The following is a 115343-nucleotide window of genomic DNA, read 5'->3' as shown; positions in this document are numbered from 1 at the left end:
GTGTTACACCGAACTATCTGAATAAGCTGTGTAAACAAGAAAGAGGATTAACAGCGGGGCAGATTGTTCGTCAACGTATCATAGTGGAAGCAAAGCGACTTTTGCGCTTTACGTCTTTTACAATAAAGGAGATTGGCAATGAATTACAGTTCAATAGTACTTCTTACTTTGTGACATTTTTTAAGAAGCAGGAAGGTAAGACTCCTGAAGAATACCGTCGACTTGTTGTTTAGTTTTTCGGTTGTTCTATTTTGTAAATAGTGAAAAGTAGATAAAACTCAATCTATGTTCTTGTTTAGCCTTTAATCATTGTTTTAAATTTGTCTTGTGAAAAAGATATATATCATAATAGTATTTATTGTTTTATTTCGCCCTGTTGCACCGTTGGTGGAATATTGGGTTAATTACGAGTATGTATCTAAAGTTCTATGTGAGAATGTATCTAAACCAGAATTAGAGTGTAATGGTAAATGTCACTTGTCAAATGAATTATCAAAGTCTTTTGACAAATCAGGCAAGTTGGTATTTGATAAATACAATACCTTATATGATTACTTGGTTAGTGGCACTTTCAGGTATTTGTCATTCGAATTAGCCTTAGTATGGAGGAGTGAGGCTTTGGATAGTTATGTCAATAATTACAACTATTTACAAGTATCCTCTCTTTTAGATCCACCCATTTTCTAATCTTTTATAATCGTGTGTTTTGGTTGTCCGATTTAATCGGAAGGCCCTTGTATTGCCCATAATTAATTAATATAAAATTAGAAATGAAAAAAGTATATATATTATTATTTGCTGTTATAGCTTTTGTTTTCACGTCATGTTCGAGTGATGACAACGCAGTTGTTGAAGTTCCTGAAGAAGTGCTTGAAGGAACAAATTCAGTTTCCTTTGTGTTTAATCATCAGATGTTTGGTGAGGATATAGTTTATGATCAGTATTACAAAGAGAACTCTATTGGAGAGTCATTGAATATCACTTTCCTGAAGTATATAGTTAGCAACTTTGTTTTAATAGATGAAAAAGGAGCAGAGTTCACTTACAAGAAGGATGACAGTTATTTCTTTGTAGATTCGAAAACGAAGGATTTCAAAATTACGCTTAACAATGTACCAGCGGGAAGGTATAGTAAAGTTAAGTTTGGTGTAGGTGTGGATCAAGAGAAGTACTTGAGAGGAATGGAAGACCAACAAGAGTTTTGGGATTTGTGTAAAGAACATGATTTAATCTGGGGATGGATTACAGGATATAAATTTATCAATTGCCAAGGTTTATTTAAAACTGGAGGTCAAGACGAGGAAGGATTTCAATTACACATTGGTAGCCATGGTTCCAAGTTAGATAATTATAAAGAAGTTCTATTAAAAAGTCCTCAACATTTTGTTGTAAGTGCAAAGCATAAATCCACTGTTCATGTAGATCTTGAAGTATCTAAGTTATTAGACAGTACACACAAAATCGCGTTGAAGGAATCGCCATATATTATGATTGATGCTGTACGTGCGCCAAAGATTATGCAGAATGCTCAGACGATGTTTAACATACGAAGTATTGTGATTGATAAAGAATAGAATTATAGTTTCAAAAAGGAAAGGCAGCACCTTTCCTTTTTGTCTAAACATTGTTTGTACCATGTTTAAAGAGTGTGTATTTATCAGTTTATGTTTATTGCTATTAAGTTGTTCTAAAGATCAATCTGAGCGTTATTCTGATGATATTGACGATGCCTATGAACTCATTATTCCCAGTAACTTTCCTTCTCTTAGTTACCAGTATGTCAATAACGGGTTAAAGAAATCTCGAATAGAACTGGGTAAAGTCTTGTTTCACGATGTGAGGTTATCAGCAGATAATACTATTTCATGTGCCAGTTGTCATATAAAAGAGTTTGCTTTCTCTGATTATGGAAAAGCCTTTAGTATTGGTATAGATAGTCTGGTAGGCAAGCGCAATGCTCCAGCTATTCAGAATATGGCTTTTATGACAGAGTATTTCTATGATGGGGCGTCAAATAACTTGGAAATGGTGCCTATTGTTCCTATTCACAATGAAGTTGAAATGCGTGAGAATCTTCCTTCAATTGTGGAGAAATTGAGAAGTGAGCCGATGTATAGGAGTTTGTTTGAAAAAGCTTTTAATGATAGAGAAATCACTTCTACCAGTATGTTGAAAGCATTGGCACAATATATGGCAGTGATGATTTCAAGTAATTCGAGATATGACCGATATGTTCGAGGAGAAAAGGGAGGTACATTGAGTCAGATTGAGAAAACAGGACTGCAGTTGTTTCAGCAGAAGTGTGCAGCTTGTCACAGTACAGATTTGTTTACTGATCAAAGTTTTAGAAACAACGGTTTACAGGTTAATGAGAAATTAAATGATTTGGGAAGATATGAGGTTACTGGTTTTGATGAAGACAAATTTGCCTTTAAGGTAAGTAGTTTGCGAAATGTTGAGTTGACAGCGCCATATATGCACGATGGGCGTTTTAATACATTAGAGGAGGTTTTAGCGTTTTATACTAATGGAATAGTGGATAGCGAAACTTTGGATCCTCTTTTAAAGAGAAAAGATGGTCGTATAGGTATTGAATTATCCAGTGATGAACAGCATGCCATTATTCGATTTTTAAAGACTTTGACAGATCATCAGTTTATCGCTAATCCTCAATTGTAAATAATAAAAAAAAGGAACTCATTGAGTTCCTTTTTCTATTTATATTAATTTGTATAAACAACGTATTTAATGTCGTTTTCTGTTTCTACTTTTGTCAAGGCATGTGAAGAAAGACTTTTCATTGCTTTATCCCATTTCTTTCCACTTAGTGCAGCTTGCTCTTTTAAAGCACCCAACTCCACTTTATTATCGTTATTCTCTAAAATTTGAATAATGATTTTTTCTTCATCAGTTAGCTCTACTGCAGGAGCTGTTTTTTCTGGTCTCATTTGTGGGAAGAATAATACCTCTTGAATAGAAGGATTATTGGTTAAGAACATAATTAAACGGTCCATACCAATTCCCATTCCAGAAGTTGGAGGCATACCAAATTCAAGAGCACGTAAGAAGTCCTGATCAATGAACATAGCCTCGTCATCTCCGCGATCAGCTAAAGCCATTTGTGCTTCAAAACGCTCTCTTTGATCGATTGGGTCATTTAACTCTGAATAAGCATTTGCAATTTCTTTACCACAAACCATTAATTCAAAGCGCTCTGTAAGTTCTGGATTATCTCTATGTGCTTTTGTCAATGGAGACATTTCTTTTGGATAGTCTGTAATGAATGTCGGTTGAATATAATTACCTTCACATTTCTCACCGAAAATCTCATCGATAAGTTTTCCTTTACCCATTGTTTCATCTACAGGGATTCCCATGCCTAAAGCAGCTTGGCGAATTTCATCCTCTGTCTTTCCTGTGATGTCAAAACCTGTAAATTCTTTAATAGAATCTGCCATAGTGATGCGTTTGTAAGGAGCTTTGAAGTTAATTTCGTGTTCTCCAAACTTAGCTACTGGTGTCCCATTAACTGCTGTTGCACAATGTTCTAATAAACGCTCTGTAAAGTCCATCATCCAATTGTAGTCTTTGTAAGCTACATAGATTTCCATAACTGTAAATTCAGGGTTATGTGTTCTATCCATTCCTTCATTACGGAAGTTTTTAGCGAACTCATATACCCCGTCAAATCCACCAACGATTAATCGCTTTAAGTATAGTTCATTGGCAATTCTCAAGTATAGTGGAATGTCTAAAGCATTGTGATGAGTCATAAATGGACGAGCAGCCGCACCTCCAGGGATAGACTGAAGAACAGGAGTTTCAACTTCCATATAACCAGCTTCATTAAAGAAATTACGCATCGCGTTAAACAGTTTTGTACGCTTGATGAACGTCTCTTTAATTTGAGGGTTTACTACTAAATCTACATAACGCATTCTATAGCGCAACTCAGGATCTGTAAAGGCATCAAATGTGTGGCCTTCTGCATCGGTTTTTGGTAGAGGTAATGGTCGTAGTGATTTGCTTAGTAAATGCAAACCTTTTACGCGTACTGTTTTTTCGCCTACTTGCGTAGTGAATAACTCTCCTTCTATACCAACGATATCACCTAAATCAATTAATTTTTTATAGATTTCGTTATATAGTGTTTTATCTTCTCCAGGACATAATTCGTCTCTGTTGATGTATAACTGTATTTTACCTTCGCTATCTTGTATAGTAGCGAATGAAGCTTTTCCTTGAATTCTTGAAGACATTAATCTTCCTGCCACAATTACCTTCTTACCTTCTTGAAAATCGTTCTTCACCTGTTTCGATGTATGATCAACAGGGAATAGGTTTGCAGGATAAGGATTCACGCCAAGCTCATGTAGTTTGCTCAGCTTTTCTCTTCTGATGATTTCTTGTTCTGAAAGTTGCATAATAATTGTGAATTAATTTAAAAGGCAAATATAGCTATTCTTTGAAAATGCGGCAATTACTATTCTCTCAAATGAAGCAATATTGTCATTATTGTTTGGTATTTTTCGAATTCATATCTTAGTAAGAGATAAAAGATTATTTTCTTTGTTTAAAAATGACGAAATTTGTAAGATAAAAATATTGAGTATGAGTATTTGGAGAGTTATTTTAGCTATTATATTCCCACCTTTAGCAGTTTTAGATAAAGGTTGTGGGTCTATTGTAATTGTTTTTTTATTGACTTTAGCAGCTTGGATTCCCGGAATTATTGGTGCTCTTGTAATATTGAATAACCCAAAATATAATCGATAATTAGAACGTAATGAATAAACAAATAAAATTAATTGATCTTGGAGAAAAAGATTATAAAGAAACATGGGATTATCAAGAACAATTATTTCAGTCTATTTTAGATGTAAAAGTTGCGAATAGACGTGAGAACAAAAATGATGCAACAGAGAATTATTTTGTTTTCGTAGAGCATCCCCACGTTTATACACTTGGTAAAAGTGGAGATGTGCACAATATGCTTTTGAACGATCAACAGTTGAAAGAAAAAGGTGCGACTTTTTATAAAATCAATAGAGGTGGTGATATTACTTACCATGGACCTGGACAGATTGTAGGATATCCAATATTAGACTTAGAGAATTTTTTTACAGACATACATAAATATTTGCGTTTACTGGAAGAAACAATGATATTAGTCTTGAAAGATTACGGTATTGAATCAGGTAGAAGTGAAGGTGAAACAGGAGTATGGTTAGATGCAGGTACGCCATTTGCCCGCAAGATTTGCGCAATGGGAGTAAGAGCTTCTAGATGGGTAACTATGCACGGTTTTGCACTGAATGTCAATTCGGATTTGGGTTATTTTGACAATATTATCCCATGTGGAATACGCGGAAAAGGTGTAACATCACTCAATGTAGAGTTGGGGGTAGAGCGTGTCGATGAGGATGAGGTTCGCAGTAAGATTCTCAAGTATTTCACAGAATTATTTGAAGTTCAATTTATAAAATAATCGACAATAATAGAAGTCTTTTTGCAGTATGCACTAAGGCTTTTTTTGTTTAGAGTTAATAGTTTTATCTTTGTTGAAACAACACAAGAATATGAAAAATACAGTTATTGCTCCATCTGTACTTGCTGCAGACTTTGGAAATTTACAACGCGATGTTGAAATGATTAATGAAAGCCAAGCAGATTGGTTTCACATCGATATTATGGACGGAGTTTTTGTTCCTAATATTTCTTTTGGTATGCCTGTCTTAGAGGCTATTGGTAAACATGCCAAGAAGGTATTAGATGTTCACTTAATGATTGTCGATCCTGATCGATATATCAAGACATTTAAAGACTTAGGAGCTGATATTTTGACAGTGCACTACGAGGCATGTACACATCTTCACCGTACAGTTCAAGCAATCAAAGCGGAGGGAATGAAAGCGGGTGTAGCACTTAATCCACATACTCCTGTAAGTGTGTTAGAGGATATTATTCAAGATTTGGACTTGGTATTAATCATGAGTGTTAATCCTGGATTTGGAGGTCAGAGCTTTATAGAGAATACCTATGCTAAAGTGCGTAAATTACAAGCGTTGATTCAGGATAAAGGGGCTAATACTATTATTGAAATTGACGGAGGAGTTACGAGTAAGAATGCTAAAGCCTTAGTAGAGGCTGGAGCAGCTGCGTTAGTAGCAGGTAGTTTTGTTTTTAAATCACAAGATCCGAAATCAACTATCGCTGAATTGAAAGAAATAACAACCTTCTAAAGGTATTGAAGAATAGTCGCATGTTGACTGCTCAATGGCGACTGTTAATGATAAAAAAAGCGGTTTAGAATTAATTCTAAACCGCTTTTTAGTTTTATATACAATGAATGTATTACATCATACCTGGCATTCCGCCTCCCATAGGCATTCCTGCACCGCTCTCGTCTTTTATATCAACTAAAGCACACTCAGTGATTAAGATCATTCCTGAAACAGAAGCAGCATTTTCCAATGCAACTCTTGTTACTTTTTTAGGATCGATTACACCAGCTTGTAACATATCTACATATTCATTTGTCTTAGCGTTGTATCCGAAGTTTTCTTTAGCCTCTAATACTTTAGCAACAACAACAGAACCTTCTAATCCAGCATTTTCAACAATTGTTCTCAATGGAGACTCGATTGCTTTAGCTACGATAGCGATTCCAGTTTCTTCATCAGCATTTTCTACTTTAATGTTTGCTAATGCATCTTTCGCTCTTAATAAAGCAACACCTCCACCAGCAACGATTCCTTCTTCCACTGCAGCTCTTGTTGCGTGTAAAGCATCATCTACGCGATCTTTCTTCTCTTTCATTTCAACTTCAGAAGCAGCTCCAACAAAAAGAACAGCAACACCACCAGCTAACTTAGCTAAGCGCTCTTGTAATTTTTCTTTGTCATAATCAGAAGTAGTAACTTCCATTTGAGCTTTTATCTGGTTTACTCTGTTTTTAATCATTTCAGTATCACCACTTCCACTAACAATAGTAGTGTTATCTTTATCAATGCTTACGCGTTTACAAGTACCAAGCATTTCTAAAGTAGTATTCTCTAATGTGTATCCTTGCTCTTCTGAAATTACAACACCACCTGTTAAGATTGCAATATCTTCTAACATTGCTTTTCTTCTATCTCCAAACCCTGGAGCTTTTACAGCTGCAATTTTCAAGGCACCTCTTAATTTGTTCACTACTAATGTTGATAGAGCTTCTCCGTCAACGTCTTCAGCAATGATTAAAAGTGGTTTTCCTGATTGAGCTATTGGTTCTAATATTGGTAAAAGCTCTTTTAAAGAAGAAACTTTTTTGTCGTATAATAGAATGTAAGGAGAGTCAAGCTCTACTTCCATTTTTTCTGAATTAGTTACAAAGTATGGAGAAAGATAACCTCTGTCAAATTGCATTCCTTCCACTACATCTACATAAGTCTCAGTACCTTTTGCTTCTTCAACTGTGATAACACCTTCTTTTCCAACTTTTTCAAAAGCTTGAGCTATTAATTCACCAATGAAATCGTCGTTATTTGCTGAGATAGAAGCTACTTGTTTGATTTTGTCCATTGACCCACCAACTTCTTGTGCTTGTTTTCTTAGCTCTTCTACGATAATTTCAACCGCTTTGTCAATACCGCGTTTCAAGTCCATTGGATTTGCACCAGCTGCAACGTTTTTAAGTCCTTCTTTAACGATTGCTTGTGCTAATACTGTTGCAGTAGTAGTTCCGTCACCAGCTAAATCATTCGTTTTAGAAGCAACTTCTTTTACCATTTGCGCTCCCATATTTTCAAGTGTGTTCTCAAGCTCTACTTCTTTAGCTACAGAAACACCATCTTTAGTTACTACTGGAGCTCCAAATGATTTACCGATAATTACGTTTCTACCTTTTGGACCTAATGTTACTTTTACAGCATTTGCTAATGCATCCACTCCACGTTTTAAACCTTCGCGCGCTTCGATGTCGAATTTAATATCTTTTGCCATTTTTGATCTGATTTAGTTGTTAATGATTCAATTTGTTTTAAACAATTGCAAGTATGTCGTCTTCACGCATAATTAGGTAATCTTTACCTTCAAATTTTAGCTCTGTTCCAGCATATTTACCATACAGTACAATGTCACCTACTTTTACAGTCATTTCGTGATCTTTAGTGCCGTTTCCTGCCGCTACTACTGTACCTCTTTGTGGTTTTTCTTTTGCATTGTCTGGAATGAAAATACCTGAAGCAGTTTTAGTTTCTGCTGGTAGTGGTTCAATAAGAACTCTGTCTGCAAGTGGTTTAATATTTAATGCCATAATTTAATATAGTTTATGAAATTGAATTTTATTTATAATGCTTATAGATTAGACATAAAGTGTGCCAAATCATATTTTGTCAGTAAAGGACAAAAAAAAATGCCAGCTTGACAGCCGGCATTTGAATTATAATGAGGTAATACTAATTATTCTTGTGTATTGTCACTTGCAGGAGCTTGTTCTGCAGGTGTATTGTTTTCCGTAGGAATAGTAACATTTGTACTTGTTGGAATAGTAGCGTTTTGATCTAATAATTTAGAATCTCCAGAAACTCCTCCTCCTGTACTTAAACTTGACATTAAAATTAAAACAATTAATGTAGCTCCTAAGAACCATGTACTTCTATCAAGGAAATCGTTTGTATTTTTTACACCTCCTGCCACAGTCGAACCTCCAAATGATGAGTCTAATCCTCCTCCTTTTGGATTTTGTACCATAATTACTACAATAAGTAGGAAACATACGATTGCTATCAGTACTAGGAATATTGTAAATGATGTGTTCATGTTATAAACTATTATGTTGTTGTAACGCTTTTATATCTAATATTTGGTCTGCAAAGAAACTACTTTTTTCTGGATATTTCAAAATTAAAATCTCATAAGCTTGTATTGCTTTTTGATATTTTTTTTGTTCAAGATAAATTTTTGCTAAAGTTTCTGTCATTAAACTCGTGTTCTCTTGTACGCTGGTCTCAATGTTTGCGGGGCTTATCGTCGCTTTTTTGGTTGGAACAATTTTAGGATTTGTTTCAATAAATCGATCTATAAGCGTTAATTTTTTTCTTCGTTCTTCTTCTAATTTTTTTTCATTTTCCGTTAAAATAGATTCTTTTTCTCTGTCAATAGGAGGAAATGAAGATATTTTTAACCACTCTTCGTACGAATATTTTTCGTTTTCGGTAATTGTTAAAGGTTTCCCTATTTCTAATTTATCCTCGAGTTGTTCTACTTTGGTTTGTCCTGCTTTCTCTACTTCTATTGGAAGATCCGTAGTCTGCGTTTCAGAAGGTGAAAGATCTTCGTTATCATCACCTGTTTTTTGTTCGGTTTCTGTAGATAAAATAGCGTCTTTTTCTACAGCAACTGAAGTGTTCTGTGACTCTATATTCTCTTCTTCTGGTATAGGTAGAGTGATGTCACTTTCTTTTTCAATCGCATCATTCTCAATTGAGATGGGATAATTAATGAAACTATCGGAAGTTATGAATTCAAATAAGATATCTCGATCAAGCGTATGAGCAGCCGTCTTTTTCAGATTTGTATTATATCTTTCACTTTTGTTTTGGTATAAACACTTTAGGTGCAAAGTTCGAATAGATTGAAAATAGGGATATTCCTCTAATACTTCTTCAAATGATTGTAAATCATCTGCTTCAATAAGAGTTGAATTTATTAAGGCAATATTTATTTTTTCTTTATTCAAATTCCTTGTGTTTACCATTTAGCTAAAGACTCATTGAATACATCTTGTGTGATTCTCTCGTATATTACGTCTAATGCTTCTGTCAAACTTGCACCAGCCAGTTGCACATTAGCATCATAGTCGTAGTAGAAAGAAAATCTCTTTTCAAAATCATCTTCAGGTGTGTTTTTATTGATAAATCGAACATTTATAGCAATGTACAATCTGTTTTGTGCTGCGCGTTGGTCAGCAGTAGCCGTTGTCGGACTAATGCGGTAATCAACGATCTCTCCTTCGTAGATTAAATCTCCTCCTTCATTGGTAAGGCTTAAACTCGTTTGATTTTGTATTAAATCTTGCAAAGCCATAGTAAATGTACGTTCAATACCAGGCTCTACTAAGTCTGCATTGTTTTGAAAGAAATTTACTTGAAAGGAGTCAGCATCTATCTTACCTGTTCCTGTAAAGTTATAATATTTACAACTACTAAAAAATAGTACTGGAAGTAAAATAAGGATTAAATTCTTTATTTTCATAGATTATAGATTGTATTGTTTAATTTTTCTGTAGAGTGTTCTTTCTGAAATACCAAGTTCATCAGCGGCAGCTTTACGTTTACCTTTGTTCTTTTCCAAGGCTTTTCGAATTAGTTCAACTTCTTGTTCCTCTAAGTTTAGCGGTTCCTCTTCGATTGTTTCTGCGAGTAAATAATCATTGTCGTCATCTTCGTCATCTGCTATTGTAGCATGGTGAAAATTAGGTGTGTGATTACTGTGATCGCTTGCAGGAAGAAGACTAAGTTCTGTAATGTTTTTCTGGAACGATGCTTCTGCGGGTTCACTTGGTTTACTGCCATAGATGCGTTGAATTAACCCCTGATTTGTTTCTTGCACTTGACTGCTGTCGTGCTTCAACAATTCTAAGGTAAGCTTTTTAAGGTCAGTCAAATCGCTTTTCATGTCAAATAATACTTTGTACAGAATCTCTCTTTCATTGCTGAAATCTGATTCTGCCTTTTTGCCATTAACAATTGAAGGGACTTGTCTATCGTGATTAGGCAAATAAGATTGCAGTACAGCTAATGATATATTTCTATTTGTCTCTAACACGGAAATCTGCTCTGCTACGTTGCGCAGCTGTCGGATGTTACCATCCCAGCGGTAACGTACTAAATAATTTGCTGCATCCGCTTCTAATTTGATAGGCGGCATTTTGTACTTGTGAGCAAAATCTGAAGCAAATTTTCTAAAAAGCAAATGAATATCCTCTCCTCTTTCGCGAAGGGGAGGTAAAGTTATTTCAACGGTACTTAGACGATAATATAAGTCTTCTCTAAATTTTCCTTTTTCAATCGCTTCGATCATATTCACGTTTGTAGCAGCAATGATTCGAATATCTGTTTTTTGTACTTTAGATGAACCTACCTTAATGAATTCTCCGTTTTCTAAAACACGTAATAGACGTACTTGTGTAGTCAAGGGAAGTTCTCCAACCTCGTCTAAGAAAATAGTACCTCCATCAGCTTCTTCAAAGTATCCTTCACGGGTACCTACTGCACCCGTAAAAGCCCCTTTTTCGTGTCCAAATAGTTCACTGTCTATTGTTCCTTCTGGAATAGCTCCGCAGTTGACTGCAATGTATTTTCCGTGTTTTCGGTGAGATAGCGAGTGTATGATTTTAGGCATACTCTCTTTACCTACACCACTTTCTCCTGTAATAAGTACGGAAATATCAGTAGGAGCCACCTGAATTGCTTTTTGAATTGCTCTATTCAGTTTAGGATCATTACCAATAATCTCAAAGCGTTGTTTAATTGCTTGAACATTTTCCATAGGTTTTTTACTTCTTTATCTTTTTGTTGATATAACTATGCTTGCATTGGAGAGTACCCTACAGCTTTTCCAATTAAAGTTGCAGAAGTACAATCTGTAATCTCTACTAATACGAAGTCTCCCACTTTGTAATTCTCTTTAGGGAATACAGTTGTTGTATTTTGTGAATTACGCCCAGACCATTCATCTTCTGAACGCTTAGATGTTTTCTCAATTAATACTTCTACTGTAGTTCCAACAAAGCGCTGAGTGCGTTCTAAGCTGATTTTGTTTTGTAGCGTAATTATATCTGTCAATCGTTGTTTTTTAACTTCTTCTGGTACATCATCTTCTAATTTTCGAGCAGCTAATGTTCCAGGTCTTTCAGAATAGGCAAACATAAATCCAAAGTCATATCGTACATATTCCATAAGTGATAAAGTGTCCTTGTGGTCTTCATCTGTTTCTGTAGGGAAACCTGTAATCATATCTTGAGAAAGTGAAATGTCGGGAATTAACTCATAGATTTTATCTACAAGTGCCATGTATTCCTCTCTTGTATGTTGACGGTTCATCGCTTCTAAAATACGCGTACTTCCCGATTGAACAGGTAAGTGTATGTATTTACAAATATTTTCGTGCTTAGCGATAGTCTCTATCACTTCAATGTGCATGTCCTGTGGGTTTGAAGTAGAAAAACGGAAGCGCATTTTTGGAAATGTGGTAGCACATGTGTCTAAAAGTTGTGCAAAGTCTACTGCTGTTGCTTTTTGCATTTCAGTAGCTTTTTCATAGTCTTTCTTAAGTCCTCCTCCATACCAAAGGTAACTGTCTACGTTTTGTCCTAATAGGGTTACCTCTTTAAAACCTCTTTCGTATAAGTCTTGTATTTCTTCTATAATACTTTGTGGGTCACGGCTTCGCTCTCTTCCTCTTGTAAATGGTACTACACAGAAAGTACACATATTGTCGCATCCTCTTGTGATTGAAACAAAAGCAGTTACTCCATTACTTTGTAAACGTACAGGTGCAATATCTCCGTAAGTTTCATCTTTCGATAAAATCACATTAATAGCATCTCTACCTTCGTCTACGTCTTTTAATAAATTAGGTAAATCTTTGTAAGCATCTGGTCCTACAACCATGTCTACAATTTTCTCTTCTTCTAAGAATTTACTTTTTAAACGCTCCGCCATACATCCTAATACTCCTACTTTCATACCAGGATTCTTTCTTTTGATTTGATTGTATTGGTCTAAGCGCTTGCGTACTGTTTGTTCTGCTTTATCGCGGATAGAGCAGGTGTTTACTAATACTAAGTCAGCTTCTTCTAAATTGTTTGTGGTGTTATATCCTTCATTTGATAGGATCGAAGCAACAATTTCACTGTCAGAGAAGTTCATTTGACAACCGTAACTTTCAATAAAAAGTTTTTTACTGTTGTCTTGTTTTTGCTCTAATTGTAAGCTTGTTCCTTGTTTATTTTCGTCAATTACCTTTTCCATAAGATTGTTCAAAGGGTGTTCTACATTTTGGGCAAAGATACTTTTTTTTGTGCAACTGACAAGTTGACAGCAGTAGTTTGTTTCTGTCTTTTTTAGGATGCCTTTAGATGCGGAGGGTTAGTAGTAATTGAGAAAGTGATACTGCAATGCTTGATTGGAGAGATGACCATAAAGCGTTTTAGGCTGTTTTGGTAAAGTGGTCGTTCCGGTGATTATATATTCAAGGTGTCTTCAATACCGATTCAATATTTATTCAAGAAACAGCTACTTAGGTTGAGTAATCTTGGAAGATAGTTGAAGAAGTGTTGAGTGAATTTGCGTGAGTATGTATTAACGGTAGTTTTAGAAGGTAATTGGCGAAATTTCTATCTACCTTTTGGTTGAGTGTAGTTTGTTGTTTTTGGTAAGTTGGGCAGCGATCTTTTCTTGTTTTTATTTTCAAATATGAAACAAGCGATGTACTTATAAACGAGTGTCAATTGTATAAGATAACTTGAATTTGATCTAAACTATCTGTTTGTTACTTCCTTTTATCTGTTGATAATCTACCTATGGTTTTGTACGGAGATGAGAGGGCATTGCTTGAGGGTTTCTTACACCTTTCTTCGAGAAAACCCCTCTCTGGGCTAGAAAACCCCAAGAAAAGTGCAAGGATTCCCCAAGAAAGTGCAAGAAAACCCCTCTATTAAATCAAGCGAATCTGTTTTTTAAGGTTCGTAAACGTGCTCGTCAATTTTGGTGATTTCGTCATTAGATTGGATAGAGTAACTCTTTTAGAGTAAATAGATACCCGTAAATAAATAGCTTAAAAGTTATACTGTTTTTCTTTTATTAAATCAAATTCACATTAGTATAGGGGTGTTGTAGTTATCTAAATGTTTGGTAAGAAAGTTTTGGAGCATATTGACCAGTTGACGAAATGAGTTTGTTTGCTGTATTTGATTTAGATAGGTTTGGGATTCTTCTCTGACTATTGTTATACCTTATCTCTTATTAAGTATTTTTAGAGTATCGTATATATACTATTGACCATTTTTCATGGTACGTCAAGTTTTAAGAATGTTTTGAGATATCAGGAGATTTAAAAGTATAGATAGAGGTGAGAATTGAAAAAGGTAGAGAATTGTTATTAAATTGTGTAATTTTCTGATTTTGTTTGTAAAAAAAATCAATATATCGGTTTATTGCTGTAATGTTGGTTTATTTTACGAATAATTTGATGATTAATGCAATTATTGTATGCTGGCATATTAGTTAAAAGATGCATTAATAAGTAGTGGCACGGATATATTCAAAAAAATCATATATTTTTGCTTCACAAAATAATGAAGTATGGCAAAAAATTTAGTGATTGTTGAGTCACCAGCTAAGGCAAAAACTATAGAAAAATTTTTAGGGAAAGATTATCAAGTAGAATCTAGTTATGGACATATTGCGGATTTACCTTCTAAGGAAATTGGCGTAGATGTCAATAATGGGTTTAAACCTTCATATGAAGTATCGAGTGATAAAAAAGCAGTTGTTAAGAAGTTAAAAGATTTGTCAAAGAAAGCTGAGACAGTTTGGTTAGCTTCCGATGAGGACCGTGAGGGAGAAGCTATAGCATGGCATTTAGCTGAAGAATTAAAATTGGATGCTGATAAAACAAAGCGAATTGTTTTTCACGAGATTACTAAATCTGCCATTGTAAAAGCGATTGAGAACCCTAGACAAATTGACTATAACCTTGTAAATGCTCAACAAGCTCGCCGTATTTTAGACCGTTTGGTAGGATATGAACTTTCTCCTGTACTATGGAAAAAAGTAAAAGGAGGGTTATCTGCTGGACGTGTTCAATCTGTAGCTGTTCGACTAATTGTGGAACGCGAAAAAGAAATCAACGAGTTTAATATTGCATCGTCTTATCATGTAGTAGCTGAATTTGCTACCGCTGAAGGTAAGACTGTAAAAGCGAAGTTGGCAAAGAACTTTGCTACAGAACAAGAAGCTAAACAGTTTTTAGAACTAAATATTGGCAGTAGATATCAAATTAGCGACTTAGAAACTAAGCCAGCTAAGAAGTCTCCTGCTGCACCATTTACTACCTCTACCTTACAGCAAGAGGCAGCGCGTAAGCTGTATTTTTCGGTAAGTCAAACGATGACTTTAGCTCAGCGATTATACGAAAGTGGATTGATTACTTATATGAGAACGGATAGTGTGAATCTTTCGCAAGAAGCTATGAAAGCTGCGGCAGATGAAATTTCTAAATCGTATGGTGCTCAGTATTCTAAACCGCGAACATATACAACAAAGAGTAAAGGAGCACAAGAAGCTCACGAAGCTATTCGCCCTACAAATATGGCCTTGCACAATGCACCTGTAGATAGAGATCAAGCTCGTTTATATGATTTGATATGGAAGCGTACGCTTGCTTCTCAAATGAGTGATGCTAAACTTGAAAGAACAAATGTTCGCATAGCTTCGAATAAATTTCAAGATCAATTTGCAGCTACTGGTGAGGTTTTACTTTTTGACGGTTTCTTAAAGGTATATTTGGAAGGACACGATGACGAAGATGAAGAAGTAGAAGGAATTTTGCCAGCGTTGAAAGTAGGAGAGGAGTTGATGAGAAAGACTTTAGTGGCAACTCAGCGATTCAGTAAACCTGCAGCAAGATATACAGAAGCTTCATTAGTAAAGAAATTAGAGGAGTTAGGGATTGGTAGACCGTCAACTTATGCACCAACGATATCAACTATTATAGCTCGTAATTATGTTGAGAAAGGAAGTGCTGAAGGAAAAGAACGCGAGTATAAATTGTTGGAATTGGGGAATGATGGCGTTCGCACAAAGAATTTAGTTGAGAAAACAGGATCGGATAAAGGTAAGTTAGTACCTACAGATATTGGAATTATTGTAAATGATTTCTTAGTTAAGAATTTTCAAACAATCTTAGACTATAACTTCACAGCGAGAGTTGAGGAGAATTTCGATGAGATTGCTGCTGGAAATGCAGATTGGGCTAAAATGATGAAGGAGTTTTACGATCATTTTCACCCTACAGTTAAGAATGTTGAAGAAAACGCTGAAAGAGAATCTGGAGAGCGTATTTTAGGAGAGGATCCTAAAACAGGTAAGCCTGTATTGGTTCGTCTGGGTAAATTTGGACCGATGGCTCAAATTGGTGATGCTGAAGACGAGAATAAACAATTTGCAAGTTTAGGACCTGACCAGAATATTGGTACTATTAGCTTGGAAGAAGCATTGACATTGTTTTTATTACCTAAACAGTTAGGAGAATATAAAGGAGAAGAAGTAGAGGTAAATAACGGCCGCTTTGGACCTTATGTTCGCGTAGGTAAAGTTTTTATCTCTTTGCCAAAAGGAGAAGAACCATTAGATGTGTCGTTTGAAAGAGCGGTTGAGCTAATAAAAGAGAAAGAGGAAGCAGATGCACCTATTGCTACTTTTCAAGGAATGGATGTTCAAAAAGGCGTTGGTAGATTTGGCCCATACTTAAAGTGGAATGGCATTTTTATCAATGTGAATAAAAAATATAATTTTGACAATTTATCTCAAGCTGATATTATTGAATTAATTGAAGATAAAATTCAAAAAGAGAAGGATAAAGTTATTCACGATTGGTCTGCTGAAGGGATTCGCGTTGAAAAAGCAAGATGGGGGAGATCTGTTATCTTGCAAGGGAAAACGAAAATAGAATTGTCGAAGGATGTTGATGCAGCTGCTTTAACTTTGGATCAAGTGAAAGCTATGATTGAGGCAAAAGCTCCAGCAAAGAAAACAGCAGCTAAGAAAGCGACAACAAAAAAGACAGCAACTAAGAAAACTACGACTACAAAGAAAACAAAAAAGTAATTTATGATGTACGAGTTGTTAGTGCCTTTAAGTGATGATGTGGTTGATTACATCGATGGATTGCCTAGTCAGACATTAGGTAAGAAAGTCACATACTATCGCGAAAAAGAGTTTTTTGATTATGACAAGTATCAAATTGCTATAATTGGTATTGGCGATAATAGAGGAGCTGGTCAAGAAGATTTAACTGTTGTTGATGTTTCTAAAATTAGAAAAGCACTCTATGCATTATATCCTGGTAACTGGGGTCTTCGAATTATTGATTTTGGAGATATATTACCTGGTGATACAATAGAAGATACTCATTTCGTTGTCAAATCTATCGTAAGTGATTTGATTAAGAATAATGTATTGCCAATTGTTATAGGTGGGTCTCAAGACTTGACTTACGGAATGTATCGCGCATACGATGATTTGAATAAGTTGGTAAATATCGTGACAATCGACTCTAAGTTAGATGTAGCAAAAGGAGCTAATTTATCAGTTGAAAGTTTTCTTTCTCGTATTATTTTAGAGGAACCTGTGAATTTGTTTAACTATGCAAACTTAGGTTATCAAACGTTTTATAATTCACAAGAAGAAATAGATTTAATAGATAGCTTATATTTTGAAGCTTATCGCGTAGGTGAGGTTTCTGCAAATTTAAAAATAGCAGAGCCAGTGCTGAGAGATGCCGATATAGTAAGCATTGATATGGGGGTTGTCAAATCGGGTGATTCGGGTAATCACATCACTTTTAACCCAAATGGCTTTGATGGTAAAGAGATATGTGCATTAGGTCGATACGCAGGGTTGAGTGATAGAGTTTCAACTTTTGGAATATTCAATTATAATAATACAAAGAATGAAGCGTTATTAATAGCACAAATCATTTGGTATTTTATAGAGGGATATAATTATCGCACAGGAGAGTATCCTTTTGAAAGACGCGCAAATTATTTGAAATTTATAGTTCCTATTGAAGGCTACGAGGATTTGATTTTCTATAAAAGTGACATTTCTGGTCGCTGGTGGGTAGAAAATGGCATTGTAGAATTTGAGAATAGCAAAGGAATTTCTTTAATGCCGTGTAACGAAGAAGAATATTTGATGGCAACTAAGCAAGAAATACCAGAAAGATGGTGGAAAGCTCTAAAAAGGAGTATGTTGTAAAAAAAAAGTTTTTTTTGAGAAGAATTAATGTAAATTAATCTTTAGCTTTGTTTATTGAAAGAAATAAGAAAAAATTAACTTTAAATAGTAGTAAAGAAAAATTGTATATATAAACCTAAAATTATATGAAGAAGATAATTACGTTAGGAGTTTTGGCGGCTTTGATGTTCAGTTGTGGAGCAGGTGGAGATCGAGGTGAGTTAATGGGAGGTGTAGAAGGTAAAAGATGGCGTAACACAAAACCGCATGGCATGTCATTAGTTCCAGGAGGAACTTTTACAATGGGACAGGCTAATGAAGACTTCTTAGGTGCACAAGATGCTCCTACAAAAACTGTTACGATTGGATCGTTTTATATGGACGAGACAGAGGTAAGTAATAACCAGTACCGAAAATTCGTTGAATGGGTAAAAGATTCAATTACTCGTACTAAATTAGCTATCATGGCTGATGATATGGGGATGAATAAAGATGCTGGTGGAATAGGGGCTTATGCTTTTTTAGATTCAGAAGAAAATTTAGATAAAATGACACCATACCAACGCTATATGTATGATAATTACTATAGTATGGAAATGAGTGATGATATTTACTCTGGTCGTCGTTTGAATAAAAAAGTGCCAGTGGTTACGAATAATAGTAAATTTCCAGATGAGTATTATGTAGAGGTAATGGATTCTCTTTATATCCCTGCTTCTGAAACATATAATGGAATGACTACATTCGATGTGTCTAAGTTGAAATTTAAGTATACTTACGTTGACGTGGAAGGTGCAACAAGAGATCAAGGTACAGATCCACGTAGTAAACGCAAAAGACACTTGAAAACGGAGACACTTTTAATCTATCCTGATACTACACGTTGGATTAAAGAATTCCAGTATTCTTATAATGAGCCAATGCACAACGATTACTTTTGGCATGAGGCTTTTGGAGAGTATCCTGTAGTTGGTGTAAGCTGGTATCAAGCAAAAGCTTTTGCTGCTTGGAGAACAATGTATAAGAATACTTTTTTACGTACAAATAATCAAACACAAGAAGTTCACGAGTTCCGTTTACCAATGGAAAGTGAATGGGAATATGCTGCTCGTGGTGGTCTTGAAGGAGCTATGTATCCTTGGGGAGGACCTTATGCAACAGATGAAAGAGGTTGCTTTATGGCAAACTTTAAACCAACTCGTTTTGACTATGCGGCTGATGGCGCTTTATATACAGCAGATGTAAGATCATATCCTCCAAATGGATATAACTTATACAATATGGCTGGTAACGTTGCCGAATGGACTAGTTCACCTTATGAGGTTTCTGCTTATGATTTTATGTCTTCTATGAAACCGAGAAATAGACAAACTGATAATCCTTTAAAAGTTGTAAGAGGTGGTTCATGGAGAGATCCTGCTTATTTCTTACAAGTAGCAACTCGTGATTCAGAGTATGCAGATTCATCAAGAAGCTACATTGGGTTTAGAACTGTGCAGTCAGTTTCAGGTTCTATGTCAAGAACTAATGCTGCAAAAATGGCTCGTTAAAAAATTGGAAAGAAAATTTATAAAGAATTATTAGGCTATGGCAATGTCAAAAAAAGTAATGAACTTCTGTTATGGAATGGGAGCTTCAATCGTTATCTTAGGAGCTTTATTTAAGATCACTCACATGGAGGTAGGTCCTCTTAATGGTAATAACATGTTGATTTTCGGTATGGTTGTAGAAGCAATTATTTTTGCTATTTCTGCATTCGAACCTGTTGATGAGGAATTAGATTGGAGTAAAGTTTATCCAGAGTTAAAAGACGGGGAAGCTCGTCAACTGAAAAAAGGTAAGGAGACTCCTGTAGTGGAGAATGTTGAGGTATCGCTTTCAAAGAAATTGGATGAAATGCTAAAAGATGCTAAGATTGACGGTGAGTTAATGAATAGCTTAGGAAATAGTATTCGCAACTTTGAAGCTGCATCTAAAAATATTGCTCCAGCTGTTGATACTGTTGCTTCTTCGCAAAAATACGCTCAAGAAATGACGATCGCTGCTGCTCAATTGGAGTCGTTGAATCAAATGTATAAAGTACAATTAGAAAGTGCAACTTCTAATGCTGAAATTAATAAATCTGTAGCTGAGAATAATGTAAGATTACAAGAACAGATGCAGGCTTTAACGCAGAATTTAGCTTCTTTAAACAATGTTTATGGTGGAATGCTTTCAGCTATGGGAGCAGGAAGAAATGCTAATTAATTTATAATTAAAAAATATTATAGATAATGGCAAAACAGAAATTGACACCGAGACAAAAGATGATTAACCTGATGTATTTAGTGTTCATCGCTATGATGGCACTTCAAATGTCACGTGAGGTTTTGTCAGCTTTTGGTATGGTGAACGAGAAGTTTGAGGAGACAACTACTGCTTTGGCAACAAATAATGAGCTTGTATCTCTTAAACAATTGGAACAAAAAGCAGAGGATGATGCTGCAAAGTTCCGAGAGCCTTATAATAAGGCAAAACAAATTAAAGACATTACTGATGCTTTTGTTGTAAAAATTGGCGCGACAAAAGAGCTTATCGTTGAGAAATATAGAGAGGCTGATGGAAGTCTTCCTTTTGAAATGATGGATAAGAGTGATGTTATTGATAATCTTTGGTTTAAAGGAGATAAATTGTCTGATGAAGGAAAGGCATTTATTGCAGATATTGAAGATTATAAGAATAAGATTAATACACTTTTAGGTGAAGATGTAGCATACAAAAATGTAAAGGAAAAGTTTAACAAGAACTTTGACTTGAACGATGTGAAGGATCGTAGTGGTGTGAAAAAACCATACTTAAACTACAACTTCCTTGGGTTTCCTGCTGTGGCATCTTTGACTAAATTATCCGCTATGCAAAATGACGCCCGCGTTATGGAGCAGGATATGTATAATTTGTTGTTAGGAAATAAATTGATCGAAGCTGCTTCTATGAAGAATTATTCAGCATTGATTATTCCTGATAAATCTGTTTATTACGTAGGTGATAACTATTCAAGTACTGTTGCCTTAGGGCGCTATGACAATACAATCCCAAAGAAAGTATTTGTCAATGGCAAAGAAATAGACTTGAATAAATCGCTTCAAAATGGTCAGGTTAAATTGAACTTACCTGCTAATAGCGTAGGAGAACACAATTTCTCTGGTAAATTTGTATTCATTGAAGAAGGAGAAGAAGTACCAGTTGATTTTAAAGGATCATACGTAGTAGTTAGTAGACCAAATAGTGCAACGATATCAGCTGATAAGATGAACGTTGTTTATAGAGGAGTTGATAACCCGATTTCTATTTCATTTGCAGGTATTCCTGATAGTAAGGTAAATGCAAGTGCTCCTGGTTTAAGTAAGGTTGGAAATGGTAAATACGTTTTAAGACCTCAAGGAGGTAGAGAGGTTACTATTAGTGTAACGGGTACATTTGACGACGGAAAAGGAGCTAAAGATTCTAAGGTATTTAGAATTAAAGATATTCCTTCTCCTCGTGGTACTGTTCGTGGTGAGTTTGCTGCTATTGGATCAAAAGAAAACCTGGAAAGGGTGAGTATCGGTGCGAAATTAGAAGATTTTGATTTCGACGTGAATCTAACAGTTAGTAGCTTTGTGGTTCAAATTCCTGGACAACCAAGTATTGTTGTACCTGGAAACAAGATGAACGATAGAGCTAAAGCAGCTATACGCAGAGCTCGTATAGGAGATGTTGTAGTTATCTCTGATATTAAAGCAAAATTACAAGGTGGTGGTGACTATCAGTTGAAAAAAACGGCACCGTGTACTTTTGAAATTAAATAATTACTTCTTAATTTTAAAGAAAGAAAATTTAGAAAAATATGAATTGGAAAAATTTATCACTATTTGTAGTGTTTTCTCTGTTTTCAATAGGATCTTTTGCGCAATCGAACTTATTGAATGCTAAATCTGCTAGTGAAATCGGGCAAAAGTCTTTGTTAGATATTTTAGTTAAATCAGATGGGCCTATTCCTTATGGACAGGTTAATGATAAAGATGTATTATTTGGTATTAAGGTATGGGAGAAAATCTCCTTGTCTGAAAAAGCAAATGAGTCATATTATTTCCCTATTGATGATACAGAAGATAGTGAGCATAAGTCATTATTCCAAGTGTTGTTAGATGGTGTTAAGTCTGGTGCTATTACTGAAGTATATGATAGTAGTGATTTTAAAGTACAACGTACTTTAAAAGATATCGAAGCTTCATTTGTTAAGGTTGATACAACTGACGTAGGTATTGAGTACCTTAATGCTGGAGAAGCTGTGCCAGATGAGTATATTGATCGTACAGAATTGAGATCTTCTGACGTGAGTGCTTATCATATCTTAGGTATGTGGTATTTTGATCGCAATGAAGGACAATTGAGATATCGTTTATTGGGAATCGCTCCTGTTGTTGTAGATATTTATACAAAAGGTAGCGAAAATGAGAACTTCGTAGAGTTGTTTTGGATTTTCTTTGCAGATGCAAGAGATGTCTTATACCAAAGCTATGCGTTCAATCCTAAGAATCCAATGAATCCGATTAACTTTGATCACTTATTGAATTCAAGAAGATTTAGTGCTACTATTTATAAAGCAGATAACCAATATGGTGGTCGTCGTATAGATGAGTACATACAAGGTAATGATTTACAAAAATTGTTTGAAGGTGAAAGAATTAAAGAGTTAATTCGCAACCTGGAAGACGATATGTGGAAATATTAAACTAGGAATTACTAAATTTGTAGTAACTAATTTACTAAGCTCTTATCTAATTAAATTAGATAAGAGCTTTTGTTTTAATAGTATGCGTGTATTATGGTTGATTATATTGTTGTAGGTACAGGGTTGGCCGGTATCTGTTTCACTGAGAAATTAATTAGTGAAGGAAAAAGCTTTAAAGTGATTGATAACGAAGGGCGTTCCTCATCATGGATTGCTGGAGGAATGTATAATCCTGTTGTACTCAAACGCTTTACGGAAGTGTGGAAGATAGATGAACAATTGGATATAGCTTTGCCCTTTTATCAGGGGTTAGAGAAGAAATTAGGAATTCAGTTTTTGTATCCTATGCCTTTGTTTAGACGTCTGTTATCTGTTGAAGAACAAAATAATTGGTTTCACGCTGCGGACAAGCCTAATCTTGAAAGGTATTTGGCTCCTAAGTTGTCAAGGATGGATATCAATGGGGTGGAAGCTCCCTTTGGTTATGGAGAAGTGAAATATACGGGGTACTTGGAAACACACGATTTGATTACAAATTATCGCAACTATCTACATGAAAAGGATTGTTACCTCAAGGAGAGTTTTGACTTTGATCAGCTAACTTATTCAAGTGAATGCGTGACTTATAAAGGTATTCAAGCACGTCATATTGTTTTTGCTGAAGGTTATGGATTGTTGAATAATCCCTTCTTTAAAGAGTTACCTTTGGATGGTACAAAAGGAGAATTAATGTTGGTGAAGATTCCTGACCTCAAGATTGACTTTATGTTGAAGGCTAATGTATTTATCATTCCAATTGGTAATGATATTTATAAAGTAGGAGCAACTTATAATTGGGAGGATAAGTCGGATGATCCCACACAGGAGGCTAAAGAAGAACTTATACAAGGCTTGAAGGATATTATCGATCTTGATTTTGAGATTGTTCTTCACACGGCTGGTGTTCGTCCTACAGTGAAAGACAGAAGACCTTTGTTGGGGAGAAGTTTGGAGTCAGATAGAATACATGTCTTAAACGGATTGGGTACTCGTGGAGTATTGTTAGGCCCTTTTGTAGCTAGTAAATTGTTTAATAATATAGAGAATGGTGAACCTTTAGATGAGCATTTATCCATTCATAGGTATAAAAAATTTAAAATAAAGAATTAATTATATATGTTGAATATTCATAATCTTTCTGTTTCTTTTTCAGGAGAGTATTTATTTGAAAGCGTTACATTTAAGATTGGCGCAGGTGATAGGGTTGGTTTAGTTGGAAAAAATGGAGCTGGTAAATCAACAATGTTGAAGCTCCTGTCAGGAGATATTGAACCGGATACGGGTAGTATTGCAACTGATAAAGATTTAAAGATTGGGTTTCTTAGACAAGATATTGACTTTATTCCAGGTCGCACAGTTTTGGAGGAGGCTTATCAAGCATTCGAGGAAATTAAGTTTGTCGAAAGTGAATTAGAGAAAGTTAATACAGCATTAACAGAACGCACAGATTATGAATCTGAGAGTTATGGTGAGTTAATTGAGAAATTGAGTGATTTAACTCATCGATTTGAAATAATCGGGGGGTATAATTATGTAGGAAACACTGAACGTGTATTACAAGGTTTAGGTTTTAAACGTGAGGAATTTAACAATCTGACTGATACCTTTTCAGGAGGATGGCGCATGCGAATTGAGTTAGCAAAGTTATTGCTTCAGAATAACGACGTCTTGCTACTGGATGAGCCTACTAACCACTTAGATATTGAAAGTATCATCTGGTTAGAGCAATTTTTGAGAACTTATCCGGGAGCTGTTGTTATCATTTCCCACGATAAAATGTTTTTAGATAATGTGACTAATCGCACAATAGAGATTTCGTTAGGGAAGATTTACGATTTTAATAAGCCTTATTCAGAGTACCTTGTATTGCGTGAAGAGCTACGTGAAATACAATTAGCTGCGCAAAAGAACCAAGCTAAAAAAATTGAAGAGACGGAAAAATTGATAGAGAAATTTCGCTACAAGGCTACCAAGGCTTCGATGGCACAATCTCTAATTAAGCGATTGGATAAAGTAGAGCGTATCGAAGTAGATGAAGATGACAACGCGGTGATGAATATTTCTTTCCCTGTGAGTATAGATCCTGGTAAAGTTGTTTTAGAGATTGACGGTGTAACTAAGCGCTTTGGCGATAAAGTTATTTTTAAAGATATTAATCTCTTAGTTGAAAGAGGAACTAAGATTGCATTTGTCGGACAGAACGGTCAAGGTAAATCGACTTTAATTAAGGCTGTTTTAAAGGAGTTTGAGTATGAAGGTACGATTAAGTTAGGTCACAATGTACAGATTGGTTATTTCGCTCAGAATCAAGCCGATTATTTGGATGGTGAAAAAACGATACTCGATACGATGTTAGATGCTGCAAGTGATGGTAATCGTGTGAAAGTGCGCGATATGCTTGGGGCATTCTTGTTTAGAGGAGATGATGTGGAGAAGAAAGTAAAAGTGCTTTCTGGAGGTGAGCGAAATAGATTGGCCTTGTGTAAAATGTTGTTATCTCCAATCAATGTATTGCTTATGGATGAGCCTACCAATCACTTAGATATTAAATCTAAAAATGTATTGAAAGAGGCTTTGAGAAACTTTAAAGGAACTTTAGTATTGGTTTCCCACGATCGTGATTTCTTACAAGGTCTTACAGAGCTTGTTTATGAGTTTAAAGACCAAAAGATTAAAGAGTACTTAGGAGATATTAATTATTTCTTAGAAGAACGCAATGCTCAGAGTATGCGTGAAATTGAAAAGAAGACAGAGGTTGCAAATGTTGTAGATAAGACAGTAAAGAAAGAGGAGCAAAAGAGTCAATCTTTATCTTACGAAGATCAAAAGAAACAGAAGAGCCTTCAGAATAGGCTGAGTAAAATAGAAAGTGAAATAAGTGATCTTGAAAAGAGAATAGCTAAAGACGATGAGCGTTTAGCAGTTGATTACGAAAAGATGATGAATGATGCTACATTCTTTAAGGATTATGAAGCTAAAAAGAAGAAAATAGATGACTTAATGGAAGAATGGGAAAGCATTCAAGAAGAATTATTGTTATAAAGCTAAAAAAGGGTTTACTTTTTAAAGTAAACCCTTTTTTAATTAAGTAGGCGTAATAAAGTTATATGGTTATAAACAAAAAACCACTTGATGTAATAAGTGGTTTAAAAGCTTAGTAGCGGGAACAGGACTCGAACCTGTGACCTTCGGGTTATGAGCCCGACGAGCTGCCTACTGCTCTATCCCGCGATATTGTGGTGCAAATGTAATGCGTTTTTTATCAATTGACAAATAAAGTCAATCTTAATGTAGTTTATAATTTGTAATCCTTTGAACAGCTGCTATAAAGGAGAGTAGGTAAGTTGCTAATTTGGATAAAATAAGAAAAGCCACTTCATTTGAAGTGGCTTTTTATTAGTAGCGGGAACAGGACTCGAACCTGTGACCTTCGGGTTATGAGCCCGACGAGCTGCCTACTGCTCTATCCCGCGATATTGTGGTGCAAATGTAATACGATTATTTGGACTTTACAAATCTTTTTTATTAAAAAGCTTAATTAGTGTGAAAAGGGGGAGGGGGATTTTACTGTTATTCTACTAAAATAGGCGACTGTTGTAAATGTGATCGCTATAGGATTATTAACTGGAAAAATGAGTGTAGGCTAACTTTGCCAAATAACTTTCCCTGCTTAAGTAATAAGCTTAATATTATTTGTAAGATAAGGGAAATGAACTGTTAAGTTTTTAATCCAGTAAAATGGAAAAGTGAAAGTTTATAAAAAAGAAAAACCCCTAAAACCAAATGGAAGCGGTAATAAGGGCCTTAGTAGCGGGAACAGGACTCGAACCTGTGACCTTCGGGTTATGAGCCCGACGAGCTGCCTACTGCTCTATCCCGCGATATTGTGGTGCAAATGTAATGCGTTTATTTGGGGTACACAATATTATTCTGCTAGACATTCTATTTTTTATTTTAGTTTAACAGTTTTATTGTGTTTAAATATCTGACATTTAAATTGTTGTTTGTTATTTTTGGGAAGGTGTTAAAGTTTGTTTAATGCCTTTTTTTACTGTATAGATAGAGAGGGATGCATTCTTTTGCTCAGAATGGCGTGGCTTGTTTGTTTTTGATATCAGTGTGTTTCCTCTTTGGAGTAAATTAAGCTTAGAAATAGTCGAGAAGTTATAAAAGAGAAAAGCCACTTCATTTGAAGTGGCTTTTTATTAGTAGCGGGAACAGGACTCGAACCTGTGACCTTCGGGTTATGAGCCCGACGAGCTGCCTACTGCTCTATCCCGCGATATTGTGGTGCAAATATAGTAGGAATATTTGGAACCCACAAATCAGCTATGAGAATAATCGCCTATTTTCATAGGTATTCACTGTCTTTCCCTTTTGTATATTCGCTGTTTTGAGCAATAAGTTCATCAATGTTGTTGTTACAGAGTAACTTAATAAAGGAGTGGAATTTTTCTTCAGGCCAATCGTAAATTTTCAAATCCATTAATTTTTTTATTGTTTCTTCAGAAAAGCGCTTTTTAATAGGTTTAGCTGGGTTACCTGCAACGATGGTATAAGGTTCTACATCTTTTATCACAACTGCTCCCGAAGCTACGATTGCCCCTTCTCCAATTGTTATACCTGGCATGATCATCGAGCGCATCCCTAACCAAGCTCCGTCTTCTATTATTGTATCTCCCTTGGCTTGATAAGCTTCTTCTATTATTTCTGTAAAGGGATACAGGCTAAACCAATCTGTGCGATGTGTATTGTTGCCTCCCATAAGTATTACCACTTCGGCGGCAATGCACACATACGCCCCAATGTATAGTTGATCAATATGCCAGATGGGATCCCATGTATTAAGACTGTATTCATCACCATAGAGATAGCGCACCACACTTTCTTCAAAGTTCCCTGTCCATGCATTGCTGTAATAAGATGTCGTTCCTTTAATGTGAATGTTTGGGTTTTTTACTGTTTCGTGTAAATATTCTACTTTAGACCAATGTCTTTTGTCTTCTTTTTTCATTTGTAATTATGTTATTTTATCAAGTACCCTAAATAGGTGATTAATTATTAGATAAGTTAGATGCTAAATATATATAAAGTGTTGTTATAAATTTTATTTAATTTTTCCTATGTCATTGATATAAACTACCTTTGCTCTCGAAAAAATAGAATAATATGACGCATAAAGCTGGTTACGTTAACATTATTGGTAATCCAAATGTAGGTAAATCAACATTAATGAATGCTTTAGTAGGAGAGAGATTGTCAATCATCACCTCTAAGGCACAGACTACTAGACATCGAATATTGGGTATTGTAAATGGAGATGACTATCAAATTGTATTCTCCGATACACCTGGTATTATTAAACCTGCCTATGAATTGCAAGAATCAATGATGGACTTCGTAAAATCCGCTTTTGAGGATGCTGACGTGTTGATTTATATGGTAGAGATAGGAGAGAGAGAATTAAAAGATGAGGATTTCTTTGCTCGAATCAATAAGTCAAAGGTACCTGTAATGCTTTTATTGAATAAGATTGACAAATCTAATCAAACTCAATTAGAAGAGCAAGTGGCATTGTGGAGTGAGAAAGTTCCAAATGCTGAGATATTCCCAATTTCTGCTTTAGAGAAGTTTAATACACAGGCTGTTTATGATCGCATCATTGAGTTACTACCAGATAGCCCTCCATATTTCCCTAAAGATGCTTTAACTGATAAGTCTGAGCGTTTCTTTGTGAATGAGATTATTAGAGAGAAGATCTTGTTGAATTACGAAAAGGAAGTGCCTTATGCAGTGGAAGTAGAAACAGAGGAGTTTAAAGAGGAGGATAACATTATTCGAATCAAATCTGTTATCATGGTTGAAAGAGATACCCAAAAAGGGATAATCATTGGACATAAAGGTGCAGCATTAAAGAAAGTGGGAATAGCAGCAAGAGAAGAAATGGAGAAGTTTTTTATGAAAAAGGTCCATTTAGAATTGTTTGTCAAGGTAAATAAAGATTGGAGAAGTAGCGATTATCAGTTACGTCGCTTCGGATATAATCAAAAGAAGTAATAATAAAAATAAAAATGTCGTAATAAACATTAAATTTGCGACCTATTTTGAAATAATATGAGTAGTATAGTAGCCATAGTTGGGAGACCAAACGTAGGAAAATCGACTTTTTTTAATCGTTTGATTCAAAGGAGAGATGCCATCGTAGATTCAGTAAGTGGAGTAACACGTGATAGAAACTACGGCAAATCAGAATGGAATGGGAGAGAGTTCTCTGTCATTGACACAGGAGGATATGTGAAAGGTTCTGATGATGTATTTGAAGGGGAAATTAGACGTCAAGTTAGTTTAGCAATAGACGAAGCAGACGCTATTATATTTGTTGTTGATGTTGAGGAGGGAATAACTCCAATGGATGCAGAGGTTGCTCGCCTGTTGCGTAAAGAAACGAAACCTATTTTTGTAGCAGTTAATAAGGTGGACAGTTCAAAGCGTATGGATGATACTTTTGAATTCTACAACCTTGGATTAGGAGAAATTTTTCCAATTGCTGGAATGAGTGGTAGTGGTACAGGAGATTTATTAGATGCTGTAGTAGCTGCATTACCAGTGGAGGAAGAATTAACGACAGAGGAAGATGAGTTGCCAAGGTTTGCAGTAGTGGGTCGTCCAAATGCTGGTAAATCTAGTTTTATCAACGCTTTGATTGGTGAGGATCGTTATATTGTTACTGATATCGCTGGAACAACAAGGGATGCTATTGATACGAGATTTAATCAGTTTGGTTTTGATTTTAATTTAGTTGATACAGCGGGTATTCGCCGTAAATCTAAAGTAAAAGAAGATTTAGAGTTTTACTCTGTAATGCGTTCTATTCGCGCAATTGAGCATAGTGATGTTTGTATCTTAATGGTTGATGCAACAAGAGGCTTCGAAGGGCAAGATCAAAATATTTTCTGGTTAGCTGAAAAGAACAGAAAGGGAGTTGTTATTCTTGTTAATAAATGGGATTTAGTAGAAAAAGATACGATGACAACTAAACAGTTCGAAGATAAAATTCGTGAAGAGATTGCTCCTTTTACGGATGTGCCGATCGTATTTACTTCGACAGTCACTAAACAGCGTTTATTAAAAGCTTTGGAGACAGCTGTAGCAGTATATGAAAATAGAAAACAACGTATTTCTACATCTAAGTTCAATGAGGCTATGCTACCTGTAGTAGAGCATACTCCACCACCGGCAATTAAAGGAAAATACATTAAGATTAAATACTGTATGCAGTTGCCTACGCCTACACCTCAGTTTGTATTCTTTGCAAACTTGCCACAGTATATAAAGGATCCTTATAAGAGATATATTGAGAATAAACTTCGTGAGATATATAACTTTGAAGGTGTTCCAATTGATATCTTTTTCCGTCAGAAATAGATTTTTGAATAAATGATAATAACTTAAAGCGGTCTTTGTACATTTGTATAGACCGCTTTTTTTATGGCTATGAAATCGATATATACTTTTTTGACTGTTTTACTCTGTATTAGTTCATTTGGACAGAACGCTATTTCTATAAAGGGAAGAATAGTCGACTCCTTGAATTTGCCTTTAGAGTATGTAACTGTTTATTTGAATAGAGATAAAGATTCTACAATGGTAGGTTATACCGTTACGGATAAAACAGGAAATTTTGATCTGAAGATTCGATCGCTACAAGAGGGAACTTTCCTTAAAGCTTCTATGATGAGTTATCAAGACTTTGTCAAGGAATACCCGAAGGGGATTACAGAGAATGATGATCTTGGTAAAATAGTGCTTAAGGATTTGCCTACTAATTTAGACGAGTTGCTTATTGTTGCTGAGACCCCACCTTTGAGGGTTAGAAATGATACTATAGAGTATAATGCTGGGTCATTTAAGGTTAGGCCTGACGCCAAACTTTTAGATTTGTTAAAGCAACTTCCTGGTTTACAGATAGACGAGAATAAAAAGATAACTGTGAATGGGAAAGAGGTTAATGAGATCTTAGTGAATGGCAAGCCTTTCTTTAGTGAGGATGGTAAAGTAGCTTTGGAAAACTTACCAAGTGAAATCATTAACAAAATCCAAGTTACGGATAAAAAGACTAAAAGGGAAAAATTTACAGGTGAGCGTGCAAAGTCTGATGATGCAAGTATCAACGTGACAATTGATGAGGAAAATAACAAAGGGTACTTCGGACAAGTTAATGCGGGATATGGAACAGATGATCGCTATGAAGCGGGTCTGTTTTTGAATAGTTTTAACAAGAGGAGAAAGATATCAGTCATTGGTTCTGCCAATAATATTAATGCAGTAGGCTTTTCAATGGACGATGTCTTTGATAATATGCGCAGTGGACGTAGTAGAGGAGGCGTTACTGAGTCGAGGATGATAGGGCTAAATTACCTGGAGGATTTTACTGAATTATTGTCGGGAAATGGAAGTTATGATTACAATTTTTCTGAAACTGAGAATAGGAATAAAACGACGTCAACTCGTTTTTTACCAAGTGGTCAGTTTTATAATACGTCTTCTTCTTCATCAAAAAGTGGAGATGAAGGGAATAAAGCCAATTTTTCAATTGATTATCGAGGAGAGAAAGACTTTTTGTCAATTATGCCTAACTTCAGCAAAGGGCATACCTATTCTAATAGTCAGTCAGAAGAAGCATCTTTTGATGAAAATATGAATCCCTTGAACGAGAGCCGTAGTCAGTCATATAGTAGGGGAGATAGTAATAATTTTGCAAACAATATTTCGTATGTGCGCAATTTTAAAAAACCGGGACAGTTCTTATCAGTAAATTTTTCTAATTCAAATTCTAAGGGAAATAATGAAATTCTATTTGAATCTGATACCAAATTCTTTCAATCTGAAAAGGCTGATGATATGCGTAGACAGTTTAAAAATAGTGAAGATGTATCTGATACCTATAGCTTGGATGTGTCATTCAGACAACCGATTACGGACTCATTGTCTTTTGAAGTCGGAACTGAGTGGAACTACAGACAAAGCATCAACAGTATGTACGTTTATGATTATGATGAGGCTACAGGCGAGTATTCCTCTATTAATAAGTTAGAAACGAATCGATATAAAAGTGTTGTAAAGGAAACTAGTCCGTTTGTCAGATTTGCAATTAATAAGAATAAGTTTTCGCTGTATTTTACTTCTTATACTGATATTGTCAAGAACTCAGCAGATGCATTGTACAATGAAAAGGATTACAGTTTAGATAAGTATTACATTAGTCCGCGTTTAAATATGAATACGTTCTTTAACGTGAGTAAAAATGATAATATTTATTTCAGTTATGGATACAATCAGACTTATCAAAGTGCAACAGAGTTATTGGAAATTACGGATATCTCCAATCCACTACACACTAAAGTAGGAAATCCAAACTTGAAACCGACGGATCAACATAATTTTAGTTTTAATTATCGCTCTTATGATTTCCAGACGAGATCTGGGTATTCTATTGGAGGAAATCTCTCCCTACAAGATAATACGATTGTAAATGCAATTGAGTATGACGAGGATATGAAAAGTATCTCAACTTATAAAAACATATCAGGTAATTATCAGTGGTCAGCAAGAGTAAATTTGTTTCAGAACAAGAAGGTAGGTGAGCATAACTTCCGATATGGTATAGGAGTTAGATTTTCTAATCATTTTTCGAAAGGGTATATTGACAATGTTATGTACGAATCTCGAGCAAATACTATTGTGCCGAATGCGTACTTTAGTTATGACTATGGAGAGTTTTTGACTCTACATCCTTCATATACGTATAACTATAATAGAACGAGTTACAATAACTTTACTGTTGATAAAGCTTCAAATTTCACACATAGATTTAATTTAGAGGCTACAACCTATTGGCCTAAGAACTTCATCTTTGGCAATGATTTTAATTACACTTACAACTCTCAAATTGCACAAGGCTATAAAAAAGACTTTTATATGTGGAATATAAGTTTAGCTTATGAGTTTTTTGATAGTAAGTTTAGAGCAAAAGTAAAGGTGTATGATGTGCTCAATCAGAATACCAGTAGTCGACGTACTATCGATCCTACAGAGATTGTGGATTCTGAAAGTTTGGTATTGAAACAATATGTCATGTTTTCTTTAGTGTATAAATTGAATGAGTTTGGAGGTCCAAAGAAGGGAAAAGGTACAAAAGGAGGTCGTGGTAAGCGTGGACAAAGTATGCGTGCATTCCGTATGTAATATTTAAAAAGAGATGATTGTAGTGCTTATGTAATATAAAAGTTCTCATTGAGCATGGGACTTGTATTAGTGTGCAAAAGTACTTTAGAATACGAAAATAGAGATAGTATAAAACAATAAGAGGATATCTGTTTCAGATATCCTCTAATTTGTTTTATATAGTTGAAAAGTTTTACCAGCTTCCACTTGAGCCTCCTCCAGAGAAACCTCCTCCTCCGAAGCCTCCGAAACCTCCTCCAGAAGAACTGCCTCCTCCAGATGACCAGCCACCTCCACCAGATGACCAACCGCCTCTACTACTTGAAGAGCTACTTGATCCACTATTTGAAAGAATAATTACAGTTGCAAGATCTTCTAAGAAGCTGCGATTGCGTTTGTTTCCTCCACCTTTTCCTCCATTGTTTTTGTCTCCTTTATTGAATATAATAGTTCCAACGATGACAAATATGATAGCAAATAGACAGAATAGACCTCCAGTTTCATTGTCTCCTTCTGCGCGAACAGTATTTTTTTTGTCTGACTTGTATACTCCTTTGAGCATTTCAGTCACTCCGTCGACTGCGGTGTGAATCCCTCCATAATAGTCCCCATTTTTGAAATGTGGAATAATTCTATTTCGGATAAGTTCTCCTCCTTGTCCAGCGGTTATATACTGCTCTGCTCCATAACCTGGGTAAATACCAATTTGACGATCTTGTACAGACATCAAAATAACTACCCCATTATCTTTTCCTTTTTCTCCAACTCCCCATTCATGTCCCCATTTTGGTCCTAATAATGAAATATTTTCTCCATTGAGACTTTTTATTATAATGACTAATATCTGAGTAGATGTTTCATTACTGTAATGCGTTAATTTATCAGTCAGCTCTCTTTGTTGTTGAGATGAAAATAAATCAGCATAGTCATAAAGTAATTTTTGATCTTTTAATGCTGGTTTTTTGGGAATATCAAATTGCGCATAATTAACCTGACAAAGCAATATGATTATTGCAAAGGTTAAACTATGGAATACTTTTTTAAACAAATTTTTCATTTGCTATGCTTTTGAAATTTCATTAGGAAGCTCATTCTTGTTGATCTCCTTAGCTGGGAAATAAGCTTTTAGCTTTATTCCTGCCTTGAGGATTCCCTGAATAAGTCCCTGTTTGTATAATCCTTGTTTAAAGTGGTTTATAACCAATTCTTTAGTCCCTTCCCAAAAGTTTTCAGTTTGAACTTTTTGATTAATTCCCTCATCCCCAAGAATGACAAAAGATTTTGAATTAATGCATAGATAGAATAGAACCCCGTTGCGCTCTTTCGTATTCTGCATTCCAAGCTCGAAGAATACCTTTTGCGCTCTTGCCATAGGTTCTTCGTTGCTGTTTGTCTCAATGTGAATGCGTATTTCACCAGAAGTGTTTGCTTCTGCCTGTGTTATTGCTTGTACAATTTCCTTTTCATCTTGTGTAGATAAATAGTCTCTGATAGTAGGCATAATTAAAAATTAAATTCCACTTCTACAGGTTTATCAGCACCTTGTACTGCATTGAAATACGGTTTTTCTTTGTAACCATACATTCCCGCAAAAACAGAGTTAGGAAATTTCAAAATATAACCGTTATAATCCATGATAGCACTATTGAAACGCACACGTTGTGTTTGTATCGTGTTTTCAGTACTTGCTAATTCATCCTGCAGTTTTAAAAAGTTAGTATTAGTTTTTAGTTCAGGGTAATTTTCTGAAACCACTAATAGTTTACTTAAACTTGACGCCACGTTGCTTTGTACTTGATTGAAGTTTTCTAACTGTTCAGGAGTCATATTGCTTGGGTCAATAGTTACTTTTGTCGCTTCAGCACGTGCTTTAACTACCGCTTCTAAAGTACCCTTTTCGAAATCTGCCGCACCTTGTACAGTTTTAACTAAGTTTCCGATTAAATCATTTCTTCTTTGGTATGCTGCCTGCACATCTGCCCATTGTTTTTGTTCCGTCTGACTTAATGCTACGATATCATTTTTGATACCAACAGAGTACATAAATATTCCTGCAATTACAACCACAAGAACGATGATAGGAACTAATGCTTTTTTCATAGTAATTTTTCTTTTAAAGTTCGTTTTTAATATTTATTAAGGTGTTTTTAATATTCTCTAATTTTTTTATCAGCTCAAAGTTGTTCATTTCTGACTTAGGTTGCTTCTTTAAGTATTCTTTGGCTCCTTCAATTGTGAAGCCCCTTTCTTTTAGCAAGTGATAAATCAATTCAAGGTTTTCGATGTCCTTATGTGTGAACATGCGATTTCCTTTTGCATTTTTTTTAGGATTAATGATGTCAAATTCTTTTTCCCAGAAGCGCAATGTCGAAGCATTTAGGTCAAAAGCATTCGCTAATTCTCCTATACTGTAATAACGTTTGTCAGGTAAATTTAGTTTCATTAGTCAAGTGATTGATTTTCTTGATTAGCCTCTTGTGAAAGTAATTCAAACTCTTTAGCAGAAATATCGCCATAATAGTAGTTTAAAGGGTTTACTACATTACCTAAGTAGTGCACTTCATAGTGTAAGTGTGGTCCCGAACTACGTCCAGTACTACCGACATACCCTATGATATCACCGCGTTTAACTGCTTGTCCTTGTCGAGCATTATATCGACTTAAGTGAGCGTATCTCGTCAAGTAACCATGTCCATGATCTACTTCTATTAGATTTCCATATCCTGATAATTCATTATTAGCACGGATTATTTTACCATCACCAGTAGCGTAGACAGGAGTTCCAGTTTCTGCAGAGAAGTCCATTCCAGCGTGGAACTTTTTAATTTTTGTAAAGGGATCACTACGATATCCATAACCAGAGGCCATGCGTTTTAGATCTTCATTTTTTACTGGTTGAATCGCGGGAATTGATGCGAGGAATGCCTCTTTACCCTTAGCTAACTCAATGATGTCATCTAAAGATTGTGACTGTATGGCTATTTGCTTTGATAGCATATCCATTTTCTCGTTCGTCGTTGTTAGGATTTTTTCATTTGTTAACCCTATAAACGAGCGATATCTGTTTATTCCTCCTAATCCTGACCTCCTTTGTTCATCGGGAATAGGTGCTGTATTAAAGTATGCGCGGTAAATGTCATTATCTCTTACTTCAAGTTCATCTAATACTTCTGCAACTAAGTCCAGTTTCTTGTTCAAAAGTAGATAGTTTGTTTTGAACTCTGCTATTTCTCTTTCTTGTACTTTTTCTTTAGGTGTTTGCAGGATATTAGTGTTAATGAGTACGAATAATCCAAGTACACCAAAGATGGCAGAAGAAAGTATGAATAAGAAGACATTACCTAAGTATCTAAACTTTTTAGGTCTAATTTTTAGGAACGCTAATTTTTCAGGGTCGTAATAATATTTTACCTTAGCCATATTTTAAAAAAACACTATTTTTGCACTAAAATTTTAATCTTCATTAAAGTGGAAAAAGATTGATAGCTAACAAATTTAAAAAATGTTTTCATTACAGCTATTGTTTTCTTTAGTAGAAGAATAAAAAAAAGTAATAAAATAGAATATTTAGCTGTTTTTTAACAATGTTGAGGTAAAAAACAGTAATTGAGAATTTGAATTAAAATTTATAGTTTCCAAAGGATATGAAATCACAAGAAATTCGTCAGAAGTTTTTAAACTTTTTTGAAGAAAGAGGTCACATGGTTGTACCTTCTGCGCCGATCGTTCTGAAAGACGATCCAACTTTAATGTTTAATAACTCTGGGATGGCCCAGTTTAAAGAGTATTTCTTAGGAAACGCCAAGCCTAAAAGTAACCGTATCACTGATACACAGAAGTGTCTTCGCGTGTCTGGTAAGCACAATGACTTAGAAGAGGTAGGTATCGATACATACCACCACACAATGTTCGAGATGCTAGGGAACTGGAGTTTCGGAGATTACTTTAAGAAAGAAGCTATCAATTGGGCTTGGGAATTATTGACTGAAGTTTATAACATCCCTAAAGATATTTTATACGTTACTGTATTTGAAGGTAGCGAAGAGGAGAACGTTCCTTTTGACCAAGAAGCTTATGATATCTGGAGTACCCTAATCGGCAAGGATCGTATCCTGATGGGGAATAAGAAAGATAACTTCTGGGAAATGGGAGATCAAGGACCGTGTGGACCATGTACTGAGATACACGTAGATATCCGTAGTGCTGAGGAGAAGGCAAAGATAGCGGGTAGAGAATTAGTGAATGGAGATCATCCACAGGTAGTAGAGATCTGGAATAACGTATTTATGGAGTTTAACCGTAAAGCGGATGGTTCTCTAGAGAAGTTACCTGCTCAGCACGTAGATACAGGTATGGGGTTTGAGCGTCTATGTATGGTGCTTCAAGGAGTACAGTCTAACTATGACACAGATGTATTCTCTCCACTTATCGCTAAAGTATCTGAGTTAACAGGTGGTAAATACACAATGAAAGCAAAAGATGATGAGGAAGAGAAGATTAATATCGCTATCCGCGTTATCGTTGACCACGTGAGAGCAGTTGCCTTTGCTATTGCAGATGGGCAGTTGCCTTCTAACAATGGAGCAGGGTATGTGATCCGTCGTATCTTACGTCGTGCTATTCGCTATGCATTTACGTTCTTAGATAAGAAAGAACCATTCATCTATGAGTTAGTAGAGGTGTTAAGTACACAGATGGGAGCATTCTTCCCAGAAATCACTAGTCAAAAAGAATTAGTGAAAAACGTGATTAAAGAAGAAGAAACTTCTTTCTTAAGAACGTTAGAGCAAGGGTTACATTTATTAGACAATGTAATCAAACAAACAGAAGGTAAAGTAGTATCAGGAGTGAAGGCTTTTGAACTATACGATACTTTTGGTTTCCCTATTGACTTGACAGCGCTTATCCTTAGAGAGAAAGGGTATGAACTAGACGAAGCTGGTTTTGACGCAGCAATGTTAGAACAAAAAACACGTTCTCGTGCGGCATCAGAAGTATCTACTGATGACTGGACTGTATTAGTGTCAGGAAATGTAGAGCAGTTCGTAGGATATGATCAGTTAGAGAATGAAGTGAAGATCACTCGTTATAGAAAGATTGATAGTAAAAAAGATGGTAAGTTATTCCAAATCGTGTTAGATTCTACTCCATTCTATCCAGAAGGGGGAGGACAGGTGGGAGATACTGGAGTATTAGTATCTGCTAATGACACTATCCAAGTAATCGACACGAAAAAAGAGAATAACTTAATATTACATATCGTAAGAGAGCTTCCTGCTAATGTAGAAGGAACTTTAGTAGCGAAGGTAGATGTAGATGCTCGTAAGCAATCTATGGCTAACCACTCTGCTACTCACTTACTACACCAAGCATTGCGTACTATCTTAGGTACTCACGTAGAACAAAAAGGTTCGTTAGTGGCTCCTACGCACTTGCGCTTTGACTTCTCTCACTTCTCTAAAGTGACAGAAGAAGAGTTAGCACAAGTAGAGGCATTTGTGAATGATAGAATTCACGATCACTTGCCATTAGTAGAGCGCAGAAGTATACCGATGGCTCAGGCTATTGCTGAAGGTGCTATGGCATTATTCGGTGAAAAATACGGTGATGAGGTACGTGCTATTAAGTTTGGAGAGAGTATGGAGCTATGTGGAGGTACTCACGTAGGGAATACTAGTGATATTTGGCAGTTCAAGATCGTAAGTGAAGGAGCTGTAGCTGCTGGTATTCGTCGTATTGAGGCCATTACGAATAAAGCTGCTCGTCAGTTCTACGCAGAACAAGAAGATACATTAAAAGAGCTTAAAGCAGTATTAAAGAATCCACAAGATACCTTAAAAGCGGTAGTATCTCTTCAAGATGAGAATGCTAAACTTAAGAAACAAGTAGAGCAATTATTAAAAGAGAAAGCAAAGAACCTAAAAGGAGACTTAAAAGGTCAAATCCAAGAGGTAAACGGTATCTCTTTCTTAGCTGTAGAAGTGGACTTAGATGCTGCTGGAGCAAAGGACCTTGCGTATGAGTTAGGTAATGAGTTCTCTAATCTATATGTACTGCTTGGTAGTGTAGCGAATGATAAGCCTATGCTGACTTGTTATGTATCTAAAGATATAGTAGAGAGCAAAGGCCTTAATGCAGGTACTATCGTACGTGAGTTAGGTAAACACATCCAAGGTGGTGGTGGTGGACAAGCGTTCTTCGCTACAGCAGGAGGTAAGAACCCAGCAGGTATGGCAGACGCTATAGCTCACGCAAAAGATTATTTGAAATAGTATTATATTTGTAATTATAATAGATAAAAAAAGATTCTCATATGAGAATCTTTTTTTTGTTCAAGAGTTCATCAGATTATGAAGTTTAGTACAGTAGTGCCTACTAAGGTAGCAAAGGATAGAATTAAATACGAGCATAAGATCTTATCTATGGGATCTTGTTTTGCTGTGAATATAAGTGATAAGCTAAAAGAGTATCAGTTCCAAAGTGTGGTGAATCCATTCGGTATTCTGTTTCACCCTATCGCGATAGAGCGCATATTAGAGTATGCGGTGAAAGGTCATGAATTTACAAGTGCAGATGTGTTTTGTCATAATGAGGTGTGGAGTAGCTTTATCGCACATTCTGATTTGAATGAGTTAGAAGAAGAAGATATCGTGACGAAGCTGAATGTAAAGCTGTTTGACTTACAGGTAGCTTTAAAAGAGAGCTCGTTTATGTATATCACTTTAGGAACAGTTTGGGTATATGAGTATATCGAGAGTGGAATGGTTGTTGCCAATTGTCATAAGGTAGCGCAGAGTAATTTCAAAAAGAGATTATTAAGTATTGAAGAAGTGAAGGTTAGCTTGTCTAAAATTATTACATTAGTACAAGCTATTAATCCAGATATACAGATTGTGTTTACAGTGTCTCCAGTGAGACATTTTAAAGATGGTATCGTAGAGAATCAGAGAAGTAAGTCAGTATTATTTACTGCCTTACACGATGTGTTAGATCAGCAAAGTGGAGATAAAATTAGTTACTTCCCTTCTTATGAGATTGTAATGGATGAGCTAAGAGATTATCGCTTTTATAAAGCTGATATGTTACATCCAAATGAGTTGGCGATAGATTATATCTGGGAGCGCTTTGTGACGACTTGGGTTCATCCTGATATGTATCCGATTATGCATAAAGTAGATGAGGTGCAAAAAGGACTGAACCATAGACCTTTTAACCCTACTGCAGAACAGCACTTAGCTTTCTTAGATACATTGGTAGCCAAGATAGATTACTTATTAGAGAAATATCCATTTATGAACTTTAGATAGTTATGAGAAAGTTATTGCGCGTACTCTTCGGTATATTTATAGTGCTCTTCTTTATGTTTGCAGGAGTTGTTTTGTATAACAGCTTTGTGAAGGGGGATAAAGATGATATGCAATACAATACAGCTCTAATCCAAGAGCAGTTAAAAAATGTGAGTAAATTAGTGGTGACAGAAGCTACTTTCTCACAAGTAATGACGTATAAGGATCAGCAGAAGTACTTTTTAAATATGCTTTCTTTTGATAAAAAGGCTGTGGTTATTATTAATGCAAAGGCTACAGTGTCTTATGATTTGAGTCAACTGCAATATCAGATCGATGAGAAGAATAAGGTAGTGCAATTAATATATATACCAGAAGCAGAAGTTAATATATATCCTGACTATAAAATACTAGATGTAGAACAGAGTACTTTCAACCCTTTTAAAGGTGATGACTACAATAAGATTAATGCGAAAGTGAAGAAAGACTTAGAAGATAAAATAGAAAAGTCCACTTTAAAATCGAATGCGGAGAATCGACTTATAAGTGAACTTTCTAAAATATTAATAGTTACCAATACTCTAGGTTGGAAACTAGAGTATCAGGGTAACGTTATTCAAAGTGATAAAGACTTGGTATTAGATATAGCTTTATAAGCTTTTTAGAATAATATCTATACCGTCTTTGATTAAATGAGCTACTTCAGGTCTGTTTGTTTGAACAGATTTAAGGTGGCTCATTGCTTTTTCAGCTAATACTGTATTTGAAGCTTTTTTAGCTAATTCCAGTATTTCTACTGTAAGTAACCAATCAGAAGGGTATTCATTGATTATAACATCTAGTACGTTGTTTAAAACAGTTGATTTATTCTCTTCTCTCATGGCTCTAACTTCTTGGTAGAAGTTTTCAAGCTTTATTTTACTCTCGTCTCTTTTTGCTTTTATTGTTTGGCTAGAAGGAACGTGATTGATTAAATCAAAACTGTGGTAGTCAGCAGGTCCTGAGAAAGCAGAAATCACATGAGCACCAACAGCCATATCATAAGTCCCCCATTCTGGTTGGAATAGTACTTCATCATTGTGCTTCACTGTACAGTCACTGAAACTAATCAGAATAATCTTACCATGTATATTGCGAATACCCGTGATATTAGTTCCAGATACAGTGATACCTCCTTCGAACTCTAGAGTTACTGGCTTGCCTTCATATAAGTTATAAGCTTTTAGATCTCTAGGGCTCATATCTTCTATGGCAAGGTTGATTCCCTTTAAACGACCTAATGCAGTACCAAAACCATGTGGATGAGTCTCCGTGCCGTGTCCTACTAATTCTTTCTCTCTATAGGCTAAAGCTGTTTTGCCTGTTGTCTGCACATAAGCAGGTTTGCCTTCGTGTTCGATTACACGTGTAAATACACCTGATATCTGTAGACCTGTATTCAGTTCTATTGTACCTAAGGCTTTAGAGTCTATTAGTTTGTTTATTCCCATTAAGCCTCCTTTTCTTAAAGCCATCTTATTTGCAAACTCTTCTAATACTTCACTTAGATAAGCAAAGTCAGGAGTTACATATAACTGAGGTTGAGGCTTAGTGATATCAAAGCCTTGGTATGCAGCTTCTATGCTATAAGGAAGTTTTTTTACATTATCAGTCATACACCATGCACTCTCTCCGATAGAAGATAGTAAACCTGCTCCGTATATCTTAGGGTTATCCGTAGTTCCGATTAATCCATACTCTACTGTCCACCAGTGAAGATTACGGATAAGTGCCATCTCAGAAGGTTCTTCTGTTATACCTTGTAAATAATCTACCTGCTCTTCTGCCTTTTTGATTTCTTCAGGGTCTACGCCCTCAGCCTCTTTTAAGATAGACAGTAAGCGGATAGCTTCATATATCTCATAGTCTCTGCCAGAAGAAATAGCCTTACAGCCTATCTCTCCGAAGCGTCTCAGATACTCAGCATACTCAGGGTTAGCGATAATAGGAGCATGTCCTGCCCCTTCGTGTATAATGTCTGGTGCAGGTGTGTATTCTATATTCTCTAATTGTCTAATATCTGATGCAATAACAAGTACTTTATACGCCTGAAACTCCATAAAGGCATTCGGTGGTATAAAGCCATCTACTGCTACAGCAGCCCAACCTATTTCTTTTAATATTCTATTCATCCCATACATACTAGGGATGCTTTCTATAGAAATACCTGTTTTAGCTAGACCGTCAAGATATGATTCGTGAGCAACTTTAGATAGATAATCAACATTTTTACGCATAACGTATCGCCACACAGCTTGATTAATAGGTGTATAATCCTGATAACTCTGTGGTTTGATAAATTGTTTTAAATGCTGTGGTAATCTTTCGATCAAGTCGTTACTTTCATATTCTTGTGTTTTCATAAATGAAATTTGTTATTGTTTGTCGTAAATATAATAAAAATCCTTTTGGAAGGTATGTTAACAGTTGATATCTGTTGTATATGATGCGATTGTTGTTTTATTAATTTTAAGTTTTTATGTGTTTTAAAAGCTTATGTATGCTGTGTTATTTATGTGATATATGTAATAATGATTATTTGATTTAAGTTTTTTTTAAGTAAAAATATTGAAAAAATTAACGAAATAGTTTTTTTGATTCAAAATAGTTTTTATCTTGCTACCAAATTTAATAACCCAAAATAACTAACTTATATGAAAAAACTATTTATGTTTTTGGCTGTAGCAGGTCTAGCTACATTCGGAGTGTCATGTAGCAGTGATGACAACTCATCAGATTCAGGTAAAGAGAGCAAACAATTGGTTCTTAGTGCTGATCGTGTTGATGTAAAAGAAGGTGATCTTGTAAAGTTTACAGTACAAGCTGACAAGAAAAATGTCGACGGTGCAAAGATTTACGTTGATGGTGTAGAGGCTGGTATTGAGCACGTTTTTGAGAAAGAAGGTACTTTTAATGTAGTAGCTAAAAAGGCAAATTTTGAAGATAGTGCTGCTTTAAAAATAACTGTAACTAAGAAAGATGGTACAGATCCAGACACAGAGAAGAAAACATTCACTTTAGTAGCTGATAAAGCTGATGTTAAAGTGGGAGAAACAGTAACATTTTCTGCAAAAGAAAATAATGTAGCAATCTCTGGATTTAAAGTTAAGGTTGTAGGTGGTGCTGAGTTACCAGGTTTAACATGGAAAGCTGAAAAAGAAGGTGTTGTGAAATTCATCGCTACTAAGGATGGATATAACGATACAGCTGAAATTACAGTAAATGTTACGAAAGATAATAAACCAAACCCAACGAGTAATTTTATCCAAGTAGGTGATAAAAGTATTGATTTAAAAGGAAGTGCATTTTTCTATTTTGTTGATGGACAATATGTATACTCAGAAGAAATTAATGGTAAATGGTATGTACCATTTAGAGTTAATACTTTTACAATTGATATTACAGAAACTGTAACAGCTACGGATTATGACAATTCTGGTGCTATTTTGTTCTATGTAGAGCAAAAAGAGGGTGAAACTACTGTAGTTTTCCCTTGGGATGTAACTAATCCAGAGCAAATATTAATTGCAAGTTATAATGGAAAAATTAATGGTGTTGATTTTAAAGCAGATAAAGATACAAAATTCTCAATACCTGCATTAACAACTCCAGGAGAAAAAGACGCGCGAGGAACTGCTAAATTTATAGTTGAAGGAAATGATGAAGTTAGTGGAGGAGTTCTAAACAGTGATTATGACGGTCCTTATCAAGCATACTTTAAAATTGATTTAACTGGTAATGGAGCTAATTCAATAAAATCGCTAAGATCTGGTATCAAAGTAGATAATGTTGATTTCTCTTCAATGAGAAGAAAATAATTTACATTTTATATCAAACAAAAAAGCAGTTGCCATGGCAACTGCTTTTTTGTTTGATATAAGCGATCTGTTATAAGAGGTTTCTTTGTAAAGTTATAATAATAGTTTTTTTGTCTTTGAATAGCTTGCTTTTTTTGAAGAGTGCTTCAATAATTTGGTCTTTTAATCAATAACCAAATAAATTATAATTATGAAGAAGCTATTTATGTTTTTAGCTGTTGCTGGTTTAGCGACATTTGGAGTGTCGTGTAGCAGTGATGATAATTCGTCCAATGAAGATAAAATGACCCATCAATTGATACTCAACGCAGATCGTGTTGACATAAAGGTAGGTGATAAGGTAAATTTTTATGTACAAGCAGATAGAAAGAATGTTGATGGAGCGAAGATTTTTATCAATGGAGAAGAGGCATCAAACGAATATGTATTTAATGAAAGTGGAACTTTTGAAGTTTATGCAAGTAAAGTAAATTTTAAAGATAGTTCTATTCTTAAGATAAATGTGGTAGCTGATGATGAAGAACCTAAACCAAGTAAGAGTTTCACTTTATCTGTTGATAAATCTGAAGTGAAATTGGGGGATGTTGTAACTTTTACAGCCAAAGATAATAAGGAAGATATTTTTGGGTTTACAGTTCAAATGGTAGGAGGAACAAAAATAAATGGAACGACTTGGACAGCAAATAAAGATGGAGTTGTTAAATTTGTAGCTACCAAAGAAGGATATAAAACTTCGAATGAAGTTTCTGTTAATGTATTGAAACAAGATACACCTATGCCAACTGAGAATTTTATTTCTTTGGGAAATAAAAGCATTGATTTAAAAGGAAGTGCTTTCTTTTATTTTAGTAAAGGTGGATCGGTTTATTCTGAAGTAATTGACGGTAAAACTTTTGTGCCTTTCATCATTAGAACATTTACTGTTAAGATTGATGACTCGATATCAGGAACAGAATATGAGAATTCTGGATCTTTATTGTTTTATGTAGAACAAGAAGAGAACTCAAAAGCCCTACGTTTACCATGGCAGGTTACGACTAATGAACAGATTGTTATCGTAGATTTTAGAGGGAAAGTTTCTGGTGTTGAATTTCAGGCTGATGAAAAAACTATGTATAGTATTCCTGTTTTTACTACTCCAAATAAAGATAACGGTAAAGGAAATGTAAAACTTGCTGTTAAGGGGACGGATAAAGTATCAGGAAATTCATTAGCATCTGATTTTGATGGTGAGTACCAAGCATATTATAAAATTGATTTGGATAATAGTAATGCGAAATCTATTAAAAACGAATTTAAAATAAGTAAAGAAGCATTATTTTCTTTAAACTTAAAATAGAAAAAAGAGCAGTTTTTTAACTGCTCTTTTTTTTGTTTATTGGTTTTATTTCTTATGTATTGTTAAGGATAATGATATTTGTTTGGTAATATTTAGAAATAACTTAATTATAATTGAATAGTTTATTTATTTGGAGTGCAGCTTTTATAATTTGGTCATTCAATCAATAACCAAATTAGAATCAATTATGAAGAAAATTTTTATGTTCATTTTCGTAGCGACTCTTGCTACGTTTGGAATATCATGTAGTAGTGATGATAACTCTACTGATGATAAGAAAGAGGAAAAACAATTAGTACTAAAAGCAGACAAGCTTGAAGTAAAAGTAGGTGAAGCAGTTAATTTTTCTGCAGAGTTAGACAATAAAAAGATTGATGGAGTGAAGATCCTTATCAATGACCAACCTGGTAGTCTAAAACACGTGTTTAAAGAAGCAGGTACTTTTAAAGTTGTAGCAACAAAAGCAGGTTATCGCAATAGTAATCCAATTAATGTAGTGGTAACTGAAAATGCAAACAAGATTATTTTGAAAGCAGATAAATCTAAGGTTGAAGTTGGAGAAAAAGTTACTTTCACTGCACAAGCAGGAGGAGCTGACTTAAAGGATTTCAAGGTTAGTTTTGCTGATGGAACAGAGATAAACGGAACAAGCTGGATAGCTGATAAAGCAGGAAGCTTTAAGTTCTTTGCATTCAAAGAAGGCTTAGAAAATTCTGATAATGTTGAAATTACTGTAACAGCGAAACCGATTGACTTGAAGTTAACTTTAGTTACTAATCCAAATGAGGTGTTTGCTGGTAAACCTTTTACTTTATCTATCGTTACGGGTAATACACCTGTTAAAGATGCGGTGTTACACGTGGATGGTGAGGCTCTTAATATTTTGTCTGATGATAATGGAGAGTTCAACCTTTATGGGCCTGCAGGAACAGTTACTTTTAGTGCAGAGTTTGAAGGAAGTTTTAGCAACGGTGTTGAGGTGACTATTAAGGAGGCTGAAAAAGTAGAAGCTAAAGGAAAAGGATCTTTTGAATTTAATGGTGCTACTCATCAAATTGAAGATAGCTATTTAGTGTTTTTTGGATTAGAGTATGCTGATGAGTCAAAAACAGAAGTAGTTGCTAGATGGCAAGTAGAAGTTGGATCTGGGGATTTGGCTGCAGTTTGTGTATTCAAAACGCCAGCTAAAAAAGTATCTGAAGGTTCATACTCACCAGACTTACCAAATGCTACAAATACAACTCCTCTTATTGCTGGAGTAATTAGAAATGGTAGTACTATTGGAGTTAGTAATTTGGATATGAAGTTTAAATTTGATGCTCAAGTAAATGCTAAGAACCTTTTTGAAGGTCATTACAAAGGAACTACAGCTCCAATGAATGATAAGCCATTCAGCATTGAATATGAAGGAGAGAGTTACTTTTTTGATGCTTCTGAAAATAGTGCTAACAAAACAAGGTCTACAAGTCGATTTGTTGAGGCAAATCAGAAAGTTAAGTCAAATATGATCTCAAAATTTGATAGAACAATTAGAACTTTTGTGAAGTAATAGTACATATTTTAATTATGCTGCCTCCACTCTTTTGAGTGGAGGTTTTTTTGTTTTGAATTTACTCTTAAAATGTTTGAAATCTTCTTGAAATTGTTCTTTCGCAATTGAATTGTTTTAGTTGTTTCAGTTCTCCTTTTATAATTTGCTTATTCAACCAAAAGTCAAATTAATAGATTATGAAGAAAATTTTTATGTTTATTGCTGTAGCAACTTTGGCTACATTCGGGTTATCGTGCAGTAGTGATGATAACTCCAAAGAGGTATCCACCCGACCAAGCCCATATTTCATAAGCTAACGTAAGGTAGTAAGTTTGCTTGAAATAATAAAGAGATGAGCAAACAAGAAATAATGTACTCTCATGTAGAGGATTGGAAAACAAGTGGATTAACGCAATCAAGATACTGTGAAAGTGTCGGAATTAAATTAGCAACCTTTAGTTATTGGGTGGTTAAGTATAAGGCAAAGTCAGAGTCAACGCAATTAGACAATAATTTTATAACTGTAACAAAAGGTCAAGTCATCAATACTCAGGAATATGAGATAGTATATCCCAATGGTGTAAAGTTACGTCTACAAACGGATAATCTTAGTGAACTATATTCATTAGTAAACTTAGTGTAATGTTTAGTTTGAGTAGTTCTAATCAATTTCATTTGTATAGACAAGCTTGTGATATGCGCAAGAGTTTTGATAGCCTTTGTGGACTTGTCCAGAATGAACTTAATCAAGTAGCTCATAGTGGAAGTGTCTATATATTTATCAATAGACGCTGTAATCAAATGAAGCTCTTGCATTGGGAAGCAGGAGGCTTTGTACTATACCACAAGCGCTTAGAACAAGGAACTTTTGCTTTTCCCACGCATAGTAAAGCTCAAATAAGTTGGACTGATTTAGTACTGATGATAGAGGGAATCCAGGTTATCAAAAGTAACCAAAAAAGGCGTTTTTTATTGAAGTAAAACAGGTTAAAACCTTGTATATTCTGGGCTTTTGACGTATTTTTACTTCATGGAAATAGACTTAGAAAACTTATCGAAAGAACAACTTTTGGCGCTTATAAAAAAGCAGTCTAAGACTATTTCCAAACAAGACAAAATAAATACTAAGTTAGAGCAAAAGACATCTAAGTTAGAGCAAAAGACATCTCAGCTAGAACAAGAAAAGCAAGAACTCCAACGCTTAGTAGATCTTTTACGACGCATGCAATTTGGACAAAAACGCGAGCGTTTCGAAGACCCTAATCAAACACAGTTACCTTTAGAGGTTCAGCAAGCAGTCCTGGAAGAACAAGAAGAAGTAATCAAACAAGAGATCACTTATTCTCGTCAGAAGAAAAAACATCCAGGAAGAGCTAAACTACCCGATCATTTACCTGTAGAAGAAATAGAAATCTACCCAGAGGGAGATTTATCTGATAAGATTTGCATTGGTAAAGAAACTACAGATGTCTTAGATTATGTTCCAGGTTACTTTAAAATAAAACGTTACATCCGATATAAATACGCCACGAAAGACAAAGACAATACGCAAATCAGTATTGCACTGCTTCCAGAGCGAATTATAGATAAAGGAATACCTTCTGAAGGATTATTATCTACAATACTTGTTGACAAATACGTAGATCACCTTCCGCTATATAGACAGAAGCAACGCTTTTCAAGAGAAAATATCGATATAGCTTCTTCTACTATAGATGGCTGGGCAGCTCAATGTATGGATGCTTTAAAACCACTATATGAAAAGCTTCTGCTGGACATCAAAAATGAAGGATATCTTCAAGTTGATGAAACCACCATCAAAGTCTTAGATGAGAAAAAGAAAGATAAATCTCATCTTGGGTATTATTGGGTGTATCACGCACCTATATCCAAACTCGTAATGTTCAATTACAGTCCCACACGTAGTGGTAGCGCTGCACTACCTGTATTAGAAAACTTCAAAGGATATCTGCAAACCGATGGTTATAGCGGATACAAAGCCTATGGAGCTAAGTCTGGTGTAGTTCATCTGGGCTGTTGGGCACACGCTCGTCGTGAGTTTGAAAGAGCTCTTGACAATGATAAGACAAAAGCACAGCATGTACTTGTAGAAATACAAAAACTATATGCTGTAGAAAGAAAAGCAAAAGAACAAAACTTAACCCCAGAGCAAATTAAAGAACTTCGATTAGAACAAAGCTTACCAATCATCAATGAACTGGGTAAATATATGTTTGTTCAAATGAAACTCGTACTTCCTAAAAGTCAAATAGGTAAAGCTTTTGCTTACTCACAAACTAGATGGGATAATCTTAGTGCGTACTTATATGATGGAAACTTACAGATAGACAATAATCTCATTGAAAATGTAATTAGACCAGTAGCTATTGGACGTAAAAACTATCTCTTTGCAGGATCACACGATGCAGCTCAAAGGGCGGCTATGGCGTATACGTTTTTTGCTAACTGCAAAAAGCACGATATTAATCCATACCAATGGCTTAAATATGTTCTAGAAAATATTCAATCTATCAACCACAAGAACATTACAGATTTATATCCTCATAACTATAAAACATTAAACTCAAACGTTGTAGAAGAATAATTATATCTCACAAGATGTACTTGCTCGGGTGCATACCCAAAGAGGAGAAAAAGGATGAAAAACAACTGGTATTAAAAGCTGATAAAACGGCTGTTACAGTCGGAGAAACCGTAAAGTTTTCGGTGCTTATTGACAATAAGGCTGTTGATGGTGCTAAGATTACCATAAATGGTGAAACAATTGGGGAAGAGCATGTTTTTAAAAAAGCGGGAACTTTTGTTGTAGTTGCTAAGAAAAAAGGCTTCTTGGATAGTGCCTCGGTTACAATCAACGTAACAGACTCAAATGGCAAGAAACAACTTGAGCTATCAACTGATGCTTCTGAGATTAAGATAGGGGAAGAAGTGTTGTTCTTTGTGAGAGAAAACGGTGTTCAAGTAAAGGATTTTAAAATTAAATCACTGCAAGGTAAAACTGTTGATAACAATAAATGGATCGCAGATGAAGCTGGTGAGTTTAAGTTTATAGCAACGAAGGAAGGTTATATAGATTCAAAGGAAGTAGTTGTTAGAGTTACGGAGAATGAGCAACCAGAGTTTGAAAGTTTTGTTACTTTAGGTAGTAAGACATATGAGTTGAGTTACGGACTATATGGTGTCGCTTGTTATGAAGATGGAAAGACGGCAGAAGGAAAACCTAATTATGTAAAAGCTATTTACACGTTGAAAGATGGTCGAAAAGTTTTTAGATATGTTTACCAAATGTACAAAGGTCAGAATACTGATGAAGATTATGATAACGCTTGGGAAGAAGGTGGTGTGATTCAAGGAATGGTTTTTTATATAGAGGCTAAGAACCAAGAATCTTCCCCTTTGAATACTCTTGCGTCTGAATGGTTATGGGGAGATATGTACACTATAATAGATGGAGATATAGATTATACAGATCCAGATGATAGTTCTGATTTATATGTAGGATATGATGTGAGTGAAGACGGTGTGTTTTCTGTAGGAATTGGTTCAACAGGTACTTACACTTCACCAAGTATGACTAAATTTAATGTGAACTATTCTGGTGTATTAGAGGGAGCTTATGTGTTTATTGTATCAAAACCAAGCACAAATAGTATAACAAATATTAAAGCTAAAGGACCTAAAGGAAAGCTTAAAGCAATTAAATAATCAGTTTATTAATTGAATTAGAAAGAGATAACCTCCATAGAGGTTATCTCTTTTTTTAGTTGATTATTGTAATTAATTAGCAATATATAATTGATTTGATGTAGGTTTGGATATAATAAGTATTGTTATTTTGTAAACAACCATTCATTGAATAAAAAGATTTGATTATGAAAAAAATACTCTCATTGATACTAATTGCTTTAGTGTGTTTTATGTCTGTATCGTGTAGTAGCGATGATAGTAATAATGATAATACTACTAATGAAATTCAGTTGATTATACAAGCAAGTAATTACAATGTTAAAGTTGGAGAATCCGTTGTTTTTACAGTAAAAGCAAATGATAAGAAAGTTAATGATGCAAAGATTTATATGGATCATCAGGAGATTGGTTATACAAAGATATTTGATAAACCTGGTCGGTATAATGTCATAGCAAAAAGAGAAGGAATGATTGATTCTGAGTTGATTACAGTTGTTGTTTTAGATGTTGATACTCCAGCAGTTAATTTCATCTCAGTAGGCAGTAAGACTTATAATATAGCGTCATCATTCACAAGACTTTATGCAGAGACTGTACAATACGAAGGAGAGAATTTAGTTCGAGTATACGAACTTGAAACGAGTACTGGTCTTGTAAAGTTCTGTAGGTATGTTGTTGAAGTTCGAACGTCTGATTTTGAGGTAAATAGTGATAAATCTATTAAAGGGGCTTTATCTCGTATATATAAAATTGTACTTCAAAACGAAGATAGCAATGAGTTAATTTACCCTGGTGTCCCTGGTGCAGAGGAAATCGATATCAATGGGTTCATTGTGTCTGAATCAGGAAATGTTGAGTTTAAGGACGATGCAATTGAATTGTTAGATATTAAATTAAAAGCATTTAGAGATGAGTCAGGCAAAGTCAGTATTGATATTAAAGCAGCGGACAATAGTGTGAACTACGCAGGTAGTATTTCTTCTATGTATGCTATTGATACTTCTAAGGATGATCGCTCAAAGCATTTGAAAGGCAATACTTCACTCACTGAATTTAGTTTCGACGAGCAGTTATCCTGTATCCCTGTTTTAAGCAAGGGAAAATAGATTTTAAGAGATATTGTTAGTAGTAATAAGGTGTTATCTAAAGAGTCTTTTCAGGCTCTTTTTTTAGTACCGTTATTTAAAATATTTAGCGATTTATTTACTTAATATTAGAGTGTTTTTGAGAATATAATAATGTAAGTAGCTGATTTTATTATTAGTTGTGTAAGATTTTAAATGGAGGAGTTATTGCCTTTTTTTGGAAGAAGTAAGTGTTTGTTATGAGGTATAAAACAAGCAATAATAAAGAGTAAATACAAATGAATTATTTTACATTTTCTTTTATCAATGTTTGATTAATTTAAAAATTCAAAGAAAGCAGTACGAGTAAGCATTTCTATTGGGTTTAGAATTTAGATAATGATACAATATGTCACATATGCTTTGAAAAGTAAAATTATAATAGTTTGAAAATGTTTAAATTTATATAGAGAGAAGAACCAAATTATATATAAAGATGAAAAAAATTTTAATGTTATTCCTACTTGGTATTAGTAGCTTTTTTCTATGGACCTGTTCTAAAGATAGTGACTCAGATGAACGTGAAAATGCGAAGTTATTTGTTGAAGTAAACGCTTATGACGTAAAGGTAGGAGAAAAGGTTTACTTTACAGTTACTGCTAATAACATAGCAATTAAAGATGCTAAGTTATATATGAGAGAGCAACAGATATCTAATCCATATCAGTTTAAAGAAGAAGGAGTGTATAATGTATTTGCAAGAAAAAGCGGTTATGATCAGAGTGACAATGTGACAATTAGAGTGGTAAGTGACAATATTCAAGCTATTGATTTGACAGTGGACAAAAGTAGTATTTACGTTGGAGAAACGGTGACTTTCAGTGCCAAGACAGGAAACGATATATTGAGTAATGTAACTATTAAAGATCAAAATGGCTCACAAGTCGAAGGTGTTAAATGGACTGCTAATCAATCTGGTAAGTTTAAGTTTGTAGCAACCAAAGATGGTTATAAGATGTCCAGAACTGTTGAAGTAGAAGTCAAAGAACGACCTAAAGGGGAGCCGAATACTATTTACATTAACAATAAGGTTTATACGATTGATACCAACCGTACACTCTTGTATGCCGAAACGATAAAAGGTGCTGATGATGTAGATCTTGTAAAATTGAATAAGACTACGACATCTGAAGGTGAAGTAATTACTTTTGCAACTTATTTCATTGATGTAGTAAGTGAAGATTTTGCCGTTGAAGGTAATACTGTTGTATCAGGTGCCATAGCGAGAATTTGGAAAGTAATCATTCAAGAAGAGAATCCTGAGGTAGCAATTTATCCTGGTGAGAATGAAATGTTGGAAATTGACTTACAGGGACTTATCGTTTCTTCAGATCACCAAGAGACAATGAATACAAATGATATTAAGAAGTTTAGTGTTCTCCTTCGTGATTTTATTGATCATAATGGTTTTGTATCACTTAATGTCATTAATACTTTTGCAGGGGTGATTTACGATGGTAGAGTACAATCTATGATGTCTTATGATGTGACAGAGTCAAGAGCTAATCTATCCCTTGAATTTAAAGATAACCGCAAGACAGTGCAATTTTCTAAGGACTATTTCAAAACTTTGACATTCCCAAAAGAGTATAAGAAATTAGAAAGTCGTAAACTTTTGAGTAAATAAGTAAACTAATAAAAAAAGCACGTTGTGAATTTACAACGTGCTTTTTAATACCTTCTTATTTTGTAGGAGGAAAAGTAGATAAGACTTTTTGAGCAAACTCTTTAATTCTCTCCTCTTTTTTTTCTGATTTTTGATTTGGCGTAATCAATCCCATTCCGGTTCCTTGCCAAACTAAGCTCTTGCTTTTAGTATCAAATATATCGATGTATAAAGTACCTTCTATATGAGTAGAAATATTTGTGTTTTGCGGTCCCCAATAAGGTCCATATCCATAATAACCCCATGGGCTATAGTAATTACTGTGAGTGACATTTACGTTTTTAGTTGCTAAAGTGAAAATACTGATTACAAAATCAGGATTGTCATTCGACTTAACAAAACCTTTTGCAGTTAATTCAGCATCAATTGAATTTAGGATACGCTTTTTGTCTATGTCATTAATTTGTGCAGCATCGACACCTTCTTTTAAGAAAGCATAAGTTTTGTAAGCTGTAAAGTTAGCTGACTTATCGTAATCTGTGTTTACTCTGACACTGCTACAGGCAGCAGTCAAAAGCAAAGCAAATGCAATGGGAATAAACTTAATCAATTTCATATCTAACGTTTTTTTAGTTGTTTACTTTAATAAACTTTCGTCAACAAGATTTGGAATAGTCACTTTTAATAAAGGTTCAACTTCCATCGCACGTTTAATTGCAAATATAGCCTCGTCATTGCGAGCCCAACTTCTACGAGCGATTCCATTATTTACATCCCAAAACAACATTGACTCTAATCTTTTTTGCGCTTCAACTGTACCATCAAGTAACATGCCAAATCCACCATTAATCACTTCTCCCCAGCCTACACCGCCACCATTGTGAATAGATACCCATGTAGCACCTCTAAAGCTATCGCCAATCACATTGTGTATCGCCATATCAGCTGTAAACTTTGATCCATCATAGATATTTGAGGTTTCTCTATATGGGGAATCTGTACCTGATACATCGTGATGGTCTCTACCGAGAACAACAGGTCCTATTTTGCCCGCTTTGATAGCGTCATTAAACGCTTTAGCAATGTTAATTCGCCCTTCTGCGTCTGCATATAAGATACGTGCTTGCGAACCGACAACTAATTTATTCTCTTGAGCTCCTTTTATCCAACGGATATTATCCGCCATTTGTTGTTGTATTTCTTTTGGAGAGTTTTTTATCATCTCCTCTAATACCTCACAAGCAATCTCATCTGTCTTGGCTAAGTCCTCTGGTTTACCAGAAGTACAAACCCATCTAAATGGACCAAACCCGTAATCAAAACACATTGGACCCATAATATCTTGTACATAACTTGGGTATTTAAAATCAATATTATTGGGTGCCATCACATCAGCCCCTGCTCTTGATGCCTCGAGTAAGAATGCATTTCCATAGTCAAAAAAGTAGGTGCCTTTTGCCGTGTGTTTATTGATAGCAGTAGCTTGTCGTCTCAGTGATTCTTGTACTAATTCTTTAAATCGAGAAGGATTATTAGCCATAAGGTCATTAGCATCTTCAAATGACACTCCTACAGGGTAGTATCCTCCAGCCCAAGGGTTGTGTAATGATGTTTGATCTGATCCTAAGTCAATGTATAAATCTTGTTTATCAAATTCTTCCCATATATCCACGACATTTCCTTGATAGGCAATAGAAACAACTTCTTTGTTCTGTTGTGCTTTTTTAACGCGTACAACCAATTCGTTTATATCAGTAATCACTTCGTCTACCCATCCTTGAGAATGTCTTGTATGTACAGCTTTTGGGTTAACTTCAGCACAAACTGTAATGCACCCCGCAATATTTCCAGCTTTTGGTTGCGCCCCACTCATACCTCCTAATCCTGAAGTAACAAATAGTTTTCCCGCTAATCCCTCTCCATTCTTAGAGATTTTTCTACCGCCATTCAACACAGTAATCGTCGTTCCGTGTACAATACCCTGTGGACCTATGTACATATAACTTCCTGCAGTCATTTGTCCGTATTGTGTTACACCTAAGGCATTAAACTTTTCCCAATCATCTGGTTTAGAATAATTAGGGATCATCATACCGTTTGTAACGACTACTCTCGGAGCGTTTTTATGAGAAGGGAATAGTCCCATAGGGTGACCTGAGTACATAACTAAGGTTTGTTCATCTGTCATTTCTGACAAGTATTTCATCGTCAGAAGATACTGTGCCCAGTTTGAAAATACAGCTCCATTACCACCATAGGTAATTAACTCATGTGGATGTTGGGCTACTGCATAGTCAAGGTTGTTCTGTATCATTAACATGATAGCTCTTGCCTGTAGGGAGTTACCTGGGTATTCCTCAATAGGACGAGCATACATCTTATAGTCAGGTCGAAATCGATACATGTAAATTCGACCATATTTTTCAAGTTCTTCTTTAAACTCTGGAATTAGTGTAGCGTGGTGCTTGCTATCAAAGTATCTCAAAGCATTTTTCAGCGCTAATATTCTCTCTTCATTGCTTAAGATTTCCTTTCTCTTTGGTGCGTGATTTACACTAATGTCATAAGTTTTTGGTTGAGGTAATTCACTTGGAATACCTTGTTTTATAAGTTCTTGAAATGTCATTACAATAGTTTTGTTTAGTTTTGATAATTATATGGACTAAGACATCACATAATGCAGAGTATTTTTTACTTTTGCCGTAGTTGTGACATTTAATCGCAATGTTTAATTTCTTGGCTGTAAGATAATAATAATTTGTTTTATTTCTATTCTTATATCGGATTGATACCCTTGAAATTAATAATAAAACACCTTTAATATTTCGTATTTAACATTACTTTAGATTTAAAGTTTGGGTAATGGCAATTTTAAAGCGTGTGTAAGCGTTAAATTTCTATATATTGTATATTTAGTTTGGGTTTTATTTTCTGAAATATGTTTGAGAAAGAAAAGGTGTATAATGAAGAATTGCTGTTAAATCTCCCCAAGGGGATTCAACTAATTGTTAAGCGGGAAGACTTATTGCACCCAGAAGTATCGGGTAATAAATTTCGCAAATTAAAATACAATATAGCTGAAGCTAAGCGGTTAGGATATAGCAAACTTTTAACTTTTGGAGGAGCCTATTCTAATCATATTGCTGCAACAGCCGCTGCTGGACGTATTTTAGGATTACAGACAATAGGAGTGATAAGAGGAGAGGAGCTCAAGACTAAGTACAAGGATAACCCTACGCTATTTAAAGCGGAGCAAGATGGAATGTTGTTTGAGTTTGTAACGCGAACGCAGTATAGAGAGAAGAGTGACCGGTCCTTTGTCAATTACCTTGAACAAGTGTATGGCGACTTTTATTTGGTACCCGAAGGAGGGACAAATGAGTTGGCTATTAGAGGTACAGAGGAAATATTAAAAGAGGAAGACAAAGTCTTTGATTATATTTGTTGTGCGGCAGGTACTGGAGGTACAGTAGCGGGAATTATCAATGCCTCTACTGAACGACAACAAGTTTTGGGTTTTCCTGCTCTAAAGGGTGATTTTCTGTTTGATGAAATTAGAAAGTATACAAATAGGACAAATTGGGATCTCATTTTAGATTATCACTTTGGAGGCTATGGCAAAGTGACTCAGGAGTTGATTGATTTCTTGTTGAATATAGAGAAAAAGACAGGAGTATTGTTTGATCCGATCTATAATGGGAAAATGCTATTTGGTGTACTCAAAATGATTGAGCAAGACAAATTTCCCGAAAATAGCAAAATACTGCTCATCCATTCTGGTGGGTTGCAAGGTTGGAATGATATTATAAAAGGTGAATAAGTAATATATGTTGAAAAAGGTTTTATTGTTAACAAGCATTCTTTTGCTTGTAAGTTGTGGTTCAAAGAGGAGTACTCTATCTGGGAAGAAAGTACGCACAAAGGAGCTTGTTTCTAAGGAACAATACAGAGCTGATTTGCGCAAAAAAGAGGAACATAAACAGGCGAAAACAACGGAGTACAAACGCGTAACAAGTAATAGCGATCAATCGCAAGTGTTAGACGCGACGTCTTCTGTCGTTGTCACTACTGATCTAATTCAAAATTATATTCTGACTTACAAAGGTATTGCACAAGACAATATGGTGAATCATGGTATCCCGGCGAGTATTACTTTAGCTCAAGGCGTTTTAGAGTCTGGTTCAGGACAGGGAACACTTAGCCGCAATGCCAATAATCACTTTGGTATTAAGTGTCATAAAGGATGGGAAGGACCTTCTGTACGACATACAGATGATGCACCTGATGAATGTTTTAGAAAGTACGACTCACCAGCCGAATCATATCGAGATCACTCTATGTTTTTGGTAGGGAGAAGTCGATACAGCGATTTGTTTACACTGCCTAAAGACGACTATAAGGGATGGGCAAGAGGATTAAAGAAAGCAGGATATGCTACAGATCCAAAGTATGCAGATAAATTAATTAGCCTTATAGAGCGTTATTCACTGAGTGATTACGATAAGGAAATGATGGATATTATGGGATTGCAAAGTGGCGTTTACGAAGATACTTATGTAGAAACGCAGCCTGTTATCCCTCAAACAAAAGTAACTACAAGTAGCAAAAAAAGTCATGTAGTTAAGAAAGGAGATACATTGTATTCTATCTCCAAAAAATATAATATGACTGTTTCTGAACTTCAAAAAATGAATAAGATGTCGGGAACAGCTTTGTCAATTGGTCAAATCTTAAAAATAAAATAATTATGTTGTATCAAAGAAGTAGTCAGTTATTTGCTGAAGCTGAGAAAGTAATTCCCGGTGGTGTTAATTCGCCTGTAAGAGCTTTTAAATCTGTTGGAGGTACACCGATTTTTGTAAAGAAAGCGAAAGGGGCTTACTTGTATGATGAAGATGGGAATCGCTTGATTGATTATATCAACTCATGGGGGCCTATGATTTTGGGACATGCTTATGAGCCAGTAGTTAATGCTGTGATTGAAAAAGCAAAATTAGGGACTTCATTTGGTATGCCTACTGAGATTGAAACGAAAATAGCTGAATTAGCTGTGTCAATGGTACCTAATATCGACAAGATACGATTTGTAAATTCTGGTACAGAAGCTTGTATGAGTGCGATTCGCTTAGCTCGTGGTTTTACGAGTAGAGAGAAGATAATCAAATTTAAGGGATGTTATCACGGGCATTCAGATTCATTCTTGATTTCGGCAGGAAGTGGAGCAGTGACTTTTGGATCGCCTAATAGTCCTGGTGTTACGCAGGGAACAGCCAAAGACACTTTACTTGCTATTTACAATGATTTAGCAAACGTACGTGCTATTTTGGAAGCAAACAAAGAGGAAGTAGCTGCGATTATCGTAGAACCTGTAGCGGGGAATATGGGGTGTGTGCCTCCGAAAAAGGGCTTTTTAGAAGGTTTAAGAGCACTGTGTGATGAGTTTGGAGCATTGCTTATCTTTGATGAGGTTATGACTGGATTTAGGCTTGCAAGAGGTGGAGCTCAAGAATTGTTTAAGGTAAATGCTGATTTAGTTACTTTTGGAAAAGTGATTGGAGGAGGATTGCCTGTAGGAGCTTTTGCAGGTCGTGCTGAAATCATGAATTACTTAGCTCCAGTTGGCCCTGTTTATCAAGCTGGTACGCTATCTGGTAATCCATTAGCAATGGCTGCTGGTTTAACTATGTTGCAGGAAATCGAGAAAGATTTAGAATTGTTCTCTCGCTTAGAGGAGAAAACTGCTTATTTAGAGAAAGGTCTTCGTCGTGTGTTAGAAGCTAATCACGTAGATCATACAATTAATCGCGTAGGGTCAATGATATCAGTGTTTTTCGACAAAAGAGAAGTCGTTGATTTTGATACCGCAGGGTATGGTCACAATGATACTTTTAACAAGTTTTTCCACGGCTTACTTGCAGAAGGTGTCTATATTGCTCCATCTTCTTATGAAACGTGGTTTATTACTGATGCGCTGACTTATGAAGATTTAGATTATACAATTAACGCGGTAAATAAGATTTTTGCTTAAGTTCTACTGAAGCGATTTAAAATACAAACTGAGAGGTAATCACTGTGTAGTGGTTACCTCTTTTTTGTTGTGATAAGAAAGGCTGAACCATTGTGAAAAACTTTACTGTTTTAAATAGCTAAAAGAGAAAGAAAAAGCAATAGAAGAAAAAAACAAGCGACACGAACTTGTATCGTTGCAATTGGAGTATAAAAACAAGTACATAGTTATAAGTGGGATTGTATATAATATCTGTACAACTATATTAGGACGAGACAGGGATTTTAGGGGGTGGTCGGCTTGTGGTCGGCATATGATCGCATAGTGGTCGCATAGTGGTCGCATACTTTATGCGCAAAAGTATGCGACCACTATGCGATCACCCTGTGACTGCTATGCTATCAATTCCTCCGAAATAGCCAATGTGAGAGGATTGTTTCAAAGTGGATTTAAGAAATAAGTTGTCTTGATAAGCACTAAATTTTATATAAAAAAGATGCTCGTGGAGCATCTGTATTGGGATTGTTCGTTAAAAATCAAGTTTTAATTGATCGGGAAGCAGTTTGAATGACTTTCTGTGATACTTACAAGGTCCAAATTTTGCTATGGCTTCTCTGTGTTCTTTTGTAGGGTATCCTTTGTTTTTCTTCCAATTGTACATGGGAAATTCCTCGTGAATTTGATCCATATAGTCATCTCTATATGTTTTAGCTAAGATAGAGGCAGCTGCGAGGCTAAGGTATTTCATATCGCCTTTGACAATGCACTCATAGGGCAATTCGGGAATGGGTGTAAATTTATTTCCGTCAATAATGAGAAATTCAGGTTTGGGTGTCAGAGCTAAGACAGATTGCTGCATAGCTAAGATAGAAGCATGCAGGATGTTGATTTCTTCAATTGTATCCTCATATATGTGAGTAACCTTATACGTCAATGCCTTTTCTTCAATCACTTGTCTTAGTGAATACCTGAGTTTCGCTGTAATTTTCTTTGAGTCATTAACAAATTCGTTTTCAAAATCTTCTGGTAGGATTACTGCAGCAGCCGTTACAGGACCAGCAATACATCCTCTACCTGCTTCATCAGTACCCGCTTCTAAGATTAATCCTGAATAATTTTTTAGTAACATTTTATAAAAGGTTTGTGAAACAAAGATAGAAAGAGATTGAGGCATATGAAGATTTTATTAGGTTAGTGTAATGTTAAAATTAAGTTTTGTTTAAGGTAAATCGGGTCTATGGAAAGTTTTTTTAGTTAAAAGTATTCTCGTTTTTTTATTTTGTTTGTGATAATATCACTTTTTGCGAATTACATATGTTTATTTATTCTTGTGTAGAGATGTTTTTTATATAATAATTTAGAAGTTTTAAGTATTTTATATTAATAGTTTGATAATTGAAAACGGCCTTGATGTTAATAACTATGAGGGTTTGTTAGTTTTTAGATTACTTTTTTAAGTTTGTGAACTAACTAATTCAATTTAATAATGATATCAAAGTTTAAATGGACTTTAGCGCTATTTATGGTGCTATTTGTGCAAATTTCTTTTGCTCAAGTAAAGACATTGACAGGAGTTGTCTCTGAGGGGGGTATGACTCTACCAGGAGTGTCTGTTATTATTAAAGGGACTCAAGAAGGAACACAAACGGATTTGGACGGAAAATATTCTATCCAAGTAAAGCCTGGAGATGTTCTTGAGTTTTCTTTTATCGGTATGAATAACAAATCATACACAGTAGGAAATGCTACAACTTATAATGTAGAAATGACTTATGACGACGGAATGTTAGAGGAAGTAGTTGTTGTTGCCTATGGTACTGCAACTAAAGAATCTGTAACAGGGGCTATTTCGGTTGTAAAGTCAGATGATATTACTAAGCGATCTTCTTCAAATGCTGTTTCAGCTTTAGAAGGTGCATCTGCTGGTATTCAAGTGAATAATACTTCAGGTCAGCCTGGTTCTGAGCCAGAGGTTCGTATTCGTGGTTTTACATCTTTGAAAGGAGAAGTAAAAGGAGTTGATGCTAACGCACCTTTATACGTAGTAGATGGTGTTCCTTATGGTGGTAATATTTCTGATATTAATCCTGCGGATATTGAAAGTATGTCTGTTTTGAAAGATGCATCTTCTACAACGTTATATGGTAATAGAGCATCTAATGGGGTAATTATGATTACTACTAAGAAAGGTTCTAAAGCTGGTGTATCTTTTAACGTGGATATGAAACAAGGTGTTTATACACGTGGTATTAAAGATTACGATCGCATCGGACCAGATGACTTCATGAATGTAATGTATGAAGGTTATAGAAACAGTCTTTTAACAGGAGGAAAATCTTTTGATGAAGCTACAGCTTTAGCAAATAGTGGATTGATTAAAGACTTCTTAGGTTTGAATATTTACGACAAGCCTGCAGATCAATTGTTTGAAAATGGTCAATTAAGATCAGATGCTCAAATATTAGAAGGATACAAAAGTGATTTAGATTGGTACAAACCAATTGAAAGAACGGGGTATTTCCAAGATATTAATATGAATGGTAGAATTGCTAACGAAAAAGGAGGAGCATACTTTTCTACAGGATTCTTAAACAACGAAGGATACTTTAAAAAATCTGATTTCAAACGTTTTACTGGAAGGTTAAATGCAGATTATAACGTAAACGATTGGTTAAAAGTTGGAGCAAATATCTCTGGATCTCATCAAGTATCGAATGGTGTTCCAGCGGATAGAGACAATACTAACAACTTTACAAACCCATTTATGTTCGCTCGTAACATTGCGCCTATTTACCCTGTTCACTTGCATAATGCAGATGGTTCATTTGTAAGAGATGAAAGTGGAAACAGAGTTTATGACGATGGTACTAAAACAAGAAATCAGTTTAAAGGTAGACACAATATTTGGGAGAACGAATTGAATTCAATGGAAACAATTCGAAATACCATGAATGCTCAAGTATTTGCAGATATTAAGTTTTTAGAAGATTTTACTTTCTCTATTAGAGGGGATTTAAATACAAGTAACGCTGAAGATCGCAAATATGAGAATGCTATTATCGGTGATGGTTCAGGAACAATTGGACGTGGACGTCGTGATATTAGAAGATATAAAACGTATACAGCGCAACAATTGTTGAACTGGAACAAAGATTTAGGAAATCACAATCTTCAAGTTTTATTAGGACACGAAAATTACAGTACGGAAAGAAGTACATTATACGCTATCAAATCAGGAGAGACTTTCGCAGGATTACCTGATTTCGTAAACTTTAGTGAAACAACTAACTTATTAGATTATACAGATGTTTACCGTACAGAAGGTTACTTCTCTCGTGTGAAGTATAACTATGATAATAAGTATTTCGTAGAAGGATCTTTCCGTCGCGATGGGTCTTCTAAATTCCACAAAGATAACAGATGGGGTAACTTCTGGTCTGTTGGAGGTAGCTATATCATCTCTAACGAAAATTGGTTCCAATCAAGCGTAATTGACAATCTTAAAGTTCGTGCTTCGTATGGTGAAGTAGGTAACGATCAAGGTGTTGATTGGTATGCATACCAAGATTTGTATGCGATTGTTAAGAATGGTGGTAAACCAGGTGCTTATAGATCGCAAAATGGAAATAAAGATCTTAAGTGGGAAACTTCTTCTTCATTTGGAGCAGCTGTAGAAACAAGATTGTTTAACCGCATGAATTTAAGTGTGGAGTATTTTGACAAGCGTTCACAAAACTTATTGATCGACTTTAACTTGCCACTTTCTACTGGAAGTACATCTACTGGAAGTGCTGAGGCATTAATCACAAGAAACGTTGGTGTTATTACTAATAAAGGTATTGAGGTTGCTTTTGATATCGATATCATCAACAATCACGATTTAAGATGGAACTTTGGTGCTAACGCAACTTGGTTAAAGAATAAAGTTGCTTCTTTACCAGCAGAAAATAGAGAGGCTGGAATTGTTAGAAATGACTACCAAAAAATTGCAGAAGGTAAGAGTGTATTTGAATTTTACTTATATCAGTATGCTGGTGTAGATCAAATGACAGGAAATGCTTTGTATGAATTAGATACAGATGTGTACACTGCAACAGGAGAAGCTGGTAAAAAACAAGTTGAAGATCAATATTTAGCTCAAATTGGAGACAAATATTACACTACTTATACAACTTATGCGCGTAGAGATTGGTCTGGTAGTGCATTGCCTAAAGTAAATGGTAGTTTTAATACTTCATTAAGCTATAAAAACTTCTCTTTATCTGCTTTGTTTACGTATAGTATTGGTGGGAAAGTTTACGATACTTCATATTCAGGTTTAATGAATGTTACATCAAATCCATCAGCTTTACACAAAGATATCTTAGGATCTTGGACTGGTGCTCCTGAAGGAATGACAGAAACATCTCCTAACAGAATTGATCCTAATGGAACTCCAGTAATGGATTTTGATAGATCAAGCTATACAAGTGGAACTTATTCTGATAGATGGTTGAAAGACGCTTCTTATTTAGTGTTCAAGAATATTTCATTGAGCTATGAGATGCCGAAAGAAACTATGGAGAAGATGGGGATTAACGGATTGCGTTTTACTGCAGGAGTTGAAAACGTTTTAACTTTTACAAAACGCAAAGGAATGAATCCACAACAAACTTACAATGGTATTCTGTATGATGCTTATGTTACTCCTCGTACATATACATTTGGTATTAATGTTGCATTCTAAAATTAACGAAAATGAAATTTAAAAATATAAAATACTTTGTACTTGTTGCTGCTATTGCTTTAAGTGGTGCTTGTAGTTCAGACTATTTGGATACTTATCCTACAGATGAAGTTTCTCCAGAAACTTTACTTAAGGACACAAAAGGTATTAAAATAGCTGTTAATGGTTTAGCAAAATTGATGGTTACTCAGCATGTGGGTAGTCAAGGATTTAATGGTGAAGGAACGATTAAGATGTATTATGGGGAATACATGGGACAGAATTTCCGTGTAAACTTACCTGGTTGGAAAAATCTAATCGTTGGAAACTTTTACGATAATGTTTCTTCGGTTTACGATTATTATCCATGGCATTATTATTATAAAATAATTGCAGATGCAAATACTATTATTGAGCATGTAGATAGTGCTGAAGGAACTAAAGATGAAAGACAATACTTAAAAGCTCAAGCTTTGGCATATAGAGCTTATAGTTATACGATGTTATCTCAAATCTATGGTTATAGATGGGATGATTCGAATAATGGAAGTCAAGCGTGTTTAGTACTTCGTACATCGGAGAATCAACCTGCAGAATTACCTTTATCTCCTTTAGCTGATATTTACACGCAGATTTATGCTGACTTAGAAAGCGCGATTAGCTTATTCGATGAGAGTAATTACGATCGTCGTGGTGAGAATCACTTGATTGATGGTACTGTTGCGAAAGCTATTTTCGCAAGAGCTGCTTTAGCTAAGAAGGATTACGACACAGCTAAGAAGTACGCTTCTTTAGTGAAAGAGGAGTATCCATTGATGACTGTAAAGCAATACCAAGAAGGTTTTGCAAATCCTAATCAAGAGTGGATTTGGAGTAGTCATGGTGCTTCTGATGAGCAATTATTCTATTTCTCATACCAAGCGTATATGGCGTATAACTCATCAGCTACTGCTGTTCGTAGTTATCCAAAACGAATGGCTAAAGAGCTTTATGAAACTATTCCAGAAACAGATATTCGCAGAGAGTTATTCTTAGATCCAACTCCATTTAACACATATAATGATAAAGGTGTACTTGTAGATGGAGTGTACGCTCTTGATTCAGGTGTGACTGAAAACGGTTCAGAGATGGATAAGTTAGCAAGAGATAAATTCCGCGATCTTAACCCTGCTGCGACGGTAGCTGCTTATATGCAGTTTAAGATCAAAGCTAATGATATGCCAGGTGTAGGACATTTGAATCATTTTAGAGTTTCTGAAATGTATTTAATTGAGGCTGAAGCTGAACATTTCTTAGGTAATGATAGTGAAGCTGCAAAGATATTAGTTGAATTGACTAAAAATTCAGGTAGAGATGAAGCTTACACTTGTGATAAATCAGGTGATGAGATGTTTAAAGAAATCGTGAAATACAGAGGAATCGAACTATGGGGTGAAGGTTTTGACTGGTTTGATATGAAGCGATGGAATTTAGATATCAATCGACTTGAAGGTAAAGAAGGTGGAAACTATCCAGCTTCATTAGCAGGTAAGATTGACGCTCAAAGTTCACATAAATGGACTTGGAGAACACCAAATAAAGAAGTTGACTTTAGTTCAGAATTGAAATAAGACAATTGATATTATTAGATAGAGAAGAGTCACAACATTTGTTGTGACTCTTTTTTTGTTTCAACCAAGTTGGTTTGGGTTTAGCAGGTTTTTCTTGTGATTTCCCACTGTGTCTATTCTTTTTTTAGGCATTTTTCCAGAGAACATTCACTGGAGTTAGTGTAGATATTAAAATTTAACAGTGTTTTGAATATTTACATTTATTGTGATTTACAGATGGTATTTTAAGGATTATAAGTATTGCTTTTTGCCTGTGTTTTTGTGTTTTTAATAAAATATGTTTGATATGTGTAATTGTATATATGTCTTTCTGTGTTAAAGTTTCAGTTTTGTTGAATTTTTAGCACGATTTTTTCTTGTACTCTTCCTCAAAAACTAATTCAATTTAAATATGAGATCAAAGTACAAATGGATTTTGAGTATACTCTGCTTGTTTTTCTTTCAAGTGGGTTTTGCTCAACAAAAAACTTTGACAGGAACCGTAGTAGAGGATGGCCTTTCTCTACCGGGAGTTACTGTTATTATTGAAGGGACCCAAGAGGGTACTCAAACTGATTTGAATGGTAAATATTCTATCAGTGTAAAACCAGGCCAGACGTTAATCTTTTCTTTTATCGGCATGAAAGATGTTAAGTATAAAGTGGGGGCAGCTTCATTTTATAATGTACATATGGTCGCTGCAGGAGAAGAATTAGAGGAAGTCGTTGTTATGGCGTATGGACAAACTAAAGCTAAAAACGAAATCACAGGTAATGTGGTAGCAGTGAAGGGGGAAGTTATAAGTCAAACACCTGTAGCATCAGTCGATCAAGCGCTTCAAGGACGTGTAGCTGGTTTGCAAATTGCTTCTACATCTGGGTCACCTGGAGCAGTACAAAATATCCGTATTCGCGGGCGTAACTCTATGTCGGCTAATAATGAGCCTTTGTACGTTGTTGATGGAATGCCTATTATTACTGATAACTTATCTGGGGCAGTTGATAGCGATGGAGTTGCAACGGGAACTTCTTTGTCAGCTTTATCTGGTATTAACAGTGACGACATCGAATCGATGACTGTGTTAAAAGATGCTGCCGCAACTGCTGCTTATGGTGCACGTGGTGGTAATGGAGTAATTTTGATTACTACTAAAAAGGGTAAAAGAGGAGAGCCTTCTTATAGTTTGAAAACAAGTGTTGGTTTTCAAAACTTTGCACGTAAAGGACCAAAATTCTTATCAGGAGAACAAAAGAAAGAATTGTGGTTAGAGGCAAATATTAATTCATTTGGTAAAGAAGAGGGTTTCAATAAAGACAATGTTTGGGATTGGTATGTAGGAGATTATGGTAATGATGGATTAGTGCAATGGGTAAACAATGGTTCAGTGAACAACGATTGGCGTAAAGCTGTTAAGAATCAAGATGCTTTAGTAACTTCTGTTAGCTTAGGTGTAAATGGAGGTGATGAAAAGGGTACTTATTATGCGAGTTTAGGGCATGATAAATATGAAGGAGCAGTTATTGGTTCTGACTTTAGAAAGGTAACAGGGTCATTTAATATGACGCGTAATCTGAATGAAAAGTTGGATATTACCATTGGGGCTAATGTTTCGAACATTAAGCAAAATGGTATTATGGAAGGGGGAGCGTATTTTTCTAACCCTAACTTGACAGGGATGTTTATGAGTCCATGGGCACCGATTTATGCGGAAGATGGTTCGTACAACTTGGACACGCCTGCAGGGTTACACAACTCTCTATATACGAGTAAACACAACTCAATAGTGAACGATATTACAAGAGTAATATCAAATAATGCTATTGGTTATAAAATATTAGATGATTTAAAATTTGAGTCAAGTATTGGTTTGGACTATACCTTGTCAAACTATTCTCAATATTATAATCCTATACACGGGGATGGTAAAGCTTATAAGGGGTCAGCTTCTCAAGATGAAAAGCGAATCTTTAACTACGTTTGGCAAAACTCGTTGAACTACCGTTTTTATTTAGGGGATTCACATCGCTTCAATGTAAAAGGAGTTATGGAGTACCAAAAGAATAAATTCAATAGATTACAAGGTAGAGGAGAGGTATTACCTCCAGGAATGGAAGGTCTTGGAACAGCAGCGGCTAACTTTACGACATTTGCTGATTACTACGATTGGTCACAGTTGAGCTATTTGGGAATGTTAAACTACGACTACCAAAATCGCTATTTATTGGATGTAACTTTCCGTAGAGAAGGTTCTTCAAGATTTTCAAAAGACGAGCGTTGGGGGAATTTCTTTGCTGTAGGTGGTGCATGGAATATTAGTTCAGAGGCTTTCATGGATAGTGCACATGCAATTAGCCTATTGCGTTTGAGAGGGTCTTATGGTACGACAGGTAACTCAACTATCAATCCGAATATGTATATGCAGTTGTTAGAGCCTGGTACATATAACAATGAATCGGCTATTATTGCTTATCAATATGGTGGACCTTTGGGATGGGAAAAACAAGAGAAATTCGATACAGGAGTTGAGTTTGGATTCTTTAATAATCGCTTAACGGGAAGCTTTACTTATTTTCAAAGTAAGAGTAAAGACCTATTGTATCAACGTCCATTGTCTATGACTTCTGGGTATGAAGCACAATGGATGAATATTGGAGATATGACTAATAGAGGTATCGAGGTAGAACTGAATTATGATCTATTTAGAGGAGATGACTTTAACTGGTCTATTGGTGGAAACGTTGGAACAGTAAAGAATAAGGTAACTAATATGCCTGTGATTAACGGTGAAACGGTTAAAGTTTTGGGAAGCTATAATGCGATTGAAGAAGGAAAAGCATATGGTACTTGGTATTTAAGAGAATATGCGGGTGTAGATGCTCAAACGGGTAATGCACAATGGTATAAGGCAGATGGTACTAAGACGACAAATTACAACGAAGCAGAGGTGCGATACCAAAATACAAGTGCTCTTCCTAAAGTAACAGGTGGTGTTAATACGCACGTTGATTATAAAGGGTTTTATATGGATGCTTTATTTTCTTTTGCAGCAGGTTATTCTGTGTACGATGGATGGGCTTCCTATACAAATACAGTTAATTCACGTTCACTATATACCTATAATGGTACTACTGAGTTGATGGATAGATGGCAGCACCCTGGTGATATTACAGATGTTCCTCGTGTATCTACAGGAGGTAATGCTAATTATACTTCACCAAGTACGAGATGGCTGTACGATGGAGATCATATTCGCCTTAGACAATTGACATTTGGTTATAACTTGAAGAAAGAAGCTGTTAAATTCATTGGTGTAGATGGAGTGAACTTAGCTGTATCTGCTATGAACCCTTTCACTTGGGTGAAAGATAAAAGATTGAAATGGGATCCAGAGGTAGATGCTACAGGATTTGTAGAAATGGCTACCCCACCTTTGAAGTCTGTGATTTTTACGTTAAATGTTAAATTTTAAAAGCAATGAAAAAGATATTTAGAATATTGACGGTTGTTGGTTTTCTCGGAATAGGTGCGATGACATTTACGGCTTGTTCATTAGATTCAGAACAATCAAATTACAAAGATGGTTCAGAGCCAATTAAAACAACAGAAGAGTTAAAAGCGACTGTGAATGGTGCATATGCAAGGATGACAGCTGAATTCTATTATGGTAGAGATGTCATCGTATTTTCAGAAGCAAGAGCTCCTTATATGTATTCGTCTGACCGTACAGGGCGCTTTGGAAATGTTTCGGGTTTTGCTTTGTTGCCAACTCATAAATATGCCGTGGATACATGGTTGCAAATTTACCGTGTAATTACGAATGCAAATAAAGTTATTGGAGCAGATGTAGAGAGTAGTGCTGTTAATAATTATTACAAAGGGCAAGGTTATGTAATTCGCGCGTTGGCACATTACGACTTGGTTCGTTTGTATGGTGAGCAGTATGTAAATGGTGCAGGGGTATCTGCTTTAGGAGTACCTTATAAAACAGATCCTTCTAATGCTGATGAAAAAATAGCTCGTGCTACTGTAAAGGAGAATATGGAGCGAATTTTTGAAGATTTAGATCAAGGTATAGTTTATTTGAAAGAAGGTAGAGATAATGGAGCTGAAGGGAATAGTCTTGTGAAAGAGCGCATTAACTATGCTGCAGCGTTAGGTTTGAAATCTCGTATCGCTTTGTTCTTTTCTCAATTTGACAAGAGTAAATTGGATGTGGTAATTGAGTCAGCAGCAGAGGCGATTAATAACAAAGGAAATGTTGACGTATTGCCAAGATCAGGTTATTTGGATGGTTATAAATCGGAAGGTGTTATGACAAATTCTCTTTTTGAATTAGCTCAATCAGGAACAGATAATCAGTTTACTGCAAGTTTGCAATATATTTATAGTATTGGTACTTCAGGTGGGTATGGTGATCTTCAATGGAATTATGCTACTGTAGATACAGTATTTAATCCAAAGGATGGAGAGGATATTCGCGCAGAAGTAATCAAATTAGATGGTGCGAAAGATACGGAAGCACTTAGAAATACAGGTAAGTATGTAAGTAGATCGTCTAATATTCGCATGTTGAGAGTAGAAGAGGTGATGTTGAATTACGTTGAGGCTCAGTTACAAGGAGCGTCAAATGGAGATGCAGCTGTTGCTTTAGATTATATGAACCAGATTGAAGGTAAGCGCGTAGTGTTTAAAGAGAACGGTACTGAGAAGCCAAAAAGCTTTAGCACTATAACGATGGACGATTTGAAAGATGTCCGTCAGAAAGAGTTGATGTTTGAAGGTTTTGGATTTGAAGATGCAATGCGTTGGAAACTACCGATAACAAATCCTAAAATCATCGCTAATGAAGATATTGGAGATTCTATTGAGTTTGGCAATCCTTTCTTGGCGTTTCCAATTCCTCAAAAGGAGATTAATGTTTCAAAACTTGAGCAGAATCAGGCTTATAAATAAGAAACTTTCTTTTTAAGATATTCGTATAAAAAGCAGTGGTAATTCCACTGCTTTTTTTGTTTTAAGGAAGTTTGTTGATTTTTTATGTGGTGTGAAGTTACTTTATGTCAATAATATAGGGTGATTTTTCATTTGCTTTGACAAAAAAAGGCGTTTTTTTAAAAAAATAACCTTTAACGTATTGTTAGTAAGATGTATTAAAAACGGGTAGTATTGATTTTATTTTCATCAAATATGTTAAATAGTTGTTGTGTTTTTATTTTTGCGCGTTTAGGCTTAGTTATGTATTGTTGTTGTATTTGATTTATGTAAATTTTTTGTGAATTAAACTTAATTATTATATAAATATTTTGTTAGTTTTGTTGAACTAACTAATCAATATTTTAAGATGAAATCAAAGTACAATTGGTTTTTGAGCATCTTGCTTGTGTTATTGGTGCAAGTGGGATTTGCTCAAGAGAAAACTCTTACGGGAGTGGTACAGGAAGATGGACTTACTCTTCCTGGGGTATCCGTTGTGATTGAGGGAACTCAGTTTGGAACACAAACGGATTTAGACGGTAAGTACTCGATAAAAGTAAAACAAGGACAAACACTTGTCTTTTCTTTTATTGGTATGAAAGACGTTAAGTATAAAGTGGGGGCAGCCTCAGTTCATAACGTAACGATGGGAGCTGATGATAGCCAACAATTAGAAGAGGTTGTTGTTACTGCCATGGGAATTAAGCGTAGTGCTAAAGCTTTAGGATACGCGACACAAGAAATTAAAGCAGAACAGATTAATCAAACTGATAATAGTAGTTTGGCTGGAGCGCTTCAAGGTAAGGTTGCGGGTGTTCAAATTACACCTTCAAGTGGTGCGCCTGGTGCTTCGTCACAAATTGTTATTCGTGGAGCAAGATCTTTTACAGGGAATAATACACCTTTATATGTAATTGATGGAATGCCTGTGGAATCAACTGCGGATTTTTCTACTGGAAATAGTACAAGTGGTGCAGACGTTGCAAACCGTGCAGTTGATATTGATCCAAATGATATTGAGTCGATTAATATTTTGAAAGGACAAGCTGCATCTGCATTATATGGTATTCGTGCATCAAATGGTGTTGTGGTAATTACTACTAAAAGCGGTAAAGGTTTGACAGAAGGAAAACCTGTAATTAGTTTTAATTCAACAGTTAGTTTTGAAACATTGTCAAAAAAGCCTAATCTGCAAAAAACTTACGCACAAGGTTATTATGATTCTAAATTAGGGCAATATGTTTATGATCCTAATTCATCGTTATCATGGGGACCAAAGATTTCTGATCTACCAAATGATCCGAAATATGGTGGAAACGTAGCGAATGATTATAACGGTGGAGTGTTGAGACCTGGGAAATACTATGTTCCTCAGTTGGCAGCTGCAGATATGGATCCTTGGGTTACACCACGTTCGTATGATAATATAGATGATTACTTTGGTACAGGTCATACTTTGACTAATTCATTTAATATTAGTCAAAATGTGGGTAAAACAAATTACTCTTTTGGTTTTGGTAATACTACTCAAGAAGGGATGATGCCAGGTACAGATATGAAACGTACAAATATCAAACTTGCAGCTGATACTCAGTTAAGTAAAGAATGGAAAACTGGTTTTTCGGGTAATTATGTTCAAAGTGACATAAATAAGGCTTCTTCTGCAAATGATTCTCCTTTACCAGGAGTATTTGGTGGGCCTACAAGTTATAACTTGAAAGGTATTCCTTCTGCTAGCCCAAGAGACCCATATCAACAAATCTTTTTTAGAAATACAGTATTTAATAATCCTTATTGGGCGGCTAATAATAACGAATTTAGTGAGAAGACAAGTCGCTTTTATGGGAATGCATATTTAGCATACTCTCCTGAGATTAGTGCAGATGGATCAAAGAATTTAACAATTAAATATCAGGGAGGTTTAGACTCATATACTACTCATCTGCGTGATGTTTTTGAGTTTGGTCATGCTCATAATATGTCTGGAGGAAGTAGTAGTGTAAGCTTAAATGGAATTACAAAAAATGTTTGGAATTCTTTATTTACAATTAACTATGACATGTTTTTAGGTGACAATTGGAAGTTAGATGTAATGGTTGGGAACGAGTTCAACGAAGAAACGACAAAAGGTTATGAGGATTATGGTTCTCAGTTAAACTTTGGAGGTTGGGCAACAATTGCTAATGCTGTATCTACTACTTCAAGAGAGACTAGAAGACAAAAACGTACAGTTGGTATATTTGGAAATATGGGTATTTCTTATGCTGATATGATCTTTTTAAGTGGTTCTATTCGTAAAGATGTTGTATCATATATGCCAAGAGATAATAGATCATTTGTTTATCCTTCAGTTTCATTAGGTTTTGTTCTTACTGAGTTAGAAGGTTTGAGAGATAACTCAATCTTAAGTTTTGCTAAGTTAAGAGCATCTTACGCTGAAGTAGGACAAGCTGGAGATTATTATAATGATTTCTATTACAAACCTTCATATGGTGGAGGATTTTGGCTTGGAGAACCAATTTTGTATCCAATAGAAGGAGCAGTTGGATTTGCTCCTTATCCAGTAAAATATGATCCACAATTGAAACCTCAGAATACCAAGTCATGGGAGTTTGGAGCTGATTTGAAATTTTTTGATCATAGAGTAGGAATAGATTATACTTTCTCTCGTCAAGATGTGAAGGATCAGATTTTTGCTGTCCCATTAGCAGGATCTTCTGGAGCTCAGTCTTTCTTGACAAATGGTGGGAAAATACATACTATAGCTCATGAGATTGCGGCATACTTTACTCCTGTTAGAACAACAGATTGGGAATGGACAGTTAATGTGAATTTCTCTAAAGTTGATTCTTACGTTGATGAGTTAAAAGATGGAGTATCAAATATTTCTTTAGGAGGATTTGTAACTCCTCAAATTCGTGCACAAGCTGGAGATCGTTTCCCTGTAATTTATGGTGAAAGTTTCCTTAGAGATCCGAATGGTAATATTGTTGTTGATGAAGATGGTATACCTATGTTAGGTGAAACTAAAGCATTAGGTGAGGTTGCTCCAAAATTTATCTTAGGTGGATCTACTTTCTTAAAATGGAAAAAATGGAGCTTAAATGCAACAGTTGAATGGAAAAATGGAGGTAATATTTACAGTGGATCAAATTCATTGATGGAGTATTATGGTACTGCTGGGAATACTGGAGATCGTGAGAAATCTTTTGTTTTTGATGGAGTAAAACAATTAGCTGATGGAACTTATGTTAAAAATGATATTGTTATTGGTGCAGATCCTGCTACAGCAGCTGTAGAAAGACAGATTTTTAATAGCGCAATGAATGATATTACGGAAGCTAATGTATATGATGCAAGTTTTGTGAAGTTAAGAGAGGTGAGTTTAGGGTATACTTTTGATAAGATATGGGAAAATAAAGTAGATTTAAGAGTTTCTGCATTTGCAAGAAATATTTTATTATGGTCTAAAATGCCTAATCTTGACCCAGAGGCTTCTCAGGGAAACACAAATATGAGTGGAGGTTTTGAACAATGGTCAGTTCCTCAAGCTAAGAGTATTGGTTTTTCATTAAATGTTACTTTTTAATTTAGAAAGATTATGAAAAAAATAAAATATATAGTACTAGTTTTATTATCTTCAACTATGCTTCTACAATCATGTTCTGAAGATAAAATGGATGATATTAATGGTAATAAGAATGATCCAGAATATGTTACTTCTAAGTATTTACTTACCGATATAATGACTGCTACATCTTTCTCGATTACAGGTTCTGATCTAGCATTCTATTCTTCAATTTATACAGAATTATTAGCAGGAGTTGATAATCAAACATATCGAGCTCAAATGCGTTCTGCAGAGCCACAATTGGCATCTACCTATAATAATAAGTGGAACGATTTGTATAGACAGTTGTTAAGTTTGAAAGATGTTATTGAAAAGTGTTCTACTGGAGGTGATGAAGAAGGAAACCATCATACTTTAGGTATTGCTCAGGTTTTAACAGCATATAATCTTGGAGTTTTAACAGATTTATGGGGTGATGTTCCTTATAGTGAAGGTCTTCAGCCAGGTAAGTTGTTTCAACCAAAACTTGATAAACAAGAAGATTTATACAAAGAGATTTTTGCATTATTGGATAATGCCGTAGAGAATTTATCTAAAGACACACAGTATAAAAGCATTGGAAGCGGTGATTTAATTTATGAGGGTGATCCTAATTCTTGGATTAATGCTGCATATGCTTTAAAAGCAAGATATGAACTTCATTATGCTACTCGTACTAAGGATTTTACTAAAGTTTTAGCTGCTGCAGATGAAGCTATCAAAGGAGGATTTAAAAGTTTAGCTGTAAGTAGAAAAGGTATTCCTTATCCTTTTTGGTTATTTTTGCAGGATAGAGGTGGTTTAGCTTCGTCAAAAAGTTTTTACGATCTTTTAAAAGCAAATAATGCTAATGATCCTCGTATCGAGGCTTATTTTACTAAAGTAAATACAGGGACTCCTAAAGAGCCTAAATGGGAACTTGTTTTATTTGATAGTACAATAGATAAACCTCGTGAAGGTAAAGGTATTTATTCACCTTCAGGATTGTCTGCTGTAGCTGATTTAAATGGTAAAGTAACAGGTAATGATAACAACGCTATTTATTTGATGGGTGAGCATGAATTGTATTTTATTAAAGCTGAAGCGGAATATAGATTAGGTAACGAAGCAGAAGCATTACAATCACTTCAAACAGCTATTAATTTAGCAATGAATAAAATGCAAACTATTACTTTTGCCCCAAACAGTGTTGTTGTTGATAATAGTTTGTCAGGTACTGAATTATTGAAACGTATTGCTGTCGAAAAGTATATTTCTCAATTTGAAGCAGAGTCAATTGAAGCTTATAATGATATTCGTAGATGGGATGCTTTAGGTGAAGAACATATTAAGCTTGTAACTCCTGGTAAGTTTCCACAACGTTTTGGTTATGGAACAAGTGATGTGACGAGTAATACTAATGTGAAAGTAGCTTTTGGTGATGGATCTTATGTTTACACTGAAAAAATTTGGTGGGCAGGAGGAACTCGTTAATAGTTAATTCTGATTTATTATACAAAAGAGGTATCTGTTTAGATACCTCTTTTTTTATTTTATTATACCTTTTTCTCTGTTTTATTGTAATGGTATTAACTTTATCTTTTTTTCATTTGTATAAATTTTGTACTATATATTTATATTTTATATAGTTTTTGGTTTGTTTTTATATATAGTATATATATTTAGAATATTTAGATTCTTAATTAAAACTTAAAATATTTGATTTTTTTTTATTAGGTTTGTTAGACTAACTAATCAATAATTATATAATGAAATCAAAGTTAAATTGGATTTTTATGTGTTTCCTTGCTTTGTGTACTTCAATTGGTTTTGCCCAAAACAAAACATTGAGTGGAGTAGTATCAGAGTCTGGATTACCACTGCCTGGGGTTTCTGTTATTCTACAAGGTACAACTGAGGGTACTCAGACTGACCTTGACGGAAACTATTCGATTAAGGTGAAAACAGGAGATAAAGTTGTTTTCTCTTTTATCGGGATGAAAGATGTTGTGTATACAGTAGGTAATGCCTCAATACACAATGTGTCGATGAGTGGTGACGATGAAATGCTTGAAGAAGTAGTTGTTACTGCTTTAGGTATTAAACGTGACAAAAAGAAATTAGGTTATTCTTCTCAAGAAGTGAAAGGAGATAATCTATCTGGATCAGGTCAGACAAATGCTGTAAATGCCTTGTCTGGAAACGTTGCTGGATTACAAGTAACAGCACCTTCTTCAATGGGTGGATCAAACCGTATTGTTTTGCGTGGTGTTAAGTCTGTTACTGGTAATAATCAACCTTTAATTGTGATTGATGGAGTTCCTTTGGACAACAGTAACTTTGCTGATACTAATATGCAAAGAGGTGCTGGAGGACGTGATTACGGTGATACTTCTGCGGATATTAATCCGGATGATATCGAATCTGTAACTGTTCTAAAAGGTGGTCCCGCTTCTGCTCTTTATGGAAATAGAGGAGGTAATGGAGTTATTCTTTATACAACAAAATCTGCTAAGAATGGTAGAACTGATGTTGAAGTTAATACTGGAGTTACTTTCGAGAGCATTAATACAATGCCTAAGTTGCAAACACTTTATGGAGGTGGTTCTTCTACTTCTTTACCAACAGCTATGATTGGTGGAAAACAGTACAATATTGCTGAGTATGATGTAGATGAAAGCTGGGGACCTAAGTTTGATGGTACGCCATATTTACCATGGTATGCGTTTGATCCTGAATTTGCTGACGATTATATGAAAGAGGTTCCTTGGCAAAAGTCAAAGAACGACGTAAAATCGTTTTTTAATACAGGTGTGACTCACAATCAGTCTGTTTCTGTTGCTAAGTCTTATAAAGAAAGTAATGTGAGAATGTCTTTTAGTAACAACGTTACTGAGGGAGTTGTTCCTAACTCTAAATTGCAACGCAATAACTTCTCTGTGAGTGCTGCAACACAGTTGAATGACAAAGTTAAAGTTGAAAGTAATTTTAACTACGTTTATACAAAAGGATTTAACCGTCCTGAAGTAGGATATGGTGATAATTCAATTTCTCAAAAGTTCTTCCAATGGGGACAAAGACAGTTAGATTATAAAAAATTAAAAGATTATAAGAGAGCTGACGGTAGTCAAAGATCATGGAATAGAAAAGGATGGGATGACCCAACACCAGCTTATTCTGATAACACGTATTGGACAATTCACGAGAATACTTCTACAGATGTTAGAAATAGAACGTTTGGTAACGTGAAGTTGACTTATAATATCAATGATAACTTATATGCTGTAGGTACAGTTTATGGTGACCGTTATAGCTTTAACGTTGAAGAGCGTGTGGCTGTAGGTTCTCAAAAAAGTTCTAAGTACAGTATCATGAAACGCAATGTTTCAGAGTACAACTATGAAGGTCGTATTCACTATGATCAACACTTTGGTGATTTTGGAGTGAATGCTTTTGTGGGAATAAATAGAAGTGAAAAACGCAGAGACTATTTATATGGTGAATCTGTAGGAGGATTAGTATTGCCAAACTTATACAACTTAAGTAATAGTGTGAGTGATGCAAAAGCTTCAAATTCTCAGACACATTCAAGAACAAATAGTGTATTTGGATCGGCATCTGTTAATTACCGTGAATTTTTATTCTTAGAAGGAACTGTTCGTACAGATTGGTTTTCAACAGTTAGAAAATCAGTTACTTATCCGTCTGTAACAGGGTCGTTTATTTTTTCTCAGTTAACTCCTGAATTAGATTGGTTGACTTTTGGTAAGGTAAGGTTAGGATGGGCTCAAGTTGGAAACGACACTGATGCTTATAGAACAGAAGACTATTATAATATCGAGAGTCCTTTCTTAGGAGATCCAGCTTACTCATTGAGTAGAACAGCTAACAATCCTGATTTAAAACCTGAGATGATGACAACCAAAGAAATTGGTTTAGAAGCTGCTTTCTTGAATAATAGAATCGGATTTGAGGTATCATACTATGAAATCAAAACAAAAGACTTAATTACGAGAGTACAATATGATGCAGCAGCAGGTTATTCATACCGTTGGATGAATGCTGGAGATATGAAGAATAGAGGTATTGAAGCTACTGTAAATTTCGCGCCAGTACGCACAGAGGATTTCTCATGGGATATTACTTGGAACTTTTCAAAGAATAAGAATGAGTTGACAAGATTAGCTGATGGGGTAGAGTCTGTTGAAATTACAAGAGCACCTTTCCAAGTATCATTACAAGGGAAAATAGGTGAAACTTATGGACAGATTTATGGAACTGACTATGTATATGATAATAATGGCAACAAGGTTGTAGATGCTAATGGATTGTATGCAGCAAGTGAAATTAAAGCATTAGGTTCGTATTTACCTGACTACAACATGGGTATCCGCAATACGTTCCAGTACAAAAGTTTCCGTTTAGGTGTTTTGATTGATATGCAAAAAGGTGGTAAATACTTCTCTACATCGCATATGTTTGGAATGTACTCAGGTATGTTAGACAAATCTGCAGCGAACGATATTCGTGAAAACGGTTTAGTGTTAGATGGAGTGAAAGAAGATGGCTCTAAAAATGATATTGTTGTTGATGGTCAAACATGGGCACAATCTCACTACGGTGGAGTAGATGCACAAAACTTATTTGATGCTGATTATATCAAACTTAGAGAGGTTTCTTTAGGGTATGATTTACCTAAAAAATGGATTGGACCATTTAAGGGAATTACACTTTCAGTTTACGGACGTAACCTATTAACTTGGGGATTAGACTGGAAGGGAATGGATCCTGAAATGGCATCGTATGGTAGTGGAAATATCCAAGCTATTGAAGGTGCTTCTTTACCTTCAACGCGAACTTATGGTATGAATGTTAAATTCAAATTTTAAAGCATCTTATGAAAAAGTATATTTATAAAATGTCATTTATTGCATGTTTACTTGTATTTGTAAGTTGTGATAAAGACTTGGAGAGCATTAATGAAGATCCTAATAAGCCTAAGGAAGTTATTACAGGTGGAATTTTTAACAATGCGAATAAAGAGTTAATGACCAATACAAGAGGTGGATTCCCATCAGGACGTATGGCATTACCTTGGGTGCAGTATTCTGCACAGAGGAATTATACAGAAGAAGATAGATACCAATTCAGAACTGGTGTTAATAATAGCTTGTATGCAGATATCTATTTTTCTGCTAAAGCATATAAAGATATTGCTGATTTTGTAAGTAATCCAGAGAATGCAGGGAAAGTGAAGAATTATGGAAATCCTGCTAATCAGCTTGCAGCAGCTCGCGTAATGTTGGTTTACTCTCAATTACAAGCTTTGGAAATCTACGGAGACGTACCTTACTACTCTTATGGAAGTGATGATCCAGATTTTCAAGGAATGACTTTAGGGGAAAAAGGAGAGATCTCGACTCCAAAATTTGCTCCACAAGAGAAAATTTACAAAGACATGCTAAAGGAGTTGAAAGAAGCTTCTGAATCTATTGAGGTTGGTAATATTTTATTTAATTCAGGAGATCATTTATTCAAGTCAGGATTGAAGCTAAAAAAGTTTGCTAATTCACTTATGTTGAAGATAGGGAATAGAGTAAAGGCTGTTATACCAGAAGCGAAAGAATATATTGATTTTGCTATTGCTGATGGTGTAATGGAGTCAAACGACGATACTGTAGGGCAAATATTCCAAAATGATAAGGTGAATCCTGCTCCTTTCTACTTTGCAGCTTTTGTTGATAATAGAAATGACTTCCAACCTGCTATCACTTTTGTTGAATTGTTGAAAGGTGAAAAAACTAAGGCGACTGCTGATAATCCTTTTGCAAATACTGTTGACCCTCGTTTGTTTAGAATGGTAGCACCTAAAACACAGTTACTAACAGTAATGGAAGATGGTAAAGAAGTAGAAAAAGAAGTAGGAGTGCGTTTTTCATACATGGCTGAGCAATCACATGTGCCAAGTATTGAAATGAACAACTATGTTGATAGAGATCCTTCTTTCTATATTGGGATGCCAATTGGTATACCTGGAAAATTTACAGGTTCACAAGCAAAACATTCTTCGCATTTTAGTGGAACAATTTACAGAGCTGATTATATAGAAATTTTAATGGAGTATTCTGAAGTTGAGTTTATATTATCAGAAGTGAAAGGATGGGATCAAGCTCATTACGTGAATGGAGTTAAAGCTTCTATGGAAAAATGGAAAGTTGATCCAGCTTTAGCTGATGAATATATCAGTAAGTTACCTGCAGCTACTGAAGAGTCTGTAATTACACAAAAGTATATTGCTTTATATATGCAACCTTACGAGGCTTGGGCGGAGTACAGAAGAACGAAGTTTCCACGTACACTATTATTGCCAGGAGAATCTCATAAGTTGATTGCAGATGGTCCAGATGGTGAGAAAGAGTATGTTTTTAAACCAATGGAGTCTGTTGATTATTTGACAGATGTACCTGAGCGCATTACATACCCAGGAGATATGGAGTTAATTAATAAGGCGAATAAAGATGCAGCAGCTGCTCGTATGGGTGGTGATCGCATGGATACAAAGCTTATTTGGGCTAAAAAATAGATTAGCTGTTTTAATTATATATTTAACAAAAGAGGGTGTCTTTTACAGATGCCCTCTTTTTTTGTCTTAAAATTTAAAGTTGAAAGAAAGGAAGTAGTTTAGTCTTTGAAAGTTTAGATTACTATAGGAATACACCCTATGTCGTATTTTTTTGGAATAACTTTTTTAATTCTTTGTAGCTTAGTGTATTCTTACACTTATTTAATTGAAAAATAAATTTACCTTTGTTCAAATTTACTTTAGTATGCGCAGAATACTTGCTATAATTACTTTTTTTCTTTGCTTTAGTGCTCAGGCTCAATTTTTAACGGCAGAAGGGGCAAATGGAGCAGCAGAACAATCGCAAAATAAAGAGAGAAAAAGTTTAAGAGGGGGAGTTAAAAAAGACTCATTGGCACCTATTATAGATTATAAAATCATTACAATTATGAAAGACACCATTGCAGTAGATACGGCATTGAGTGTTAAAAAATATTATACGTTAAATTATTTGCGTAAAGATGACTTTGGGTTACTGGCATTTAACAATGAAGGACAAGTGTATAATAACCTAAAGTTTAATACTAAAATTAATACGTTGTTACCTGACTTTGGTTTCCAAGCAAGGCAAACTGCTTATATGGGAGTAAATGATATTAACTATTATCACACGCCTACACCTTACACAGATTTGTACTATAAGTCTGTCATGAAACAAGGGCAGAACTTAGATGCGTTTATCACTATGAATACAAGTGAGAATTTAAATTTTTCATTGGGATACAAAGGTTTGCGCTCTATTGGTAAGTATATTAATCAATTGACTTCAAGTGGTAATTTTAGATTAGGTGTGAGCTATCAATCACCTAATAAAAGATACTTGCTTCGTACGCACTTTACTTTTCAAGATATAATGAATGAGGAAAATGGCGGGATTCGCGATTTGGATTTGTTTGAGTCAAGTGAAAAACCATATAATAAGCGTGAACGTTTAAATGTGTACTTCAGGGATGCTTCTACTATGTTAAAGGGAAAGCGTCTCTATGTAAACCACGAGTATCAATTAAATAGCTCATTTAAGAATGGATTATTATTAACTCATGAGTTCTTGTATGAAGATAAGTTTTATGAGTTTAAACAAGACAATATTATGAGTTTGGAGTACGATGACTTTCCGCGTTTTGGAAATTCATTTCAAAGTGTCTTGAGAAATAAAACGAGATATGATAATATTTACAACAAGGTAGGAGCGGCATATCAATCTGATTTAGTTGGTAGATTTGAGTTTTTTACTGAGTTTAATAATTACAATTATTATTACAACAGTATAGCCCACATTAACGACAAGGTCGTACCAGACGAGATTAGCAAGAATATTACTATGATAGGAGGAAAATACTCTTATCGAAAGAATAACTGGAGAGGTACTTTACTATTAAGTCGTTCTTTAGGGAATGATGATACAAGTAATATAGAGGCAAATGTTCGCTATAAATTTACAGAAGACTTAAATGTTGATTTTTCGTATAAAAAGATTAGTCGTTTAGGGAATTTGAGTTATTATTTATTTCAAAGTGATTATGTGCATTACAACTGGAGTAATGATTTTAAGAATGAAAAAGTTAATCAGTTTGATGCTACAATTACCACACCGTGGATTACATTGTCGGGAAGTTATGCCGTTTTAGATGATAAATTGTATTTTTCGAATGACAGTGAAGTCTTTAATGCATTTGGTCTTCCAGAACAAGTATTAGTAACGCCAAAGCAATATGATAAAACAATTAATTATTTGTCATTACAAGCTTCTAAGGATTTTAAATTAGGTAGGTTTGGTTTAGACAATACTGTTTTGTATCAGAATGTAGATCAAAGTAATCATATCGTAAATGTGCCTAAATTTGTTACAAGGAACACCTTATATTATACGGATGCATTTTTTGATAAGGCGTTGAAGTTTCAAACGGGAATTACTTTCAAGTATTTTAGCAAATATTATGGAGATGACTACAATCCGTTGTTAGGAGATTTTTTTGTTCAAGATAAAGTAAAGATTGGCGATTATCCTGTTTTTGATTTCTTTATTAATATGAAAGTTAGAACGGCACGTATCTATTTGATTTTAGAGCACTTTAATAGTAGTATGAGTGGATATAAGTATTATACAGCGCCAAATTATCCTTATAGAGATATGACTTTTAGGTTTGGTGTAGTATGGAATTTCTTTAGTTAAATAAAGCATATACAATATATAATTTAACGCCCTTGCAATATTGCAAGGGCGTTTTACATTTATTAAAAGATTAGATGAATTAATTAAAGTGTATTGGTTTGTTTTTTATTTATAATGTGTTGGTAATTAACTGATAGTGTTTGAATTTTATAAGGTGATTGGTTTGGTTTTTGCTTTTTAAGAGTTGGTTTTAATGTAGGAGGTATTTGGGATAATATTAGCATAAGTGAAGAAATAGGTAATAGAAATCAGTATGAAGGAGTCCTTTTTACACTATTTATGGGCAAATCAATTATTTAATCAAGATACACTGTTAACCGATTCTAATGAATTATTGAGTATAATTAGTCCAGGTGATTGTACGGGACTTGATGGGCCTGATTTTTTTAATGCCAGGATTTGTATTGGTAACCAAGAATGGGCAGGCAATGTTGAAATACACCTAAAAGCGTCGGATTGGTTTTGCCATAATCACGAAAAGGATGTACGGTATGACAGCATTATTCTCCATGTAGTGTGGGAAAATGATATGCCTATTTACAGAGTAAATGGTTCACTAATACCTACTTTGGAGTTAAAGGGCAAAGTTTCGGGTGAATTGCTCTTGAGATATGAAGAACTCATGTTGCCTAAACAGTATTTATATTGTGAAGATAAGTTACCCAATCTTGATTCTCTATTTTTACTTCAGTGGAAAGAAAGACTTTTCTTTGAGAGGCTAAGTGCCAAAGTTAAACCTATAGAGGAGTTTGTTAAGGACAAACAGGGACATTGGTCACAAGCTTTCTTTTGTTTTCTCGCCAAGAGTTTTGGATTGAATGCAAATGGAGAGGCTTTTTTCTCGGCTTTTCGTTACTTTCCTATTTCGATAGTCCATAAGCAAGCATATTCTTTGCTTCAGTTAGAATCCATGTTCCTCGGTGTGGTTGGTTTATTAGATGTTGATTTTGACTTAAGAGATGAGTATTGCAAATCGCTTGTTAGAGAATGGGATTTTTTAAAACACAAGTATACTTTGCAATCGCTAAATGCTGCAAGTTTGCGTTTTTTTCAGCTTCGACCTCCTAACTTTCCAAGTATTCGTTTAGTTCAATTAGCTGCTTTTTACTTTCACAATGGCGTTTCTGTTAACTCCCTTTTTCAGGAACAACTGACTTTGCAAGAGATTTATTTGATGTTTGATGTAAAGGTTAGCGATTATTGGAAAACTCACTATGTGGTCAATAAAGAAAGTAAATCCAGTACAAAGAAGCTAAGTAAAGAATTTGTTGATTTACTGATTGTAAATGTAATAGTCCCTTTTCAGTTTGCTTATCAATTCGAGAACAATGTACAGGGAGACATCTCGGAATACTTGTTAGATCTCTTGTCGCAGATTAAACCAGAGAGAAATAGTGTTGTCAAAATGTTCGAAAGCTATAATATACCAGTAGATCATGCGATGGATAGTCAAGCGCTGTTGCAATTAAAAAAGCAATATTGTGATCGAAAAAGGTGTTTAGAATGTGCGATAGGTAAGAGAATGATGAAATGATTTTGTATTTTTGTACTTATTAAAGTGCAAAAAAGGTATGATAAATAATATTAGGTATTTTTTTGAAAAACACGGGTTTAAGGTGTCTTCTCGTATTGGGGATAGATTGGGAATTAAAGCAACGCGTATTAGGTTGTTTTTTATCTATTTGTCCTTTTTTACATTGGGGTTAGCCTTTCCTCTATACTTGACAATAGCTTTTTTTGCGAGAATTAAAGATTTGATTTATACAAAGCGATCTTCTGTCTTTGATTTATAATTAGAGAGGTTAATAAAGCTTGTGTTGAGGTAAATAGTTTCAGTTTATATGTTTAAATCTCATCGTAACAAGTGGTATTATTACACTAAATCTCAACGTAGAGGAGTAGTCGTCTTCGTTATTCTTATTATTATAATTCAATTGTGTTTTATTGTTCTTTTCAAAACATCTTCCCCTGTCTTCGTAAATGATCGCGTTGTAAACATGGAAAAAATTACTCATCTAAATCAGCGAATAGATAATATTGCTACAATCTACACTAAGAAAAGAGATACTATTTATCCATTTAATCCCAATTTTATTTCTGACTTTAAAGGCTATTCACTTGGCATGTCTATAGAGGAAATAGATCGTTTATTGTCATTTAGAGCAGAGAACAAATACGTAAATTCCGCACAAGAGTTTCAATCGGTTACAAGAGTTTCGGACGAATGGTTGAAAAAATATAGTGTTTATTTCAAGTTCCCTGATTGGGTGTCTAATCCGAAGCCAAAAGTGAACTATGCAAAGTACAAGGAGGAAAAAGAGAAGGAAATCACACCTACTTGTATCAATGAAGCAACAGAGGAACTTCTGCAAAAAGTAAGAGGAATAGGACCCTATTATGCAAGTAAAATTGTAAAGGATAGGGAAAAGTACGGAGGATATGTTCATATGGATCAGTTGAGATTTGTGTATGGTCTGAATGATGAAACGATTAGTGAATTATTTAAATATTTTAAGGTTTTTACTGCTCCAAATGTCGAAAAGATTAATGTAAACGAAGCATCTATTAATGAATTGAAAAAATTACCCTATTTAAATTATTATATCGCAAGAGAGATCGTTAAATATAGAAGTATGCAAGAGGATTTTGTTAATAAGGAACAATTAAGGCAAATCGAAAACTTCCCCCTTGACAAAATTGACATAATTAGTTTATATTTGAAATTCACGAATTAAAACTATCAACCATGAATTTTGAATACAATGAAACGCAAGCGATGATTGCTCAATCAATAAGAGACTTTGCTGAGCAACATATTCGCCCATATATAATGGAGTGGGATGAAGCGCAAATATTTCCTGTCGACTTATTTAAAAAGTTAGGAGAAATGGGATATATGGGTGTTTTAGTTCCAGAGGAGTACGGTGGATCTGGGTTAAATTATCATGAATATATCACTATTGTAGAGGAGATTTCTAAAGTAGACTCGTCTATTGGTTTATCAGTAGCAGCACATAATTCACTGTGTACAAATCACATTCTTTCTTTTGCCAATGAAGAACAAAAGAAAAGATGGTTACCTAAATTAGCGACAGCGGAGTGGATCGGTGCATGGGGATTGACAGAGCATAATACTGGATCTGATGCAGGAGGGATGAGTACTACAGCTGTAAAAGATGGTGATCACTGGATTTTAAATGGAGCAAAGAACTTTATCACTCACGCGATCTCTGGTAACGTTGCAGTAGTTATCGTTCGTACAGGAGAGAAAGGTGATTCTCACGGGATGACAGCTTTCGTAGTAGAGAAAGGTACACCAGGATTCTCTAGTGGTAAGAAAGAAAATAAATTAGGAATGCGTGCATCTGAGACTGCAGAACTTATCTTTGATAACTGTCGCGTACCTGATGCTAACCGTTTAGGAGAAGTAGGAGAAGGGTTTATTCAAGCGATGAAAGTATTAGATGGAGGGCGTATCTCTATTGGTGCATTATCATTAGGTATTGCTAAAGGAGCTTATGAAGCAGCATTAAAATACTCAAAAGAGAGAGTTCAATTCGGAAAACCAATTAGCCAATTCCAAGCTATCGGTTTTAAATTAGCGGATATGGCTACAGAGATTGAGTGTTCTGAGCTATTATTACACAAAGCAGCTTTTTTAAAGAACAACAACAAACCGATGACTAAGATTGGAGCTATGGCGAAGATGTATGCGTCTGAAGTATGTGTGAAAGTATCTACAGAAGCGATCCAGATCCACGGTGGATATGGATATACTAAGGACTTCCCAGTAGAGAAGTTCTTCCGTGATTCGAAGTTGTGTACGATCGGAGAAGGAACTACAGAGATTCAAAAATTAGTTATCTCTCGTAATATTTTAAAAGACTAATCAGATTAGATGATATAGAAGAAAGGGAAGCTACTGAGCTTCCCTTTTTTGTTGTCGTTCGTGAAAGGCTGTTGCCATAAGGCTTAAAGCGCCATCCCCCACTATATTACACGCAGTGCCAAAACTGTCTTGTAGTGCGAATATGGTTAATACTAATGCTATCCCAGTATCATCGAAGCCTAGCATAGAGGTTATTAATCCTAAAGATGCCATTAGCGCTCCGCCAGGTACACCAGGTGCTCCTAAGGCAAATATACCTAGTAAAAGCACAAAGAGAATCAATGTACTAATATCAGGTAAATGCCCATAAAGGACTAAGGATACGGTCATCACAAAGAAGGTCTCTGTAACCATAGCACCACATAAATGTACATTCGAGAAGAACGGAATAGTGAAGTTCGTAATCTCTGGCTTTAATACCTTGCTCTTATGTGCTGATTGCAGTGCTACACCTAAGCTAGCCGCTGAAGACATCGTCCCTAATGCTGTTAGATAGGTCGGTCCATAATGTCTGAGTACTTCCCATGGGTTCTTTTTAGCGTACAGACCTGCGATCGTGTATAAGATGGTGATCCATACGATATGAGCTAAAATCACGATGATAATCACGATTAAGAAGATAGGTAATTGGGACTGTATGCTGCCTACATAACTAAGCAAAGCAAAATTACAGGCAATGTATAAGGGTAATAGGGGAACTAGTACTCTATTGACTAAGAGTAACACGATCTCTCTAAAGTGATCGAAGGCTACTTCTAATGGTTTAGACTGTGTCCATAGAATACCTAAACCTATCATGAGTGCAAGTACTAAGGAAGTCATCACATCGAATATAGGTGGAATGTCTAGTTTAAAGAGCATCTCTGGTAATGTTCTTCCCGTAGTAGCAGTAGAGGGTATGTCTAGCCAAGGTAATATAGTGTATCCTAATGAACCACTGAATAACCCTGCTCCGACACTCGATATATAAGCTATAGCTAAGGAAAACCCTATAATAACAGAGGACTTCTGATCTAGCTTAGCAATAGACGATACGATAAATCCTAAGATAATTAAGGGGACTAAAAATAAGATGAGTTGCCCTAAAATATGTTTTGTAGATAAGATGACTTGAAGTAGAATATCATTTAGATAAGGCCCTACTAATAGACCGATGATTACTCCTGATAGTAGTCTAACGATAGTATTGTTTACTAATTTCTTTAGCATAATATAGAGGTATAAAAAAGGGAAAGCACAGGCCTTCCCTCATTATCTTTATTTATCACTGTATTTTGTTACCATAAGGCTAAGTGCTCCATCTCCTGTAATATTACACGCGGTACCGAAGCTATCTTGTAATGCAAATATCGTTAAGGTCAGTGCGATACCAGCATCGTCAAAACCTAGTACTGAAGCAATGATACCTAATGAGGCCATTACAGTACCTCCTGGTACACCAGGTGCTCCGATAGCGAAGATACCTAATAGTAGTACGAATAAGATCATTGTCCCCATAGTTGGCAATCCGCCATATAATACTTGAGATACGGTCATCACAAAGAATACTTCTGTCAATACTGATCCACATAAATGTATATTAGAGAAGAACGGTATAGTGAAGTTCGTGATCTCAGGCTTCAGTACTTTACTCTTGTGTGCAGACTGTAGTGCTACACCAAGAGAAGCCGCTGAAGACATCGTACCTACTGCTGTTAGATAAGCAGGAGGATAATGTTTAATTACTTCCCATGGATTCTTCCCAGAGTATATTCCCGCTATCGTATACAACACACCTAACCAAATGAAGTGTGCTACTATCACGATAAGTATCACAGTTAAGAACACAGGTAGCTGTGACTGTATAGACCCTTCATAGCTAAGTAATGCAAAGTTCGCCATGATATAGAATGGCAATAGTGGGACTAATACTCTATTCACTAATAACAATACGATATCTTTAAACGAATCGAAGGCACGCTCTAATGGTTTAGATTCTGTCCATAGAATACCGATACCGATCATTAAGGCAAGTGTCAGAGAAGTCATCACTCCGAATACAGGTGGAATGTCTAACTTAAAGAGCATTTCAGGTAATTCTTTCAGTGTCTCTACATTTTTCTCTATCTGTAAGTGAGGGATAATATTAAAACCTAATGTACTACTAAAGAATCCTGCTCCGATACTAGATAAGTAAGCAATAACAATAGAGAAACCGATTATGCTAGTCTTTCCCTTATCCAGTTTAGCGATAGAGGATACAACAAATCCCAAGATGATAAGAGGAACTAAGAATAAGATTATCTGCCCCAAGATATGTCTTGTAGATAGTGTTATCTGTAAAAGACTATCTGTAAGGTATGGACCAATTAATAACCCTGCTATTACGCCTAAAAGAAGTTTTACTATTGTATTACTAAAGAATTTCTTCATGTTCTGACACCTATATTTTTGATTAAAGTACTAAATTATTCAAAGCAAAGATATTTATAAACCTTGTTTTTTATTAGTCATTTTCAGAATATACCATATACCCGTTGTGCATTATGATTAAGTAATAAAAAAAGTTGTCCATGCTTACAATAAGCAGTAAATTTAAGATCCTACCCAAAAATTCACCTATGGACAACTTGCTTGCAAATTACAAAAGAATCTTAGAAGTTTTACAGTCAATTAGTGAAAACACTTTACTTTCTTATCAAAGACGTAAACCTAAGCTAAGTGATATTGAACTAATAAGTATTTGTTTAACAGCCGAATATCTCGGTATAGATAGTGAGAATTATTTGTTTAGACTCTTACCTAAAGAATTAAAACAAAAAATAGAACGCAGTGTTTATAATAGAAGAAAACGTCGTTTGTTTTTTCATATTGAAGCTTTAAGAGTCAAAATCTCAAAATTGATTAATAATAATCAAACTCATTTTATTATTGATAGTATGCCATTAGAGGTTTGTAAACTATCAAGAAGTAATAGAGCTAAAATTTGTAAAGAACAATACGAGACTTCTCCCAATCAAGGCTATTGTGCCTCTCAATCTATGTATTTTTATGGATATAAACTACATGCAGTTTGTTCATTTGAAGGTGTTTTTCATAGTATAGATTTAACCAAAGCTTCTGTACATGATATTAGATATTTAGAAGATGTAAAGCATCAAATGAATGATTGTGTGATAATTGGAGATAAAGGTTATTTATCAAGTAAGATACTGGACTTGGTAACTTAGCCTGGACATTAAGTTAAGCATAAAAACTTATCTTTGAATTATGAAAAGAATTAGAAAGGCCTACGATGCTGCATTTAAGCAGCAAGCCGTTGAACTGGCTAAGGAAAGAACAAACAAATCAGAATTGGCTCGTGAGCTTGGAATCAGACCTACATTATTGTATAAATGGTGTAAAGAAGCTCAAGAGTTAGGCGATGCTAGTTTTCCAGGCAATGGGAAACAAAAACTTACTCCAGAACAAGCAAGAATTAAAGAGTTAGAGAAGAAGTTAGCAGCTGTCGAATTAGAGCATGAAATATTAAAAAAAGCAATCGGCATTTTCTCAAAGACCGGCAAATGATTTACATGTTCATATTTGATCATGAACATGAATTTCCGATTGGGATTATGTGTAAGGTTTTAGAGGTAAGTAGAAGTGGTTATTATCATTGGAAACGGTCTCCTGTTAATAAAAGACAACAAGCCAAAGCAAATCTAAAACGTGTTATTACAGAAGTTTATCTAGAATTTAAACAGCGTTATGGCAGTCCTCGTCTTACAATAGAACTCAATGCACGAGGATATAAGATATCAAAACCTACCGTTGCTAAGTATATGAAAGAGTTAGGATTACGTAGTAAAGTAGCTCGACGATATAGAATAACCACAGACTCTGAACACAATTATTTAGTGGTTGATAATATTTTAGATAGACAATTTAAACAAACTGAACCAGGGAAAGCCTGGGTGTCTGACATTACTTATATCGCTGTTAAAGAAGGGTTTATTTACCTAACTACAATAATAGATTTATATGATAGAAAGGTTATTGGATGGAGTTTGAGTAAAGATATGTCAACAGAAAACACCACCTTAGCAGCCTTTAAAATGGCTAAAAAGAACAGAGCTTTTGAAGAAGGACTAATTTTCCATTCTGACCAAGGAGTACAATATGCAAACTACAAATTTGCCAACTACCTGAAGTCATTTAAGGTTGTTAGAAGTATGAGTAGAAAAGCAAATTGTTGGGATAATGCCGTAGCGGAAAGCTTCTTTAAATCCTTAAAAGTGGAGATGGTTTATGGAAATTTACAACTAAGTACAAAGAAAATGGAGTCTAAAGTCTTTGAATATATCGAAATGTGGTATAATAAAAGACGCAGACACTCCTACTTAAACTACCAGACAATCAACGAATTTAATCAAATAATAAATAGTAATAAAGCTGCTTAACTAATTGTCCAGATTTCGTTTGGATATCCATACAATTAGATTTATTTGAGAGTGCCAATATTGAGTTAAGTACTCCTAAAAGAAAAAATCAACTTGACTATAAGCCACAATTCTTTTTATACCAAAAAGGTAGGAAAAGAATTGAAACCTTATTCTCTCAATTATGTGATCAATTTATGATTAAACGTAATTATGCTAAATCATTTGATGGCTATAGAACCAGAATATTATCTAAGATAACTGCCTTGACTACAATACAATATATTAATAAATTCTTACTCAATAGAAATCTAAATACTTTAAAAAAACCGATTGTTTAAAATGCACAACGGGTTATACCATATATATGGTAGTGGAGGTGGCACGGTATAATATAGGATGTTCGTAATGATATGTTTTTCTGGATATAGTTTGGTTCGGAGACAGATTTAGTATCGTTCGCAAAAGGGGTCTTTATCCTACTAAATACCGATGTTTTTCCGAACAGCTTCCGAACAAAGTGCTTAGTAAGGCGTAACAGATTTCTTATAAGCCTTGTCAATAAAGAGGTGATAAGGATTATCGTTTTTTTTTATGGTTATAAGTTAGCAAGAATAAATAAGCATCTCAAGATACCTAGCTATAGTTTATACACATCACTAAAACTGAGAACCGTTAACCGAAAACTGTTAACTAATCTCCGTTCGCGCAGTAAATACTCCCATTCACGCACTCATTTTTTCAGAAGTTGTGTTGTCAGATTACGTTTGTGATAGAATTAATCAAGAAAAAGATGAGAACACTACTATGTTTGTTATTAACCTTATGTGTAGGTGCTGTGCAGGCACAACAGATTCTGCTATCGGGTACAGTGGTAAACGATAAGAATAAACCAATCGAGAATGTGAATGTGTACCTTGAAGATAGCTTCGAGGGAGCATTGACTGATGCGAAAGGGTATTTCAGTTTTATAGTTACAGATACAGTAGTGAGGGGCGTGCTGAAGTTAATGCATGCACAGTATGGCAATCTCGATGTAGAAATCAATACAAAGGAGAATTATAATGAACATTTTGTGTTAAGTAGTCAATATGAGGTGATGGGAGAAATCCTTATTATCGCGAATAGCAAGAATAAAAGAGAACGCGCAGAGAGTATTGGGTTAAATGCAATGGATGTAGTGAGTACTGCTGGGAGTCCCGGTAATATTATGGGAGTACTAAGTACCATGCCAGGGGCGCAGACGAATGGAGAGGATGGGAGACTACTGATACGTGGAGGTAGAGCAGAGGAGAGTGGTATATTCGTCAATGGTGTAAGAGTGTTTCAGCCTTATACTTCTTCTGTAGGTAATGTACCTGTGCGCTCTAAGTTTAATCCGTTTCTGTTTAAGGGAATATCTTTCTCAGCAGGGGGGTATAGTGCAGAGTTTGGAGATGCGTTATCGGGAGTATTACAGTTAGATACATCAGATGAGATAGATCCATCGCGTAGAGACTACTCTATCTCTACTGTAGGAGGGAGCTTCGCACAGACACATCAGTGGGGCAAGAACTCACTGTCGTATAGTCTAAACTATCTAAACTTAGGAGCCTATACTGCAGTGGTAAAGCAGCGATATAATACTAAAAAACCTTTCTCTACAGCTTCTGGGGAGATGATGTATAAGCGCGAGATTAAGGATGGTGGATATAAACTATATACTGCTGTGGACTTCTCTACCATCAAGTATGAGCAAGAGATACAGCCAAGTAATCGAGTAGATACACTAGGCTTTAAGTCGAGTAATGTGTATATGAATAGTGTGTTCTTTAAGAAGCTTACTCCTTATATGCGACTTGATATTGGTACAGGGTTAGGGTATATGGATTATACAGGAGATAGCAATGATCTGAGCTTAAAGAAGATTAGTTGGGATGTGAATCAGAAGGTGAAGTTTTCTTATCAGTGGAATGGGCAGTTTCTGTCTTTTGTAGGGGTAGATGTACAGGCTTCTAAATTAGATTTGACGAGAAGTGAAGGGAGTAGAGCAGAAGCCTTTGGTACAGATACTAATAGATGGGCACTGTTTTTTGAGAACAATTGGAAGATAACGTCAGACTTGTCATTGAGGGCAGGTTTGAGAACGAGTAAGTATTCAGAAATATCAGATTGGACAGTAGAGCCACGTGCGATGTTGACTTATCAGGTGACACCTAAGCATCAGATGTCTTTTTCGTATGGGGTGTTTAATCAGGCTGTGAACTTAGAGCAGTCATTAGCAGTGAAACAAGAAGACTGGATGCAGGCTAACCATTATATACTGAACTATACTTATGAGTTTAGAAAGCGTCTATTGAGAGCAGAGATGTTCTATAAAGATTATAGTAAGTTGCTCTTAACGCCATTAGGTAAGCCAAGTGAGTATGCACAGTTAGGAGAGGGATATGCAAAGGGATTTGACTTGTTTTGGAAAGATAATATCACGTTTAAGAATTTTAGCTATTGGGTAACTTATACTTATATAGACTCTCAACGCAAAGAGATGTATTGGAACGAATGGATACAGCCGTCTTATGTAGTAAAGTACAACTTCTCTGTGGTGACGAAGTACTGGATAGATCAATGGAAATCTCAGGTGAGTATGACGTATAACTACAGTAGTCCACGTCACTTCTACGATATGAATACTACTAATAAAACTACTTATGAGAGTAGTCCGATACACAATGTGAGTATGAGTTGGGCTTATCTATTCAGTGGGCAAAAGATAGTGTACTTATCAGTAGATAATTTGTTAGGTAGAAATCCTGTATACGCTTATCAGTTTAATCAACGTGGAGGACAACCAGATGTAACGAATGCCTCTGCGAAGCGATTTATATATGTAGGATTTATGTGGACGATAAGTGCAGATAAAAAGAAGAACCAATTGGAGAATTTGTAAAACAACAATACAAACAGTAGAGACATTGGAAACAACAGTTCGCGCAGTTCGTTTTTTAAGGGTTTAATCGTCAGTGTAGATTTATTGTGTAATTAAATAATTAGAAAGATGAGAAAGTTATTAATTTTATTATTCGGTGTATTTAGTGTAGTGAGTTTCGGACAATCTAAATACGAAGCAGGAATGCAAAAAGCGATGCAACAATGGCAAAGTGGGCAATCGAAAGAGGCAGTGGCTATGTTAGACCGTATAGCGATGTCTGATAAAGAGAACTGGATACCGGTGTACTACAAGGTGCTTATTAGTATCACAGGAGGGTTTAGTAATCCACAGGCTGATGCCGTAGAAGATATCGTGATGGCTAATCGCGTACTAATAGACCAATGGTTAGAAACAGGGGGAAGCGAGTGGTATGTACTGAAGGGAATGAATGAGACACTAGAGTTGATTACAGATCCGATGAATAAGGGGATGGTGCAGACTCCAATTATCAATAAAGCGTATGATAAGGCGATAGAGTTAGACCCTACTAATCCGAGAGCAGTGTATTCTGTGGCAAGTTTTCAGATTAATAGTGCTAAGTTTATGAAAGTAGATATGGATTATTACTGTAAGATGCTAGAGAAGTCGATAGAGCTATTCGATAAACAGGAGAGTGATGTGCCATTCTATCCATCATGGGGAAAAGATTGGGCATTAAAAACACAAGAAATGTGTAAAGTGAAGTAAATTAGATGAGTTTGTAGTAAATTAGTATATGAAAAAAGTAGAAATGAATGTTAATTGGCGTAGACATATTGTATTGGCCTGTAGTATATCGGTACTGATCAGTTTGGTTATTTCGTATTTTACTTTTCGTAATAGCGAGTTAAGCTTGGGTGAGCTATTGATAAATTATCGTTTTTTGAAAAATACGTTTTTGTCTTTTGTATTGTCGATGTTGATTTACGCAGCTAATGTATTAACGAGTGCATGGGTGTGTAGGGTAATGGATAAACGAGATGCTAAAAATGAAATAGCTATGAGTAAGATTACTCGTAACGCTGTTTTTTTTGTCAATGGCATTTTGACATCTATAGTTTCTTATTACTTATTCTTGGCGCTAATTTTGAATTTATTTTATAGCTTGTCTTTTAAAGCTTTCTTTCTTGGGCAACATTTAAGTTTTGGCAATTTTTTAGGAGCATTGTTATTAAGTACTTTTATTTTGCTTATTGTGTTTACGTTTGCCTATCACGATGAACTTAGGTTGTTAGAATTAAAGAATAGAGAGATGGAGATAGAGCTACAAAAAAGTCAAATAGAAGGGATGAAAGAACAACTGTCTCCCCATTTCTTGTTTAACAATATGAATGTACTCATCAGTACAATCCAAGAAGATCCAGTAAAGGCAGAACAGTTTGCCCGTTCGTTCTCTAAGATATATAGATATGTATTAGAGAAGTTAGATTATCCCTTGTGTAACTTATCTGACGAAGTATCTTTTATAAGAGATTATGTCTATCTACTCAATGTGAGATATGATAATGCAATAGCATTTAGCATTAGTGAAGAGGTGATAAAGTATGATGATGTAGAAGTGCCTACCTTGAGTTTGCAACTATTGATTGAAAATGTAGTAAAGCACAATGTAATTCCTTCGGAGGGAAGTATTAGAGTAGAATTGCGTATAGAAGAAGGAGGGTTAGTACTGTGGAATGAAAAATATGCTAAGCCCAAAGAAGTGTATTCATCTGGACTGGGATTACAGAATTTGTCTAAGCGCAATAAGTTAATGGTGAAGCAAGATATTGAGATAAGTGATTTGGAAGATAGTTTTAGTGTTAGAATTCCTTTAGTTAGAATAGAGAGTTGATGAAAATAGTAATTATAGAAGATGAGAAACCTGCAGCGAGACTGCTGACAAGAGAGCTGGAGAAGTTAGGATTCGAGGTACAGCAGATATTGTATTCTGTAGGAGAGGCTATACTTTGGTTGATGCAACATGAGCATCCAGATTTGATATTTGCTGATATACAGTTAGCAGATGGATTATCTTTAGAGATATTCGAGCAAGTAGAGGTTAAGAGCGCTATTATCTTTGTCACAAGTTTTGATCATTATGCGATTAAGGCATTTAAGCTAAATAGCATTGATTATTTATTAAAACCGATAGAGCCAATAGAGTTGTTGGGTGCTATTAATAAATACAAGGCACAACAACGCAGTACAACACAGACGGTAGAGAGCCTCAGACACAGTATAGGGGGGAGTAACTATGCAAAACGGCTGATGATAAAAGTGGGAATGCAGATAAAGATGGTGTTGGTGGATGAGGTAGTATGTTTTTATAGAGAGGATAGAGGAGTATATATTTCGACAGTGGAAGGTAAGACTCATCTGTTAGATGAGGAGTCTCTAGAGGCTGTTATTAAAACGGTTAGTCCGAAGAAGTTCTTTCGGGTGAATAGATCTCAAGTAGTGAGCATCGATTATATAGAACAGATTATACAATTATCTACTTCTCGGTTAAAACTAACGATGAAGAATTATACAGCTGAGGTGATTGTGAGTAGAGAAAGAGTGGGTGAATTTAAGAGCTGGTTAGCGGAGAATTAGTTAGAAGTAAAACGAAAAATGCTGATGCTGAATAAAAAAAGTTGTTTTTTTATTGTGTTAGATAAAAAAAGCTTTACTTTTGCACCACTAAATGAGAGGAGGTGTATGAAAACATGTTGATCATTCCAATTAAAGACGGAGAAAATATCGATAGAGCACTAAAGCGCTATAAAAGAAAATTTGACAGAACTGGGACATTACGTCAGTTAAGATCTCGTCAGCATTTCACGAAACCGTCTGTACAAAAAAGAGACAAAATGCAAAAAGCTGCATATATCCAACACTTAAGAGATTCAGTAGAAATCTAAGATAGGGTTGTGAATAAAAAGCTAACCGTTGTAATAAAGTATTAACTTTGTTGCAACGGTTTTTTTATGGAAGAAAGTTTACAGAGATTTTTAGCGTATTTAGACAAGGAAAAGAATTATTCAGACAAGACGATTATTGCTTATAAGCGAGATATCGAATCTTTTATGGCTTTTTTGGAAGTCGAATGTGTGAGTTATAAGGAGGTAACTTATGATCAGGTTAGAGGCTGGTTGGTAGGGCTTGCAGAATCCGGTATTCAAAATAGATCTATTAATCGAAAGGTTAGTGCATTGCGCAGTTATTATAAATTCCTGATGCAGGTAAAAGAAGTTGAGTTGAATCCTCTTCAACTGCATCGCTCGTTGAAAGTGAAAAAGAGATTACAGTTGCCTTATAGTAAACAAGAGATTGAATTGGTGAGGGAAAGATTAGTTGCGGAAGAAGGATTTGATAGTTTGAGGGATTTGGTTATTGTAGAGTTGTTATATGGGGTGGGGTTGCGCCGAGCAGAGTTGGTAAACTTGAAAGTGAATGATATTGACTTCGACTTGCATCAAGTGAGAGTTGTGGGAAAAGGCAATAAGCGAAGAAATATACCAATGATAATGGAGTTAGAAGAATTGTTGAAAAGGTATATTAAAGTTAGGGATTTGGAAGTGAGTGAGATAGCTTGTGGAGGAGAGTTATTACTAAATAAAAGGCGGAATAAAATTGATGAAATGTTTGTTTATGGCGTAATAAATCGCTACTTTAGTGATACAACAAGTAAGGAAAAGAATAGTCCTCACGTGTTGAGACATTCGTTTGCAACTCATTTATTGGAGAATGGAGCGGATATAAATTCAATTAAAGAATTAATGGGGCATGAAAGTTTGTCAACTACACAAATGTATGCGCAAGTCAATTTATCTGAATTGAAGAAAGTGTATAAGGCGACACATCCCCGAACGAAGAAGAATAAAGATTAACCTTTAAAATCGTTAGTTATGAAAGTAAACATTCAGGCTGTAAATTTCAATGTAGATCGCAAGTTGGTAGATTTTGTCAATGAGCGTTTGGCTAAAGTGGAAAAATTTTATGATAAAGTAGTTTCAGTTGATGTTTTTCTAAAATTAGAGAACTCTAGTGATAAGGAAAACAAAACGGCAGAGATGAAATTGTTGGTGCCAGGTGATGAGATGATAGTGAAAAAAACAAGTAAAAGTTTTGAAGAGAGTGTGGACTTAGGAGCCGACGCTTTAGAGCGTTTAGTTGTGAAATTCAAAGAAAAACAGAAGTTATAATAATTGAAAAAAATAAGTAAATTGTTTTTTTTAATCAATAAAATATATACATTTGCAGTCCGTTAGAAATAGCGGACTTTTTCTATTGAGTCAATTGCCGGTGTAGCTCAGCTGGCTAGAGCAGCTGATTTGTAATCAGCAGGTCGTGGGTTCGAGTCCCTCCATCGGCTCAAGGAAAAGCAATATCAAACACAGTTTGAGGGGAGATACTCAAGCGGCCAACGAGGACGGACTGTAAATCCGTTGGGAAACCTTCGCAGGTTCGAATCCTGCTCTCCCCACCACTAAATATAAGAGACAAAAGCCGGTGTAGCTCAGGGGTAGAGTGCTTCCTTGGTAAGGAAGAGGTCACGGGTTCAAATCCCGTCATTGGCTCAGGTTTTTTTATTATATTTGAACACTAATTATATAACTAAGATTAAATTATTAAATCATGGCAAAGGAAACTTTTGATCGTTCGAAGCCGCACTTAAACATCGGTACTATCGGACACGTTGACCACGGTAAAACTACTACTACAGCTGCTATTACTAAAGTATTAGCTGATGCAGGATTCTCTGAGGCTCGTTCATTTGATTCAATTGATAACGCTCCAGAAGAAAAAGAGCGTGGTATTACAATTAATACTTCTCACGTAGAGTACCAAACAAAAAACCGTCACTATGCGCACGTTGACTGTCCAGGTCACGCGGATTACGTGAAAAACATGGTTACTGGTGCTGCTCAAATGGATGGTGCTATCTTAGTAGTTGCTGCTACTGATGGACCAATGCCACAAACACGTGAGCACATCCTTTTAGGACGTCAGGTAGGTATTCCAAGAATCGTTGTATTCTTAAACAAAGTTGACTTAGTTGATGATGCTGAGTTATTAGAGCTTGTTGAGATGGAAGTAAGAGATTTATTATCTTTCTACCAATACGATGGTGATAATGGACCAGTAGTTAAAGGTTCTGCTTTAGGAGCTTTAAACGGAGAGAAACAATGGGTTGATGCATTATTAGAGTTAATGGAAGAAGTTGACAACTGGATCGAAGAGCCAGTACGTGATAACGAGAAACCATTCTTAATGCCAGTAGAAGACGTATTTACAATTACAGGACGTGGAACTGTTGCTACAGGACGTATCGAAACTGGAGTTGCTAATACAGGAGATGCTGTTGAAATCATCGGTATGGGAGCTGACAAATTAACTTCTACAATTACAGGAGTTGAGATGTTCCGTAAAATCTTAGACCGTGGAGAAGCTGGAGATAACGTAGGTTTATTATTGAGAGGTATTGACAAAACTGATATCCGTCGTGGTATGGTTATTTGTAAACCAGGTTCAGTAAAACCACACGCTAAATTCAAAGCTGAGGTTTATATCTTGAAAAAAGAAGAAGGTGGACGTCACACTCCATTCCATAACAACTACCGTCCTCAATTCTACGTTCGTACAACTGACGTAACTGGAACAATCCAATTACCAGAAGGAACTGAGATGGTTATGCCTGGGGATAACTTAACTATCACTGTTGAGTTGTTAAGCCCAATCGCTTTATCAGTAGGTTTACGTTTCGCTATCCGTGAAGGTGGTAGAACAGTAGGTGCTGGTCAGGTAACTGAAATTTTAGACTAATTTATTAGTATAAATAAATTTTAAAGTCAGCGGGACTACCGCTGACTTTTATTAACAAACGGGTGTAGTTCAAGGGTAGAATAGCGGTCTCCAAAACCGTTGATGGGGGTTCGAATCCCTCCACCCGTGCAAAAAAGATTTATCATGAAAGTTTTTAATTACATATCAGAGTCTTTTACAGAACTTAAAACAAATGTAACTTGGTCACCATGGTCGGATGTACAACGTTATACAATTATTGTAGCTATTTTTGCAGTATTGTTTTCGCTGGCAACTTGGGGTGTGGATACACTTTTTGCAGATTTGTTAGGTATATTCTATAAATGGGCTAAAGCATAAGAAAAAATATTATGGCTGATACAAGCGTAAAAAAATGGTATGTAATCAGTACAGTCAGCGGACATGAATTGAAGGTTAAGAATTATATCGAAACTGAGATTGCTCGCTTAGGACTTTCTGATTATCTATCTCAAGTCTTAGTGCCTACCGAGAAGGTTGTTAGTGTTACTAAAGATGGAAAAAAGAAAACGACAGAACGTGTATATTTTGCAGGATATGTTTATATCGAAGCTAATTTAACAGGTGAAGTTCCTCACGTTATTAAATCAATACCAAGTGTAATTGGTTTTTTAAGCGAGAAAAAAGGAGGAGAGCCATTGCCAGTTAGAGAGGCTGAAGTTAATCGTATCTTGGGAAGAGTAGACGAGCTTTCTGTTAAAGTTGACATGGGTGTTATACCATTCAAAGAAGGAGAGAATGTAAAAGTGATTGATGGTCCATTTAATGGATTTGATGGAGTTGTTGAAAAGATTAACGAAGAAAAACGCAAGTTGGAAGTTATGGTTAAGATTTTCGGAAGAAAGACTCCATTAGAGTTGACTTTTACGCAAGTTGAAAAATTATAATGTTACATATAAACGCATCTTGCTTCCAAAAGAGATGTGCTAAATTTTTGAAAAATGGCAAAAGAAATTAGTAAAGTAGTTAAACTACAAGTTAAGGGAGGTGCTGCGAACCCATCGCCACCGGTTGGACCTGCTTTGGGGGCTGCTGGAGTTAATATCATGGAGTTCTGTAAGCAATTTAATGCTAGAACACAAGATAAACCTGGCAAAGTGTTACCAGTACAAATTACTGTGTACAAAGACAAATCTTTTGATTTTGTTGTTAAAACGCCACCTGCTGCTGTTCAATTATTAGAGGCTGCGAAAGTGAAATCTGGATCTGGAGAGCCAAATAGAAAAAAAGTAGCTAGCGTAACTTGGGATCAAGTTCGTGCTATTGCAGAAGATAAAATGCCTGACTTAAATGCATTTACAGTTGAAGCAGCTATGAGTATGATAGCTGGTACTGCAAGATCTATGGGTATATCAGTAACAGGAAATGCTCCTTTTTAATTGTAAAAGAAAGAAGAAATGGCAAAATTAACGAAAAAGCAAAAAGAAGCAGCTGCTAAGATCGAGAAGAACAGATTATATTCTTTAACTGATGCATCTGCGTTGATTAAAGAAGTTGCATCTGCAAAATTTGACGAATCTGTAGATATCGCTGTGCGTTTAGGTGTAGATCCTCGTAAAGCTAACCAAATGGTTCGTGGAGTTGTAACTTTACCACACGGAACAGGTAAAGACGTTAGAGTATTAGCATTAGTAACTCCTGATAAAGAAGCGGAAGCTACTGCAGCTGGAGCTGACTATGTAGGACTTGACGATTATTTACAAAAAATTAAAGATGGTTGGACAGATGTTGATGTTATCATCACTATGCCTGCTGTAATGGGTAAATTAGGTCCTTTAGGACGTGTTTTAGGTCCAAGAGGTTTAATGCCTAACCCTAAGACTGGTACAGTAACTATGGACGTTGCGAAAGCAGTTCAAGAAGTGAAAGCTGGTAAAATCGATTTTAAAGTTGATAAAACTGGAATTGTTCACGCGGCTATCGGAAAAGCATCTTTTGATGCTGAGAAAATCGCAGACAACGCAGCTGAATTAATTCAAACATTAATCAAATTAAAACCAACTGCAGCTAAAGGTACTTATATCAAGTCTATTCATATATCTAGTACTATGAGCCCTGCTATTGCTTTAGATCCTAAAGCAGTATAATTGGTAGATAAAAATTACACGTATGACTAGAGAACAAAAAGCAGTAGCGATAGAGGATTTAAAAGCTAAATTAGCTGATAATAACATTATTTACATCGCTGATATTTCGGGATTAAATGCAGAGGTTACTTCTGGATTAAGAAAAGCTTGTAACAAAGCTGGAATTAAGTTAGAGGTTGTTAAAAACACATTGCTTGCAAAAGCTATGGAATCTTCTGATAAGAACTATGAAGAGCTTCCTTCTACTTTAAAAGGAAATAGCGCTATTATGTTTGCTGAAGTAGCTAATGCTCCAGCAAAAGTTATTAAAGATTTCCGTAAAAAAGGTGACAAACCTCTTTTTAAAGGAGCTTACATCAACGAAGAAATTTATGTTGGAGATAACTTATTAGATACATTAGTAGCTATTAAATCTAAAGAAGAAGTTATTGCAGAAATCATTGGATTACTACAATCTCCAGCTCAAAGAGTTATTTCAGCTCTACAAAATCAATCAAAAGACGAAGAATAGTATATCTATTGAAAGTCTTTCATTGTTCACATAACGAACGCACATTAATAAATTATATTTTTACAAATCATTAAAAGATAGAAAAATGGCAGATTTGAAACAATTCGCAGAACAATTAGTTAACTTAACAGTTAAAGAAGTTAACGAATTAGCAACTATATTAAAAGACGAGTACGGAATCGAACCAGCTGCTGCAGCAGTAGTTGTTGCTGGTGGTGCTGACGGTGGTGCTGCTGAAGAGCAAACTGAATTTACAGTTGTATTGAAAGAGGCAGGAGCTTCTAAATTAGCTGTAGTTAAAGCTGTTAAAGAATTAACAGGTTTAGGATTAAAAGAAGCTAAAGATATCGTAGATTCTACACCAGCTAACATCAAAGAAGGAGTTTCTAAAGATGAGGCTGAAGGTCTTAAAAAATCATTAGAAGAAGCTGGAGCTGTAGTTGAGCTTAAATAAGCTTTCTTTCTAAAATATTCTAGGTTTAGGCCTTGGGAGCATTCCCAATGGCCTAAACCATTTTGCGTATAAAGCGATTTGTACGCTATTATTCAAATTCTAATCAAAATTTTTTGTCCATTGATGATCACAAATCAGACTGAAAGATTAAATTTTGCTTCTACGAAGAATATTCCTGCTTACCCAGATTTCTTGGATATTCAGGTTAAATCCTTCAAAGATTTCTTTCAATTAGAAACGAAGTCCGAAGAGAGAGGCAAAGAAGGTTTGTACAATACCTTCATGGAGAACTTCCCGATTACTGATACAAGAAACCAGTTCGTGTTGGAGTTCCTTGATTATTTTGTTGATCCTCCTCGTTATTCTATTGAAGAATGTATTGACAGAGGACTAACTTACAGCGTTCCGCTAAAAGCGCGCTTGAAGTTATACTGTACTGACCCTGAACACGAAGATTTTGAAACTATCGTTCAAGATGTTTATTTAGGAACAATACCGTATATGACTCCAAGTGGTACTTTTGTAATCAATGGAGCTGAGAGAGTCGTTGTTTCACAGTTACACCGTTCACCTGGTGTTTTCTTTGGACAATCATTTCATGCTAATGGTACTAAATTGTATTCAGCGAGAGTTATTCCTTTTAAGGGATCATGGATTGAGTTTGCTACCGATATTAATAGCGTGATGTATGCTTATATCGATAGAAAGAAAAAGTTACCAGTGACAACTTTATTCCGTGCTATCGGATTTGAAAGAGATAAAGATATCCTTGAGATTTTCGATTTAGCGGAAGAGGTTAAAGTATCAAAAACTGGTTTAAAGAAATACATCGGCCGAAGACTTGCTGCTCGTGTTTTAAACACTTGGCATGAAGACTTCGTAGATGAGGATACTGGAGAGGTTGTTTCAATTGAAAGAAATGAGATTATCTTAGACCGTGATACAGTCCTAGATAAAGATAATGTCGAAGAAATCATTGAGGCTAACGTTAAGACTATCCTTATACATAAAGAGGACAATAATCAGGCAGATTATGCCATCATACATAATACTTTACAAAAGGACCCTACTAACTCTGAAAAAGAGGCAGTAGAGCATATCTACCGTCAGTTGCGTAATGCTGAACCGCCTGATGAGGAGACTGCACGTGGTATTATTGACAAATTGTTCTTCTCTGATCAACGTTACAATCTAGGTGAAGTTGGTCGTTACAGAATGAACAAAAAACTTAATCTTGATACCCCTATTGATAAACAAGTTTTAACAAAAGAAGATATTATCACTATTGTTAAGTACTTGATTGAATTAATTAACTCAAAAGCTGAGATTGATGATATTGACCACTTATCTAACCGTCGTGTTAGAACTGTAGGTGAGCAATTATCTGCTCAGTTTGGTGTTGGTTTAGCTCGTATGGCTAGAACAATTCGCGAGCGTATGAATGTACGTGACAACGAAGTGTTTACTCCTATCGATTTGATTAACGCTAAGACTTTATCGTCAGTTATTAATTCATTTTTTGGAACAAATCAGTTGTCTCAGTTTATGGATCAAACGAACCCATTGGCTGAGATCACTCACAAACGTCGTTTATCTGCTTTAGGACCTGGAGGTTTATCTAGAGAGAGAGCTGGTTTCGAGGTTCGTGACGTTCACTATACTCACTACGGACGTTTATGTCCTATTGAGACTCCTGAGGGACCAAACATTGGTCTTATTTCTTCTTTAGCTGTATACGCTAAAGTAAATAATATGGGATTCATCGAGACTCCTTATCGTCCTGTAGTTGATGGTAAAGTAGATATCGTTAATGAGCCTGTTTACTTAAGTGCAGAAGAGGAAGAAGGAATGTTAATTGCACAAGCAAACGTTCCTGTTGATACTGAAGGAAGAATGACGGAAGAAAGAGTAGTTGTTAAAGAGGAAGGGGATTTCCCTGTGGTTGAACCTAAGGATATACATTATACCGACGTTGCACCAAACCAAATTGCTTCTATTTCTGCTTCATTGATTCCTTTCTTAGAGCATGATGATGCGAACCGTGCGTTGATGGGATCTAACATGATGCGTCAAGCTGTTCCTTTATTACGTCCAGAATCTCCAATTGTAGGTACTGGTTTAGAAAGACAAGTTGCTTCTGATTCACGTGTTTTAATTAATGCTGAAGGAGATGGAACTGTTGAATATGTAGATGCTCAGAAAATTATTATTAAGTATGATCGTACGGATGATGAGCGATTGATTAGCTTTGATCCAGATGAGAAATCTTATAATTTAATTAAGTTTAGAAAAACGAATCAAAGTACTTGTATTAACCTAAAACCAATCGTTAGAAAAGGTGATAGAGTAACTAAAGGTCAAGTGCTTTGTGATGGATACGCTACCCAAGCTGGAGAGTTAGCATTAGGTCGTAATCTACAAGTGGCTTTTATGCCATGGAAAGGTTATAACTTTGAGGATGCTATCGTAATCTCTGAGAAAGTAGTGAGAGAGGATATCTTTACATCTATTCATATCGATGACTATACTTTAGAAGTTAGAGATACTAAATTAGGTAATGAAGAATTAACTAATGATATTCCTAACGTTTCTGAAGAAGCAACAAAAGATTTGGATGAAAACGGTATGATCCGTATTGGTGCTGAAGTGAAACCTGGTGATATTTTAATTGGTAAGATTACTCCTAAAGGAGAGTCAGATCCAACACCAGAAGAAAAATTACTTCGTGCTATTTTCGGTGATAAAGCTGGGGATGTTAAGGATGCTTCATTAAAAGCTTCTCCTTCATTAAGAGGAGTTGTATTAGATAAAAAGTTATTTGCACGTGCAGTAAAAGATAAACGTAAACGTTCTAAAGATAAAGATGAATTGGCTTTACTTGAAACTAAGTTTGAAGTTAAGTTTAACGAATTGAAAGAGCGTTTAGTTGAGAAATTATTCTTTATCGTAAATGGAAAAACATCTCAGGGGGTGTTAAACGATTTAGGAGAAGAAATTTTACCAAAAGGTAAGAAGTTTACTCAAAAAATGCTTTATGCTGTTGATGACTTTGCTCATTTAACAAAAGGTCAATGGACAACTGATGAGGATGCTAATGATATGATTACTGATTTAATCCACAATTACAAGATTAAATTGAATGATCTACAAGGGGTACTTAGAAGAGAGAAATTCATGATTACTGTTGGAGATGAGTTACCATCAGGAATTCTTAAATTAGCAAAAGTTTACATTGCTAAGAAAAGAAAACTACGTGTGGGAGATAAAATGGCAGGACGTCACGGTAACAAAGGTATCGTTGCGAGAATCGTTAGAGACGAGGATATGCCATTCTTAGAAGATGGTACACCAGTTGATATTGTGTTGAACCCATTAGGGGTACCTTCGCGTATGAACATTGGTCAGATTTATGAAACAGTTTTAGGTTGGGCAGGTCTTAAATTAGGTAAGAAGTATGCTACACCAATCTTTGACGGTGCAGAATTAGATCAGATTAATGAGTTAACTGATGAAGCTGGTATTCCAAGATTCGGACACACTTACCTTTATGATGGAGGTACAGGTGAGAGATTCCACCAAAGAGCTACAGTGGGTGTTATCTACATGTTGAAATTAGGTCACATGGTTGATGATAAAATGCACGCACGTTCTATTGGTCCTTACTCGTTGATTACTCAACAACCATTAGGAGGTAAGGCTCAATTTGGAGGTCAACGTTTTGGAGAGATGGAGGTATGGGCTTTAGAGGCTTATGGTGCATCAAGTACATTACGTGAGATTTTGACGGTGAAATCAGATGACGTTATTGGTAGAGCGAAAACTTACGAAGCTATCGTTAAAGGGGAAACTATGCCAGAACCAGGACTACCTGAATCATTCAATGTATTAATGCATGAATTAAAAGGTCTTGGATTAGACATCAGATTAGAAGATTAAACTAAGATAATAGAGTAAGCAGTACTTTACTGCTTACTCTTAATATCATACACTTTAACAAGTAAGTTTACCATGAATAAAAATAAAGAGAAAAATACCGTTAAAAGGTTTAATAAAATCTCAATCGGTTTAGCTTCACCTGAATCGATTCTTGCTGAATCAAGAGGGGAAGTTTTAAAACCAGAAACTATTAACTATCGTACTCATAAACCTGAGAGAGATGGTCTTTTCTGTGAACGTATTTTCGGACCTGTAAAAGATTATGAGTGTGCTTGTGGTAAGTATAAAAGAATCCGTTACAAAGGGATCGTATGTGACCGTTGTGGGGTTGAAGTTACTGAGAAAAAAGTACGTAGAGATCGCGTAGGACACATTAACTTGGTTGTTCCAATCGCTCATATCTGGTACTTCCGTTCTCTTCCAAATAAGATTGGTTATATCTTAGGATTACCATCTAAGAAATTAGATATGATAATCTATTATGAGCGTTATGTTGTTATCCAAGCGGGTATTGCAAAAGACGCTGAAGGTGAACCTATCAAACGTTTAGATTTCTTAACTGAAGAAGAGTATTTGAATATCTGTGATACTCTTCCGATGGAAAATCAATATTTAGATGACAATGATCCTAATAAATTCATCGCTAAAATGGGTGCTGAATGTATTATGGATTTATTGGCAACTACTGACTTAGATGAATTGTCATATACACTGCGTCATGCTGCTAATAATGAAACATCTAAGCAAAGAAAAACTGAGGCATTAAAACGTTTACAAGTTGTAGAGTCTTTCCGTGAATCAAATTTGAATCGCGAGAACAGACCTGAGTGGATGATCTTGAAAGTTATTCCAGTTATTCCACCTGAATTACGTCCATTAGTTCCATTAGATGGAGGTCGTTTTGCAACTTCTGATTTGAATGACTTATATCGTCGTGTAATTATTAGAAACAACCGTTTAAAACGATTAATGGAGATTAAAGCTCCTGAAGTTATTTTGCGTAATGAAAAACGTATGCTTCAAGAAGCTGTAGATTCTCTATTTGACAACACAAGAAAATCTTCTGCTGTTAAAACTGAATCTAATCGTCCATTAAAATCTTTATCTGATTCGTTGAAAGGTAAACAAGGTCGTTTCCGTCAGAACTTATTAGGTAAACGTGTTGACTATTCTGCTCGTTCAGTAATTGTTGTTGGACCTGAGTTAAAGTTATACGAGTGTGGATTGCCAAAAGATATGGCTGCTGAACTTTACAAACCTTTTGTTATTCGTAAGTTAATAGAAAGAGGTATCGTAAAAACAGTAAAATCTGCAAAGAAAATTATAGATAAGAAAGAGCCTGTTGTTTGGGATATCTTAGAGAACGTGATTAAAGGACATCCAGTTCTTTTGAACCGTGCTCCTACGTTACACAGATTGGGTATTCAAGCTTTTCAACCTAAGTTGATTGAAGGTAAAGCAATTCAGTTACACCCATTAGTGTGTACTGCATTTAATGCCGATTTCGATGGTGACCAGATGGCTGTGCATTTACCATTAGGACCTGAAGCTATTTTAGAGTCTCAATTGTTAATGTTAGCTTCTCACAATATCTTGAATCCTGCAAATGGTGCTCCTATTACTGTACCTTCTCAAGACATGGTACTTGGTCTATACTATATGACTAAGTTACGTAAGTCTACACCAGAGGAAATTGTAAAAGGAGAAGGTCTTACTTTCTATTCTGTAGAAGAAGTACACATTGCTATTAATGAGGGTAAATTAGATTTGAATGCAGGTGTTAAAGTTAGAGCTAAAGACTATAACGCTGAAGGAGAGTTAGTTTATCAAATTATTGAAACTACAGCTGGTAGAATCTTATTTAACGAGGTTGTACCTGAGGTAGCAGGATATATTAATGAAGTATTGACTAAGAAATCTTTAAGAGATATTATTGGTCGTATTTTAAGTATCACTGATGTGCCTACTACGGCAGCATTCCTTGATGATATTAAGAACATGGGATACGGTTACGCATTCCGTGGTGGTTTATCATTCAGTTTAGGTGATATTATGATTCCTGGACGTAAACAAGAATTAATTGATGATGCGAACCAACAAGTAGATCATATTACGATGAACTATAACATGGGTCTTATCACAAATAATGAGCGTTACAATCAGGTAATTGACGTTTGGACATCTACAAACGCAATGTTAACTGAGCTTGCGATGAAGAATATCCGTGAGGATAAACAAGGGTTTAACTCTGTGTACATGATGCTTGATTCTGGAGCGCGTGGTTCTAAAGAGCAGATTCGTCAGTTAACTGGTATGCGTGGTTTGATGGCTAAGCCTAAAAAATCTACTGCTGGTGGTGGTGAGATTATTGAAAACCCAATTCTTTCTAACTTTAAAGAGGGACTTTCGATTTTAGAGTACTTTATTTCTACGCACGGTGCACGTAAAGGTCTTGCCGATACGGCATTAAAAACTGCGGATGCTGGTTACTTAACTCGTCGTTTACACGATGTTGCACAAGATGTAATTGTAAATAGTGAAGATTGTGGTACTTTAAGAGGAATCGAAGTTAAAGCTCTTAAAAAGAATGAGGAAGTTATTGAATCATTAGGAGAAAGAGTATTAGGTCGTGTTTCATTGAATGATGTAGTGAATCCATTAAACTCTGAAATCATTGTACACGCAGGTCAAGAAGTTAGTGAAGCAATTGCTAAAGCTATTAATGCTGCACCAATTGAGTCAATCGAGGTTCGCTCTCCATTAACTTGTGAGGCTAAAGCTGGTATTTGTTCTCAGTGTTATGGACGTAACTTAGCTACTGCTAAGATGGTTCAAAAAGGTGAGGCAGTTGGAGTTGTTGCAGCTCAATCTATTGGTGAGCCTGGTACACAGTTAACATTAAGAACGTTCCACGTTGGGGGTACTGCAGGTAATATTTCAGAAACTTCAAGTATCAACTCTAAGTTTAAAGGTCGTCTTGAAATGGAAGACTTAAAAACAGTTAAAGGAGAGGATAATGAAGGGAAAGTTATTGATATCGTTATTTCTCGTTCGACTGAGGCTAAATTATTTGATGTTAATACAGGTATTTTATTAACTACGAATAATATTCCTTACGGTTCTACAATCTATGTTGAGGATGGAGCTATTGTTGAAGAGGGAACTACTATCTGTAAATGGGACCCTTATAATGGTGTAATTGTTTCTGAGTTTACTGGTAAGATTGCTTACGAAGATATCGAGCAAGGACAAACGTTCATGGTTGAGATCGATGAGCAAACTGGATTCCAAGAGAAAGTTATTACTGAGTCAAGAAATAAAAAGTTAATTCCTACTTTATTAATTTATGGTAAAGATGGTGAGTTAATACGTTCTTACAACTTACCAGTAGGGTCACACTTAATGGTAAATGATGGTGAGAAAATTAAAGCTGGTAAAGTTTTAGTTAAGATTCCTCGTCACACATCTAAAGCTGGGGATATTACAGGAGGTCTTCCAAGAATTACAGAGTTATTAGAAGCTCGTAATCCTTCAAACCCTGCTGTTGTTTCTGAAATAGATGGTGTTGTATCTTTTGGTAAGATTAAGAGAGGTAACCGCGAAATCATCGTTGAGTCTAAAACAGGTGATGTTAGAAAATACTTAGTTAAGTTATCTAATCAAATTCTTGTTCAAGAAAATGACTTCGTTAAAGCTGGTATGCCATTATCTGATGGAGCTATTACTCCGGAAGATATCTTAAGAATTCAAGGGCCTTCTGCTGTTCAACAGTACTTGGTTAATGAAATTCAAGAGGTTTACCGTTTGCAAGGTGTAAAAATTAGCGATAAACACTTCGAGGTTGTTATTCGTCAAATGATGCGTAAAGTGCAGATTCAAGATCCAGGGGATACTTTATTCTTAGAGGATCAATTAGTACACGCAAGTGATTTTATCGAAGAGAACGATAGATTATTCGGAATGAAAGTAGTTGAAGATGCTGGTGAATCTGAAAATCTAAAAGAAGGACAAATTGTTACAATGAGAGAGTTACGTGATGAAAACTCTTTATTAAGACGTGAAGATAAGAACTTAGTTGTTGCGCGTGATGTAATGCCAGCTACAGGTACTCCAATTCTTCAAGGTATTACTAGAGCTTCATTACAGACAAAATCATTTATCTCTGCTGCTTCTTTCCAGGAAACAACAAAAGTATTGAACGAAGCTGCTGTTGCTGGTAAGGTTGATACATTAACAGGATTGAAAGAGAATGTTATTGTTGGACATAGAATCCCTGCTGGTACAGGTATGAGAGATTACGACAATATTGTTGTAAGTTCTTTAGAGGAGGATGGTATCCTTTAATAATTAAATAAATATAAGATTATGAGTGAAGATCATAAATTTGACATTGAGCTTGATGAGCTAACTGCCGAGGGTACTTTTAGTAATCTTGCAATAATTAATCATTCAAACACTGAGTTTGTTGTTGATTTTGCTAGTGTTATGCCTGGAGTTCCTAAAGCTAAGGTGAAATCTCGTATTATTTTAACTCCCCATCATGCTAAGCGATTAGCAAATGCCTTGTTAGATAATCTACAAAGATTTGAAGCAGCTAATGGTGAGATTAATGACAGTGGTAGTGTTTTTGATCCGAACTCTGTAAGCTTTGGACCTAAAGGAAAAGCATAATTTTATATCATCATATCTAAACCCCCTATTCATTTGAGTAGGGGGTTTTCTTTTTATAAAATAAAAAGGGCGCTTATGGTATAGCGCCCTTTTAAATTGTAAAAAAATAAAGCAAAAAAAATAAAATAATACTTGTGCTTGCCTTACATAAATAGAGGTTTATGGCTTTCTCTTTGTACTTTCTGTACCTATTATGTCATACAAACTATAATCTTTATTTTCTTACAATTAGTTATATATAATGAAGATTTATTCGAAATTACATTGCAGTTTTATCGTTGCAAGTATAGTTTTTAGCCTACCAAAATTTGTTGGCTCTTTTGAGATACTGTCTATGTTTTTTTCGTAGAATTCTATTAGCTCTATTGCTTTTCGATAGTATTTTTTCGAGTTACTATAATCTTTAAGATCATAGCTGAGCTGACTTATTCTGATGCATGATTCGATGTAGTAACTATAGATAGGAATATTGCTCAATAAACATTTCCAATAGTTAGTCTGCATCAGTTCTGCTCTAGTAAAGGCTTCAATGTATGAATACAGGGCTTCTTCTTTTTTGCCTGTCTCTATCAGTTTGTCAGCTGTAGCTTGTTTAAGCTTCCAAGATTCTTCTACAAATTTTAGACAGTTTATACTCATTATAATAAATTTTGGTTAGCAAATTCCCAATTGATTATTTCCCAAAAGCCTTCAATGAATTTTGGTCTTGCGTTTCTGTGATCTATGTAGTAGGCATGCTCCCATACATCTATAGTTAGTATTGGTTTCATGTTTTTTATTAATGGCGTGTCAGCGTCTTTCATTGGTAATATTTCAAGCTGTCCATTCATATTTAATGCTAACCATACCCAACCTGCTCCGAAAAGTTTTGTCGCTATTTCAGTGAATTGTTTTTTAAATTCTTCTATGGAATTAAAATCTCTTTCTATTAGTTCTTTTATTTTTCCATGTGGTTGCTCTGTCTTTTGGGGAGTTAAACACTTCCAATAGAATGAGTGATTAAAGTGTTGTGCTGCATTGTTGTAAATACCTGTTTCGCCTTTGTCAAAACTGACTTTGATAATGTTCTCTAAACTCTCATTCTCATATTGAGTATTTGTTATCAAATTATTAAGGTTGTTTACATAAGTTTGATGATGCTTTCCATAGTGATATTCAAATCCTTCTTTTGAGATAATAGGCTCAAAAGCTGTAGTTTCATATGGTAACTGTGGTAATGTGAATGTCATATCGTTGTTAGTTTTAAATTAGTTGTGTAAAAATATAAATTTAGACTCAACTAAAAAAATAATTAAGGGATTAATTGAAGATAAAATCTCTTAATGATTTCTTCATATTGGTTAACAGAGACTTAATCTGGAATTTTAAATTTTCATTTTAGAAATTATGTTATTTGTGATGCATTTGAATAGTTACTATTTGAATTATTAACAACACAAATAAGTAGAAATGAAAAAAGTTATTAGAAGTGGGCATGTTTTTTATTTTCTTGTAGGTACCTTGAGTTTATGTTCTATTCAATCAAGTTACGCCAATGATGATAAGCATTCCAACCACGTACATCAAAGTGTAATCAATGATGATCTTCAGCAACAGAATTTTATTGGGCAAGTTATTGACAATTTTGGTATCCCTTTACCTGGTGCTACTGTTTTACATTTAAAGTCAGGTAGTGCAACCAGTACTGAACTTGATGGACGTTTTAAATTTGAAAATTCATCGAATACTGAAAGTATTGAAGTAGAAGTTTCTTTTATTGGTTTCGAAACTCAACGTGTTACGTTACAAAAGGGTAAGTTTCTAAGAATAAACTTAAAGGAATCGAGTAATATGCTTAATGAGGTGGTTGTTACTGCACTTGGAATTAAGCGAGAGGAAAAGAAACTTGGTTATTCTCAACAAACTTTGAAGAATGAGGACCTTGAAAGAGCGCGATCTAATAGTTGGTCAGATGCATTAAAAGGTAAAGTAGCAGGAATGACTATGTTGTCTTCCAGTTCAGGACCAATGAATTCTACTCAGATTAAGCTTCGTGGTGATCGGTCATTAGATATGTCGAGTAATGGTGCTCTTGTTGTAATCGACGGAGTGGTTATGAATAATGATCTTTGGGATAGTGGAGCAAGTAGCTCATATATTAGTAATGATGCACCAGTTGACTATGGAAATGGAATTGCTGATATAAATCCAGATGACATAGAATCTATTACTGTTTTAAAAGGGCCAGGTGCAGCAGCTTTGTATGGTTCACGTGCTTCTAATGGTGTATTGATGGTAACAACAAAATCAGGTAAAAACCAGAAAGGTGTAGGAATTTCATTTAATTCTAATGTTAGTTTTGACGTAATTCAGCGTTGGCCAGATTATCAGTATAAGTATGGTCAAGGATCAGGGAAGAGTTTCGACAAGGATGGTAATCCATACTACTCATATGGCTTGTCTGAGGATGGTGGTAACACAGGAAGTACAAGTAGTGCTTTCGGACCTAAGTTCGACGGACAGTATTTCTTCCAGTATGACCCTCTAACAGAAGGGCAGGGAGAGGAACGCACATTGTGGCGACCTTACAAGAACAATATCAAAGATTTTTGGAGAACGGGAATGACTATGACGAATTCTTTGAGTCTTTCTGGGGGAAGCGACAAAGGAGATATCCGTTCAACGATCACGCATTCTAAAAATGAATGGATCATGCCAAATACAGGTTTTGATCGTACAACTGTGTCTACAAAGGCTAAATACGATATATCTAAAGGTGTAACGGTTAATGCCAATATGAGTTATACAAATAGAAAGAGTGATAACTTACCAGGTACAGGTTATGGAAACCATACTATAGGGTACTTTATGATATTTCAAAATCCCAATGTCGATTTAGATTGGTATCGTCCCATTTGGAAAAGTGGATATGAACAAATCGATCAGATACACCCTTTTAGTTCTTATATAGAAAACCCATATTTAATTGCCTATGAAACTACAAATCCTCTAAATACGAATACCTTAACAGGTAGTTTATCTGCCGATATTGATCTTGCTCCTAAATTAAAGTTAATGGTTCGCGGGGCTCTTAATTCTCGAAATGATAATAGAGAACAAAAGCGACCGTATAGTACTACTAAGTTTGGTAAAGGATACTATAAAACACAACAAATTAATTTCCAAGAAATCAATACAGATTTCTTATTGTCATATACCAATGATGATTCGGATTTATACAGTTATAGTGCGTCTTTTGGAGGGAATATGTTGAACTCTAAATACCACAGTGTGTCAGCTTATGTAGATGGGCTTGTAACCCCAGGAGTATATATGTTGGCAAATGGGATTAATAATCCAACTACGAATGTTAGCGATAGGGATTATAAAGTTAACTCTCTTTATGGGACAGCTTCATTTGGGTACAAGAATAAAGTCTTTGTAGATGCAACTTTGAGAAATGATTGGTCAAGTACACTTCAAAAGGGAAATTGGTCATTCATGTATCCTTCTGTTAATACAAGCTTTAT

At 35.3% G+C, this 115343-nt stretch carries 88 protein-coding genes, 8 tRNA genes and 2 pseudogenes (2 of these 98 cut by a window edge); 72 read left to right on the top strand and 26 right to left on the bottom strand.

The annotated features are described in order from the left end of the window. The 4 genes from NWE55_RS05665 to NWE55_RS05650 form a co-directional block, all read left to right on the top strand. On the top strand, positions 1–233 hold the 3' portion of the coding sequence (locus tag NWE55_RS05665; protein WP_258204656.1) for an AraC family transcriptional regulator. 634 nt of this gene lie to the left of the window's left edge; 233 of the gene's 867 nt are visible here — the last part of the coding sequence; its start codon lies beyond the left edge, outside the window; its stop codon occupies positions 231–233. Between the two features lie 94 nt (positions 234–327). Then, positions 328–687, top strand: coding sequence for a hypothetical protein (locus NWE55_RS05660; protein WP_155092118.1), 360 nt, complete (start codon positions 328–330; stop codon positions 685–687). Positions 688–770: 83 nt separating this feature from the next. Then, positions 771–1574 (top strand): MbnP family protein, encoded by an 804-nt coding sequence (locus tag NWE55_RS05655; RefSeq protein ID WP_155092119.1) that lies wholly within the window; start codon positions 771–773, stop codon positions 1572–1574. Between the two features lie 61 nt (positions 1575–1635). Further along, a complete protein-coding gene (locus NWE55_RS05650) occupies positions 1636–2679 on the top strand; it encodes a cytochrome-c peroxidase (protein ID WP_155092120.1) in 1044 nt (347 codons plus the stop codon). Positions 2680–2723: 44 nt separating this feature from the next. Here the strand turns inward: NWE55_RS05650 and lysS are convergent, their stop codons facing one another. Next, positions 2724–4424 (bottom strand): lysine--tRNA ligase, encoded by a 1701-nt coding sequence (gene lysS, locus NWE55_RS05645; protein WP_155092121.1) that lies wholly within the window; start codon positions 4422–4424, stop codon positions 2724–2726. A 187-nt stretch (positions 4425–4611) separates the two neighbouring features. Here lysS and NWE55_RS05640 point away from each other — a divergent pair, with 187 nt between their 5' ends. The 3 genes from NWE55_RS05640 to rpe all read left to right on the top strand — a co-directional run bounded on the left by NWE55_RS05640 (position 4612) and on the right by rpe (position 6242). Further along, the gene (locus NWE55_RS05640) at positions 4612–4776 is read left to right on the top strand and encodes a YqaE/Pmp3 family membrane protein (protein ID WP_155092122.1); all 165 of its coding nucleotides are present in this window, start codon (positions 4612–4614) and stop codon (positions 4774–4776) included. A gap of 10 nt (positions 4777–4786) precedes the next feature. Beyond that, positions 4787–5488 carry a lipoyl(octanoyl) transferase LipB gene (gene lipB, locus NWE55_RS05635; protein ID WP_155092123.1) on the top strand — a complete coding sequence of 234 codons (702 nt, stop codon included), beginning with the start codon at positions 4787–4789 and terminating at the stop codon, positions 5486–5488. Positions 5489–5579: 91 nt separating this feature from the next. Further along, positions 5580–6242, top strand: coding sequence for a ribulose-phosphate 3-epimerase (gene rpe, locus NWE55_RS05630; protein ID WP_155092124.1), 663 nt, complete (start codon positions 5580–5582; stop codon positions 6240–6242). Positions 6243–6354: 112 nt separating this feature from the next. Here the strand turns inward: rpe and groL are convergent, their stop codons facing one another. The 7 genes from groL to miaB all read right to left on the bottom strand — a co-directional run bounded on the left by groL (position 6355) and on the right by miaB (position 13016). Beyond that, positions 6355–7983 (bottom strand): chaperonin GroEL, encoded by a 1629-nt coding sequence (gene groL / locus NWE55_RS05625; RefSeq protein WP_155092125.1) that lies wholly within the window; start codon positions 7981–7983, stop codon positions 6355–6357. Between the two features lie 37 nt (positions 7984–8020). Beyond that, positions 8021–8296 carry a co-chaperone GroES gene (locus NWE55_RS05620; protein ID WP_155092126.1) on the bottom strand — a complete coding sequence of 92 codons (276 nt, stop codon included), beginning with the start codon at positions 8294–8296 and terminating at the stop codon, positions 8021–8023. A gap of 146 nt (positions 8297–8442) precedes the next feature. Further along, complete coding sequence (secG, locus tag NWE55_RS05615; RefSeq protein WP_155092127.1) at positions 8443–8802, bottom strand: preprotein translocase subunit SecG; 360 nt, start codon at positions 8800–8802, stop codon at positions 8443–8445. A 1-nt stretch (position 8803) separates the two neighbouring features. Further along, positions 8804–9721 carry a tetratricopeptide repeat protein gene (locus tag NWE55_RS05610; RefSeq protein ID WP_155092128.1) on the bottom strand — a complete coding sequence of 306 codons (918 nt, stop codon included), beginning with the start codon at positions 9719–9721 and terminating at the stop codon, positions 8804–8806. Positions 9722–9732: 11 nt separating this feature from the next. Next, entirely contained in the window at positions 9733–10236 is a 504-nt protein-coding gene (locus NWE55_RS05605; protein WP_155092129.1) for an LptE family protein, read from the bottom strand. A gap of 3 nt (positions 10237–10239) precedes the next feature. Beyond that, the gene (locus NWE55_RS05600; RefSeq protein WP_155092130.1) at positions 10240–11532 is read right to left on the bottom strand and encodes a sigma-54 interaction domain-containing protein; all 1293 of its coding nucleotides are present in this window, start codon (positions 11530–11532) and stop codon (positions 10240–10242) included. A gap of 35 nt (positions 11533–11567) precedes the next feature. Continuing rightward, a complete protein-coding gene (miaB, locus tag NWE55_RS05595; RefSeq protein WP_155092131.1) occupies positions 11568–13016 on the bottom strand; it encodes a tRNA (N6-isopentenyl adenosine(37)-C2)-methylthiotransferase MiaB in 1449 nt (482 codons plus the stop codon). Positions 13017–14348: 1332 nt separating this feature from the next. On the opposite strand from miaB, the gene topA reads away from it, so the two are divergent. The 8 genes from topA (at position 14349) to NWE55_RS05555 (ending at position 25839) form a co-directional block, all read left to right on the top strand. Next, positions 14349–16874, top strand: a complete 2526-nt coding sequence (gene topA / locus NWE55_RS05590; RefSeq protein ID WP_258204655.1) for a type I DNA topoisomerase — start codon at positions 14349–14351, stop codon at positions 16872–16874. A 3-nt stretch (positions 16875–16877) separates the two neighbouring features. Then, the gene (locus tag NWE55_RS05585) at positions 16878–18026 is read left to right on the top strand and encodes a formimidoylglutamase (RefSeq protein WP_160339656.1); all 1149 of its coding nucleotides are present in this window, start codon (positions 16878–16880) and stop codon (positions 18024–18026) included. A 125-nt stretch (positions 18027–18151) separates the two neighbouring features. Then, on the top strand, positions 18152–19555 hold the full coding sequence (porK, locus tag NWE55_RS05580) for a T9SS ring complex lipoprotein PorK/GldK (protein WP_155092134.1): 1404 nt from the start codon (positions 18152–18154) through the stop codon (positions 19553–19555). A gap of 37 nt (positions 19556–19592) precedes the next feature. Further along, positions 19593–20252 (top strand): type IX secretion system motor protein PorL/GldL, encoded by a 660-nt coding sequence (porL, locus tag NWE55_RS05575; RefSeq protein ID WP_155092135.1) that lies wholly within the window; start codon positions 19593–19595, stop codon positions 20250–20252. 26 nt (positions 20253–20278) lie between these two features. Further along, positions 20279–21832, top strand: a complete 1554-nt coding sequence (gene porM, locus NWE55_RS05570) for a type IX secretion system motor protein PorM/GldM (protein WP_155092136.1) — start codon at positions 20279–20281, stop codon at positions 21830–21832. A 38-nt stretch (positions 21833–21870) separates the two neighbouring features. Then, positions 21871–22758, top strand: a complete 888-nt coding sequence (gene porN, locus NWE55_RS05565) for a type IX secretion system ring subunit PorN/GldN (protein WP_155092137.1) — start codon at positions 21871–21873, stop codon at positions 22756–22758. 93 nt (positions 22759–22851) lie between these two features. Continuing rightward, positions 22852–23907, top strand: coding sequence for an NAD(P)/FAD-dependent oxidoreductase (locus tag NWE55_RS05560; protein WP_155092138.1), 1056 nt, complete (start codon positions 22852–22854; stop codon positions 23905–23907). 6 nt (positions 23908–23913) lie between these two features. Next, positions 23914–25839, top strand: coding sequence for an ABC-F family ATP-binding cassette domain-containing protein (locus NWE55_RS05555; RefSeq protein ID WP_258204654.1), 1926 nt, complete (start codon positions 23914–23916; stop codon positions 25837–25839). A 116-nt stretch (positions 25840–25955) separates the two neighbouring features. Here the strand turns inward: NWE55_RS05555 and NWE55_RS05550 are convergent. From NWE55_RS05550 to NWE55_RS05530, 5 genes are all read right to left on the bottom strand, one after another. Continuing rightward, positions 25956–26028: transfer RNA gene (locus NWE55_RS05550), tRNA-Met, on the bottom strand. Positions 26029–26197: 169 nt separating this feature from the next. Next, positions 26198–26270, bottom strand: a tRNA-Met gene (locus NWE55_RS05545). A gap of 335 nt (positions 26271–26605) precedes the next feature. After that, positions 26606–26678, bottom strand: a tRNA-Met gene (locus NWE55_RS05540). A gap of 328 nt (positions 26679–27006) precedes the next feature. Continuing rightward, positions 27007–27079 (bottom strand) — tRNA-Met (locus NWE55_RS05535). Between the two features lie 69 nt (positions 27080–27148). Then, positions 27149–27811 (bottom strand): CatB-related O-acetyltransferase, encoded by a 663-nt coding sequence (locus NWE55_RS05530; protein ID WP_155093094.1) that lies wholly within the window; start codon positions 27809–27811, stop codon positions 27149–27151. A gap of 155 nt (positions 27812–27966) precedes the next feature. Between NWE55_RS05530 and era the strand changes: the two genes are divergently transcribed. From era to NWE55_RS05515, 3 genes are all read left to right on the top strand, one after another. After that, a complete protein-coding gene (era, locus tag NWE55_RS05525) occupies positions 27967–28854 on the top strand; it encodes a GTPase Era (protein WP_155093093.1) in 888 nt (295 codons plus the stop codon). A gap of 57 nt (positions 28855–28911) precedes the next feature. After that, a complete protein-coding gene (gene der, locus NWE55_RS05520) occupies positions 28912–30222 on the top strand; it encodes a ribosome biogenesis GTPase Der (RefSeq protein ID WP_155093092.1) in 1311 nt (436 codons plus the stop codon). Positions 30223–30285: 63 nt separating this feature from the next. Continuing rightward, on the top strand, positions 30286–33042 hold the full coding sequence (locus tag NWE55_RS05515; protein ID WP_308860598.1) for an outer membrane beta-barrel protein: 2757 nt from the start codon (positions 30286–30288) through the stop codon (positions 33040–33042). A 172-nt stretch (positions 33043–33214) separates the two neighbouring features. Here NWE55_RS05515 and NWE55_RS05510 read toward each other — a convergent pair whose 3' ends face one another. From NWE55_RS05510 to NWE55_RS05490, 5 genes are read right to left on the bottom strand one after another with little or no spacing between them, the layout of a single operon-like run. Next, positions 33215–34078: a TPM domain-containing protein gene (locus NWE55_RS05510; protein ID WP_155093091.1), complete on the bottom strand. Its 864-nt coding sequence runs from the start codon at positions 34076–34078 to the stop codon at positions 33215–33217. Between the two features lie 3 nt (positions 34079–34081). After that, complete coding sequence (locus NWE55_RS05505; protein ID WP_155093090.1) at positions 34082–34522, bottom strand: TPM domain-containing protein; 441 nt, start codon at positions 34520–34522, stop codon at positions 34082–34084. A gap of 2 nt (positions 34523–34524) precedes the next feature. Next, a complete protein-coding gene (locus NWE55_RS05500; protein WP_155093089.1) occupies positions 34525–35121 on the bottom strand; it encodes a LemA family protein in 597 nt (198 codons plus the stop codon). Positions 35122–35134: 13 nt separating this feature from the next. After that, entirely contained in the window at positions 35135–35464 is a 330-nt protein-coding gene (locus NWE55_RS05495) for a MerR family transcriptional regulator (RefSeq protein WP_155093088.1), read from the bottom strand. After that, a complete protein-coding gene (locus tag NWE55_RS05490) occupies positions 35464–36441 on the bottom strand; it encodes a M23 family metallopeptidase (RefSeq protein ID WP_155093087.1) in 978 nt (325 codons plus the stop codon). Before NWE55_RS05490 ends, NWE55_RS05495 begins: the two co-directional genes overlap by 1 nt. 224 nt (positions 36442–36665) lie before the next feature. Here NWE55_RS05490 and alaS point away from each other — a divergent pair, with 224 nt between their 5' ends. The 3 genes from alaS to NWE55_RS05475 all read left to right on the top strand — a co-directional run bounded on the left by alaS (position 36666) and on the right by NWE55_RS05475 (position 40963). After that, positions 36666–39293 carry an alanine--tRNA ligase gene (gene alaS, locus NWE55_RS05485; protein WP_258204653.1) on the top strand — a complete coding sequence of 876 codons (2628 nt, stop codon included), beginning with the start codon at positions 36666–36668 and terminating at the stop codon, positions 39291–39293. A 78-nt stretch (positions 39294–39371) separates the two neighbouring features. After that, the gene (locus NWE55_RS05480; protein ID WP_258204652.1) at positions 39372–40328 is read left to right on the top strand and encodes a GSCFA domain-containing protein; all 957 of its coding nucleotides are present in this window, start codon (positions 39372–39374) and stop codon (positions 40326–40328) included. Between the two features lie 2 nt (positions 40329–40330). Then, entirely contained in the window at positions 40331–40963 is a 633-nt protein-coding gene (locus tag NWE55_RS05475) for a DUF4230 domain-containing protein (RefSeq protein ID WP_006259634.1), read from the top strand. Here the strand turns inward: NWE55_RS05475 and NWE55_RS05470 are convergent. Continuing rightward, complete coding sequence (locus tag NWE55_RS05470) at positions 40958–42709, bottom strand: aromatic amino acid hydroxylase (protein WP_258204651.1); 1752 nt, start codon at positions 42707–42709, stop codon at positions 40958–40960. The genes NWE55_RS05475 and NWE55_RS05470 overlap by 6 nt on opposite strands. Positions 42710–43000: 291 nt before the next feature. Between NWE55_RS05470 and NWE55_RS05465 the strand changes: the two genes are divergently transcribed. The 9 genes from NWE55_RS05465 to NWE55_RS05425 all read left to right on the top strand — a co-directional run bounded on the left by NWE55_RS05465 (position 43001) and on the right by NWE55_RS05425 (position 53493). After that, a complete protein-coding gene (locus tag NWE55_RS05465; protein ID WP_155093084.1) occupies positions 43001–44164 on the top strand; it encodes a hypothetical protein in 1164 nt (387 codons plus the stop codon). Positions 44165–44354: 190 nt separating this feature from the next. Continuing rightward, positions 44355–45503 (top strand): hypothetical protein, encoded by a 1149-nt coding sequence (locus NWE55_RS05460; RefSeq protein WP_155093083.1) that lies wholly within the window; start codon positions 44355–44357, stop codon positions 45501–45503. 187 nt (positions 45504–45690) lie between these two features. Continuing rightward, positions 45691–47052, top strand: a complete 1362-nt coding sequence (locus tag NWE55_RS05455) for a hypothetical protein (protein ID WP_258204650.1) — start codon at positions 45691–45693, stop codon at positions 47050–47052. A gap of 334 nt (positions 47053–47386) precedes the next feature. Continuing rightward, positions 47387–47677 (top strand): IS66 family insertion sequence element accessory protein TnpA, encoded by a 291-nt coding sequence (tnpA, locus tag NWE55_RS05450; protein ID WP_058699130.1) that lies wholly within the window; start codon positions 47387–47389, stop codon positions 47675–47677. Beyond that, on the top strand, positions 47677–48015 hold the full coding sequence (gene tnpB, locus NWE55_RS05445) for an IS66 family insertion sequence element accessory protein TnpB (RefSeq protein WP_081048718.1): 339 nt from the start codon (positions 47677–47679) through the stop codon (positions 48013–48015). Before tnpA ends, tnpB begins: the two co-directional genes overlap by 1 nt. 49 nt (positions 48016–48064) lie before the next feature. Further along, positions 48065–49639, top strand: a complete 1575-nt coding sequence (gene tnpC / locus NWE55_RS05440; RefSeq protein WP_058699129.1) for an IS66 family transposase — start codon at positions 48065–48067, stop codon at positions 49637–49639. Positions 49640–49653: 14 nt separating this feature from the next. Continuing rightward, on the top strand, positions 49654–50760 hold the full coding sequence (locus NWE55_RS05435; RefSeq protein ID WP_258204649.1) for a hypothetical protein: 1107 nt from the start codon (positions 49654–49656) through the stop codon (positions 50758–50760). 167 nt (positions 50761–50927) lie between these two features. Further along, positions 50928–51848, top strand: a complete 921-nt coding sequence (locus NWE55_RS05430) for a hypothetical protein (RefSeq protein WP_258204648.1) — start codon at positions 50928–50930, stop codon at positions 51846–51848. A 454-nt stretch (positions 51849–52302) separates the two neighbouring features. Next, the gene (locus NWE55_RS05425; protein WP_155092794.1) at positions 52303–53493 is read left to right on the top strand and encodes a hypothetical protein; all 1191 of its coding nucleotides are present in this window, start codon (positions 52303–52305) and stop codon (positions 53491–53493) included. 55 nt (positions 53494–53548) lie between these two features. Here the strand turns inward: NWE55_RS05425 and NWE55_RS05420 are convergent, their stop codons facing one another. After that, complete coding sequence (locus NWE55_RS05420; RefSeq protein ID WP_155092795.1) at positions 53549–54088, bottom strand: DUF4136 domain-containing protein; 540 nt, start codon at positions 54086–54088, stop codon at positions 53549–53551. Positions 54089–54109: 21 nt separating this feature from the next. Beyond that, positions 54110–56098 (bottom strand): urocanate hydratase, encoded by a 1989-nt coding sequence (hutU, locus tag NWE55_RS05415; protein WP_155092796.1) that lies wholly within the window; start codon positions 56096–56098, stop codon positions 54110–54112. 312 nt (positions 56099–56410) lie between these two features. On the opposite strand from hutU, the gene NWE55_RS05410 reads away from it, so the two are divergent. From NWE55_RS05410 to hemL, 3 genes are read left to right on the top strand one after another with little or no spacing between them, the layout of a single operon-like run. Beyond that, complete coding sequence (locus NWE55_RS05410; RefSeq protein ID WP_155092797.1) at positions 56411–57292, top strand: 1-aminocyclopropane-1-carboxylate deaminase/D-cysteine desulfhydrase; 882 nt, start codon at positions 56411–56413, stop codon at positions 57290–57292. A 7-nt stretch (positions 57293–57299) separates the two neighbouring features. Further along, positions 57300–58217, top strand: coding sequence for a glucosaminidase domain-containing protein (locus tag NWE55_RS05405; protein WP_155092798.1), 918 nt, complete (start codon positions 57300–57302; stop codon positions 58215–58217). A gap of 2 nt (positions 58218–58219) precedes the next feature. Next, entirely contained in the window at positions 58220–59500 is a 1281-nt protein-coding gene (gene hemL / locus NWE55_RS05400) for a glutamate-1-semialdehyde 2,1-aminomutase (protein ID WP_155092799.1), read from the top strand. 508 nt (positions 59501–60008) lie between these two features. On the opposite strand, the gene rnhB is transcribed toward hemL, so the two are convergent. Beyond that, positions 60009–60608 (bottom strand): ribonuclease HII, encoded by a 600-nt coding sequence (rnhB, locus tag NWE55_RS05395; RefSeq protein WP_155092800.1) that lies wholly within the window; start codon positions 60606–60608, stop codon positions 60009–60011. A 357-nt stretch (positions 60609–60965) separates the two neighbouring features. Here rnhB and NWE55_RS05390 point away from each other — a divergent pair, with 357 nt between their 5' ends. The 13 genes from NWE55_RS05390 (at position 60966) to NWE55_RS05330 (ending at position 87020) form a co-directional block, all read left to right on the top strand. Then, positions 60966–64205 (top strand): SusC/RagA family TonB-linked outer membrane protein, encoded by a 3240-nt coding sequence (locus NWE55_RS05390; RefSeq protein WP_160339338.1) that lies wholly within the window; start codon positions 60966–60968, stop codon positions 64203–64205. An 11-nt stretch (positions 64206–64216) separates the two neighbouring features. Further along, positions 64217–65794, top strand: a complete 1578-nt coding sequence (locus NWE55_RS05385; RefSeq protein ID WP_155092802.1) for a RagB/SusD family nutrient uptake outer membrane protein — start codon at positions 64217–64219, stop codon at positions 65792–65794. Between the two features lie 391 nt (positions 65795–66185). Further along, positions 66186–69242 carry a SusC/RagA family TonB-linked outer membrane protein gene (locus NWE55_RS05380; protein WP_258204647.1) on the top strand — a complete coding sequence of 1019 codons (3057 nt, stop codon included), beginning with the start codon at positions 66186–66188 and terminating at the stop codon, positions 69240–69242. 5 nt (positions 69243–69247) lie between these two features. Then, positions 69248–70726 (top strand): RagB/SusD family nutrient uptake outer membrane protein, encoded by a 1479-nt coding sequence (locus tag NWE55_RS05375; RefSeq protein WP_155092804.1) that lies wholly within the window; start codon positions 69248–69250, stop codon positions 70724–70726. A 388-nt stretch (positions 70727–71114) separates the two neighbouring features. Then, on the top strand, positions 71115–74336 hold the full coding sequence (locus NWE55_RS05370) for a SusC/RagA family TonB-linked outer membrane protein (protein ID WP_258204646.1): 3222 nt from the start codon (positions 71115–71117) through the stop codon (positions 74334–74336). 12 nt (positions 74337–74348) lie between these two features. Next, a complete protein-coding gene (locus tag NWE55_RS05365) occupies positions 74349–75830 on the top strand; it encodes a RagB/SusD family nutrient uptake outer membrane protein (protein WP_258204645.1) in 1482 nt (493 codons plus the stop codon). 275 nt (positions 75831–76105) lie between these two features. Continuing rightward, positions 76106–79225: a SusC/RagA family TonB-linked outer membrane protein gene (locus NWE55_RS05360; protein ID WP_155092807.1), complete on the top strand. Its 3120-nt coding sequence runs from the start codon at positions 76106–76108 to the stop codon at positions 79223–79225. 8 nt (positions 79226–79233) lie between these two features. Beyond that, the gene (locus NWE55_RS05355; RefSeq protein ID WP_160338866.1) at positions 79234–80919 is read left to right on the top strand and encodes a SusD/RagB family nutrient-binding outer membrane lipoprotein; all 1686 of its coding nucleotides are present in this window, start codon (positions 79234–79236) and stop codon (positions 80917–80919) included. Positions 80920–81163: 244 nt separating this feature from the next. After that, positions 81164–83131, top strand: coding sequence for a putative porin (locus tag NWE55_RS05350; protein WP_160338867.1), 1968 nt, complete (start codon positions 81164–81166; stop codon positions 83129–83131). A gap of 253 nt (positions 83132–83384) precedes the next feature. After that, entirely contained in the window at positions 83385–84665 is a 1281-nt protein-coding gene (locus tag NWE55_RS05345) for a DUF2851 family protein (RefSeq protein WP_155092810.1), read from the top strand. 37 nt (positions 84666–84702) lie between these two features. Next, positions 84703–84924 carry a PspC domain-containing protein gene (locus NWE55_RS05340; RefSeq protein ID WP_155092811.1) on the top strand — a complete coding sequence of 74 codons (222 nt, stop codon included), beginning with the start codon at positions 84703–84705 and terminating at the stop codon, positions 84922–84924. A 48-nt stretch (positions 84925–84972) separates the two neighbouring features. After that, positions 84973–85866: a ComEA family DNA-binding protein gene (locus NWE55_RS05335; RefSeq protein WP_258204644.1), complete on the top strand. Its 894-nt coding sequence runs from the start codon at positions 84973–84975 to the stop codon at positions 85864–85866. A gap of 11 nt (positions 85867–85877) precedes the next feature. Then, positions 85878–87020, top strand: coding sequence for an acyl-CoA dehydrogenase family protein (locus tag NWE55_RS05330; protein ID WP_155091296.1), 1143 nt, complete (start codon positions 85878–85880; stop codon positions 87018–87020). Between the two features lie 30 nt (positions 87021–87050). Here NWE55_RS05330 and NWE55_RS05325 read toward each other — a convergent pair whose 3' ends face one another. Together NWE55_RS05325 and NWE55_RS05320 are read right to left on the bottom strand one after the other, a co-directional pair. Next, entirely contained in the window at positions 87051–88229 is a 1179-nt protein-coding gene (locus NWE55_RS05325; protein WP_155091297.1) for a cation:dicarboxylate symporter family transporter, read from the bottom strand. A 48-nt stretch (positions 88230–88277) separates the two neighbouring features. Next, positions 88278–89432, bottom strand: a complete 1155-nt coding sequence (locus tag NWE55_RS05320; protein ID WP_155091298.1) for a dicarboxylate/amino acid:cation symporter — start codon at positions 89430–89432, stop codon at positions 88278–88280. A 188-nt stretch (positions 89433–89620) separates the two neighbouring features. Here NWE55_RS05320 and NWE55_RS05315 point away from each other — a divergent pair. The 25 genes and pseudogenes from NWE55_RS05315 to NWE55_RS05195 all read left to right on the top strand — a co-directional run. Further along, positions 89621–90211: pseudogene (locus tag NWE55_RS05315) on the top strand (IS982 family transposase); the annotation flags it as partial. Between the two features lie 58 nt (positions 90212–90269). Continuing rightward, entirely contained in the window at positions 90270–90569 is a 300-nt protein-coding gene (locus NWE55_RS05310; RefSeq protein WP_240142878.1) for a transposase, read from the top strand. Between the two features lie 5 nt (positions 90570–90574). Continuing rightward, positions 90575–91441: an IS3 family transposase gene (locus NWE55_RS05305; protein ID WP_258204062.1), complete on the top strand. Its 867-nt coding sequence runs from the start codon at positions 90575–90577 to the stop codon at positions 91439–91441. A 26-nt stretch (positions 91442–91467) separates the two neighbouring features. Beyond that, a pseudogene (locus tag NWE55_RS05300) lies at positions 91468–91761 on the top strand (transposase); the annotation flags it as partial. 452 nt (positions 91762–92213) lie between these two features. Further along, positions 92214–94346, top strand: coding sequence for a TonB-dependent receptor (locus NWE55_RS05295; RefSeq protein ID WP_258204643.1), 2133 nt, complete (start codon positions 92214–92216; stop codon positions 94344–94346). A 108-nt stretch (positions 94347–94454) separates the two neighbouring features. Then, the gene (locus NWE55_RS05290; RefSeq protein WP_131540236.1) at positions 94455–95075 is read left to right on the top strand and encodes a tetratricopeptide repeat protein; all 621 of its coding nucleotides are present in this window, start codon (positions 94455–94457) and stop codon (positions 95073–95075) included. A 28-nt stretch (positions 95076–95103) separates the two neighbouring features. Further along, positions 95104–96201 (top strand): sensor histidine kinase, encoded by a 1098-nt coding sequence (locus NWE55_RS05285; RefSeq protein WP_258204642.1) that lies wholly within the window; start codon positions 95104–95106, stop codon positions 96199–96201. Next, positions 96201–96944: a LytR/AlgR family response regulator transcription factor gene (locus NWE55_RS05280; RefSeq protein WP_155091300.1), complete on the top strand. Its 744-nt coding sequence runs from the start codon at positions 96201–96203 to the stop codon at positions 96942–96944. Before NWE55_RS05285 ends, NWE55_RS05280 begins: the two co-directional genes overlap by 1 nt. Positions 96945–97057: 113 nt before the next feature. Continuing rightward, complete coding sequence (rpsU, locus tag NWE55_RS05275; RefSeq protein WP_155091418.1) at positions 97058–97252, top strand: 30S ribosomal protein S21; 195 nt, start codon at positions 97058–97060, stop codon at positions 97250–97252. A 66-nt stretch (positions 97253–97318) separates the two neighbouring features. Further along, a complete protein-coding gene (locus NWE55_RS05270) occupies positions 97319–98221 on the top strand; it encodes a tyrosine-type recombinase/integrase (RefSeq protein ID WP_258204641.1) in 903 nt (300 codons plus the stop codon). An 18-nt stretch (positions 98222–98239) separates the two neighbouring features. Further along, the gene (gene hpf / locus NWE55_RS05265; protein WP_155091302.1) at positions 98240–98536 is read left to right on the top strand and encodes a ribosome hibernation-promoting factor, HPF/YfiA family; all 297 of its coding nucleotides are present in this window, start codon (positions 98240–98242) and stop codon (positions 98534–98536) included. A gap of 96 nt (positions 98537–98632) precedes the next feature. Further along, positions 98633–98706 (top strand) — tRNA-Thr (locus NWE55_RS05260). 30 nt (positions 98707–98736) lie between these two features. Then, positions 98737–98820 (top strand) — tRNA-Tyr (locus tag NWE55_RS05255). A gap of 19 nt (positions 98821–98839) precedes the next feature. After that, positions 98840–98911: transfer RNA gene (locus NWE55_RS05250), tRNA-Thr, on the top strand. Between the two features lie 58 nt (positions 98912–98969). Further along, a complete protein-coding gene (gene tuf, locus NWE55_RS05245) occupies positions 98970–100157 on the top strand; it encodes an elongation factor Tu (RefSeq protein ID WP_155091303.1) in 1188 nt (395 codons plus the stop codon). A gap of 58 nt (positions 100158–100215) precedes the next feature. After that, positions 100216–100286: transfer RNA gene (locus tag NWE55_RS05240), tRNA-Trp, on the top strand. A 12-nt stretch (positions 100287–100298) separates the two neighbouring features. Continuing rightward, positions 100299–100496 carry a preprotein translocase subunit SecE gene (secE, locus tag NWE55_RS05235; RefSeq protein WP_160338871.1) on the top strand — a complete coding sequence of 66 codons (198 nt, stop codon included), beginning with the start codon at positions 100299–100301 and terminating at the stop codon, positions 100494–100496. An 11-nt stretch (positions 100497–100507) separates the two neighbouring features. Then, the gene (nusG, locus tag NWE55_RS05230; protein WP_155091305.1) at positions 100508–101062 is read left to right on the top strand and encodes a transcription termination/antitermination protein NusG; all 555 of its coding nucleotides are present in this window, start codon (positions 100508–100510) and stop codon (positions 101060–101062) included. A 54-nt stretch (positions 101063–101116) separates the two neighbouring features. Beyond that, a complete protein-coding gene (rplK, locus tag NWE55_RS05225) occupies positions 101117–101554 on the top strand; it encodes a 50S ribosomal protein L11 (protein WP_155091306.1) in 438 nt (145 codons plus the stop codon). Between the two features lie 18 nt (positions 101555–101572). Then, complete coding sequence (gene rplA, locus NWE55_RS05220; RefSeq protein WP_155091307.1) at positions 101573–102262, top strand: 50S ribosomal protein L1; 690 nt, start codon at positions 101573–101575, stop codon at positions 102260–102262. 22 nt (positions 102263–102284) lie between these two features. Continuing rightward, a complete protein-coding gene (gene rplJ, locus NWE55_RS05215) occupies positions 102285–102773 on the top strand; it encodes a 50S ribosomal protein L10 (protein WP_155091308.1) in 489 nt (162 codons plus the stop codon). Between the two features lie 85 nt (positions 102774–102858). Further along, positions 102859–103227, top strand: coding sequence for a 50S ribosomal protein L7/L12 (rplL, locus tag NWE55_RS05210; RefSeq protein ID WP_155091309.1), 369 nt, complete (start codon positions 102859–102861; stop codon positions 103225–103227). A 123-nt stretch (positions 103228–103350) separates the two neighbouring features. Beyond that, positions 103351–107163, top strand: coding sequence for a DNA-directed RNA polymerase subunit beta (gene rpoB, locus NWE55_RS05205; protein ID WP_155091310.1), 3813 nt, complete (start codon positions 103351–103353; stop codon positions 107161–107163). Between the two features lie 72 nt (positions 107164–107235). Continuing rightward, the gene (gene rpoC / locus NWE55_RS05200) at positions 107236–111507 is read left to right on the top strand and encodes a DNA-directed RNA polymerase subunit beta' (protein ID WP_155091311.1); all 4272 of its coding nucleotides are present in this window, start codon (positions 107236–107238) and stop codon (positions 111505–111507) included. A 21-nt stretch (positions 111508–111528) separates the two neighbouring features. Continuing rightward, entirely contained in the window at positions 111529–111834 is a 306-nt protein-coding gene (locus NWE55_RS05195) for a DUF3467 domain-containing protein (RefSeq protein ID WP_155091312.1), read from the top strand. 249 nt (positions 111835–112083) lie between these two features. Here NWE55_RS05195 and NWE55_RS05190 read toward each other — a convergent pair whose 3' ends face one another. Beyond that, positions 112084–112473: a hypothetical protein gene (locus NWE55_RS05190; protein WP_155091313.1), complete on the bottom strand. Its 390-nt coding sequence runs from the start codon at positions 112471–112473 to the stop codon at positions 112084–112086. Next, the gene (locus NWE55_RS05185) at positions 112473–113063 is read right to left on the bottom strand and encodes a superoxide dismutase (protein WP_160338870.1); all 591 of its coding nucleotides are present in this window, start codon (positions 113061–113063) and stop codon (positions 112473–112475) included. The genes NWE55_RS05190 and NWE55_RS05185 overlap by 1 nt, the downstream gene beginning before the upstream one ends. A gap of 220 nt (positions 113064–113283) precedes the next feature. Here NWE55_RS05185 and NWE55_RS05180 point away from each other — a divergent pair, with 220 nt between their 5' ends. Beyond that, a protein-coding gene (locus tag NWE55_RS05180) for a SusC/RagA family TonB-linked outer membrane protein (RefSeq protein WP_155091315.1) crosses the window boundary here: on the top strand, positions 113284–115343 show its 5' portion. Its footprint extends 1183 nt past the window's final position; only the first 2060 of its 3243 coding nucleotides appear in the window; the start codon lies at positions 113284–113286; its stop codon lies beyond the right edge, outside the window.

The organism is Myroides albus, from assembly GCF_024722315.1.
Classification (GTDB): Bacteria; Bacteroidota; Bacteroidia; order Flavobacteriales; family Flavobacteriaceae; genus Flavobacterium; species Flavobacterium album_A.
Note: the sequence above shows the minus strand (reverse complement) of the source record. Positions and strands in the feature narration are given on the sequence as shown.

Coding starts and splice junctions, on each gene's coding strand:
- NWE55_RS05655 (WP_155092119.1), top strand. CDS start 771: ATGAAAAAAGTATATATATTATTATTTGCTGTTATAGCTTTTGTTTTC.
- NWE55_RS05650 (WP_155092120.1), top strand. CDS start 1,636: ATGTTTAAAGAGTGTGTATTTATCAGTTTATGTTTATTGCTATTAAGT.
- lysS (WP_155092121.1), bottom strand. CDS start 4,424: ATGCAACTTTCAGAACAAGAAATCATCAGAAGAGAAAAGCTGAGCAAA.
- NWE55_RS05640 (WP_155092122.1), top strand. CDS start 4,612: ATGAGTATTTGGAGAGTTATTTTAGCTATTATATTCCCACCTTTAGCA.
- lipB (WP_155092123.1), top strand. CDS start 4,787: ATGAATAAACAAATAAAATTAATTGATCTTGGAGAAAAAGATTATAAA.
- rpe (WP_155092124.1), top strand. CDS start 5,580: ATGAAAAATACAGTTATTGCTCCATCTGTACTTGCTGCAGACTTTGGA.
- groL (WP_155092125.1), bottom strand. CDS start 7,983: ATGGCAAAAGATATTAAATTCGACATCGAAGCGCGCGAAGGTTTAAAA.
- NWE55_RS05620 (WP_155092126.1), bottom strand. CDS start 8,296: ATGGCATTAAATATTAAACCACTTGCAGACAGAGTTCTTATTGAACCA.
- secG (WP_155092127.1), bottom strand. CDS start 8,802: ATGAACACATCATTTACAATATTCCTAGTACTGATAGCAATCGTATGT.
- NWE55_RS05605 (WP_155092129.1), bottom strand. CDS start 10,236: ATGAAAATAAAGAATTTAATCCTTATTTTACTTCCAGTACTATTTTTT.
- NWE55_RS05600 (WP_155092130.1), bottom strand. CDS start 11,532: ATGGAAAATGTTCAAGCAATTAAACAACGCTTTGAGATTATTGGTAAT.
- miaB (WP_155092131.1), bottom strand. CDS start 13,016: ATGGAAAAGGTAATTGACGAAAATAAACAAGGAACAAGCTTACAATTA.
- topA (WP_258204655.1), top strand. CDS start 14,349: ATGGCAAAAAATTTAGTGATTGTTGAGTCACCAGCTAAGGCAAAAACT.
- NWE55_RS05585 (WP_160339656.1), top strand. CDS start 16,878: ATGATGTACGAGTTGTTAGTGCCTTTAAGTGATGATGTGGTTGATTAC.
- porK (WP_155092134.1), top strand. CDS start 18,152: ATGAAGAAGATAATTACGTTAGGAGTTTTGGCGGCTTTGATGTTCAGT.
- porL (WP_155092135.1), top strand. CDS start 19,593: ATGGCAATGTCAAAAAAAGTAATGAACTTCTGTTATGGAATGGGAGCT.
- porM (WP_155092136.1), top strand. CDS start 20,279: ATGGCAAAACAGAAATTGACACCGAGACAAAAGATGATTAACCTGATG.
- porN (WP_155092137.1), top strand. CDS start 21,871: ATGAATTGGAAAAATTTATCACTATTTGTAGTGTTTTCTCTGTTTTCA.
- NWE55_RS05560 (WP_155092138.1), top strand. CDS start 22,852: ATGGTTGATTATATTGTTGTAGGTACAGGGTTGGCCGGTATCTGTTTC.
- NWE55_RS05555 (WP_258204654.1), top strand. CDS start 23,914: ATGTTGAATATTCATAATCTTTCTGTTTCTTTTTCAGGAGAGTATTTA.
- NWE55_RS05530 (WP_155093094.1), bottom strand. CDS start 27,811: ATGAAAAAAGAAGACAAAAGACATTGGTCTAAAGTAGAATATTTACAC.
- era (WP_155093093.1), top strand. CDS start 27,967: ATGACGCATAAAGCTGGTTACGTTAACATTATTGGTAATCCAAATGTA.
- der (WP_155093092.1), top strand. CDS start 28,912: ATGAGTAGTATAGTAGCCATAGTTGGGAGACCAAACGTAGGAAAATCG.
- NWE55_RS05515 (WP_308860598.1), top strand. CDS start 30,286: ATGGCTATGAAATCGATATATACTTTTTTGACTGTTTTACTCTGTATT.
- NWE55_RS05510 (WP_155093091.1), bottom strand. CDS start 34,078: ATGAAAAATTTGTTTAAAAAAGTATTCCATAGTTTAACCTTTGCAATA.
- NWE55_RS05505 (WP_155093090.1), bottom strand. CDS start 34,522: ATGCCTACTATCAGAGACTATTTATCTACACAAGATGAAAAGGAAATT.
- NWE55_RS05500 (WP_155093089.1), bottom strand. CDS start 35,121: ATGAAAAAAGCATTAGTTCCTATCATCGTTCTTGTGGTTGTAATTGCA.
- NWE55_RS05495 (WP_155093088.1), bottom strand. CDS start 35,464: ATGAAACTAAATTTACCTGACAAACGTTATTACAGTATAGGAGAATTA.
- NWE55_RS05490 (WP_155093087.1), bottom strand. CDS start 36,441: ATGGCTAAGGTAAAATATTATTACGACCCTGAAAAATTAGCGTTCCTA.
- alaS (WP_258204653.1), top strand. CDS start 36,666: ATGAAATCACAAGAAATTCGTCAGAAGTTTTTAAACTTTTTTGAAGAA.
- NWE55_RS05480 (WP_258204652.1), top strand. CDS start 39,372: ATGAAGTTTAGTACAGTAGTGCCTACTAAGGTAGCAAAGGATAGAATT.
- NWE55_RS05475 (WP_006259634.1), top strand. CDS start 40,331: ATGAGAAAGTTATTGCGCGTACTCTTCGGTATATTTATAGTGCTCTTC.
- NWE55_RS05470 (WP_258204651.1), bottom strand. CDS start 42,709: ATGAAAACACAAGAATATGAAAGTAACGACTTGATCGAAAGATTACCA.
- NWE55_RS05465 (WP_155093084.1), top strand. CDS start 43,001: ATGAAAAAACTATTTATGTTTTTGGCTGTAGCAGGTCTAGCTACATTC.
- NWE55_RS05460 (WP_155093083.1), top strand. CDS start 44,355: ATGAAGAAGCTATTTATGTTTTTAGCTGTTGCTGGTTTAGCGACATTT.
- NWE55_RS05455 (WP_258204650.1), top strand. CDS start 45,691: ATGAAGAAAATTTTTATGTTCATTTTCGTAGCGACTCTTGCTACGTTT.
- tnpA (WP_058699130.1), top strand. CDS start 47,387: ATGAGCAAACAAGAAATAATGTACTCTCATGTAGAGGATTGGAAAACA.
- tnpB (WP_081048718.1), top strand. CDS start 47,677: ATGTTTAGTTTGAGTAGTTCTAATCAATTTCATTTGTATAGACAAGCT.
- tnpC (WP_058699129.1), top strand. CDS start 48,065: ATGGAAATAGACTTAGAAAACTTATCGAAAGAACAACTTTTGGCGCTT.
- NWE55_RS05435 (WP_258204649.1), top strand. CDS start 49,654: ATGTACTTGCTCGGGTGCATACCCAAAGAGGAGAAAAAGGATGAAAAA.
- NWE55_RS05430 (WP_258204648.1), top strand. CDS start 50,928: ATGAAAAAAATACTCTCATTGATACTAATTGCTTTAGTGTGTTTTATG.
- NWE55_RS05425 (WP_155092794.1), top strand. CDS start 52,303: ATGAAAAAAATTTTAATGTTATTCCTACTTGGTATTAGTAGCTTTTTT.
- NWE55_RS05420 (WP_155092795.1), bottom strand. CDS start 54,088: ATGAAATTGATTAAGTTTATTCCCATTGCATTTGCTTTGCTTTTGACT.
- hutU (WP_155092796.1), bottom strand. CDS start 56,098: ATGACATTTCAAGAACTTATAAAACAAGGTATTCCAAGTGAATTACCT.
- NWE55_RS05410 (WP_155092797.1), top strand. CDS start 56,411: ATGTTTGAGAAAGAAAAGGTGTATAATGAAGAATTGCTGTTAAATCTC.
- NWE55_RS05405 (WP_155092798.1), top strand. CDS start 57,300: ATGTTGAAAAAGGTTTTATTGTTAACAAGCATTCTTTTGCTTGTAAGT.
- hemL (WP_155092799.1), top strand. CDS start 58,220: ATGTTGTATCAAAGAAGTAGTCAGTTATTTGCTGAAGCTGAGAAAGTA.
- rnhB (WP_155092800.1), bottom strand. CDS start 60,608: ATGTTACTAAAAAATTATTCAGGATTAATCTTAGAAGCGGGTACTGAT.
- NWE55_RS05390 (WP_160339338.1), top strand. CDS start 60,966: ATGATATCAAAGTTTAAATGGACTTTAGCGCTATTTATGGTGCTATTT.
- NWE55_RS05385 (WP_155092802.1), top strand. CDS start 64,217: ATGAAATTTAAAAATATAAAATACTTTGTACTTGTTGCTGCTATTGCT.
- NWE55_RS05380 (WP_258204647.1), top strand. CDS start 66,186: ATGAGATCAAAGTACAAATGGATTTTGAGTATACTCTGCTTGTTTTTC.
- NWE55_RS05375 (WP_155092804.1), top strand. CDS start 69,248: ATGAAAAAGATATTTAGAATATTGACGGTTGTTGGTTTTCTCGGAATA.
- NWE55_RS05370 (WP_258204646.1), top strand. CDS start 71,115: ATGAAATCAAAGTACAATTGGTTTTTGAGCATCTTGCTTGTGTTATTG.
- NWE55_RS05365 (WP_258204645.1), top strand. CDS start 74,349: ATGAAAAAAATAAAATATATAGTACTAGTTTTATTATCTTCAACTATG.
- NWE55_RS05360 (WP_155092807.1), top strand. CDS start 76,106: ATGAAATCAAAGTTAAATTGGATTTTTATGTGTTTCCTTGCTTTGTGT.
- NWE55_RS05355 (WP_160338866.1), top strand. CDS start 79,234: ATGAAAAAGTATATTTATAAAATGTCATTTATTGCATGTTTACTTGTA.
- NWE55_RS05350 (WP_160338867.1), top strand. CDS start 81,164: ATGCGCAGAATACTTGCTATAATTACTTTTTTTCTTTGCTTTAGTGCT.
- NWE55_RS05345 (WP_155092810.1), top strand. CDS start 83,385: ATGAAGGAGTCCTTTTTACACTATTTATGGGCAAATCAATTATTTAAT.
- NWE55_RS05340 (WP_155092811.1), top strand. CDS start 84,703: ATGATAAATAATATTAGGTATTTTTTTGAAAAACACGGGTTTAAGGTG.
- NWE55_RS05335 (WP_258204644.1), top strand. CDS start 84,973: ATGTTTAAATCTCATCGTAACAAGTGGTATTATTACACTAAATCTCAA.
- NWE55_RS05330 (WP_155091296.1), top strand. CDS start 85,878: ATGAATTTTGAATACAATGAAACGCAAGCGATGATTGCTCAATCAATA.
- NWE55_RS05325 (WP_155091297.1), bottom strand. CDS start 88,229: ATGCTAAAGAAATTAGTAAACAATACTATCGTTAGACTACTATCAGGA.
- NWE55_RS05320 (WP_155091298.1), bottom strand. CDS start 89,432: ATGAAGAAATTCTTTAGTAATACAATAGTAAAACTTCTTTTAGGCGTA.
- NWE55_RS05310 (WP_240142878.1), top strand. CDS start 90,270: ATGAAAAGAATTAGAAAGGCCTACGATGCTGCATTTAAGCAGCAAGCC.
- NWE55_RS05305 (WP_258204062.1), top strand. CDS start 90,575: ATGTTCATATTTGATCATGAACATGAATTTCCGATTGGGATTATGTGT.
- NWE55_RS05295 (WP_258204643.1), top strand. CDS start 92,214: ATGAGAACACTACTATGTTTGTTATTAACCTTATGTGTAGGTGCTGTG.
- NWE55_RS05290 (WP_131540236.1), top strand. CDS start 94,455: ATGAGAAAGTTATTAATTTTATTATTCGGTGTATTTAGTGTAGTGAGT.
- NWE55_RS05285 (WP_258204642.1), top strand. CDS start 95,104: ATGAAAAAAGTAGAAATGAATGTTAATTGGCGTAGACATATTGTATTG.
- NWE55_RS05280 (WP_155091300.1), top strand. CDS start 96,201: ATGAAAATAGTAATTATAGAAGATGAGAAACCTGCAGCGAGACTGCTG.
- rpsU (WP_155091418.1), top strand. CDS start 97,058: ATGTTGATCATTCCAATTAAAGACGGAGAAAATATCGATAGAGCACTA.
- NWE55_RS05270 (WP_258204641.1), top strand. CDS start 97,319: ATGGAAGAAAGTTTACAGAGATTTTTAGCGTATTTAGACAAGGAAAAG.
- hpf (WP_155091302.1), top strand. CDS start 98,240: ATGAAAGTAAACATTCAGGCTGTAAATTTCAATGTAGATCGCAAGTTG.
- tuf (WP_155091303.1), top strand. CDS start 98,970: ATGGCAAAGGAAACTTTTGATCGTTCGAAGCCGCACTTAAACATCGGT.
- nusG (WP_155091305.1), top strand. CDS start 100,508: ATGGCTGATACAAGCGTAAAAAAATGGTATGTAATCAGTACAGTCAGC.
- rplK (WP_155091306.1), top strand. CDS start 101,117: ATGGCAAAAGAAATTAGTAAAGTAGTTAAACTACAAGTTAAGGGAGGT.
- rplA (WP_155091307.1), top strand. CDS start 101,573: ATGGCAAAATTAACGAAAAAGCAAAAAGAAGCAGCTGCTAAGATCGAG.
- rplJ (WP_155091308.1), top strand. CDS start 102,285: ATGACTAGAGAACAAAAAGCAGTAGCGATAGAGGATTTAAAAGCTAAA.
- rplL (WP_155091309.1), top strand. CDS start 102,859: ATGGCAGATTTGAAACAATTCGCAGAACAATTAGTTAACTTAACAGTT.
- rpoB (WP_155091310.1), top strand. CDS start 103,351: ATGATCACAAATCAGACTGAAAGATTAAATTTTGCTTCTACGAAGAAT.
- rpoC (WP_155091311.1), top strand. CDS start 107,236: ATGAATAAAAATAAAGAGAAAAATACCGTTAAAAGGTTTAATAAAATC.
- NWE55_RS05195 (WP_155091312.1), top strand. CDS start 111,529: ATGAGTGAAGATCATAAATTTGACATTGAGCTTGATGAGCTAACTGCC.
- NWE55_RS05190 (WP_155091313.1), bottom strand. CDS start 112,473: ATGAGTATAAACTGTCTAAAATTTGTAGAAGAATCTTGGAAGCTTAAA.
- NWE55_RS05185 (WP_160338870.1), bottom strand. CDS start 113,063: ATGACATTCACATTACCACAGTTACCATATGAAACTACAGCTTTTGAG.